Below are 91,113 nucleotides of genomic sequence, written 5' to 3'. Positions count from 1 at the left end.
GGCGGTGGGGGCGGTGGCGGCGGCGGCGGTGGCGGTGGCGGATCGACGGGCGGGTCGTTTCCATTCGGCGATTGCGTAATGCCGGGCGCCGCCAGCACTGCTCCCGGCGCCACGGTGATCGCAGCGCCGGCCAGCAGGCGGATGCTGCCCGTGGCCGACGTGACCCGCGACGAAGGGCCCAGCACCAGCCGGTCCGCCAACGAACCGCTGCTGCCCGCTTCGAGCGTGATGTTGCCGCTCCCCGTGGTGACAGTGCCGTCCACCGTCAGCGGGCTGTGCGCCGTGATGGCGATATCGCCGTTGCCGGTCGAGACCTCGCCGCCTTCCTCGATCGTGGTGGCGCCATGGTTGTGCAGCGTGATCGAGCCGCCGTTGTTCAGGCCCAGCTTCAGGCTGTGCACGGCCAGCGCGTTGGCGAAGCCGGGCGCATTGTTCCGGATATGGATGGATTGCATGCCGCCGGTGGCCGTGCTCTGCGCATCGAGCCGGCCGACGGCCGTGGCCAGCGCGCCGCTGGCGGCCCCAATGCTGCCGCCGGCCGTCACGTCGAGCGAGCCGCCGCGGATCGTGCCGGCGGCCGCGCCGCCGGCCGTGAACAGCGAGCCCGCCACGTCCAGCGCGATCGCCGTGCCGAGGATGCCGTCCAGGTCGACGTCGAAGCCCGCACCGTCGTTGCCGGCGAGGCGCATCACCGCCAGGTCCGCGTCGTTGCGGAACGCCACGCTGCCGCCAGCCAGCACGGCCAGGTTCGCCACGTGGTTGGCGGCACTGGCCAGCTGCACGTCGCCATCGGCCGCGTTCACGCCCAGCGCCGGCACGTCGATCGCCCCGCCCTGCGTCACGTTGCCGCCGCTGTGCAGGGTGATGCGCGTGGTGCGTGCGTTGCGTGCCGTGGCATCGCCGGCAGTGCCGATGCCGGCCACGTGGATCGCGCCGCCCGCACCGTCTGCAATGCCGGCCGGCGTGCCGATGTGGACGGTGGGCGCGGCGATGCTGGCGAGCTGCGTGATCGCCAGGCAGGGCTGCTCCGGGCAGGTGCCGCCCACCACGATGTCCTGGTCGCCGGAGGCCTGCAACCACACGGTGCCGGCCGTGACGGTGTCCGCGATATCGAGTGCGGCGGCGCGCAGCGTGACGGCAGTGGCGTCCAGCGTGCCCGTGCTGGCGATGCCCTCGCGCGCCGTGAGCGACAGCGCTGTCGCCGGCAGCAGGTTGGTGCCGGCCACCGCGATGCCACGGGTGGTTTCGGCCGCCAGCAGGCCGATGTGGGCGCCGGTCAGGTCGAGACCCGCGATCGCGATCGGCCCGCCGTAGCCGCCGAAGGTCGCATCGAAGAACAGGGTGCTGGCGCTGATGCCCAGCAGTTCGGCATTGGTGAGCTGCACGCCGGGCCCGTCGCCGTCGCTGCCGCCGCCCAGCCGGAAGCCCTGGCCGAGCGAGGCAATGCGCACCATGCCGCCCTCCCCGGCGGCGTCGGGCGTGGCCACGATGCTGCCCTCGAGCGCCATCGAAAGCCCGGCCAGGCGCACGGCATTGGCGGTCACCGAAGACCCCGCGCCGGTCGCCAGCGTGCCCGATCCAGCCACCAGGTCCACGGTACCGGCCCGCACGCTGGCATCCGGCTGCAGGGCCACGCTGGCGCCGCCCAGCTGCAGGCGGTTGTTGGCGGCGTCGACCTGGCCGACGCTCAGCGTGCCGTAGCGGGCTTCGACGCGCGCTTCGAGGGGCGGGCTGCCCGCCCGGCCCGCGGGCTGCACCAGCGCATCGAGCGCCAGGTCCTGGTCATAGCTGGTGATGTCGATCGACCGGCCGCCTGCCACGGCAAGGCGGCCGATGCGGTTGCTCCAGTTGGCCATGGCGATGGCGCCATCCGCGGCGACCAGCGTCAGGGAGCCGGCGACGATGCCGCCGGCCGTGTCGTCCTGGTGGAAGCCCCCGGCCACGTCGAGCGTCACATGGCCGCCGGACAGTCCTGCCGCAGCGATGGCCACCGTGCCCGCCGTGCGGTAGGTGAAGTCCCCTGCCCCGGCACTGCCGCCCAGCTGGTCCACCGCATTGCCGAAGTGGCCCAGCGCGACCTGGCTGCCGCTCGCGCTCAGGCTGGCGGCCGTGATCGGCGCGCTTTGCGTTACCGTCCCGTCGCCCCCGTCGAGGATCACCACACCGCCCTGGCTGGCGGTCAGCGGGGCATCGATCGAAACGCCGGCGCCCCGCAGCGTGATCGTTCCGCCGTTGCTGGCGATGGCGCCATCGACATGCACCGCGCCGGTGCCGCTGGCCGCGCCCGTGGCGGCATCGTTGGCCGATAGCGTGATGGCCCCGCCCTCCGTGGCCAGGGCGGCGTCCACGCGGATGTCGTTGCCCGCCTGCGCCGTCAGTTCGGCGGCCGCGTCGATCGTCGCGGTGGCGCCGAAGGTGATGTCGTGCGTGGCCTGCAGCAGCACGCCGGCACCCGCATCGATGCTGGCGTCGCCGGCCAGTGCCACCTCGGTGCCCGTCACCTGCACCGTGCCGCCTGTGCCGGTCGCGTTACGGGCGCTGGTGCGGCTGCCCCCTTCCAGCAGCGCGGTGCCGCTGGCGCGCAGCACGATCCGGCCATCGGCGCCGGCCGTGGCGCTGTCGGCGTTCACCCTGCCGCGCTGGTGCAGCAGCGCGCCGTAGATGCCCACGCGGCCGCCCGCCGCGACGATGGCGCCGAGATTGAACGCGCGATCTTCCGGCGCCGAGACGACGACATGCACGGCCGGATCGCCGGCATCGACCAGCTGCACGCTGCGGCCGGCGGCCAGCAGCACCTCGCCGTTCGGGGCATTGATGATGCCCGTGTTCTCCACGTCGGGCGCCACCAGCAGCACCTGGCCGCCGTCTGGCGTGGTGATGGCACCCTGGTTGACGACGCTGCCGCCGGCGCCGTCGAAGCGCTCGCGGCCGGCCAGGAAATCGGCGTTCGACAGGTTCAGCGAGGAAGCCACCAGGCCGTTGACGTCGATGCGCGCATCCGGGCCGAACAGGATGCCGTTCGGGTTGACCAGGTAGACCTTGCCGTTCGACTGCAGCGCGCCGAGGATGCTGCTGGGGTCCTGGCCCGTGATGCGGTTCAGCACGCGGCTGTCGGCGTTCTGCTGCACGAAGCGCGTGATCTCGTCGCGGCCGATCGAGAAACTGTGCCAGTCGATGATCGTGTTCGGCGCGTTCGTGATCGAGAACACGTTGCCGTTCTGGCTGAAGGCGGCCTGGCCGGCCACGACCTGCGGCAGCGCCGGGTTGGCGCAGGCCGGGGCGGCAAAAGCGGCGGCGATGGCCGCAGCCAGCAGGGAGCGGGGCAGCGGCGCGTGCGGGTGGGGGCGCGGCAAGGAAGTCATCGTCTACCTCAAGTCATCATCTGCTCGATTCGTCATGAGCTCAATAGGAAAGGCCGAGCCGCAGGTGCAGGCGGTTTGCGTTGGCGCGGCCGGTGGCACCCGCGCGGAGCACGTGGCCATAGTCCAGCTGCAGGTTGGCCGCGCGGGCCACCAGCAGCCGCAGGCCCAGGCCCGCGCTGGCGATCGTGGCCGACTGCAGTTCGCCCGGCAGCGCGTGGCGGCGCGACACGCGTGCCGTGTCGTGGAACGCCAGCGCGCGGCACTGCCAGCCGTGCCGGCCGCACAGATCCGGCGTGTACAGCTCCAGGTTGCCGCCGAGGCCCGCGTCGTTCGCGATCTCGCGTTCGTTGAAGCCGCGCACGGACGCCGCGCCACCGGCGCCATACTGCTCGCCCGGCACCAGCGCATCGGCCGTCAGCTGCGCATTGACGATGGCGCGCGCCTGCCAGAGCCCCGGCAGCAGGCGGCTGTAGCTGCCGGACAGGCGCAGCAGCGTGTAGTCGTCCTTCGCATGCATCCTGGCGCGCGTAAAATCCTGCTGCCCACCGCGCGAGCCGCCCGGCAGGTTGCGCACCAGCGTGGCGGCGCCGGCCAGCTCGCTGCCGGCCGGTGTCCAGCCTCCCTGCCAGGCCACGCTGAGCGGGTGCACCGTCACGTCGTTGCCCAGTTCGTTCGCGCCGGCGGCGCCCAGCAGCCGGACGCTGTTCCGGAAGGCCTTGTAGTCGATGCCGCCGACCAGCTTCGCCGCGTAGCGCCCCTGCCTGGCGAAATGGTGCGTGTAGCGCGCGCCGTACACGGCTCCCTTGCCGCTGACGGCCAGGTCGAACACGCCCGCCGTGACGGTGCCGGAATCGATGTTCGAATAGCTGCCGAAGACATCCAGCGCAGCGCCCGCGGCGTACAGGGGAATGTGATAGCCGATGCCGTACACCTTCACGCGGCCCGGATGCTCGGCCGTGGTGGTGTACTGCAGGCTGAGTACATGGTCGCGGTTGAACAGGTTGGCGTGCTGCAGCACGAAGCCGGCATGCGTGCGGCCCGTCTGCGCGGTGCCGGTGTTGTCGAGATTGGCCATGACCTGCCAGGGCGGTTCGTCCGCCACGTCCAGCAGCGCATCGGCTTCACCATCCCGCTCGCCGCCCTGCAATGTGAGTCCAGTTTTCTTTGCCGGGTTTTCATTGGCCAGCGCCAGGCTGGTCGAGATGTTCCCGATATGCGGCGTGACGCGTTCCGCCAGGCCCGGCAGGCTGCGGCGCACGTTGGCCTCGTCGAAATACCGGTTGTTCTTCACGGTGACGCGGCCGATCGTCGTCTGCACCACCTGCAGGTGCACCACGCCGCCATCGAGTTCCTGTTCCGGCAGCGCCACCGTCACGAGGTGGTAGCCGGCCTGCCGGTACAGCGCTTCAAGCGCTTCCAGCGCGCGCTGCACGTCGCCGAAATCGCGTTCCGGGCCCGTGAACGGCGCCAGTGCCGCGTCGATCCTGTCCGCCGCCAGCAGCGTGTTGCCGGTGACGTGGAAGCGCGTGACCGCGAAGCGGATCGGCGCCGCCGCGCCGTTGCCGCTTTCGTTGCCGCTTCCGTTGCCGCTTCCGTTGCCGCTGCCCGCGGCCTGCGGCGCGGCCCAGGCAGGGACACAGGCGGTGACGAAGGACATGGCGATCAGGCGCGCGAGGCGGGTCATGTTGTCGGTGGTCGGGGGCCGGCGAAAGCATCGGGTCTGTCGCAGGATTATCCCGCACTTCCCGGCGGGAATATCACTTCCGGTAGCGAATCGGCGACGAATTGCAGTAAAACGACACGCGCACGATGACGTCGATCCTGCAAGGAAGCTCCGGCTATTTCGTGTCGAAGGCGGTCACGCCATCCCAGTGGTCACCGGGCGGCTGCTGCAGATAGCGTTCGATGCGGGCGGCATACAGGGCATACAGCGTGCGGGTGGGCACGCGCGCCTGCAGGGCCGCGACGAGTGCCTGCGCTTCCTGCCAGCGCTGCGCGCGCACCAGCGCCAGCGCCGCATGCCACTGCGCCAGTTCGGCCCGTTCCGCCTCGCCCAGCTCGGCGGCGGCACCGGCCGGCTCGAAGATGGCCACGGGTGCCTGCTTGCCTTTCACGCGCACCAGGTCCAGCTCGCGCCACGCGAAGCCCGGCGCGGCGGCGCACGTGGCGGCGCCCACGCAGATGCCCACGCCATAGATTTTCGTCAGGCCTTCCAGCCGCGCGCCCAGGTTCACCGCGTCCCCCATCACCGTGTAGGCGCGGCGGATGGCGGAGCCCATGTCGCCGACATGCATGGCACCCGTGTTGATGCCGATGCCGATGGCCAGCGGCGGCCAGCCGCGCGCACGGTACTGCGCATCGAGCCGCGCGGCGGATGACTGCATCAGCAGCGCCGTGGCCACTGCCCGGTACGCGTGGTCGGCGAACGGCACGGGCGCGCCCCAGAACGCCATCACCGCGTCGCCGATGTACTTGTCCAGCGTGCCGCGGTGGCTGTCGCGGATAGCGGCGGACATCGCCGTCAGGTAGCGGTTGATGTACTCGCGCAGCTCGCGGGGCGGCAGGCTTTCCGAGATCGTGGTGAAGCCGCGCACGTCCACGAACAGCACCGTGAGCTCGCGGCTTTCGCCTTCCATGCTGTAGCGGTCCGGGTTCTCGGCCATCTCGGCCACCAGCTCGGGCGCCACGTACTCGCCGAAGCGGGACACCAGCGCGCGGCCGCGGCGCACCTCGAAGAAGTAGCCCCAGGCCAGGTTCACGATGGACAGGGCCAGCACCAGCAGCAGCGCCATCGCCATGTCCAGCACCGTATCGTGCGCGTGATACAGGTAGAAGTTACCAGCCGCGATCGTTGCGGCGCCCGCCAACGCGAGCAGCACCGACCATGCCGGCGCCAGCATGGCCAGTGCGACGGCCAGCAGCAGCCCGGCCAGCAGCACCTGCAGCAGCTCGGCCGCCACGGCGTAGTCCGGCCGGATCTTGAAGCTGCCGTCCAGGATCGACCTGATCACGTTGGCATGCACCTCGACGCCCGGGTAGACGGGCGAGACGGGCGTGGCGCGCAGGTCGTTCAGGCCCGCCGCCGTGGTGCCGACCAGGACGATTGCCCCGCGCAGCACGTCCGGCGGCACGGCTCCCTGCAGCACATCGACCGCGGACACGTAGCGGAACGCGCCGCCCGCCGGGCCGCCGGGACCGCGGAACTGCACGGTGGTGGTCAGCCCCTCGCCGACGGGAATGCGCAGGCGCCCGCCAGGGTGGAACAGCGCGATCGCATCGAGCCCGCCGCTGGCGCGCTGCGCGGCGGACTGCCCGGCCACGGCCCCTTCCCACAGCGGCGCGATGGCACGCGCCTGCAAGGCCACGGCGACGGTGGCCAGCGGCAGCGCGGGATAGTAGCCGTCGCCGATCCTCTGCAGCAGCGGCACGGAGCGCAGCACGCCATCGGCATCCGGCACCACGGAGAAGATGCCGGCACCCTGGGCCGCGGCCTGCAGCCGGGCGATGTTGGCCTCGTAGCCGGGTGCCCGCCAGGCAGCCAGCGCGCGGCCGTTCAGCGAGTCGACGGTGAAGGCGGGCGATGGCAGCACGCCTTTCGACTGCACGCCGGAGGTGGCGTAGCCCAGCACCACCGGCCGGCCCGCCATGGCACGCGCCAGCAGGCCGTCGTAGTCCATCTGCGGCTCCAGCCTGGCCACCTGCTCGGCGAAGCGGGGCACGTCCTTCAGCTGATCCCGCGCCAGGCGCTGCAGCACGCGGTAGCCGGAGCTGTCGTCCGCCTCCGGGAATGCCACGTCGAAGCCGAGCGCCGCCACCTGGTACTCGCGTGTCAGGCGCATGACGAGGCGCGCCATCACGTCGCGGCTCCATGGGAAGCGGCCGACGGCAGCGAGGCTCCGCTCGTCGATATCGACGATCACCACGCGGGGATCGAGCTCGGGACGTTCCAGCCGCATGCGCAGGCCGGCCAGAAAGGTGTCCAGCCGGTCGACCGGATCGAGCGGCAGCCAGCCCGTGACCTGCAGCGCGGCGCCACAGGTCAGCAGCACGCCCAGCAGCCAGCGCGCCCGGTAGCGCTGCCAGGCGCGGCGCGCGGACGAGGGGGGAGCGGGCAGGTCGGCCATGGTGCAGCAAAGTGTAGCGGCCGCCTTTTCTCCTGTACAAGGGAATCCATGCCCTGTGCCGATTTGCCATAGTTGGGCGGCAAAGTTGCAACTTCCCGTGTGGAAAGTGCCAAAAAACCGCTATCATCGCCGGATCGCTGCCGGGTGCCGGATGCAACAGGCCTGGCATGGACCGGATGGCGGCAGGAGGATGGGCAGGGATGAAATTCAAATTCTGGGGCGTGCGCGGGTCGATCCCGTCGCCGGGTCCGCGCACGGTGCGCTATGGCGGGAACACCACCTGCATCGAGGTGCGCAGCGACGACGGCACGCTGATCGTGCTCGATGGCGGCACCGGCGTGTTCTGCCTTGCGCAGGCACTGGTGGCATCCGGCGTGCGGCCCATCGTCGCCCACATCTTCATCACGCACAGCCACTGGGACCATATCCACGGCCTGCCCTTCTTCACGCCGCTGTTCCTGAAGGACAGCCGGGTGCGCCTGCATGGCGTGACGGATCCGGACACCGGCAACGGCATCGAGCACGTGATGAGCGTGCAGCTGCAGAACAGCTATTTCCCCGTCAGCGAAACGCAGCTGGGCGCAACGGTCGAGTACCGCACCCTGCAGGTGGGCGAGGCCTTCCCGGTCGGCGATGCGGTCGTGCGCAACGTGGTGATGGGCCACCCGGTGACGGACCTGGGCTACCGCATCGACTGCCAGGGCAAGTCGCTGTTCTTCACGGGCGACCACGAGCCGCTGTACAACCTGTACCCGGCGGAGCATCCGGAACATGCCGCGTTTGCCGCGCACGTGGCACAGCGCACCACGGCCATCGACGAGCTGGCGCGTGGCGTGGATGCGCTGATAGTCGACTGTTCCTACACGCGCGACGAGTATCCGTCCAAGCGGGGCTGGGGCCACGGCACGTTCGACAGCGCGCTGGCAATGGCCATGCGCACCGGCGCACGGCAGCTGTACTGCACCCACCACGAACCCACGCGCAGCGACGACGAGCTGGAAGCCGTGTTCGCGGAAGCGATGGCGCGCCATGCCGGGCAGTTGCCGGAACACCTGCAGGTGTTCCTCGCGTATGAAGGCATGGAAGTCGAGCTGGGGGAGCATCCATGGAAAAACTGACCGGCACCGTGACGGAACTCCGGCGCGGCAAGACCGTGTCGTACAACCCGAAGACGGGCACCAGCACCGTGCACGCGGCCGTGTTCCGCCTGGATGGCCGGCTGGTGAAGATCGTCTCCACCGACCCGGTGGTGATCGCCGAGGGCCACGAGATGCTGGTGGCCGGCCGGCAGCGCGGCAAGGTGTTCGCGGCGCAGGCGCACCGCAACCTGAGCACGCGCGTGGAAGGCCACGAGGGCTGGGCCACGCGGCTGTGCGTGACGATCGCCGTGCTGACGGTGGCGCTGTGGCTGGCCGCCCAGATCGGCGGTGCCTACCTGCCCGTGTTCGCGCTGGTGTTCCTGGCCGCCGGCGTGGCGATGGCCTGGCGCTCGTTCGAGGTGATGCAGGCCATCGCGGCGCTGCGGCCGGCCCGTAAGACCTCAGGCCGGCGGGCCTGACGATGCTGTCGCATATCTTCATCGGCGTGGGCGATTTCCCGCGCGCGTTCGGCTTCTATGCGGCGCTGATGGACACGCTGGGCCAGCCGCTGCGCTTTCGCGACGACAGCCGCCCGTGACGGCAACAAGCTGTGCGTCTGCTGCCACGCGGCGCCGTGAGCTACAGGCGCCGGCCGAAGCACAAGGCGGCGTCGTTGCCGATATAGCGGCCGTAGTTCGGGATGCTCAGGTAGCCGTGCGTGTCGTAGAAGCGTACGGCGCGCGTGTTGACCTTGCGCGTTTCCAGCCACAGGGCGCGATAGCCCAGCAGCGCGCCATGCGCTTCCAGCTGCGCCAGCAGGACCGCACCGGCACCGCTGCCGGGCCGTGCATACATGCGCTTGACTTCCGCAACGCCCTCTTCCAGCGGCCGCAGCGCGCCGCAGCCCACCGCCCGCCCCGCGCCATCGCGGGCGACGAGGAACACGCCGCCCGACCCACGCAGCGACGCCACGTCGAACGAGGCGGCACCGGAGTCGCCCGTGATGCCGTGCAGGATGGCGGACAGCTCGGCCAACAGCATCTCGGCATCGGGCGAGCCGGGATCTTCGGCGTGCACCTGCAGCGCCGGGCCCAGGATCTTCGCCATCACCGTGGTGGCGCCCAGCGTGCCGTCGTCGAGCCGGGCGAACTGCGGGATGTCGCCGCAGGGGCGGAAACCCTGCTGCGCATACAGGTGCTGCGCGCCGCTGCCGGTCCACGTGTCGAGCACCAGCAGCGTGCGGCCCAGTGCGCGGGCGCGGGCTTCGGCCGCATCGAGCAGCAGTCGCCCGATGCCGCGCCGGCGCGCGGCGGAATGCACCAGCATCTTGTTCACTTCCGCGCGGTGGACGCCGTTGGCCGGCGTGGCCAGGGCCAGCTGCACGGTGCCACAGACGATGCCGTCGGTATCGCGGGCCACGAACAAGGTGCGCGCGCCGCTGTCGACCTGGCGCGCCACATCGATCCAGAAACGGTGCGCCTCGGCGTGGCCGAACGGCGGCAGGAAGCCGACGCTGGCACCGTGGGCGACGCAGTCGTGCAGCACGCGGGCCAGGTCGTCCGCGACGGCGCGCACGCCGTCGCCATCCAGTTCGTCGATGGTAATCATGGTTCGCAGATGGCGATCAGGTAGTGGGCCCCGGCCGGACCCGGGCAGGCGAAGCGCGTGGCGCCGTACAGCCGGAAGCGCAGGCAGTCGCCGGCCTGCAGGCGGTAGACGGTGCCGTCCAGCGTGTAGTCGAGCAGGCCGTCCAGCATCCACAGGTGCTGCTCCAGGCCGGGCAGCGACGGCTGTTCGTAGTCGATCGCGGCGCCGGCCGGCAGGCGCCCCTCGATCAGTTCCGCACGCAGGCCCTTGGCCGGCGGCGACACCATGCGCCGCGTGAAACCGCTGTGCGGATCGGTCCACACGGGCTGCTCGGCCGCCCTGACCAGCTGGGCGCCGCCCTCCTCCACTGCGGCGATCAGGCGCGACATCGGCAGGCCGTACGCCGCGCACAGCTTGCCGAGCAAGGACGCCGTGGGACTGGTTTCGCCGCGCTCCAGGCGCGACAGCGTGGCGCGGCTGATGCTGCTGCGCGTGGCCAACTCGTCGAGCGACCAGCCGTGCTGCTCGCGCAGCGCGGCCAGGCGGGCGATCAGCCGGGCTTCGAAGTTGTCGTTGTCATTTCCCATATGTGGGAATTTATCTCAATATTGAGAATAAACGCAAGTGGCTGGCGCGCTACAATGGCGCGATGGAGACGATGACACGCGACGAACTGGCCAAGCTGGCCGCACAATCGGAGGCCGTGACGGCCAGCTGCGACTGCGTGGCGACGCCGGCCGAGGGCTGGATCAGCTACCCGGCCACGCTCGATCCGCAGCAGCTGGCGGCCATCGGCACGCTCGTCGTAGATGCCTACGCGGACACCACGTTCGCCGAATACCATCCGGCCGGCACGCGCTACGACAGCGCCGACGCGCCAGTGGCGCTGGGCTGGTATCCGTACAACCGCGCGGAGGTGGCGCGCTGCCGCAAATGCGGGCGCGTGTATCTGCAATATGTGGAAGCGGGCGGCTATTTCGTCGACCGCCGCATCCGCGCCCTGCGCGCCGCCACGCTGGTCGACGCGCCCGCGCCGGACTGACGGTCAGCCTTCGCGCCGGGCGAACTTCTGCGCCAGCACGGCGCACACCATCAGCTGGATCTGGTGGAACAGCATCACGGGCAGGATGATCATGCCCAGCGACGACGAGGCAAACAGCACCTTCGCCATCGGCACGCCGGAGGCCAGGCTTTTCTTCGAGCCGCAGAACACGATCGTCACCTCGTCCTCGCGCGAGAAACCCAGCTTGCGGCTGGTGTACAGCGACAGCGCCAGCACGATCGCCAGCAGCACGGCGCACACCACCACCAGCGTCACCAGCAAGGTGGCGGACAGCTTGTGCCACAGCCCTTCCGTCACCGCCTCCGAGAACGCCGTGTACACCACCAGCAGGATCGAACCCTGGTCGACATATTTCAGCATCGGCTTGTGGCGGTCCACCCAGTTGCCGATCCAGCGGCGCAGCAGCTGGCCGGCAATGAACGGCACCAGCAGCTGCAGCACGATCGACAGCACCGCCGCCATCGGATCGCGCGCGGCATGGCCCTGGATCACGAAGGCGCTGACCAGCAGCGGCGTGATGAAGATGCCGAGGAAGTTCGAGGCCGAGGCGCTGCACACGGCGGCCGGCACATTGCCGCGGCCCATCGCCGTCAGCGCGATCGACGACTGCACGGTGGACGGCAGCATGCACAGGAACAGCAGGCCGATGTACAGCTCGGGCGTGAGCACCGTCAGCGCGATCGGCTTGAACAGCAGCCCGAGGATGGGAAACAGCACGAAGGTACAGCACAGTACCAGCAGGTGCAGGCGCCAGTGCGTCATGCCCGCCACGATCGCCTCGCGCGACAGCTTGGCGCCGTGCAGGAAGAACAGCAGGCCGATGGCCACCGTGGTGACGTTGCCGAACGCCACCGCCACTCCGCCGCTGCACGGCAGCACGGAAGCGATCGCGACGGTGGTGAGCAGGGCCAGCGTGAAACTGTCGGGTTTGAAGCGGGAAAGTGAACTCAGGGCAGCAGACATCGTCACATTGTAGCGCAGCTGAAATTTTCCTTCCGGCGCCGCTGCTGCGCACGGCCGAGCTCGTGTCAGGGTGCCAGGCACCAGGACGCGAGCTGAACAGCTCTGGAAGCTGCTGAGCTCGTGTCACGGTGCCTGACCCCGTGTGACACGAGCTGGACAATAAAAAAGGGCGCCAAGGCGCCCTTTGCTGGCAAGGCGCAAGCCTTACATGATGTGCGTGCCGATCCACCAGCCGATGGCGGCGACGAACGCGGAGGCGGGGATCGTGAAGATCCAGGCCCACACGATGTTGCCGGCCACGCCCCAGCGCACGGCCGACAGGCGGTGCGACGAGCCCACGCCGACGATGGCGCCGGTGATGGTGTGCGTGGTGGAGACGGGCACGCCCCAGAACGATGCCATCAGCAAGGTGATCGCGCCGCCCGTCTCGGCGCAGAAGCCGCCGACGGGTTTGAGCTTGGTGATCTTCTGCCCCATCGTCTTGACGATGCGCCAGCCGCCGAACAGCGTGCCGAAGGAGATCGCCGCGTAGCACGAGACGATCACCCAGGTCGGCGGCGCCGCATCGGTCGGTGCCACGTGGTTCGAGGCGATCAGCAGCATCCAGATGATGCCCATGGTCTTCTGCGCGTCGTTGCCGCCGTGGCCCAGGCTGTAGCTGGCGGCCGATACGAGCTGCAGGCGGCGGAACCAGCCGTCGATCTTGCGGGGCGTGGACTTCACGAACACCCACGAGACGATCAGCATGATGACGGAACCGAGCACGAAGCCCAGCAGCGGTGCGATGACGATGAACACGACGGTCTTGATCAGGCCACCGGCGATCAGCGCGCCGGTGCCCGCCTTGGCCACCGCGGCGCCCACCAGGCCGCCGATCAGCGCGTGCGACGAGGACGAGGGAATGCCGTAGTACCAGGTGATCAGGTTCCAGACGATGGCGCCGACCAGCGCCCCGAAGATCACGTAATGGTCGACCACCGACGGATCGATGGTGCCCTTGCCGATGGTGGTGGCCACCTTCAGGCCGACCACGAAGACCGCGATGAAGTTGAAGAACGCTGCCATCGCCACGGCCGTCTGCGGCTTCAGCACGCCGGTCGACACGACGGTCGCGATGGCGTTCGCGGCATCGTGGAAGCCGTTCATGAAGTCGAAAATCAGGGCCAGGAAGATCAGTGCCGCCAGCGCGTAGATGCTGATTTGGAGGGTTTGCATGGATGAATGTCTGCTGTGCCTGGCTTACGCGTTCTCGACGATGATGCCTTCGATGATATTGGCCACGTCCTCGCAACGGTCGGTCACGGTCTCCAGGATCTCGTAGATCGCCTTCATCTTGATCAGGTTGCGCACGTCCGGCTCGTCGCGGAACAGCTTCGACATGGCGGCGCGCATCACGTGGTCCGCATCCGATTCCAGGCGGTCGATCTCTTCGCAGATGCCGACGATTTCGCGGGCATTGTCCATGTTGGCCAGCAGGGCCACGGCATCGCGCACCTTCTCGCAGCAGGCCAGCACCAGCTCGGCCAGGCGCTTCGCTTCCGGCGTGACGGCGTGCAGGTCGTACAGCGACACGGTCTGGCCGGCGTCTTCCATCATGTCCAGGATGTCGTCCATCTTGGTGATCAGCTTGTGGATGTCGTCGCGGTCGATCGGCGTGATGAAAGTCTTGTGCAGCAGGTCCACCGTGGTGTAGGTGATCTTGTCGGCCTGCTTCTCGATGCTTTCAATCGCGTGGACGCGGTTTTCCAGGTCGTCGAAATTGGTCATCAGGGCGAGCATTTCCTTCGCGCCCTTGACGCACAGCTCCGCGTGCTGATTGAACAGGTCAAAGAACTTGCCCTCGGTGGGCATCAGGCGTCCAAACATTTTATTCTCCGTTGATTGATTCGTTGTGCTGCCGGGCCATGGGATGGCCCGCTGTTAATGCGGTCCCGGCCGGTCTTAGTCGCCCTGGTAGACGGACAGGTTGCCGGTGTAGTTGCCGAACTTGGTGTACATGCCGATCCACGTGAGACGGATGGCACCGATCGGGCCGTTACGCTGCTTGCCGATGATGATCTCGGCGGTGCCCTTGTCCGGCGAATCGGGGTTGTACACCTCGTCGCGGTACAGGAAGATGATCACGTCCGCATCCTGCTCGATAGCGCCGGATTCGCGCAGGTCGGACATCACGGGACGCTTGTTGGGCCGCTGTTCCAGCGAGCGGTTCAGCTGCGACAGCGCGATGACCGGGCAATGCAGTTCCTTTGCCAGGCCCTTCAGCGAACGCGAGATCTCGGAAATCTCGGCGGCGCGGTTGTCGCCCGGCTGGGAACCCTGCATCAGCTGCAGGTAGTCGACGATGATCAGGCCCAGCTTGCCACACTGGCGCGCCAAGCGGCGCGCGCGCGCCCGCATCTCGATGGGGTTGAGGGCCGGCGTCTCGTCGATGTACAGCTGCGCCTCGTTCATTTTCTGGATCGCGTGCGTGAGCCGCGGCCAGTCTTCGTCGTTCAGCTTGCCGGTGCGCAGGCGGTGCTGGTCCAGCTGGCCGACGGAGCCGAGCATACGCATGGCCAGCTGGGCGCCGCCCATCTCCATCGAGAACACGGCGACGGGCAGGCCCGCCTCGATGGCGACGTTTTCGCCGATGTTGACGGAAAACGCCGTCTTGCCCATCGACGGACGGCCGGCCACGATCACCAGGTCGCCCGGCTGCAGGCCGGACGTCATCTTGTCCAAGTCGGCGAAGCCGGTCGGCACGCCGGTGATCTCGCTGCCGCTGTCGCGGCTGTACAGCTCGTCGATGCGTTCGACCACCTGGGTCAGCAGCGGCTGCACGGCCAGCCAGCCGGCCGCGCCACGCGAGCCCTGCTCGGCGATGGCGAAGATCTTCGACTCGGCCTCGTCCAGCATCTGCTTGACTTCCTTGCCCTGCGGGCTGAAGGCATTGCCGGAGATCTCGTCGGCGACCGTGATCAGCTTGCGCAGCACGCCGCGATCGCGCACGATCTCGGCATAGCGGCGGATGTTCGCGGCCGATGGCGTGTTTTGCGCCATGGCGTTCAGGTACTGCAGCCCCCCCACCTCGTCCGCCTTGCCCAGCATCGACAGGGCCTCGAAGACGGTGATCACGTCCGCCGGCTTGCCGCCGTTGATCAGCCGGATCATCTGTTCGAAGATGATGCGGTGATCGTAGCGGTAGAAGTCTTCGGCGTGCATGAAGTCGGCAATCCGGTCCCACGCGGCGTTATCGCGCAGCAGGCCGCCGATCACCGATTGCTCGGCTTCGATCGAGTGCGGCGGGATGCGGAGGGAATCGACTTGCGGGTCGGATGGGGCATTCATGGCGCGCATTATACCTGCATAAGGAGGTCAAAGTTTATAAACAACAGCAACTTACAAGTCGCTCGGGGAACACGGCGCCACCGCGCTCTGGCGGTCCGGGGCGGCCGCCAGCGACCTGACTTCCCATGAAAAAAGCCGGGACGAACCCGGCTTTTTACTTTGACAGGGCGGCCGGGAAAAAAATCCCGGCGCCGTCGGTGCTGAGGATGCGGCTTACGCTGCTTCGCCCTGCACGGCCACCGTCACATCAACAACCACGTCGGTGTGCAGGGAAACCGACACCGGGTGCTCGCCGGTGGTCTTCAGCGGACCGTTCGGCAGGCGCACGGCGGCTTTCTCGACCGGGAAACCGGCCTTGGTCAGCGCTTCGGCGATGTCGAAGTTGGTCACGGAACCGAACAGACGGCCGTCGACGCCGGCCTTCTGGGCCACGGTCACGGTCATGCCGTTCAGCTTCTCGCCCTGGCCCTGTGCAGCGGCCAGCTTTTCGGCGGCAGCTTTTTCCAGTTCGGCGCGCTTCGTTTCGAACTCGGCCACGGCGGCCGTCGTGGCACGGCGTGCCAGCTTTTGCGGGATCAGGAAGTTACGTGCGTAGCCGTCCTTGACCTTCACCACGTCGCCCAGGTTGCCGACGTTGATAACTTTTTCCAACAGAATGATTTGCATAGTGTTCTCCAGGTTCTATCTGTACTGCCGGCGATCAGGCGTGGTGCAGATCGGTGTAAGGCAGCAGGGCCAGGTAGCGGGCGCGCTTGATCGCGGTGTCCACTTGACGCTGGTAGTGCGCCTTGGTGCCGGTCAGACGGGCTGGCATGATCTTGCCGTTTTCCTGGACGAAATCCTTCAGGGTGTCGACGTCCTTGTAGTCGACCTGCTCAACGCCAGCGGCGGTGAAGCGGCAGAATTTCTTACGCTTGAACAGCGGGTTCTGCTGTTTGCGCTTTTCTTTCAGCTTTGCTTTGTTTTTGTCGAACTTTTTACCGAATGCCATTTTAGGCTCCTGTATCTAAATGTTGCCCCACGTTGGCGGGACGAAAATCAATGATGTGAAATACCAGGCGACTGCTGTTGCGGCTTTTCTTTGCCAGGAATCCCGTGAACTCGTAGATGCCCCCCAGTGGCACCTGGCTGAAGCGGCCCGAAATCTCGCCCGCGGCAAGCGCGGCAATTTCGAACTCGGTCAACCGGGCAATGCCTGCCTCCATCTGCTGCGAACTGTGCTGCAAGAGTGCATTCACAATCGGCATGCCGGCCGGGGTGTAGCGGATCGCTTCCCGTTCGGTGATGAGGCCGACAAACTGGAGCTGGTTCAGCGAAACTCCCTGACGAAATTAGGCGGCAGCAGCGGCGGCAGGCGCAGCGGCAGGAGCCGAAGCTTCCGCGCGGTGGCTCTTGGCAGCGTCTTCGCGCTGGACCGACTTCATCATCGGCGAAGGAGCGGTTTCCGCTTTCTTCATCTTGACGGTCAGGTGACGCAGCACGGCATCATTGAATTTGAACGCGGTTTCCAGTTCGACCAGAGTGTCGTTGTCGCACTCGATGTTCATGCAGATGTAGTGTGCCTTGGCCAGTTTCTGGATGGAGTACGCCATCTGACGGCGGCCCCAGTCTTCCACGCGGTGCACGTTACCGCCGCGCGAGGTCACGCTGGCTTTGTAACGTTCGATCATCGCGGGCACTTGCTCGCTCTGGTCCGGATGGACGATAAATACGATTTCGTAGTGACGCATGCAAACTCCCTTAAGGACTGTGTTGATAGCCCACCCTGGCGTCAAGACAGGTGTGGGAAGAGGTAAGCCCGCAAGCATAGCAGGTTTTGGTTGACATTACCAGCTACCCGACTGCGCGCCAGCGCGGCAGAAACGCCACTTGCCGCGGCGACGCACACCGCACTTCAGCGCCCCTACGTGATGCGCCGTTGACGCCACTGCCGGACGGCCACCTCAACCACGCTCGGGTACCTCGACGCGAAGCACGAATCCTTATCCACAGAAATGTTTCCAAAAATCGGGGACTGTCCCCTTTTTCAGGAAATATTTCTAAAATTCGGGGACAGTCCCCATTTTTAGGAAATATTTCCTGAAAAGTGGGCTGGCCGCCGGTTTTTGCGCCTGTGTACCCTTGCTTTCTCGTTGATACTGTACAAAAATACAGACTGTTCATATCCACAGCCTTCTCCACAGGCGATACCGAGAATTCAAGCATCATGATCAAGCTCACCGCAAGGCAGGAACAGATTCTCAATTTGATCCGGGATGCCATCGACAATACCGGCTTCCCTCCCACCCGCGCCGAGATCGCCGCGGAACTGGGCTTCAAATCGGCCAATGCCGCCGAGGAGCACCTGAAGGCGTTGGCACGCAAGGGTGCCATCGAAATCACGGCGGGCACGTCGCGCGGCATCCGGCTGCTGGGCGAACGCCCGGTCACCTCCACTTCCCGCGTGGCCGACCTGGGACCGATGCCGCAGGTGCCGGCCGCAATGCTGATGAGCCTGCCGCTGATCGGCCGCGTGGCTGCCGGTTCGCCGATCCTGGCCCAGGAAAACCTGGAAACGAGCTACAACGTGGATCCCGCGCTGTTCTCGGCCAGGCCGGACTTCCTGCTGAAGGTGCGCGGCGAATCGATGCGCGATATCGGCATCATGGATGGCGACCTGCTGGCCGTGAAAAAGGTCGACACGGCCAAGAACGGCCAGGTGGTCGTGGCCCGCATCGGCAACGAGGTGACGGTGAAGCGCTACCGCCAGACCGGCTCGCTGATCGAGCTGCTGCCGGAAAATCCGGACTTCAAGGTGATCACCGTGAACCCCGAGGAAGACGAGTTCGCGCTGGAAGGCCTGGCCGTCGGTTTGTTGCGAAGCTGGCATTGAGCGCCGGATCGCGCATAATGCGATCCTTCTCACTGTAAGCGTACCGATCCGATGACCCAATTTGTTCTCTACGGCAGCTGCGAATCCGGCCACAGCTACAAGGTGCAGCTGCTGATGACCCTGGCTGGCGTGCCGCACGACTACCATGAAGTGGACCTGCGCATCGCCCGCGGCGACCGTCCCGAACCGTTCCGCAGCCTGGCGCGCTATGGCGAGGTGCCGCTGCTGGTGCAGGACGGGCAGCCCTACGTGCAATCCAATGCGATCCTGCTGCACCTGGCCGAATACCTGAAGGCCTACGGCGGCGAGACCCCGGAGCGGCTGGAACGCGTGCGCGAGTGGCTGTTCTGGGAAGCGAACCGCGTGGGCCTGTCGATGGCGCACCTGCGCTACGGCCAGGAGTTCGATGACGAAGGCGCCTACGGCCCGGAAGTGCTGCGCTGGTTCCGCCGCCGCTTCGGCGCGGACATGGTGCGCCTGGAAGAAGAGCTGGCCGACGGCCGCGCCTTCCTGCTGGACGACACCGTGTCGGTGGCCGATATCTCCCTGTGCTCCTACATGTACTGGCCCGAGCAGGCGGGCGTCAGCTATCCGCCGCTGGTACAGGCCTGGCTGGACCGTATCGCCGCCCTGCCCGGCTGGAAGCACCCGTACGACATGCCGGGCGCCGCGCCCTGGTGATTTCCCGGTAATGCCCGGCCGGCCAGGTCCTCTGGCTGGCCGTCCTGCCACAGAGTGCCCAGCCCAGGTGCCAGCGGCGCAGTGCCATTCCGCGGAAGGGCAGAGCCGCGGACCCACCTACCACGAGCTGGACAGTAAAAAAAAGCGGCTATCGGGCAGCCGGCCGCAGCGCCACCTTGCCATTCGCCTGGTCGACATACACCGCGTAGTGCTGGAAGAAATCGGCGCCGGCCAGGCCGTCCGGCTCGAAGCGCTCCGGCATCGGCAGCAGCAGCGGCGTCAGCACGGGGCCGCCGGCCAGCGACATGGCCACATACTTGCATGGCTTGCCGGGTCCGAGGAAGTCGCAGCGGTGCGTCCGGTCGCGCCGGGACTGCACGCTGGCCGGCTTGACCACGGAGACATTGGCGGCGGTGTCGAACACCATCCGGTAGCTCGCCCGCTCGTTGCCGAGTCGGACGACGATCCCTTCATGCACCTTCTCGTACGGCAGTTCGCGCCAGCCGGTGCCCAGCGCGAGCGGTGCGCCGAAGCGCAACTTCGCGCCGGCAAAGTCATACACGAACGGCTGTTGCGCGAACAGGCCCAGGCCGATGACGGAGTGCCGCGGCTGGGCGGCGCCGGGGCCCGTGTGCAGGCCCCACGGCTCGAATGCCACGCCCGTCACGGCACCGAACGAGATGCCGTTGATGACCAGGTCCGGAATCGTGAACTCGTCCTGCTCGGCGATGCGGCCCGTCAGGTCCAGGCTCTTGAGCTTGCGGCCGGTGAGCTGCAGGCCAGGGATCGTGTCCATCACGTCGCGCGTCAGGTGCACCGTGCGGCTCGAGCCGATATCGAGCGTGAACGGATGCGTGCCGCCCGCGATCGACAGCTGCGCCACCGGGATGCCGTTCTCCAGCGCCAGCGGTATGACGACTTCGGCCCGGGCGACCGATGCCGCCAGCATCATGACCAGAAGCGAGGCAAGCAACTGCCGCATCAGCCGTCCAGCGCGTTCCTGAAGTCGTCCACCAGGTCGGCCGTGTCCTCGATGCCGGCGGAGACGCGGATCAGCGACTCGGCGATGCCCATCGACGCGCGCCGCTCGGCCCCCATCTCGAAGAAGATCGTGTGCGCCACGGGGATGACCAGCGTGCGCGTGTCGCCCAGGTTCGACGCCGGCACGGCCACCTTCAGGCGGTTCAGGTAGTCGAAGGGGTCGATGCCGTCCTGCAGCTCGAAGCTGAACAGGGAACCGTAGGACCTGAACAGCTCGGTGGCAATGCCGTGCTGCGGGTGTGACGTCAGGCCCGGATAGTGGACCGCGGCCACGCGCGGATCGGCCGCGAGCATCTCCGCCACCGCCTTGGCATTGGCGCAGGTGCGCTCCATGCGCAGGGCCAGCGTTTCCGCGCCCACGGCGATGTGGTGCGCCGCCTCCGGTCCCAGCGAGGCGCCGAAGTCGCGCAGGCCCTTCGCACGGATCTGCGTGATGCCCCACATGGCCGGCGCGGCCTTCCTGTAGTTCTCGAAAATGTTGGGGAAGCGCGTCCAGTCATAGGCGCCCGTGTCGGTCAGGGCGCCGCCCAGCGCATTGCCGTGGCCGGCGATCGACTTGGTCAGCGAGTTGATGACGAGGCCCGCGCCCACCGTCTTCGGCAGGAACAGGTAGGGCGTCGTCATCGTGTTGTCGACGATGTACAGGATGCCCTTTGCCGCGCACAGCTCGCCGATGCGCTTGAGGTCGGCGATCTGCGTGCGCGGGTTGGCGATCGTTTCGACGAACACGATGCGCGTGTTTTCTTTCAGCGCGGCGGCCACGTTGGCCACCTCCGTCGCATCGACAAAATCGACGCCGACGCCCTGCCCCGCGACCGTCTGCCACAGCGAGTTGGTATTCCCGAACAGGAAGGAAGACGACACCACATGGTCGCCCGCGCGCAACAGGCCCTGGAACACGGCGCCGATGGCGGCCATGCCGGTGGCGAAGCACAGCGTGGCCACTCCGCCTTCCATCTTGTTGACCTTCTCTTCGAGCGCCGAGACGGTCGGATTGCCCTGGCGGCCGTAGCGGAAGCCCGGCTCGCGGCCCTGGAACACAGCCGCCAGCTGGCGCGCATCCGTGTAGCCGAACGCGACGGACGTGTGCACGGGCTTGTGCAGCGAGCCCTGCTCGATCGTTTTCTGCCGGTCGCCGTGCAGGATGGTCGTGGTGAACCCGTAGTTTTTCTTATCCATGTAAAACTAATTGCCTTAAATCGGGGACTGTCCCCATTTTCAGGAAATATTTCCAAAAAACGGGGACTGTCCCCCGTGGTACGGAAACAACACGGGCTCCGTGAGGAGCCCGTGCTATTACGCTTCGGTGGTGGCGTAGTTCAGGTTGAGCTGGGTGCGGCCGGCATCCTCGCCGGTGCTGCCCTTGTCCTTGGGGTTGTGGCGCGCGTTCTCGATGCGGTCCAGGTAGTCCGCCGACACGTTGCCGGTGATGTACTTGCCGTCGAAGCAGGACGCCTCGAAGCTCGTCAGCGCCGGATTCACGTCCGAGATCGAGCGCTTCAGGTCGTCCAGGTCCTGGTACACCAGCGCATCGGCCGTGATCTCCTTGCACACTTCCTCGACGGTGCGGCCGTGGGCGATCAGCTCGTCGCGCGTGGGCATGTCGATGCCGTACACGTTCGGGTACAGCACCGGCGGCGCGGCGGACGCGAAGATCACCTTCTTCGCGCCGGAATCGCGCGCCATCTGCACGATCTCGCGGCTGGTGGTGCCGCGCACGATCGAGTCGTCGACCAGCAGCACGTTCTTGCCCTTGAACTCGTCGCCGATCGCGTTCAGCTTCTGGCGCACGGATTTCTTGCGCAGCGCCTGGCCCGGCATGATGAAGGTGCGGCCGATGTAGCGGTTCTTGATGAAGCCTTCGCGGTATTCCTTGCCGAGGCGCAGGGCCAGCTGGATCGCGGCCGGGCGCGACGAATCGGGGATCGGCATCACCACATCGATATCGTCGGCCAGGCCTTCGCGCTTGATCTTCTCGGCCAGGTACTCGCCCATCTTCAGGCGCGTGTTGTACACCGACGCGCCGTCGATCACGGAGTCCGGACGGGCCAGGTACACGTATTCGAACACGCACGGGTTCAGCGACGGATTGTCGGCGCAGATGCGGCTGTGCAGCTTGTTCTCCGCATCGATGAACACGGCTTCTCCCGGCAGCACGTCGCGCACGAAGCGGAAGCCGGCGCCTTCCAGCGCCACCGATTCGGACGCCAGCATGTACTCGGTGCCCTGCTCGCCCTCCAGGATGCCGTAGCACAGCGGCCGGATGCCGTGCGGATCGCGGAAGCCCAGCAGGCCCACGTCGGCGATCTGCGCCACGGCCGCGTAGCCGCCTTCGACGCGGCGGTTCAGCACCGTCACGGCTTCGAACAGCGTGGAGGGTTCCAGCGAATAGCCGGTGGTGGCCTTCTGGATCTCATGGGCCAGCACGTTCAGCAGCACTTCCGAATCGGAGTCCGTGTTGATGTGGCGGCGGTCGTTCTTGAACATGTCCTGCTTGAGCTGTTCCCAGTTCGTCAGGTTGCCGTTGTGCGCCAGCGTGATGCCGAACGGCGCGTTGACGTAGAACGGCTGCGCTTCCTCTTCCGACGACGAACCGGCCGTCGGGTAGCGGCAGTGGCCGATGCCCGAATTGCCCATCAGCGAACGCATGTTCCGGGTGCGGAACACGTCGCGCACCAGGCCGTTCGCCTTGTGCATCGAGAACATGCTGCTGTGATTCGTTGCGATGCCGGCCGCATCCTGGCCGCGGTGCTGCAACAGCAGCAGCGCGTCATACAGCAGCTGGTTGACAGGTTGATGGGAAACGACGCCGACGATGCCACACATATGATGCTCCTACGGATTTAAGGAATGCGAGAATTGCACTAGAACTGCACGTGCTGCGCGAGGGCAGCGGGGAGAAACGGTTGCACGGTCAGGGCGAGCGTCTCGGCAAGCGGGGAGAGCAGCGCATCGCGCCAGAAAGCTTCCTTGGGAAGCGACGTCATCCCGCACAATATGACGCCGGCCAGCACGATTACAAGGCCGCGCCCCAGACCGAACAGGCCGCCCAGGCCGCGGTCGGCCAGCGACAGGCCGCCCGCATCGATCAGCGCCGACAGTGCCATCGCCAGCAGGCCCGTCAGGATGCGCACGCCGATGAACAGCACCACGAAGCTCACCATCAGCCGCGTCACCTCGCCCGGAATCACGGGCGGCAGCATCGTCGCCAGCGCGGCACTCCAGGCGTTGGCGACCACGAAGGCCACCACCCAGCCCAGCATCGACAGGACCTCCCGCACCAGCCCGCGCACCATGCTGATGATGACGGAAGCGCCCAGCACGAACAGCACCACGTAGTCGAAGATCGTCACGGCCAGCCGCTTCGTCTCAATGCCACACCTGTCAATGCCGCGCCACCGTCATGCCGGGCTGAGGCTGCCGGACAGCCCCAGCTTCTGCAGCTTGGCACGGGCCTTCTCGGCTTCTTCGCGGCTGCCGAACGGGCCCACCTTCACGCGCGTCAGGTCACCGGAGGGCGATTTCTGCGTGAACGAGCGGATGCCCGCGTCGCGCAGCCGGCCCTGCAGTTCCTCGACCTTGTCCCGGGCCGCCAGCGCCGCCACCTGGATCACGAAGCGGCCGCTGTCGGCATCCGGCTTGGCGGCGGCCGGCTTGCCTTCCAGGATGGCGATGGCGCGTGCGGCATCGGCCGGCTTTTCCAGCTTCGGTTCGTGTTTCGGCTCCGGCTTCGGTTCGGCTTTCTTCGGCTCCGGCTTCGTCTCGGCGACCTTCTTCGGCTCGGGCTTCGGCTCGGCCTTCTTCGGTTCCGGCTTCGGCTCGACCTTCTTCGGTTCGGGCTTGTGCTCCGCCACGCGTTCCGGCTTCGGTGCGGCCTGCGGCGCTTCCGTCTTCACGGGAGCAACATGGACGGGAGCGACCGGCACCGCATCGGCCTTGGCCACCTTCGTGGCCGGGCGGGCCGGTTCCGGTGCCTCGTCGGCCGGCTCGACGATTTCCTCGCTCTGGTCGAGCGCATCGGCCTGGGCCGCCTTGCGCGGTGGCTTGCCTGCGTCGTCGGTTGCAGCGCCGCCCTTTTCGGCGGCCGCCGGCTTGTCCTTGTCGGGGATATTGATGGCGATGTCGTTGGCCAGCGGCTTGGGTTCCGAGTCGAGCACCATCGGCAGGCCGATCGCCACGGCCAGCGCCAGTGCGATCGCACCGACCAGGCGGCGCCGTGCGCGCTTCTTCTCCGGCAGCACCGGATCGGCGCCCTCCTTGCGCGCGCGGCCACGGCTGGCACCGCCGCCGGCCTCGTTGGCCGACGCCCGCTTCGAGCGCGCTCTTTCCGTCAGCGCGCGGTCGTCCGCGGCGCGGTAATAGCCGCTGTCTTCGGTGGACTGCTGCTCCTTTTTGCCGAATTTAGAGAACAAGCCCATGCATGAATTTCTCGGTGATTGTTGGTGAGGCTGCTGCCGCGGGTCAGTGCAGCGTGGACTTCCTTGCGGCCATCACGCCAGCCACGGTCAGGAACGATCCAAAGACCACAATTCTATCATTCTCACCGGCCCGGCTCATTGCATTTGCAAAAGCTTGTGCAGGCGTATCGAAGATGTTGACGGTCTTCTCATGCGGGTCCGGCACGGTCGCCTGCACCTTCGCGGCCAGCTCGGAACCGCTGGCGGCGCGGGGGGATGGCAGCGTGGCCAGGCACCAGTGGTCGATCGAACCGCCGATGGCCTTGATGACGCCGTCGATGTCCTTGTCGTGCATCGAACCGAACACGGCGAACGTGTACGGGTGGTAGCCCATATTGCCCAGGTTCTGGTTCAGCGCCGCGGCGGCATGCGGGTTGTGGGCCACGTCGAGGATGACGGTCGGGCGGCCCGGCAGCACCTGGAAGCGGCCCGGCAGCTCGACGGTGACGAGGCCGGTGCGCACGTCCTGCGCGCCCACCGGCAGCTCGATGCGCAGCACTTCCAGCGCGGCCAGCGCGGCCGAGGCGTTGAGCAGCTGGTTGGCGCCGCGCAGGCTCGGATAGGCCAGCGCGTTGCGGCGCATGCTGCGGCCGCCATAGTTCCACTGCTGCTTGTCGCCCGAATAATTGAAGTCGCGGCCCATCAGCCACAGGTCGGCACCGATGGCATTGGCATGGTCGACCAGCGACTGCGGCGGTACCGGATCGCTGCAGATGGCGGCCTTGCCGGGCCGGAAGATGCCGGCCTTTTCGAAGCCGATCTGCTCGCGCGTGCCGCCCAGGTAGTCGACGTGGTCGATGTCCACGCTGGTGACGATCGACACGTCCGCATCGACGACGTTCACGGCATCGAGCCGGCCGCCCAGGCCCACTTCGAGGATCGCCACGTCCAGGTTCGCCTTGCTCAGCAGGTGCAGGATGGCCAGCGTGGTGAACTCGAAGTAGGTCAGCGACGTGTCGCCGCGCACCGCTTCCACCGCATCGAAGGCGTCGACCAGCATGGCGTCGCTGGCCAGTTCGCCATTGACGCGGGCGCGCTCGTTGAAGTCCAGGAAGTGCGGCTTGATGTACAGGCCGGCGCGGTAGCCGGCGCGCAGCAGCACCGATTCCAGCATCGCGCAGGTGGAGCCCTTGCCGTTGGTGCCGGCCACCATGATGACGGGACACGTGAACGCCAGTTGCAGGCGTTCCTTGACGGCGCGCACGCGGTCCAGGCCCATGTTGATGACGGTTTCGGCGTGGCGCGCTTCGAGCAGCGCGAGCCATTCTGGCAGGGTGGCGGGAGTGGTCATCTTGGTCTGGCGGCGATGGTGTGAGCGGAAAGACAGCGATTTTAGCGCGCGCGCGGCATCGGCGTCAGGTGCGGATGAAAAACGGGGCCGGTCCTGGCGGACGCGGCCCCGTTCAGGCGACATGCGGGTGCTTACGCGATGACTTCGGCAGCCTGGTTCTGCAACAGTGCCAGCAGGCGGGCGATCTCTTCGCGCATCTTGCGGCGGTCGACGATCATGTCGATGGCGCCTTTGGTGAGCAGGAACTCGGAACGCTGGAAGCCTTCCGGCAGCTTCTCGCGCACCGTGTTCTCGATGACGCGCGGGCCGGCAAAGCCGATCAGCGCCTTCGGTTCGGCCATCACCACGTCGCCCATGAACGCGAACGAAGCGGACACGCCGCCCATCGTCGGATCGGTCAGCACGCTGATGAACGGCAGCTTCTTCTCGGCCAGCTTGGTCAGCATCGACGTGGTTTTCGCCATCTGCAGCAGCGACAGCAGGCCTTCCTGCATGCGCGCGCCACCGGTGGCGGTGATGCAGATGAACGGCACCTTCTGCTCCAGCGCCACCTGCGCGGCGCGGGCAAAGCGCTCGCCCACGACGGAGCCCATCGAGCCGCCCATGAACTCGAACTCGAAGCACGCCACCACGACCGGCAGGCTCATGATCGAGCCGCCCAGGCAGACCATCGCATCGGTCTCGCCGGTGGCATCCATCGCCTGCTTCAGGCGGTCCGGGTACTTCTTGCTGTCCTTGAATTTCAGCGTGTCGACGGGCAGCGTGTCCTGGCCGATTTCGTAGCGGCCGCCGGCGTCGAGCAGCGCATCGAGGCGCTCGCGCGCACGGATGCGCATGTGGTGATCGCACTTCGGGCACACATGCAGGTTCGATTCGAGATCGGTGCGGTACAGGACGGCTTCGCACGAGGGGCACTTCACCCACAGGCCTTCCGGCATCGTCTTGCGGGCGGCGGCATCCGAGCGCTGGATCCGCGGCGGCAGCAGTTTTTCCAACCAGCTCATGTTTTCTCCTGAGGCTGTAACTTAGGCGCGCAGTGTAGCCGTTTCCGCCAGCCGTGTCGAACATTCAACTTTGACAATTTTACGCACGGGCGTGTGATTCCATGCGGCTTCCACCGCAACAGCCGAGTCCGTGTCCACTTCGGGGTCAGACCCCGACATAGACACAAGCCCGACCATAGTGCGTCCGTATATTGCATGAAGCAACCCGATCGAAACACGGAATCGTTTCGCTTGACGCTCCGTCATGCCGCTCACTGCTGAGTTCGTGTCCTTGTCGGGGTCTGACCCCATGGTGGACACGGGCTGGACCGTGGCTCAGGCGTCGAGGGCGGCGCGGATGCCGGACACGAAGGCCTGCACCGCCGCGGGGGCGGCATCCGGTTCGGACGCTTCGATCTCCTGGATGATGCGGCTGCCGATGACGACGGCGTCCGCCACGCCGGCCAGCGCCTTGGCCGTGGCGGCGTCGCGGATGCCGAAGCCCACGCCGATGGGCAGGCTGACATGCTGGCGGATCGCGGCGATGCGCTCGGCCACCTGCGCCGTGTCGATATTGCCGGCGCCCGTCACGCCCTTCAGCGACACGTAGTACGAGAAGCCGCTGCCGACCTTGGCCACCTGGGCGATGCGTTCTTCCGTCGAGGTGGGTGCCAGCAGGAAGATCAGGTCCAGGCCCGCCTCGCGCATCTGCGCGGCGAACTCCTCGCACTCTTCCGGCGGATAGTCGACGACGATGGCGCCATCGGCCCCCACCTCACGCGACTGGGCGATGAACGCTTCGATGCCGATGCGCTCGATCGGGTTGGCATAGCCCATCAGCACGACGGGCGTGTGCTGGTTCGTCTTGCGGAACTCGCGCACATACTCGAACACGTGGCGGATGCCGATGCCATGCACCAGCGCGCGCTCGCAGGCCCGCTGGATGACGGGGCCCTCGGCCATCGGGTCGGAAAACGGCACGCCGAGTTCCAACACATCGGCGCCGCCGGCCACCAGGGCATGCAGCAGCGGCACGGTGAGCGCGGGCGACGGGTCGCCGGCGGTGATGAAGGTCACGAGACCGGTTTTTTGTTGCGCCTTCAGCGCGGTGAAAGTCTGGGCGATACGGGACATTGTTTTGCTCGGCAAATGTTTCTCGAAAAATGGGGACAGACCCCATTTTTCAGGAAATTTCTTTGAAAATGGGGTCTGTCCCCATTTTTCGGGCAAGTCAGCCGAACTGCAGTCCCATCCGCTCGGCGACGGTGTGCATGTCCTTGTCGCCGCGGCCGGACAGGTTCGCGAGGATCACCTTGTCCTTCGGCAGCGTGGCGGCCAGCTTGGCGGCGTAGGCCAGCGCGTGCGACGACTCCAGCGCCGGGATGATGCCCTCGATATGGCAGCAGTCGTGGAAGGCCTGCAGCGCTTCCTCGTCCGTGATCGACACGTACTGCGCGCGCCCGGAATCCTTCAGCCATGCGTGCTCCGGGCCCACGCCCGGGTAATCCAGGCCGGCCGACACGGAGTGCGTCTCGATGATCTGCCCGTCCTCGCTCTGCAGCAGGTAGGTGCGGTTGCCGTGCAGGACGCCCGGATAGCCTTTCGTCAGCGATGCCGCGTGCTTGCTCGTATCGAGGCCCTCGCCGGCCGCCTCCACGCCAATCAGCTGCGTGTCCTTCTGGTCGATGTACGGATAGAAGATGCCCATCGCGTTCGAGCCGCCGCCGATGCAGGCCAGCACATAGTCGGGCTGGCGGCCCGTCATTTCCGGCATCTGCACCAGGCACTCCTCGCCGATCACGGACTGGAAGTCGCGCACCAGCATCGGGTACGGGTGCGGGCCGGCCACGGTGCCGATGATGTAGAAGGTGTTTTCGATGTTGGTGACCCAGTCGCGCATCGCCTCGTTCAGCGCGTCCTTCAGCGTCTTCGAGCCGGACGTGACGGGCACCACGGTGGCGCCCAGCAGCTTCATGCGGTAGACGTTCTGCGCCTGGCGCTTGACGTCCTCGGCGCCCATGTACACGACGCATTCGAGGCCGAAGCGCGCGCAGATGGTGGCCGTGGCAACGCCGTGCTGGCCGGCGCCCGTCTCGGCGATGATGCGCGGCTTGCCCATCCGCTTGGCCAGCAGGGCCTGGCCGATGACGTTGTTTATCTTGTGGGCGCCCGTGTGGTTCAGGTCCTCGCGCTTGAAGTAGATCTGCGCGCCGCCGGCCAGTTCCGACCAGCGTTTGGCGTGATAGATCGGCGAGGGGCGGCCCACGAAGTGCTTCAGCTCGTAGCGGAACTCCTCGAGGAATTCGGGGTCCTGGCTGTAGCGGGCATAGGCGTCGTTCAGTTCGGCCAGCGCGTAGGTCAGCGTCTCGGCGACGAAGGAACCACCGTAGGGGCCGAAGTGGCCGGTGCTGTCGGGCAGCTGGTAGTCGGTGGCGTGGAACAGCGGTGTGGCGGTCTTGGCAATAGGAGCGTTCATGGCGTTCTCGAAATCGGGGAACGCGCGACGCGCTTACGTCTCGGCGTTCCCGGGGGTGGCATCGCCGGCCCTTACCGCGGCAATGAATTGCGCGATCAGGCCGGCATCCTTGATGCCCTTCGCGGCCTCGACGCCACTGCTGACGTCAACCGCCCAAGGGCGTACCTGCGCCACCGCGCCAGTCGCATTTTGCACGCTCAAGCCACCACTTAAAACGGCCCGAGGCGCGAGATCTCTTGGGATGAGGGACCAATCGAATACCTTTCCTGCGCCGCCGTAGGCATCGACATGGGTGTCGAGCAGAACTCCCGCACAGAGCGGCGAGGAGGCGCGGCATAACGCTTCGTATTCTAGCAGCTCGCTTCCGGTGCTGTCCCCTTTTACGCGGAACACCCGCAGGTACGGGCGGTGTGCCGCGGCCGCGGCCTCGGCGCACTGCCCGGCCGTCTCGTCGCCATGGAACTGCAGCAGGGCGACCGGTGCCACGTCCACGATTGCCCGCACCTCGTCGGGCGACGCGTTGACGAACAGCCCGACGGCCGTGACGAACGGCGGCAGCGTGGCGATCAGCTCGGCCGCGCGCTGTGGCGTCACGTAGCGGGGGCTCTTCGGATAGAACACGAAGCCGACCGCATCGGCGCCCAGCGCCACGGCGGCGGCCACGTCCTCTTCGCGGGTCAGGCCGCAGATCTTGATGCGGGTGCGGTGCATGGCGGCTCCAGTGTAAAACGCGGTAACAAGGTGGTCAGAAGGCGGCAAGAAGGCGGCAAGAAGGCAGTGGCAAGGCGGCCAGAACGCGGTCAGAACGCGGGCAGCAGGTTGGCCAGGTTGCCGGCGGTTTCCTGCGGCAGGCCCCACTTCGCATCGTATTCGATATCGGCCAGGTACAGGCCGTCGGGCATGAAGGTGGGCGCGGCGCGCCTGCGGTCGCGGCTGGCCAGCAGCTCGCCCAGCCAGGCCGCGTCCTCGCGGCCCTGGCCGATGTACACCAGCGAGCCGACCAGATTGCGCACCATGTGGTGCAGGAAGGCGCTGGCGCGCAGCGTGAACAGGATCATGTCGCCGTGCCGCTCGATGTCGATCGCATGCATCGTCTTGACGGGCGTTCTGGCCTGGCAGCCGGCGGCGCGGAACGCGGAGAAATCGTGCTCGCCCAGCAGCGGACGCACCGCGTCCTGCATGCGCGCCACGTCCAGCGGACGATGATAGAACCCGGCGCGGCCGGCCAGCAGTGGCGCCCGCACGTGGTTGTTGTACAGCAGGTAGTGGTAGGTGCGCGAGCGGGCCGCGAAGCGGGCGTGGAAGTCGTCTTCCTGGCGGAATTCGGCTTCGCCGAAGGCCACCACCTCGTGCAGCGGCTTGACCCAGCGTACGCCGATCGAGTCGGGCAGGAAGGCATTGATGCCGCGTACCCAGGCATGGGTTTCGCGGTGCACGTCCGTATCGAAGTGCACCACCTGCCCCAGCGCGTGGACGCCGGCATCCGTGCGGCCGGCACAGGTGGTGCCGATGCGCACGCGGGCGAACTGCTCGATGGCCCGTTCCAGCTGGTCCTGCACGGTCTGCCCATGGGGCTGGACCTGGTAACCCTGCCAGTCGGTGCCGTTGTACTGGAGGCCCAATGCGATGCGTTTCAATGCCGGTCCGTGAAGGGAAAAAGAGCCGGGATTATACGCCCCGGCCCATATCGAACGCTACGGCGCCCGGTCAGCCCAGCGATGCCAGCATCTGGTTGGCGCGGCTGACCTGGTCGTCGCTGCCGCCGCGCAGCACCTCGTCGAGCAGTTCGCGCGCGCCTTCCTTGTCGCCGATCTCCTGGTAGGCCACGGCCAGGTCCAGCTTCGTGTCCATCTCCATCTGCAGCGGCGTGAGCTGCTCCGGCGCGGCGGCCGGTGCCGGCACGGCAGGCTCGTCCACCAGTGGCGGCGTGGCGGCCGGCGGCTGGTCGGCCAGCTCGTCCAGCTCCAGGTCGATGCCGGACAGGTCGAATTCCGGCGGCGGCGCGCTGGCGGCCGGCGCGCTGGTCCCCGCCCCATTGGCGGACGCAGTGCCGGCCGGGGAGTCCGGCAGCTCGGGCAATGCATCCAGCGCGAAGTCGTCCTCCAGCGACGGTGCCGCGGCGGGCGGCAGCGGGGCCGCCACGTCGAAGTCCATCAGGTCCAGTTCGGCCAGCGGATCGGCGGCCGGGGCCGGGGCGGTCGCAGGCTGGTCGTCGCCCGGCAGGTCCAGGTCGAAGTCCATCGCCAGGTCGGCAGGCGCCGGGGCGGCCGTGACTTCCTCGGGGCGCGCCGCGTCGCCCGGCAGGTCGAAGGCCAGGTCGAGGTCGTCGGCGGACTTGTCCGCGAATGGATCCGCCGCGGGGGCTGGCGATGCTGGCGGCACCGTTGCTGGCGTGGCCGCATCGAGGCCGCCCAGGTCGAAGTCGAGGAAGTGCTCGGCGTCGCCGGCATCGGCCACACTGGGTGCAGGTGCCGGTGCAGGTGCGGATGCGGGCGCCACCGGCGCCGGCACGGCCGTGTCGTCGCCGAAATCGAAGTCCATCAGGTTGTCGGCCGGTGCCGAAGCCGTGTCGGATGCTGCGGACGCGGCCGGCAGCGCCGTCGCATCGCCGAAGTCGAAGTCCAGGTCGCCCGCTGCGGTGCGCTCTTCCGGCCGGGCGACCGCGCCCTCGTCGCCGGCGGGCGGCACGGGCTCCTGGCCCAGATCGAGGTCGAGCCCGTCGCGCGCTTCCGCTTCGCGGGCCCGGGAAGCATCGTCCAGCGCGGACGCGAAATCGCTGGCGGCGAAGGTGGCCGCGGCGGCCGCGGTGCCGGCAACCGCGGCGGACCCGAAGGCCGTGCTGCTTGCCGGTGCGTCGCCGTACAGCGGGTTGGCCGGATCGATGCCGCGGCCCAGCGTGGCGGCCTGCGCCCACTCGTCGCCGGCGCCGCCCGTGTAGCCGCGCAGCTCGGTGGCCTGCGCCTCGAACGCCTGCAGGTCCTTGCGGTTGGCGTAGATCTCCAGCAGCTTCAGGCGCACCGCATGCCGTTCCGGATGGGTGCGCAGCGCTTCCTTCAGGATCTCTTCGGCCTGCGCATCGCGGCCATAGGCAATGTAGACATCGGCCTCGGCGACCGGATCGACTTCATTGGTATCGAGCTGGCTGGCCGACGGGGCGAAGTTCGAATTGAACACGCTGTTGCTGGTGTCGACGCTCTGGCCGCCCGGCTCGGCGATCAGCACCTGGCCCGGCTCGCCCGGCTGCGGCACCACGACGGACGTCGGCGCCACGACGAAGGCTTCGCGGGCCTTGCGGCGGCGCGCCACCAGCAGGCCCACGCCGGCCAGCACGGCGGCCAGGCCGATGGCGATGGCCTGGATATTGTCCATCACCGTGTCCATGATGCCCGGTTCCAGCTGGGCCGGCACGGGGGCGGGCTTGGCGGCTGGCTTGGCGGCGGGCGTTGCTGCCGGTTTCGCTTCCGTGGCAGGAGCCGCCGGTGCGACCGGCTGCGGCGCGGCGGGGACTGCCGCACCATGCACGTCCATCTCCGGCGTGGCGCGGTTCTGCGCGTCGGCACCGGACTTGTTCTTCACGGCCACCAGGTTTTCCAGGTCGCTGACGTTCTTTTCCAGTTCCTTCACGCGCGCGGCGGCATCGGCCACCTGCTGGTCCTTGGCGATCTTGTCCTCGGCCGCGCCGGTGCTGCCCGCCTTGCCCGCGGCCTCGCCCGCTTTCGACAGCTTCAGCTGGTCCTGGGCGGCATTCACGGCGTTCGGACGTTCCTCGACCTTCGCCGCGATCTGGCCGGCGGCGCTCTGCTGGGGCCCGGCGGCCTTGGCCGGCGTGGACGCGGCGACCTGCCCGGCCAGGCGGTTGCGGTAGGCATTGAAGTCGGCGGCATGCGCGACCACGACACCGCGCGCTTCGCCACGGCCGGTGCCGCGGATCGTGCCCTCGTCGGGAATCGTCAGGATCGTGCCGGACTTCAGGCGGTTCATGTTCTTGCCGGCGAACGCTTCCGGGTTGGCCCGGTACAGCGCCACCAGCATCATGTCCAGCGACACTTCGGCCGGCTTGTTCTCGGCAGCGATGCGCGACAGCGTGTCGCCGCGGCGCACGGTCACTTCCGTTTCGCGTGCCTCGCTGGCGGCCTGGCGCGGCGCGGCACGCTCCGGCGCGGCGGGTGCCGGGCGCGGCTGGCTTTGCTGCGGGCTTTGCGGCGCCGGTGCCGATGTTGCAGGCTGCGGTGCCGGTGCGCCGGCCTGCGCAGTCGCACGGTTCACCTCGACCGGCGCGGCCACCTGCGGCGACTGGGCATTGCGCAGGTCCGCGGGATCGAGCAGGAAGGTGTACTCGCGCACTAGGCGGCCGCTGGCCCAGGTGAGCTCGAGCAGCATGTCGACGAACGGCTCGTTGATCGGCTGGGCCGACGTGATGCGGATGAAGCGGCGTTCGCCACGCTGGTCGATATCGAAGCGCAGGTTCAGCAGCGCCGGGTTGAAGTCGATGCTGGCGGCACTGAAGGCGGCGGCCGGGGCCAGCTTCGCCGTCAGGTCGCGCGCCTCGTCCGGCGTGACGGCCGTCAGTTCGATCTCCGCGCGCAGCGGCTGGCCCAGGGCGGACAGCACCGTCAGCTTGCCCAGCCCGGCCCCATGCGCCGCCGGCAGGACCGCCGCGCCGATGATGGCACTGGCCAGTGTGGACAAAGCGAGCGACGCAACCCGGGAGCGTTTTTGTACAGGCATATTCTGTAGTAATAAGTTGGCAATGACAGGAAACCACCCTTCCTGGACGTCCCAACATAACATCATGCCCCGGAGCATGCAAGCTCTTGCCTGTGGGAAGGCCGCGGCATCGGTCGAGCCCGTGTCACGGGGGGGCAGGCACCGTGACACGAACTCGTCAGGTATCGGTGACAGGGAATGGGCAGACGAAGTCATGGCTCAGCTCCTGTCATGGTGCCTGGCACCAGGCCATGCGGAGTCATGGCTCAGCCTGTGTCACGGTGCCTGGCACCGGGACACAAGCTGAGCCATGAAAAAGGCCGGCGCTCCGTGGAGGCCGGCCTGGTGCGTCGATGCGCGGGCGCTTACTTGTCCAGCACGATGCGCAGCATGCGGCGCAGCGGTTCCGCGGCGCCCCACAGCAGCTGGTCGCCGACGGTGAACGCGGAGATGTACTCCGGGCCCATCGACAGCTTGCGCACGCGGCCCACCGGGATCGTCAGGCTGCCCGTGACGGCGGCCGGCGTCAGGTCGCGCACCGACGCTTCGCGCGTGTTCGGCACGAACTTCACCCACTGGTTGTCGTTAGCGATGATGTCGTTGATCTCGTCCAGCGGCACATCCTGTTTCAGTTTGATTGTGAGAGCCTGCGAGTGGCAGCGCATCGCGCCGATGCGCACGCACAGGCCGTCGACGGGGATCGCCGCGGAGCCGAAGCCTTCGCCGCGGCCGAGGATCTTGTTGGTCTCGGCGCCGCCCTTCCACTCTTCCTTCGACTGGCCGTTGCCCAGGTCCTTGTCGATCCACGGGATCAGGTTGCCGGCCAGCGGCACGCCGAACTGCTTCGTTTCGTCCGCCGACAGGCCGTGCTGCGTGGCCAGCACCTGGCGGTCGATCTCGAGGATCGCGGAGGCCGGGTTGTCCAGCAGCGCTTTCACGGACTGGTTGATGGTGCCGAACTGCGTGAGCAGCTCGCGCATGTGCTGCGCGCCGCCGCCGGAAGCCGCCTGGTACGTCATCGACGTGGTCCACTCCACCAGGTCCTGCTTGAACAGGCCGCCCAGGCCCATCAGCATGCACGACACGGTGCAGTTCCCGCCGATGAAGTTCTTCACGCCCTTGGTGAGCGCATCCTTGATGACGTTCAGGTTGATCGGGTCCAGCACGATCACCGAGTCCTGCTCCATGCGCAGCGTGGACGCCGCGTCGATCCAGTAGCCGTTCCAGCCGGCCGCGCGCAGCTTCGGGAACACTTCGCCCGTGTAGTCGCCGCCCTGGCACGAGATGATGATCTCGCAGCGTTTCAGTTCGTCGATATTGGTGGCGTCCTTCAGCGTCGTTTCGTTCTTCGCATACTGTGGTGCCGCGCCGCCCGTGTTGGAGGTGGTGAAGAATACCGGCTCGATGAAGTTGAAATCGCCCTCTTCCTGCATGCGCTGCATCAGGACCGAACCCACCATGCCGCGCCAGCCTACCAGACCTACTAATTTCATTTGAATCCCCTTCGATGTTTTGGTTGTCCACGTTGAACGCGCGCCCGGCGGGTTCGGTGGACAACGATATTTTTTACTTCGCCAGCGCGGCCACGACCGCATCGCCCATCTGCTCGGTGCCCACTTTGGTGGTGCCGGCTTCGTGGATGTCCGGCGTGCGCAGGCCCTGTGCCAGCACGGCCTTGACGGCGTTCTCGATGCGCTCGGCCTGTTCGTCGCGGCCCAGCGAGAAGCGCAGCAGCATGGCGGCCGACAGGATGGTGGCCAGCGGATTGGCCACGCCCTTGCCGGCGATGTCCGGCGCCGAGCCGTGCGACGGTTCGTACAGGCCCTTGTTGTTGGCGTCCAGCGAAGCCGATGGCAGCATGCCGATCGAGCCGGTCAGCATCGCGGCCGCATCGGACAGGATGTCGCCGAACATATTGCCGGTGACGATCACGTCGAACTTCTTCGGCGCGCGCACCAGCTGCATGGCGGCGTTGTCGACATACATGTGGTCGAGCGCCACGTCCGGGTATTCCTTGTGGACGTCGGTGACGATGTCCTTCCAGAACTGGAACGTCTCCAGCACGTTGGCCTTGTCAACGCTGGTCAGGCGCTTGTCGCGCTTCTGCGCGGCCTGGAACGCCACGTGGGCGATGCGGCGGATTTCGCCTTCCGCATAGCGCATCGTGTCGAAGCCTTCGCGCTGGCCCTTGAACGGACCATCGGGACATTCGCGCACGCCGCGCGGCTGGCCGAAATAAATGTCGCCGGTCAGTTCGCGGATGATGAGGATGTCCAGGCCCGACACCACTTCGGGTTTCAGCGTGGACGCGCCGGCCAGTTCCGGATACAGGATCGCCGGACGCAGGTTGGCGAACAGGCCCAGGTTCTTGCGCAGGCCGAGGATGGCCTGTTCGGGCCGCAGCGGGCGGTCCAGCGTGTCGTACTTCCAGTCGCCGACGGCGCCGAACAGCACGGCGTCGGCCGCTTGCGCCAGTGCCAGCGTGGCCTCCGGCAGCGGATGGCCGGCCGCTTCGTAGCCGGCGCCACCGACCGGGGCCGTCTCCAGTTCGAACTGTTCGTCGAGGGCGTTCAGCACCTTGACGGCCTGGGCGACGATCTCGGGACCGATGCCGTCGCCGGGCAGGATTGCGATTTTCATTGTTTTCGTCTCAGATGATTCGGGTGACTAGATGCTGTTGGCCAGCCACGGCTGGCTGGCCAGATGGCGTTCCTCGAAGGCGCGGATGCTGTCGGCATGGCGCAAGGTCAGGCCGATGTCGTCGAGGCCGTTCATCAGGCAGTATTTGCGGAACGGGTCGATCTGGAAGGGGTAGGCGATCTTGCCATCCTGCGAGCGGATGAGCTGCTGTTCAAGGTCCACCACCAGGCGGTAGCCGGGGAAGGCCTTGACTTCGTCGAACAGATGGTCGATCTGCGCTTCGGTGAGAACGACCGGCAGCAGGCCGTTCTTGTAGCTGTTGTTGAAGAAGATGTCGGCAAAGCTGGGCGCGAGGATGGCGCGGAAGCCGTACTGGTCCAGGGCCCAGGGCGCGTGCTCGCGCGAGGAGCCGCAGCCGAAGTTCTTGCGGGTCAGGAGGATCGAGGCGCCCTGGTAGCGCGGCTGGTTCAGCACGAAGTCCGGATTGAGGGGACGGCGCTCGTTGTCCATGCCGGGTTCGCCGTGGTCCAGGTAGCGCCATTCGTCGAACAGGTTGGGGCCGAAGCCGGTGCGGCGGATCGATTTCAGGAACTGCTTCGGAATGATCGCGTCGGTATCGACGTTCGAGCGGTCGAGCGGGGCCACCAGGCCCTCGTAGATCGTAAATTTGTCCATGCTGCTCTCTCTGTGGAGCACGGCGCAGCGGCCGTGCCGCAAAATTATTTTCTGCCGGCGCCTTCGACGACCTGGCCGACCTTCTGCACATCCTTGCCGAAACCGGCAACGGTGTTGCAGCCCGTGAGGACGAGGGTGGCGAGGACGATGGCGGCGGCGAGGGCGCGGGTTTTCATGATGTCGGATGTCGGTGAATGATACTGCCCGGGCGCCACGCCAGGTCGGCATGGCGCGCCGGATAAGATGGCCCGCGGGCCGCGACGTTCAGCGGATCGCGCGAACGTCGACGAAATGGCCGGCGATGCCGGCGGCAGCGGCCATGGCCGGCGAGACCAGGTGGGTCCGGCCGCCCTGGCCCTGGCGGCCTTCGAAATTGCGGTTCGAGGTCGAGGCGCAGCGCTCGCCCGGATCGAGGCGGTCGGCATTCATCGCCAGGCACATCGAGCAGCCCGGTTCGCGCCACTCGAAGCCGGCGGCGCGGAAGATCGTGTCCAGGCCTTCGCGCTCGGCCTGCTCCTTCACCAGGCCGGAGCCGGGCACCACCATCGCCAGCTTCACGTTGGAAGCGCGCTGCTTGCCGCGCACCACGGCGGCCGCGGCGCGCAGGTCCTCGATGCGCGAGTTGGTGCAGGAACCGATGAACACCTTGTCGATGCGGATGTCCTCGATCGCCGTGTTCGGCGTGAGGCCCATGTACACCAGCGCCTTTTCCATGGCTTCGCGCTTGACGGCATCCTTTTCCAGGTCCGGGTCCGGCACGCGCGCATCGACCGACACGACCATCTCGGGCGAGGTGCCCCAGGTGACCTGCGGCTTGATCTGCGCGGCGTCGAGCGTGACGACGAGGTCGAACTTCGCGCCCGGCTCGGTATGCAGCGTGCGCCAGTACTCGACGGCGCGGTCCCAGTGCGGGCCCACCGGCGAGAAGGGACGGCCTTTGACGTAGTCGATCGTGGTCTGGTCGACGCCCACCATGCCGGCGCGCGCGCCCGCCTCGATCGCCATGTTACAGACCGTCATGCGGCCTTCCATCGACAGCGAACGGATCGTCGAGCCGGAGAATTCGATCGCGTAGCCCGTGCCGCCGGCCGTGCCGATGACGCCGATCACGGCCAGCACGATGTCCTTGGCGGTCACGCCGGCCGGCAGCGCGCCGTCGACCTGCACCAGCATCGATTTCGATTTCTTGGCCAGCAGCGTCTGCGTGGCCAGCACGTGTTCCACTTCGGAGGTGCCGATACCATGGGCCAGGCAGCCGAAGGCGCCGTGCGTGGACGTGTGCGAGTCGCCGCAGACGACCGTCATGCCGGGCAAGGTGGCGCCCTGCTCCGGGCCGATCACGTGCACGATGCCCTGGCGCTTGTCGTTCATGTTGAAGTACGTGACGCCGTACTCCCTGGTGTTCTTGTCGAGCGTTTCGACCTGCAGGCGCGAAACGGGATCCTCGATGCCGTGCGAGCGGTCGGTGGTGGGGACATTGTGGTCGGCCACGGCCAGGTTGGCGGACAGCCGCCAAGGCTGGCGGTGGGCGGCGCGCAGGCCGTCGAAGGCTTGCGGGCTGGTGACTTCATGCACGAGGTGGCGATCGATGTACAGGATGGCGGTGCCGTCTTCCTCCGTGCGAACCACATGGGATTCCCAGAGTTTGTCGTAAAGCGTCTTCATGATTGCTGCTTGCTGCCTGTGTGATAAAAGTTCCAATTGATTATGCCACAGTTTGTGCGCTGCAAAACAAGCCGACTTTCCGCCTCGTGGGCCACGGTCCCTTGCATCGGTGCTGCGCGCCTTGGGGCGCCGGTGTTGCATTAATGTTACAGATTCCGTTGCCAAAAATCGGGGACAGTCCCCGTTTTTTGGCAACAAAAAAACAAAAAGCCTGCGATTTGCGTCGCAGGCTTTTTGGTGACTAGCTTGGCAAACTGCTTATGCTGCCATGCGCACGCTGCTCCTGCAACCATCCATCAGGAAAGATAGGCCCACGACTAGGACGAGCTCGCCTTCGGCGGAGCGCGCCGTGCCCGTGACGCCATCCACTGCAATGGCGGTCAGCGGCTTGATGACGAGGTCGGCGGTGCCGTCGACGGCGCCCACGGCCAGGATATATGGCTGCGGTGCGTTGATGACGATGCCCACCCGTTCGGTCGACAGTTCGTAGCCCAGCGCATTGGCCAGCGAACGCACCGGCAGCGGCCGGCCCTGGTCCTTCAGCACCGGCGAACCGCCCACTTCCATGAACGTTTCCGGCAGCTCGACGACGCGCTCGACGACGGCCATCGGCAGCGCCAACAGCGCGTCCGAGGTCGACACCAGCATCGTCGGCACGATCGACAGCTCGATCGGCAGGCGGATGGCGAACTTGGTGCCCTTGCCCAGCGCGGACTCGATGTGGATCGCGCCGCGGTTCTTCTCGACGGCGGTCTTCACCACGTCCATGCCCACGCCGCGGCCGGACACCGACGACGCCACTTCCTTCGTCGAGAAGCCCGGCAGGAACACCAGCTGGTAGGACTCGTCGTCGGACATGTTCGCCGTCGGCGAGATCAGGCCCTTTTCGCCGGCCTTGCGGCGCAGCGCGACAGGGTCCATGCCCTTGCCGTCGTCCTGCAGCACGATCATCACGCTGTTGGCTTCCTGCCACGCTTTCAGCAGGATGGTCGATTTCGCACCCTTGCCGGCGGCCACGCGGGCTTCCGGACCTTCCACGCCATGGTCCAGCGCATTCCGCAGCATGTGCACCAGCGGGTCGTACAGCGAATCGACGACGACGCGGTCCACTTCCGTTTCCGCACCCTCGATGATCAGTTCGACTTCCTTGCCCAGGTCCTTGGCCAGCTCGCGCACCAGGCGCGGGAACTTCTGGAACAGGCGGCCGACCGGCTGCATGCGGGTGGCCAGCGTGGCGCGCTGCAGTTCGGTGGAGTAGCGCGAGGCGCGTTCCAGCGTTTCCGTCAGCGCCGACATCAGCGTGGCGGCCTGGCCTTCGAACTTGAACTGCTGCAGGCGTTCCAGCAGCACGGCGGCCTGGTTGGCGGCCTGCACGGATTCGCCGGCCACTTCCAGCAGCGCGTCGAGCTTGACGGCGTCGATGCGGATGCTTTCTTCCTTGGCCGGCGCGGCGTGCGCGGGCTTCTCGTCGCGGCGTTCCACGCCATCCCATTTCTTGCCGGAGGCGGCGTCCGCAGCCGGCGCGGCAGCCGCGGCTGCCGGTGCTGCCGTGGCCACGGGCGTGGCAACTGCGGCGGCGGGGGCGCTCACTGCCGGGGCCGAGCGAGTGTAGGTTCCCGGCGGTACCACCGCTTCGTACATCGATTCCCAGTCCAGGCCGTCGGCGGACGCGGTGTGCACGGCAGCAGGCGCGGCAGCAGCGACCGGTGCCGGCGCGGCCACGGGTGCCGGGGCAGGCTTGGCGGCCGGCTTCGACGAGGTTTCCTTGCCCTCGATGGCTTCGTTCAGGATCGCTTCCAGGTCGGCCGGCATCGGGCCCATGCTGTCCGGCGAGGCGCCGTTGTTCAGTTCAGCCAGCTGGTCGGCCACGAAGCCGGACGCCTGCAGCGCCGCCTCGATCGACAGCGGCGTGACGGGTGCTGCGCCGGTGCGCAGCGCGTCGAACAGGTTTTCCGTCAGGTGGCAGGCCGACACCAGGGCGCCCAGGTTCATGAAGCCCGCGCCACCCTTGATGGTGTGGAACGAGCGGAACACGGCGTTCAGCGTTTCCTTGTTGTCCGGGTCCCGTTCGAGGCGCAGCAGGTGCTCCTCGACATTGACCGCCAGGTCCATCGCCTCGACGACGAACTCCTTGAGCATATCGTCCATCAGAACCCCAGGTCGGCAAGCAGATCGTCCACATTGTCCTGGTTCAGCGCCACCGACGGGGCCGACGGGCCGCTCATCAGCTGCACTTCCAGGGCCTCTTTCTGCGCGATCTTCTCGCGCTTGTCGGCCGGTGCGTTATCCTTCAGCAGCTGGGCCAGCTCGGCCTCCACCGTCTTCGTGATGATCACCACTTTCTTGATCAGCTGGCCGGTGATGTCCTGGAAGTCCTGCGCCATCATGATTTCCAGCAGGCGCGCCTTTTCGGCTTCAGTGGCTTCCGACACGGCCTGCGCGAACGAGCGCGAGTCGCCGGCCAGCTTCTTGAATTCGTCGATGCTGAGCTTGCCGTCGAACAGCGCGGCCCAGCGGTCTTCCATTTCCTTCGACTTCTTCGACAGCACGTCCTGGGCCGGCATGCCGTCGTCCAGCGTGTTCAGCACCTTGTTGGCGGCCTGCTCGGTCAGCGTGGCCACGTATTCCAGGCGGTCCTGCGCGTCGTTGATCTGCGACGACGCCTCGGTCAGCGCCTTGTCGTAGCCCAGTTCGCGCAGCGAGTCGTGCAGCAGGCGGACGATGCCGCCCAGGCGTTCGAACATGGTGCCATCCTGCGGGGCCTCTTCGCCGTCCGCGGCCGGGGCAGTTGCGGCAGGGGCCGGCGCCGGGGCAGCGGCTACGGCCGGTGCCGGCGCGCTGGCCGGGGTGCTCTTGGACGAGATCTCGTCGAACAGGCTTTCCAGGTCGTCTTCGGCCGCCCCTGCCGGCGCGGGTGCGGGCGCAGGAGCGGGTGCGGGAGCGCTGGCGCGCTGCGCGGACACTTCCTCGAATAATGCGTCGAAATCATCAGCGGCGTCGGTCATTTCCCTGCTTCTCCATAATCAAAAATTGCTTCCGTCACACTGCCTGAAGTTCTGTCATGATGACGCTCGGCAATATTAACGCACTTTCGCGAGTGTAGCAGGGGGTCGCCTGCTTGTTCAATCGCGGCCTCTTCAAACGGGTGGCAGGGCAGGAAAACCCTCCCTTTGTGTTGTATTTGGGCGGCAAGTGTTTGTCTTAAACAAACATGTTTTCGAAGACAAGCTTGCGCCATACGGTGCTCTTTCTTGAGAAAGATCAATTCTTTACATCCAGACAAGGACTCGATTCGCGGCTACAATGCGAAATCCGCACCTACTGTTTTTCGCTGACAATTCGCTACGGTTCGTTACAGGGTGGCCGGCATGTATCGGAAGATTCTGATTACCACGGATGGTTCCACCGTGTCGCGCATGACGGCGTGCGCCGGCGTCGCGTTTGCCCAGCAGCTGGGCGCCGAGGTGCTGGCCCTGTTCGTCGCGCCGGAATACCAGTATCCCATTTATGTCGAAATCATTCCGCCCAGTTATCCGGGCGAAGAAGAATATCGGGCTGCAATGCGCCGCGCCGGCAGCGACCATGTCCAGTCGATCGTCGATTCATGTGCCAGAAAAGGGCTGCGCTGCGAAACGATGACGGCCTTTTCGGAAACGGCGGCATTGAAGATCGTGGAAATCGCCGGCCAAAAGGGCTGCGACCTGATATTCATGGGTTCACATGGCCGCAGCGGCTGGGGCCAGTTATTGCTGGGCAGCGTGACGAACAAGGTGCTGTCGCATTCGCCGATTCCCGTGCTGGTGCACCGCCTGCTGAAGGAACCCTTGCCGGATGAATAATGCAGAACAGCAGGCCGCCGGGCCGGCGCCGCGCGCCGCTGTCACGTTGGCGCGCGCGGTGGCAATTTCCGGCCCGCGCATAACCGAAACCACTTCATGATCAGAATTGTCATTGCGGACGACCACACCATCATGCGCGAAGGGCTCAAGCGCATTCTCGATGGCGCACCCGATATCGATATCGTCGGCGAAGCGGTGGATGGCTTCGAGGTATTGCGACACGTGCGCCAGGGCGGTTTCGACCTGCTGCTGCTCGACCTGTCGATGCCGGGGCGCAGCGGCGTGGACCTGATCCGCCAGATCCGTGGCGAGGCGCCGAAGCTGAACGTGCTGATCCTCACGATGCACGAAGAGGAACAGTATGCGGTGCGCGCCATCCGCGCCGGCGCGCAGGGCTATCTCACCAAGGAAAGCGCCGGCACGCAGCTGGTGGGCGCGATCCGCAAGGTCGCTTCCGGTCGCCCCTACATCAGCACCGAGGTCGCCGAGCAGCTGGCACTGAATATCATGATGCCCAACGAAAGCCTGCTCCACAAGCAGCTGTCGGACCGCGAATTCGAGGTTTTCTCGCTACTGGTTTCCGGCAAGTCGATTACCGAAATCGCCAATGGCCTGCACCTTTCCGTAAAAACCGTCAGCACGCATAAAACCCGCATCATGCAGAAAATGGGAATGACATCGTTGTCGGAAATGGTGCAATACGCCGTTGCCCACAAGTTACTCTCGCCTTTCAAAAGCTGATTAACTTCGGCGCCTGTTTCTTTTATCCTCCTTAATGCGTTCGGTGGGTAGGAAAAGTCCTACAGATTGTCGCTAGCTCCTACGCGTACATTCAGCCATTGCCGATACCCATCCCCCTGCCTCGTTGGCATACTGAAACCATTCCGCCACTTCCTGCCCGATCCCCAAGGAAAGCTGCACCGGATCCGGCAAAGATCAAGATCGACAGACTCGGGTCGATTTAAAAATCGGAAGTTAACCGGGGCACGGAAGCGGGCTCCAGGCCGGGCGGTTGAAAAGCTGGCACCCACACGGCTCGCAACAAAACCGGCATTCGAGTAATCGTCGCAACGGGAAATGAAACCCGATTCATCCGGGTTCAAAAAAGCACCAGAGACATTCGGGCTCGAAACAACTGTCCTGCAATTCGAAGTTTCCAGTTCCAACCGTTTCAGCTTTGCAGATTCTGTCTCGTATTAAAAGCTGCTCGCTACCGTTGCTGCCCTTGCCGGAAACACCGGTCGGTATCCAGCTTCAGAACACCGCCGTCCACCGACGTTCCGAACGATGACCTGAAACCAGGAGATAAGCATGCTCCCAACGCAAATGTCCGAAGCGCGGGCCGCCGCACCCGCCGCCCAATCGCCTGCCATGGAGGCCGGGCGCCAGCGCCAGGGGCGCCTGTGGTCGAACCTGAAGGAAGTGTGCGACCTGCTGCACATTCCGGCCGCCTGCTCCGTGAATGCCGAAGAACTGCTGTTCCAGCACGTGCAGTTCAAGACCGGCCAGCGCATCCACACGATCGGCCAGCCGTTCGATACGCTGTACATCGTCAATTCCGGCTTCCTGAAAACCGTGCTGATCGATGAATTCGGCAACGAACAGGTGCTCAGCTTCCCGATGAAGGGCGACATGCTGGGCGTGGACGGCATCCACAGCCGCCACTACGCCTCCGAAGCCGTCGCGCTGTCCGACTGCGACCTGATCCTGCTGCCGTTCAAGAAGCTGACGGCGCTGGGCCGCGTGCACCTGGAACTGGAAAACATGATGTACGGCGTGATGAGCCGCGAGCTGGTGCGCGAGCAGGCCATGATCGGCATGCTGGGCGCGCTCAGTGCCGAGGCCCGCGTGGCCCGCTTCCTTGTCTCGCTGGCGGACCGCTTCGCGCAGATGGGCTATTCGAGCAAGCTGTTCAACCTGCGCATGACGCGCCATGAAATCGGCAGCTACCTGGGCCTCACGCTGGAAACGGTGAGCCGCACGCTGTCCGCCTTCAACGAGATCGGCCTGATCACCGTCGACCAGCGCACCATCGGCATCAAGGATGCGGAAGCCCTGAAAACATTGCGCCGCCTGCCGCCCTCCCGCTCGCGCAGCAAGTCGCCAGCGAACCGCAAGGCCGCCGCCGATGCCGCCGCGGCTGCCGCCACCGCCACACCAACGCCGCCCATCCAGCTGGTGGCCGCCGTCTGACATCACCGTTCCGAACCCAGCTTGGGCCCGCTTCGGCGGGCCTTTTTTTATCTTCGACTGCCGGATTCGTGTCCCGGGGCCAGGCACCGTGACACTGCAGTGCCGGACGCCGTGAGATCCGTCGAGCTCGTGTCCTGGTGCCAGGCACCGGGGCAGGCAACGAGACAACGACATCTGCCGAGCTCGTGTCCTGGTGCCTGGCACCAGGACACGAGCCGCGACGTGCCGTGCCACGCCCGGCAGCAAGAAATCGCTTGCATTTCCGGCAGCCCTGCCGAATAATGCAAATGCGAATCATTCTTATTTGAGGACATCATGCAGACCCCAGCCAACCAGTCCGTCCAGCAAGCACAGGGATCCCGGCAATCGCAGCCTGCCGCCGTCCGCCGCCTCACCACCGCCGGCCTGATGCAGGACCAGCGCGAAGTGGAGATCGAACACGCCGGCCGCATCTATCGCCTGCGCATCACCCAGCTGAACAAGCTGATCCTCACCGCCTGAACGGCTTGCCCGAGACTGCGTTGCCAGGGATTGCGCACGGCGCAGCATCCGCAACGTCTCACCACCCTCCCCAGCCAGCCGTCGCCAGCTGATCATGTCCAGGAGTATCCGATGGCTGTCGACCCTAACGATCCAATCTACCTCGCCCCTACTGCGGGCACCCAGCACCCGGAGCTGATGCTGTCCGCCGTGCTGCACCTGATGTCGCACTACACGGCCGATGGCAAGGGCTGCGTGAAGCTGGCCTCCGTCATCGAACGGCACCTGAAGGCGCTGGCGGCGCTGCCCGGCTTGTCGCCGGTGCTGTCGGCCACCTGCCAGCAGTTGTCCGAGCAATGGGCGGGCGTGGTGGAGCGCACGATGCCGCGGCCGCAGAAGAAGGACGACGGCTTCCTGGCGCGCCTGATGCACCGCAGCCGTCCCACCGCGCAGGTGGTGTGAACATGTGCGATAAGCATCCGTTCATCGCGCCGCAGGAGGCGCAGACATCGCGGCGGCGCCGCATCTGGGAACTGGCGCATACCTGCCACTGCCCGCTGGTGGGCGTCTCGCTGCCGCTGGCCACGCTGCGCAAGCTGGTGGGCAAGGTCACCGGCGGCACCATCCTGGCCGACGATTACGAGATCCATGTGGGCGCCGTGAGTGAATGCGGCACGCGCAACCGCCTCTCGGAGGCCCTGCAGAAGGAATTGGAACGCCGTTATGCGGCCGTGGTCCAGCGCTTCCGCGCGGCGCGCACCACCGAGGGCGTGGCCGAACTGTGGCAGGCCGCAGTGGCGGGCGGCGACGTGGCCGGCGCCTTCTGGGCCGGCCTCACCCACCCGCGCTGCGCCCAGGAGCTGGAAGAAAAAATGTGCCGCGACCTGCACATGATCCAGCACCAGGCCGGCGCCTGCGCACGGGCCGACATCCACCGCTTCAACGCCGTGGTGGAAGAGAATGGCCAATTGACCCGCGAGCTGTCGCGCGTGCAGAAGCGCAACGCGGCCATGCAGCTGGAGCACACGGCCGAGCAGGACCGGCATGCCGCCGCGCTGATGCAGCTGCGCGCCCAGCTGGTGGGACGGGACAGCGTCATCGATTCGCTGCGCCAGGAGCTGGAAGGACTGCGTGCCTCGATTCCCGGCCTGCCGGCGCGCGAACGGCTGGCGCAACGGCTCGAACAGATGGAAGAGCGCGAACAGATGCTGCGCGACCAGGTGATCGACCTGCGCCGCGCGTTGACACAAAGCGTGGCGCAAAGCATGGCGCAAAACGCCGCACTGGCCGATGCCGCGGCCGCCCATGAAGACAGCACGCCGGCCGCCCCGGCCCCCATCGAACATGTGATGCGCATGCCGGTGAGCCTGACCGAGCGCAGCATCCTGTGCGTGGGCGGGCGCAACGGCAACGTGGCCAGCTACCGCGCCGTGATCGAGCGGGCCGGCGGCCAGTTCGCGCATCACGACGGCGGCCTGGAAGACAATGCCGGCCGCCTGGAAGCAAGCCTCGCCGCCGCGGACATGGTGATCTGCCAGACCGGCTGCATCAGCCACAGTGCGTACTGGCGCGTGAAGGACTTCTGCAAGCGCACCGGCAAGCGCTGCGTGTTCATCGAGAATCCCAGTGTCTCCAGCCTGCAGCGCGGCCTCGAGGAACTGGCGCCCGATGCACTGACCTGACGAAGGCCGCCCCCCTTACCTCCCGGTTCCGCCCTCGTGGAACCTTTCTCCAGCCCCGTTCCCCCGGGGCTTTTTTTTTGCGCGGCTCCACGGCCGGTGAAAATGCAGGCCCAGCAACCATTGCCATGACGGTGGGTGCCACAGGCCGAGGTGACAACGCGCCGTTCGTTGGTGTCGTGGCCCTGGCCCTGTCACGGTACTGCCCCCCGGACAGAGCACGCCCCGGCAGGGCCCGCGGCCGTCAGTACACGTCGCGGCGATAGCGGCCAGCGCTGGCCAGCGCGTCGACGGCGGCATCGCCCAGGAGGTCCCGCAGCGTGCGGTCGACGCCGCCGGCCATGCCTTCCAGGCTGCCGCACACATAGACGGCGGCACCGTCATTGATCCAGGCCCGCAATTCGTCGCCGGCCTGCCGCAGCACATCCTGCACGTATAGACGCTCGGGCTGGTCGCGCGAGAACGCCAGGTCCACGCGCGCCAGCAGGCCTTCCTGCTGCCAAGCTGCCAGCTCCTCGCCGTAATGGAAATCGTGTGCCCGGTTGCGCTCGCCGAACAGCAGCCAGTTGCGGCCCTGCCCCGCTGCCACGCGGGCGCGGAGGTGGCCGCGCAGGCCGGCAATGCCGCTGCCGTTGCCGATCAAGATCAGCGGCTGCGTGGCATTGTCTTCCAGGCGGAAGCGGCGGTGCTGTCGCAGCCGCAGCGGCACGAGTCCCCCGACTCCGGCCTGCTCGCACAGCCAGCCCGATGCCACGCCCGTGCTGCCGTCGGCATGCCGCAGCAGCCGCACCAGCAGGTGCAGGCGGCCATCGGCAGGGATTGACGCAATCGAATACTCGCGTGGCCGGTCCGGCTCGGCGGCCGGCGCCACCTGCACCAGGTCGCCGGACTGCCATGCCGGCAACCGGCCAGGAGGCTGCAGTGATTCTCGTCCCTGCGGCTCGCCCGTCGCCGATCGACGCAACTTCGCAGATTGCGATACCGAACCGACAGAAGCCGCTTCGGTGAATGCCGCTTCGCGCGGCGCGGGGCCGACCGGTACCTCCTCGTCTGCCAGCCCGTCCGGCTCCAGTTCAAGATGATAGACCGGTGCCCCGGCACTGCCCGGATTGAGCAGCCGCCGCGCGGCCAGCCGCCACGGGGTGAAAGCGGGAGCTTCCCAGTCCGGCGCATCGCTGGTGCCGGCCATGTGGCTCAGGTGCTGGCGCCAGGGCGCGATATCGGCCGTGGCGCCGCGGTCGACGTCCACGCGGGGGAACAGCGGCTGCGCGCCCTGCGCCGCCAGCCACGCATCGAGGGCGCGGCCGAAGCCGCAGAAGTGGGCATAGCTGCTGTCGCCCAGCGCCAGCACGGCGTAGTGCAGCCGCGGCAGCGGCAGGTCGCGCGTCATCAGCTTGCCGGCAAAGCTGGCGCCGCCATCGGGCGCATCGCCCTCGCCATAGGTGCTGGCGATGAACAGCGCGCGCTCGGCGCCCTGCAGGGCCGCCGCATCCAAGTCGGACAGTTCGCACAGGCGCACGGCGATGCCGGCCAGCCGCAAGGTGGCGGCGGTCTGCTGCGCCAGCTCCTCGCCGATGCCGGTCTGGCTGGCGTAGGCCACGATCCAGCCGCCCGCCGCCACCGCGCCGGCATTGGCGCGCCGGTGCCGCCAGTGCCGCCACGGGATCAGGCAGATGGCACCGTAGGCAACGCAGCAGGCGCCTGCCAGCGCCAGCCGGCCCAGCTCATTGGTAACGATCATGAGTGAGGTTCGTTCAGGATGTTCATGCCGCGTCGAGCATCGCCCGCATCGGCGCACTCAGATGTTCACGCAGCCCGCCAGTCGTGCGTTCGACGAAGCGGGCCGCCATGCCGCGCCGCTCGGCCAGCGCCAGGCCCGCCTCGGGGCCCAGCACCGTCAGCGCGGTGGACCACGCATCGCAGGCCATGCAGCTCTCCGCGACGACGGTGACGGAGGCCAGCCCATTGGCGATCGGCTGGCCGGAACGGGGATCGATCGTGTGCGGATAGCGGCGCGCGCCATCCTCGAAATAACGGCGGTAGTCGCCGGACGTGGCGACGGCCAGCCCATGCAGCGCCAGCACGATGCCGCCGTCATCCCCTGCCTCGCCGGGCTGCTCCAGCGCCACCCACCATGGCTGGTGATCCGGCTTGATACCGGCACCGCGCAATTCACCCCCCACTTCCACGACATAGTGCTGCAGCCCCTGCCCTTCCAGCCAGCGCGCCAGGCAATCGACGCCGTACCCTTTGGCGACGGCGGACAGGTCCAGCTGCACGCCGCCCGGCTGCAGGGCGCTGCGGCTGGCCTGGTCGAGTTTGACGCGCGCGACCGGCAGCGCCGCGTGCGCCTGTTCCGGCGAAGGCGGCACGAACCCCGGCGCGTCGTGGCGATTGACGGGGCCGAAGCCCCACAGGTTGACGAGCGCGCCGGCACAGGGATCGCAGGCGCCTGCACTATCGCGGCACACCTCCAGCGCGTAGGCCAGCACGGCGTAGAAGGCCGGCGGCAATGCCTGCCAGGTGCCGGCCGGCGCGCGGTTGAAGCGGCCCAGGTCCGAACCGGCTTCCCAGTGGCTCATCTGCGCCACCACGTCATCGAGCTGTGCCTGCAAGCCCGGCTGCAGGTCGGGGCCCGCCGCCGCCTGGGCGACGCGCACCGACCAGCTCGTGCCCATGCTGGCGCCGCCGTAGTCGCGCACGACCGCCCCGGCGGGCGGCGCTGCAGGCGAGATCCGGTGCGGCAGCAGGACCCGGCGCATTACTCGGGCAGCACTTCCACCGTGGCCGCGTAGGTCACGCGGCGCGCCGGCTGCTGGGGCGGCTGGCCGGCCGGACGTGCCTGCCCCTGCCCGCCCTGTGCACCCGGACCGCCAGGACCCGCGCCCTCGCCCCGCGCCTGCACCGGCCAGGCCGCGGAGACGAGATACATGCCGGCGGCCGGGATCGTGAACGTGATCTCGCCCTTGGCATCCGTGCTCTGGCGCGTCTCGTTCAGCGTGCCGCGGTAGCGCACGCCGCCCGGGATCAGGCTGAACGGCAGGTTGGCGGCCGGCTGGCCGTCGAGCAGGAAGCGCCAGGTGGCTTTCTCGCCCGCGCGCAGCTCGTTGGGGTGCGTGACGGGCACCAGTTCCAGGCCGGTGCCGGTCGGCTTCAGCACGGCGGTATCCGGTTCGTTGGCAGTGACGAACGTCTCCAGGCGCGAGGTGGTGCGCGTCACGCGCAGTTCCTCGGCATTGGCCGGCACTTCCTTCCTGAACGTTTCCTCGGTGCCGCGGAAGCGCTTCGTCTCGCCGCCGGCCTTGTAGCTGGCCATCACGTTCTGGTTCACCAGCGCGATGCGGTAGGTGCCGGACCTGGCCATCTTCACGTCGAAGGTGTTGCGCAGCTTGCCGTTCGAGACGTTTTCCGGCGTGACGCTGGCGCCGTCCGGCCCCGTGATGGTCAGGCCATCCAGGCGCAGCGGCACGTGGTCGATGTCGAACAGGCCTTCGGAGACGGCGGCGTCCACGGTGACCCAGGCTTCCTTCGCCTCCACGACGGTGGACGACGGCAGGATCCACGGCTTGTGCGCCTGCGCGCCAAAGGCGGCGCCGGCCAGAGCCAGGGCCACCAGAGCTTTGGGGAGTGTCATCGGCAGTGTCATCATTTTCATCCTCACGATTTGACCGTCACGACGACATTGCCCAGTTCTTCCTTGCCCTTGGCGGAGAACTCCTGCGTGCCTTTCACGGGCCAGGTGACGGGCACCTTGACCAGTTCGCGGCCGCCGGCCTCGCGGGCCACTTCCACCACCACCGTGTACTGGCCGGCCGGCAGCTTGTTCAGCGCATCCTTCGCCACCGGGAACGTCAGCGTGTGGTCGCCCGGTGCGCGGGTCGCGCCGCTGACGCCATCGAGCGGCATCGCCACGTCGCGCCCGCTCTTGCGCCACCACTGGCGCATGTCCTTCAGCCACTTGGTGCCGGCATTGTCGCGCTTCTTCATGTCGTACAGCACGGCCAGGTTGGTGACGACCTTCTGGTCGCCGTTTTCCAGCCAGGCGGCGATGTAGGGCTTGTGGTACTCGGCCACGTTGAGCTGCGGGATCTCGAGTTTCAGGGCCAGGTCGGCCGCCATCGCCTGCGCGCCGGCCAGCGGAAGGGCCAGCGCGATGGAGTAGCGTAATTTCATGGATATGCCTTTTTAGTGGATGAACAGCAGTGCAATGACAAACGGAATCAGCATGCCCAGGCCGACCATCGGCCAGGTGAACGGCCGGTTGGCCGCATGGAATTTCAGGATCAGCAGGCCGGTGATGCAGAACACCAGGCACAGCACGGCAAAGAGGTCGATGAACCAGTTCCACGCGGTGCCCGTGTTGCGGCCCTTGTGCACGTCGTTCAGCCAGGAGATCCAGCCCCGATCGGTATTCTCGAATTCGGCCGCGCCGTCGTCCAGGCCGATGCGTACCCAGGCATCGCCGCCCGCTTTCGGCAGCGGCAGGTAGACCTCGTCGGCCGCCCATTCCGCCTCGCGCCCGCCGGCCTTCAGCGACCAGGTGTCCAGCAGCCAGCGCTCGCCGGCGGCCGGCAGCGGTGCCTTGTCGCCATCGTGTTCTTCCGCAAACGCCTTCAGCTGTGCCACCAGCGCCGCCGGCGCCACCGCCTGCTGGCGCACGATGGTGGGCTTCGCCTCGATCTGCGACGCGTGGTTCAGCGTGATGCCGGTGACGCTGAACAGGAACATGCTCAGCAGGCAGAACGCCGAGCTGATCCAGTGCCACTGGTGCAGCTGCTTCAGCCAGACGGCCCGCCCGGCGCCCCGTACCGCGGCCTCTTTGTCCTTGTCGCTCAAGATCGTCTTCTTATTCTTAACAGATCCTTAAATGATAATGATTATCATTACCTAAGTCAACGTGCCATCCCTCTGCTGTTACAAACGAAACCATCGGGAGGCATCCATCCTGGCAATGTTGTATTTATGACGCGTACGCTGGCGTACAGAGTGTCTCCCGAGGCTGTCCTACACTGTGACCCTGTTCAGGACAATATCGAGAGGAACACCATGGCACTGTTTACCCGGGAAGAATTGGCCGATCTGCGCGACAAGATCAAGGATGTGAAGTTCGGCATGTTCACCGTTCGCGAGGCCACCGGCCAGCTGACCAGCCGTCCGATGACAAGCCAGCAGCTCGACGACGAAGGCAATCTGTGGTTCTTCGTTTCCGACCAGGAAGCGTTCACGCACGAACTGGCGCGCGAGCCGTCCGTCAATGTCAGCTATGCCGATGTCGACGACCACCTGTACGTGTCGGTGGCGGGCCGCGCCGCCCTGCTGCGCGACCGCGCCAAGGCCGAAGAACTGTGGAAGCCGGCCGTGAAGACCTGGTTCCCGCAGGGCCTGGACGATCCGCACCTGGCGCTGCTGAAGGTGTCGATCGACGGCGCCGAATACTGGGACACCGGCAACAGCAAGATGGTCTCGCTGTTCGCGATGGCCAAGGCGGCCATCACCGGCAAGCGCCCGGAACACGTGGGCGAGCACAAGACGCTGGGACACTAATCGCTGAGGCACTGATATTTGCCCGTGTCCTGGTGCCAGGCACCGTGACACGTGTCCTGGTGCCTGGCACCGTGACACGGGCTCGGCTGTAGTGGAATGCAAAAAACCCCGGCGCGCCGGGGTTTTGCGTCAGACGCCGGAACTCGCTTCCGGTCCGGGAGCGCCGCCCCCGGTGCCGGGCGGGTCGCCACCCTGGCGGGAGGCGTCGCCGCCGCTCTGGCGTGAACCAGGATCGGCGCTCTGGCGGCTGCCGGGAATCGGCTTGTCCATGCGGCGCACTTCGGTCTCCGGCAGATCGACATTGCCGATGCCGGGATGCTCGGTGTCCACCAGGACGAAGGTGTCATCGCGGTTGGTGTTCTTGCGGGAGTTGTCAGGTGGAGTCATGGGTATCTCCTGTGCCTGGACCTGCGGGATCAGCCCTGACGGTTGTCCGTGCGGCTGTCGGACGGGCTGGCCTGGTTGTCCTGGCTGCCTTCCTGGCTGGCGGCGCGCGCGGCGCTCTGGCGGTTGCCGTTCTTGTGGCTCATGGCCCCGGCACGGCGTGCCTCTTCCGACGTGAACTCGTGCGCGGTGCCCTTGGCATGCGCGGCGCGGCCACCTTCGGATGCGATCTCGCGCTGGCGCTGCGGATCCATCGATGCAAAGCCACGGTTGCGCGTGGAACTCTGCTTGTTGCCTTGCGTCTCGCCTTGTCGACTACCTTTGCTGCTACCCTGATTGTTACCCTGATTTGAAGCCATGGTGATATCTCCGGAAATGAAGCAATGGGGGATCTGGTCGTGGGTGTGGGGTGAGGAAGGGAACCCGCGCCCGATCGGTACCGACCAGCGACGATCATTTTTTATAACGATCGGGCAACAGGAGCCCCCATGGTAGTGGAAGCACTGAACAGCAAATATAGGACGTCTACATGTGCGAGTGTAGGATAAAGCCTACTCAGCAGAAGGTTTCGATAAGTTTGTAACCCATAGATACCAAACACCGCTACAGCGCGAAAATCGTGTCTTCCACCGCCAGGTAAAAGCGTTCGCCGGCAGCGGGTTCCACGACATGCCCGCCCGTGAACGAACCGAACGAGGGCAGGATGGCGCGCCCCGGCCCCACCACGAAACATGGCAGCCGCAGCGATTCGCGCCGGCCGGCGATCCGGCAGACCGGGTGTACGTGTCCCGCCAGTGCATACCCCGCGTCGGCCTCCAGCGGCAGGTCGGGATGGTGGCAGAAGGCAAACGGCCCGAAGGTCCACGGCTCGTCCACCATGTCGATGCGCAGCAGCCGCGAGGGGTCGCCGGCGTGCCGGTCGTGGTTGCCCCGCACCAGCGTCAGCACCAGGTCGGGATGGCGTGCGCGCCAGGCCAGCATCGTTTGCACCGTCGCGCTGGCGTGGGCGGCACGGGCATGCAGGAAGTCGCCCAGGAACAGGATGTGGCCGATATCGTGCGCGGCCAGCAGCGCATCGAGGCCCAGCAGGTTTTCGGTCGTCGTCCCGCGCGGCACCGGCACGCCCAGCGCGCGGAACGAGGCTGCCTTGCCGAAGTGGATGTCGGCGATCACCAGCATGCGCGCCCGTGGCCAGTACAGCGCCTTCTGCGGCAGCAGCAGCACCTGCTCGCCGGCCAGCTCGATCTGCAGGCTCATGGTCCGGCGGCCTTCTCCAGTTCGCGCAGCACCCGCGCCACGCGGTCCGACAGTTTTTCGGTGCTGAGCTTTTCGCGGAAGCGTTCCACCATCAGCGCGAAACCGAGCGGCGTGGCGCGCCTGATCTCGTGATAGCTCACCGCGCGTGCCTGCAGCTCCTCCAGCGTGGCGCGCAGGCGCTTCAGTTCCAGTTCCTGCTCCAGCACCTCGCGCTGCGCCTGCGTGAGCAGCAGGTTGCCGGCATCGTGCTTGCGGAACACCTCGAAGAACAGCGAGGACGAGGCCTGCAGCTGGCGGTTGCTCTTCGGCTGGCCCGGATAGCCCTGGAAGATCAGGCCGGCGATGCGGGCGATCTCGCGGAAGCGCCGCTGCGACAGCTCCGTCGCGTTCAGGCTGGCCAGCACGTCTTCCAGCAGGTGGTCGGTGCTGAACAGGTCCACGTCGACGCCCGCGGCGGCCGCGAACACGTCCGGCCATGCCACCTGTTCCGGCGCCAGCAGTTCGAAACCGTAGTCGTTGACGGCGATGGAAAACGTGGCCGGCTGCAGGCGGCCGATGCGCCAGGCGAACAGCGAGGCCAGGCCGATGTGCACGGAGCGCCCCGCGAACGGATACACGAACAGGTGGTGGCCTTCGCGGCTGTGCAGGCTTTCGATGACCGTGCGCTGCGGCGTGGGCAGTGCCGACCAGCGCTCCTGGATCTCGAGCAGCGGCCGGATCGCCGCCATTTCCGGTCCGCGGTAGATGCCCTCGGTGGCCAGCCGCATCTGCTCCAGCGCCGCATGGGCCAGTTCCGAGGACAGCGGCATCTTGCCGCCCTGCCAGCGGGGCACGGCACCCTTGGCGCCGGTGGCGCGCTTCACGTACGCCGTCATCTCGTGGATGCGGATGAATTCCAGGATGCGCCCGCCGAACAGGAAGTGGTCGCCCTTGCCCAGCCGCGCGATGAAGCCCTCTTCCACCGTGCCGATCCGCCCGCCGCTCTGGTACTTCACCTGGATCATCGCTTCCGAGACGATGGTGCCGATACCCATCCGGTGGCGCCGGCCGATCGCCGCATCGGGCACGCGGTACACGCCCTCCTCGTCCGGCAGCACGCGCCGGTATTCCGGATACACGGTCAGGCTCTGGCCGCCGCGCGCCACGAAGTCCAGCGCCCACTGCCATTCTTCCGGCGTGAGGTCGCGGTACGACCAGGCGCGCCGCACTTCCTCGTACAGGTCATTTGCTTGAAATCCTCCTCCGAGGGCAACCGTGACCAGGTGCTGCACCAGCACGTCCAGCGGCTTGTCCGGCGTGCTGCGCGATTCGATGTCGCGGTCCTTCACGGCCTGGATCGCGGCGGCAGCCTCCAGCAGTTCCAGGCTTTGCGTGGGCACCAGCGTGACGCGCGAAGCGCGGCCTGGCGCGTGGCCGGAGCGGCCGGCCCGCTGCAGCAGCCGGGCGATGCCCTTGGCGCTGCCGATCTGCAGCACGCGCTCGACGGGCAGGAAATCCACGCCCAGGTCCAGGCTCGACGTGCACACCACGGCCTTCAGCTCGCCCTTCTTCAGGCCCAGCTCGACCCAGTCGCGCACCTCGCGGTCCAGCGAGCCGTGATGCAGCGCGATGATGCCGGCCCAGTCGGGACGGGCGTCCAGCATGTTCTGGTACCACAGCTCCGCCTGCGAGCGGGTGTTGCAGAACACCAGCGTGGTGGCATGCTTCTCGATCTCCCCGATCACGGGCTGCAGCATGTGGATGCCCAGGTGGCCGGCCCAGGGAAAGCGCGACGGATGCTCGGGAATCAGCGTGTCCACGACGAGGTCCTTGCGCAAGCTGCCCTCGACGACGGTGCCTGTCACACCAGGGCCCAGCAGCACTTCCTGCGCGCGCTGCAGGTTGCCGAGCGTGGCCGATAGCCCCCACACGACGAGGTTCGGATTCCACTGCCGCAGCCGCGCCAGCGCCAGCTGCGCCTGCACGCCCCGCTTGTTCCCCATCAGCTCGTGCCATTCGTCGACAATCACCATGTCCAGCAGGTCGAACTGCTCCTGCGCGTCCGCCTTCGACAGCATCAGCGACAGGCTTTCCGGCGTCGTCACCAGCGCATCCGGCAGCTTCTTCGCCTGCCGCGCGCGCGACGCGGACGAGGTGTCGCCGGTGCGCGCATCGATCGTCCAGCCGGGCAGCACGTCGGCCGCCGACTCCTGCAGCGCGCGCAGCGTGTCGGCCGCCAGCGCGCGCATCGGCGTGAGCCAGAGCACGCGCAGTCCGGCTTTCCGGCGCGGCGGCGCGGCCAGGGCGCGCTGCAATGCCGCGAACCAAACGGCCAGCGTCTTGCCGGAACCGGTGGTGGCGTGCAGCATGCCGGACTCCCCCTTCAGCGCGGCGCGCCAGACGTCGCGCTGGAACGGGAAGATCTGCCAGCCACGCGCCGCGAACCAGTCATCGACGGACTGCGCGACCAGCCGCTTCGGCGGCAACGGCGCGGCCGCCTCGGCAGGTGGCGGGAGCGGCGTGGCCGGCCGCGCGGTCGATTGCGCGATGGTGCGTGCCCGCGGCCGGTTCATGCCAGCGAGGCCTGCTGCAGCAAGCCTTTCAGCATGTCCAGCGTGTCGGCTTCCTCGACGCTCTTGTCCTCGCGGCGGCGCAGGATGCGGGGGAAGCGCACGGCGATGCCGGACTTGTGGCGCGGCGACGCGGCGATGCCTTCGAAGCCGATCTCGAACACCATCGTGGGCTTCACGCTGCGCACCGGGCCGAAGCGCTCGATGGTGGTCTTGCGCACGGCATTGTCCACCTGGTTGATCTCGGCATCCGTCAGGCCGGAATACGCTTTGGCAAACGGCACCAGCACGCGGCTGCCGTTGCCCTCGCTGTCCACGATATCGTCCCACACCGCGAAGGTGTAGTCGGTGTACAGCGAGGCACGCCGGCCATGGCCCGCCTGCGCGTAGATCAGCACCGCGTCCACGGCATACGGATCGATCTTCCACTTCCACCACGTGCCCACGTCCTTGGTGCGGCCCACGCCGTACTGCGCGCTCTTCGCCTTCAGCATCATGCCTTCCACGCCCCGCCCGCGCGACTCTTCGCGCACCTTGGCGAGTGCTTCCCAGTCCGGCGCCTCCACCAGCGGCGAGATGCGCAGCTGCGGCGAATCCACTTCCTTCACCAGCTGTTCCAGCAGCGTGCGCCGCTCGCACTGGGGCAGCTTGCGCAGGTCCACGCCATCGCGTTCCAGCAGGTCGTAGGCCACCAGCACGGCCGGGTACTCGCCGAGGAACTTGGGCGACAGCGACTTGCGGCCGATGCGCTTCTGCAGGTCGGCAAAGGGTGCCGGTGACGAGGTGGGCGAAATCCCGTCGCGCCACACCAGGATCTCGCCATCGACCACCGTGCCGTCGGGCAGCCGGATGGCGGCCAGCTCGGGGAAGCGTTCGGTGATCAGGTCCTCGCCGCGCGACCAAACCCAGCTGCCGCCACGCGCGACGATCTGGGCGCGCATGCCGTCGTACTTCCATTCCACCTGCCAGTCGCCGATGTCGCCCAGCGTGGCCGGTCCGGCCTGCAGCTGGTGGGCCAGGAAGAACGGATACGGCTGGCCGCCGCGCTGCGCATGTTCGTCGTCGGAGGCTTCCGCGATCAGCTGCAGGAAGCCTTTCGCGGTGGGCCGCACGCTGCCGTCGGTCCAGCCCATCAGGCGCTGCGCGATCAGCTTCGAATCGATGGCGGCGATGCCGGACAGGGCCCGCGTCACCAGCAGCTTCGACACACCGACGCGGAAGCCCCCGCCGATCAGCTTGATCAGCAGGAAGCGCTCGGGCGTTTCCAGCTCGTCCCAGTACGAGAACAGCGCGGCGCGGATGGTCTCGGGCGCCGCGCCCCGGAGTGGCGCGATGCGTTCTTCGATCCAGACGGCCAGGCCGATGTCGCTGCGCGTCTTCGGTTCCGGCAGGATGTGGGCGATGGTCTCGGCCAGGTCGCCGACCGCGTGGTAGCACTCGTCGAACAGCCATTCGTCCAGCATCGCGTATTCGGTGGCGTACTGGCGCAGCAGCTTCGTCGGCACGGCCTGGCGCGGCTTGCCGCCGGCCAGGAAGTACACCGCCCATGCCGCATTCTCCGGCGCGGCATTGCTGAAGTAGGTCTTCAGGGCCTCGAGCTTGCGGTTGGTGGCGGTGGTTTCATCCAGCTCCGCGAACAGGCGCGCGAACTCACGCATCGTCGCCCCCGTCCTTCTGCGCGGCGGCGGTGCCGGCTTCGCGGGCCGCCTCCGCCTTGTCCTTCACGGCCCAGCGTTTCGCGACGGGATCCACGTCCGGCTCGGTGGCGGCCACGCCTTCCGCGGCGGCACCGGCGGCGGCCGCATCCTCCGCTTCATCGTCGCCGTATTCGGTATCGAAGCCCTTCGCGTCGTAGCCGTTCTGGCACAGCCAGCGCACCATGGTGGGAATCGAGCCGTGCGTGACGACGATCTTTTCCGCGCCGGTGGCCTTGATGGCCGACATCAGGCCGGGCCAGTCGGCATGGTCGGACAGCACGAAGCCCCGGTCCACGCCACGGCGGCGCCGCGCCCCGCGCAGCAGCATCCAGCCGCTGGCAAAGGCGTCGGAGAAGTCGCCGAAGCGGCGCGCCCACGGCGAACCGCCGGCTGACGGTGGCGCGATGACGATGGCTTTCTTCAGGTCGGCCTTGTCCACGTCGGACACCATCTGCGTGGGCGGCAGCGCCACGCCGGCCGCGCGGTAGACGCGGTTGAGCGGCTCGACGGAGCCATGGCAGATGATCGGGCCGATGGACGGATCGAGGCCGGACAGGATGCGCTGCGCCTTGCCGAACGCGTAGCACAGCAGCAGGCTGGCGCGCCCTTCCGCCACGTTCTTGCGCCACCAGGCATTGATGTCGTCGAAGGTCTGCTGCTGCGGCTCCCAGCGGTAGATCGGCAGGCCGAAGGTGGATTCGGTGATGAAGGCATGGCATTGCACGGGCTCGAACGGCGCGCAGGTGGCATCGGCTTCCACCTTGTAGTCGCCCGAGGCCACCCACACCTCGCCGCCGCATTCCATGCGCACCTGGGCCGAGCCGAGCACGTGGCCGGCCGGATGCAGCGAGATGCGCACGCCGTTGTGCTCGACCGTCTCGCCATAGGCCATGCCCTGCACGGTGATGTCGCCCAGGCGCGACCTGAGGATGCCGACGCCCGGTTCCGCGGCCAGGTAGTGGCCGTGGCCCACGCGGGCATGGTCGCCATGGCCATGCGTGATCACGGCCCGCTCGACGGGCCGCCACGGATCGATGTAGAACCCTCCCGGCACGCAGTAGAGACCTTCCTTGCGTACCACGACCATGTCGCCGGCCATACTGACTCCTCTCATGCTCCTGCACGTTTGCGTCATTCTAGCCACGCGGCCGCGCGCCCACTGTCCGCCAGCGCACAATGAACGGCCGGCCATGGCGAGGGGCGCCAATGAAAACGGCGCCCTGAGGCGCCGCGATGCGGACAGGCTGCGCGCGTTACACGGGCTGCACGAACTCCGCCATGAACGTCTTGGTAGTGTTCTCCGGGAACTCGATGGTGATCTGGTCGCCGGCCACCGAGAGCACGGTGCCGATATCGAACTTGGGCACCTTCACCTGGCTGCCGATGGAGATCACGGGGCCGAGCGGCACGGACGGCTCCGGGATCGGCTCGAACACGGGTTCCTCGTTCTCGACCGGCTGCACGGCGGGCGGCGACATGCAGTTGTCGCAGCAGCCGCACTGCTTCACATCGGTGGCATCGTCGGCGAAGTAGTCGAGCATCAGCTTCCAGCGGCAGTAGCCGCTCTGCGCGTAGGCCACCATCTGCTCCAGCGCATCGTGGTCGCGCTCCTGCTTCTGTTCGTAGATGGCGGCCAGCTGGTCGAACTGGGCGCCCTTCGAATCGCGGTTGGTCAGCAGCCAGTCCAGCTTGCGGTTCTGGCGCAGCAGCTTGCCATCCTTGAGCAGCTTCAGGCACACCTTCAGCTGGCTGTCCCCCAGGTCCGGCACGGCATCGCGAATCGCCGCGTACTGGCACGGCACCAGCGGCACCGTTGCCTCGTACACGGCGCGCAGGTCGTTCGCCGTGGGATAGTGCTTCACGAGGAAGAACTGCTGCAGGCGCTTGTCATCCTGGAAGTACAGCAGCGTGCATTCGGCCGGCTCGCCATCGCGGCCGGCGCGGCCCGATTCCTGGTAATACGCTTCCAGGTTGGCCGGCACCTGCAGGTGGATCACGAAGCGGGTATCGGGCTTGTCGATGCCCATGCCGAATGCGTTGGTGGCCACCATCACGCGCCGCTGGCCATCCATGAACAGGTCCTGGTTGGCGCGGCGTTCCTTGGCGGGCAGGCGGCCGTGGTACAACGCCACGCTTTCGCCCGCCTCTTCCAGCTTCGCGTGCAGCTCCTCGGCGGCCTTCACGGTCGCAGCGTAGATGATGCCGACGCCGGCCGTTTCGCGCACCAGGCGCAGCGCCTGGCCCACCTTTTCGCCCGGATTGGTCACCTGGATCACCCGGTAATGCAGGTTCTCCCGGTAGATGCCGGTATTGATGACATTCATTTTCGGCGTGCCCAGCTGGTGGCCGATATCCTTCATCACGTCCGGCGTGGCGGTGGCGGTGAGCGCCAGCACGCGCGGCTGGCCCAGCGCGCGCAGCGCGGCGCCCAGCTCCAGGTAGGCGGGACGGAAATCATGGCCCCACTGCGAGATGCAATGGGCTTCGTCGATGACGAACAGCGAGATATTGGTTTCCTGCAGCACGGCCAGGAACTCCGGCGTGGCCAGCCGCTCCGGCGTGCAGAACACGATGCGGCTGTGGCTGGTGCGCACGTCTTCCAGCGCCTCGATCTCCTCGGCGCGGGTCAGGCTGCTGTTCAGCTGGGAGGCGGCAATGCCGATCTCCTCCAGCTTTTCCAGCTGGTCCTTCATGAGGGAGATCAGCGGCGAGACGACCACGGTGGTGCCGGGCAGGATCGAGGCGGGAATCTGGTAGCACAGGGACTTGCCGCTGCCGGTCGGCATGATGGCCAGCGTGTCGTGCCCTTCCAGCACGCTGTCGATCACTTTCTGCTGGCCGGCCCGCAAATGGTCGACGCCGAACACATTGTGCAGCAGGCTGCGGATCAGTTTCGTGCGGCCCGCGCCCGTGCGTTGCGCGCCACGGCGTTCGCCGGCGCTGAGATTTCTGGTGACCATGTAAGTGTGCTCGTCTCTGGGAGTATCGTAGCACTCAAGATAGGCCCCGGCGGTCCTGGCCGCCATAGGACGCAGCCTACTCTGCACGTAGGAGTGTGGCCGAAGTTCCTCAGCAATACCCGGCACCGGTCCTGCGCGCTCGAGAGCCGCTCAGAAGCCGCTCAGCAGCGCGTAGAGCACCATCGCCAGGCCGGCCATCGACACCAGCCACACCAGCGAGCGCACGTACGGCACGCCGAAGGCATACAGCGGCACGTACACGATGCGGGCGATCAGGTACATCCAGCAGCCGTACAGCGTGAGCGTGCCTTCGGCGCCGGCGGCATTGGCGGCCAGCACGGCACCGATGAACAGCGGCAGCGTCTCGAACAGGTTCTTCTTGGCACGCTCCAGCCGGCCCGTGATTCTGCCGACCGGCGGACCGTCGCCATCGCGGGCGCTGGCGTTGTAATCCATCCCCGTCTCGCGCGTGCGGGCCGACGAGTGCAGCAGGATCTGCACGATCGCCAGCACCAGCGTCCAGCCCAGCAGCATCAGTTCGGTGCTCATCATGGTGTTCCTTGTGGTGGTGTCGTGTTGGTGGATCAGCCGCGCGCCCGGTCGAGCGCGGTCTGCAGGTCCATCAGGTCATACGGCTTGCGCAGGCAGGTGGCCTCGAACCCCAGGCTCTCCAGCGCCTCCTTGCCGTAGCCGGTGGAGAAGATGATGCGCAGCGGTTTCGCCGCGTGCACCTGCCGCGCCAGCTCGATGCCGGACATGCCGGGCAGGCTGACATCGGTAAACAGCACGTCGAAGTCCTGCGACTGCAGCAGTTCCCACGCCGCTTCGCCATCGCCCACGCCGGACACGGTGTGGCCCAGCATGCCCACCAGCTCGCACACCATCTGCAGCGAATCCTGGTTGTCCTCCACCACCAGCACGCGCAGCGAGGCGGCATGGTCGATGGCTGCCTGCGGTTCCAGGAAGGTGCGCGGGCCGCCGCGCTGGTGCTCGCGCGCCAGCAGCTGCTGCTCGCGGTTGTTCAGCACGTGGCGCAGCTTGCGCGCCAGGTCCTCGCGGCGGTACGGTTTGCTGAGGAGTTCCAGGCCCGCATCGAGCCGGCCGCCATGCACGATCGCGTCCTGCGGATAGCCGGAGGTGAACAGCACCGCCAGGTCCGGCAGGATCTGCTGGGCGATGCGCGCCAGTTCCGGGCTGCGCAGCGCGCCGGGCATCACCACGTCGGTAAACAGCAGGTCGACGTGCTCGCCCGATTCGACGATGCGCAGCGCGCTCTCGCCATTGTCGGCCGCCAGCACGTGGTAGCCCAGCGCCTGCAGCATGTCCAGCACCACGGTGCGCACGCCGGCATCGTCCTCCACCACCAGGATGGTTTCGCTGCCGCCCGTGATCGGGCCCGCGTCGTTGTCGAAACTGGCCGACGCTTCGGTGCTTTCCGCCAGCATCGTGCGCGGCAGGTAGATGCGGATGCTGGTGCCGCGCCCCATCTCGCTGTGGATCTTGATGTGGCCGCGGCTCTGCTTGACGAAGCCGTAGGCCATCGACAGGCCCAGGCCCGTGCCCTCGCCTTCGCGCTTGGTGGTGAAGAACGGCTCGAAGGCGCGCTGCTGCACCTCGGGCGACATGCCGGAGCCGTTGTCCGTCACGGCCAGCATCACGTACTGGCCGGCCGGCACGTCGACCATGTCGTTGACCTGCACTTCGTCGAGCACGGCGTTGCCCAGTTCGATCGTCAGGCGGCCCGCGCCCTGCATGGCATCGCGCGCGTTGATGCCCAGGTTCAGGATCACGTTCTCCAGCTGGCCCGGATCGACCAGCGTGTTCCACAGGCCGCTGCCACCGACCACGGCCAGCTCCACCGCCTCGCCCAGCGCGCGGCGCAGCAGTTCGTCCATGTTCGCCACCAGGCGGCCCAGGTCCGTCACGGCCGGCTGCAGCGGCTGCCGGCGCGCGAACGCCAGCAGTTGCGAGGACAGCTTGGCGCCCCGCTCGACGGCGGCCACCGCCATGTCGAGCCGGCGCCGCGCCGCCTCGTCCGCGCCCAGGTGCAGCGCCAGCAGGTGCAGGTTGCCCGAGATGATCTGCAGGACGTTGTTGAAGTCGTGCGCCACGCCGCCCGTCAGCTGGCCCACGGCTTCCATCTTCTGCGACTGGCGCAGCGCCTCCTCGGCCTTGTCGCGCTCGGCCACCTCGCGGCTGACGCGCTGCTCCAGCGTGTCGTTCAGGTCGCGCAGCGCCACCTCGATGCGGCGGCGCTCCGTGATGTCCGTCTTCACGGCGATCAGCGCCACCGGCTGGCCGGCCTCGTCGTCCAGCCGGCTCATGCTGCTGGAGATCCAGACCCATTCGCCGTCCGGCCGGTGGTAGCGTTTCTCCAGCGTGAACGGCACGCCGGTGGCCAGCAGCCGCTCCACCAGCAAGCGGTTCTCCGCCTTGTCGTCCGGGTGGATCAGGGCTTCCATGTGCAGGCCGAGCACCTCCCCTTCGGGCCGGCCGAACATCTGGCACAGCGCGCCGTTGACGCGCGTGTAGCGGCCCTGCAGCGACACCTCGGCCAGGCCGACGGAGGCCTGGCCGAAGATCGCCGCCAGCCGGTCCTGGCTGGTGCGCAGCGCCTGTTCGATCTGCTTGCGATGGGTGATGTCGAACGCCACGCCCACGTAGCGCCGCTCGGCCGGCGTGGCGCCCTCGATCGCTTCGCCCTGGCGCGCCAGCCAGCGCCGCTCGCCCGTGTCCGGCCGGCGGATGCGGTATTCGGTGTAGGCCAGCGGGTTCGGGTCGCTGGCCAGCCGCTCGGGGCCGATGCGGGCCCGGTCGCGCGGATCGACCAGCGAGATCAGCAGATCCTCGGTGACGTCGACATCGTGTGCCAGCCCCCACACGCGCCGGTATTCGGCCGTGACCACCAGCTTGCCGGTGCGCGGGAACCATTCGAAGCTGCCGATGCCGCCGGCATGCTGGGCCATGCGCAGCCGCTCTTCGGTAAGGATGTGCGAGGTGACGTCGATGCCCTCGACGAACACGCCGGTGATGGCGCCGTCCGCCGCGCGCAGCGGCTGGTAGACGAAATCGAGGTAGCGCGGTTCCAGCTCGCCGCTCTCCTCGGACAGCAGGTGCACTTTCTGCTGGCGGCCCACATACGGCTCGCCGCTCGCATGCACGCGGTCTAGCAGTTCGATGATGCCCTGTTCGCGCACTTCCGGCAGCGCCTCGACGAGCGGCTTGCCGACGATGTCGCGCCGGCCCACCAGCCGCAGGTACGGCGCATTGGCCAGCTCGAACACGTGGTGCGGGCCGCGCAGCACGGCCATGAAGCTGGGCGCCTGTTCGAACAGTTCGCGCAGCAGGCCGGTTTCCTCGCGCAGCCGGCGGTTCTGCTGGTTCAGTTCGGCGCGGTCGCGCTCCAGCGAGCGTGCCTGCCGGATGCGCCCCGACACATCCACCACCGTACACAGCACGCCGCCCACGGCGCCGTCGGAATCGAAGACGGGGGTGTAGAACAGGTCGAACCACACGTCTTCCGGCGTGCCATTGCGCAGCAGCGTCAATGGCGTGCCGGGGTGCTGGCGCGTCTCGCCGCGAAAGCCCGCTTCCAGGATCGCGCGGTTCCAGTCCCAGATCTCCGGCCAGGTGTGCGGCACGGTGCCGCCCAGCGCCGCGGGATGGCGCGCGCCGGCGATCTCCACGTAGCCCTCGTTGTAGATCATGACGTGCTCGGGGCCCCACATCAGCACCATCGCGATGGGCGAGTTGAGCACGATGTCGACCGTGGTGCGCAGCGCGGGCGTCCAGCCGGCCGGCGCGCCCAGCGGGCTGGCGGACCAGTCGAAGCCGCGCACCAGGTCGCCGACGGCCCCACCGCCACGCGGCAGGTACGTGTCGACCGTCCGGCTGGCGATGGCGCCCGCACTCATGCGGCGTGCCCGGCCATGCCGTGCTGGCTGCTGCCCGGTACTGCGCTGTTGCCCTGCCCTGCGCTGCTGCCGGACAGCGGCCGGCCGTTGCGCGGCAGCGTGACGGTGAACACGGTGGTGCCGAGGGCTTCCTCCGAGGCGACCGTGAGGTCGCCGCCGTGGACGCGCACGAACGTGCTGGCCGTGTACAGCCCCAGGCCGAGGCCCTGGCCCGCCTTGCGCGATTCGCCGCGGTGCTGGAACGGCTCGAACAGGCCGACCAGGCGCGCCGGCGGGATCACGCCGCGGTTGCTGACGGTGAGCTGCAGGCGTTCCGGCGCGCTGCCGTCGATGTGCACCAGCACCGCGTGTTCCGGCTCGCCGTGCTGCAGCGCGTTGCCCACCAGGTTCGAGATCACCTGCGAGAAGATGCCGGCATCGATCAGCGCATGCTGGTCACCCACGCCTTCCACGATCACGCGCGACGGCTTGTCCGGCGTGGCGAATTCGTCGGCCAGCGTGCGGCACAGCTCCGCCACGTCGCGCCGCGCCGTGCGCAGCTGCATCTCGCCGGCGCGGATGCGCGCCAGGTCGAGCAGCTGGTCGACCATCTGCGCCATGCGCTTCGCGCTGCCCTGGATGCGCTGCGCCGTCACGGCCACCTTCGGGTGGTCCGTCATCATCGGCAGCAGCATCGCGCCGTTCATCACCACGGACAGGGGCGTGCGCAGGTCATGGCCCAGCACGGCCATGAACATCTCGTTCATGTGCAGCGCGCGCTGCAGTTCCTCGAGCTGCTGGGACAGCTGCTTCTTCTGCTTGTACAGCTCGACGAACACGCCCACCTTGCTGGTCAGTGCCTGGGCATCGATCGGCTTGAACATGAAGTCCACCGCCCCCGCTTCGTAGCCGCGGAAGCTGTAGTTGGTCTCGCGCGAGGCGGCGGTCAGGAAGATCAGCGGGATGGCACGGGTGCGCTCGCTGCCGCGGATCAGTTCGGCCAGCTCGAAGCCGTCCATGTTCGGCATCTGCACGTCCACCAGGGCCAGCGCCACTTCGTGCACCAGCAGCAGTTCGAGCGCTTCGGCGCCGGACGAGGCCTGCAGCAGCGCGATGCCGGGGCGGGCCAGCAGTGCCTCGATGGCGATGAGGTTCTGCGGCACGTCGTCCACGACGAGGATATTGATCGGAGCTGTCACGGGTCTTTCTTCGGCAAAAGGGGTGCGCCATCGCTCAGTCAGCAGCGACGGCAGCCCCCGGATTCATTGTGCACGCGGCCCGGCGGACAGCCGGACCGGCGATTATTACATGACATCCTACAACGTTTGCCAATTTGACAGCGCATGGTTGGACACCCGTGTGCCCCGCCCGCGGCCGGGCAAGGCGCTGCAAAGAACGGTAAAATCGCCCTTTTCCTTCAGGACCGCACCATGACGTTCAATCTCGCCGACACCGCCTACCGTACCGACAGCCCGGAAGCCAAGGAAACCATGTATGCCGACCTGCGCTCCCAGCTCACGGGCCTGCTGCATGGCGAAACGGACTGGATCGCCAACACCGCCAACTTCAGCTCGCTCGTGTTCAACACGATGCCGCACCTGAACTGGGCCGGCTTCTACTTCCTGCCGACGCCGGACGAGCTGGTGCTGGGCCCGTTCCAGGGCAAGCCGGCCTGCATCCGCATCAAGCGGGGCCGCGGCGTGTGCGGCAGCACGGTGGAAAAGGGCGAATCGATCGTGGTGCCGGACGTGCACGCCTTCCCCGGCCATATCGCCTGCGACGTGAACTCGCGCTCGGAGCTGGTGGTGCCGGTGTTCGTGGCTGGCGCGGTGGCCGGCGTGTTCGACCTGGACAGCCCGCTGCCGAACCGCTTCGACGACGTCGATGCGCGCGGCATCGAGTCGCTGGTGAAGATCCTGGAGGCGACGCGCGGCTGAACGATGCATGGCGGCGCGGCCCGCCGGTCCGCTGATCAGACGATCAGATCATCAAACGATCAGGGCCGCGCTCATCGACTTGGCCTGCTCGGCCGCCGCGTCCAGCAGGCTGGCCACGTGGGGATGCTGTTCCAGGTAGCCGGCCAGCGCCGCCGTGCGGCCCAGCATCAGGTCCTGCTCCTGCGGCAGCGGCGAGGGCACCGGGCACAGGTGGCGCGCCACCAGCAGCGTGTCGCGCAGGCCTTCCGGCGGAATGCCGACGGCGGCGCCGCGCAGCGACACCACGGCCAGCGCCACCGGCTCGGGCACCTGCAGCTTCTTCATGATTTCGCGCGCGATGATCTCCTGCGCCGCGCCCATCCACTCTTCCGGATCGTCCAGCAGGCCGGGAATCGCGTCCGCGCGGCCCAGCAGGTAGAACCCGCCCACTTCATGGACGATGCCGGCAAACAGCGCGGTATCGGGCTCGGTGCGCGTGATGCGCTGGCCGATCACGTAGGCCAGCGCCGCCACATGCGCCGTGTACTTCCACAGCTGCTCGGCCTGCATGCGCAGTTGCGGATCGCGGATGCGCGCGCCGAACTGGCGCACCACCATCGCGGCGGCCAGCGTGTACAAATTGCGGTAACCGAGGCGCATCACCGCGGCGCGCACGCTGGTGGCCAGTGCCGCGCCGTTGGACCGGAAGACGGCCGAATTGGCCAGTGCGACGGCGCGTGCCGCCAGCACCGGTTCGGCCAGCAGCTTGCTGATCACGTCCGCATCGCGGCAGTCGGGATCGGCCAGCGTCAGCTGCAGCGACAGGGCGGCATTGACGCTGGTCGGGAACACCAGCTCGCCACGTTGAGCTTCGGTCACTACCTGCGCGAAGTCTTTCAGTTTTTCCATAGGTGAACTATACCTGCGAAGGGCCCCGCAACAACAGTCCCCCGCAGCAAAAAAACGCCCATCTTTCCTCCCTGGCGCCCGGGGCAAGTGCCCGTGCACCGCGTGCGGGCCTGCCGCCAGGACCCGCGCAACATCTCGCCAATTCGCCGTTTTTTAATCTTGACGATGAAACGCCTTTCAACCTAATATGAATTGAAAGGTTTTTATTTTTGCAAGAAAGCATATTATCAGCGCGGCCTGCACTAAATATGAACCGCGCCCGCACCCGTATAGTGCGATGCACCAAAATGATTATCTCGACGAGCCATTAAGGCGCACCAGGATTCAGTCGAGTTCGCCTGGACACCGCATGAATGCTGGCCTGCAGGTCGATTGCGGATGAGTACGAACGACATTACCACGATTTAGTTGCATCGCACAAATTTAATTGCTGCGGGAGGTGTGGATAATGAACAAGACCGAATCTGCCCTGCTCAGGCTGCGTGATATCCTCGTTTATATGGAGCTGGACGGCCAGCGCGGCGATATTCTCGACCGCTTATCGGCGCTCGCCTGCGAGATACTGGCGGCGGAACGCTGCGTGATAACCCTGTTCCGCGATGCCGCACCGCTGCCGGCGCCCGGCACGCCACAGGCGGCGTTCGGCGAGCTGGCCCGGCGGCAGCGCGGCCGCCCCGCCCCGGCCGATGCGGGCCGCGACGTGATGTTCGCCATCATCGTGCTGCACCGCCAGCCGATCGGCGTGATCCATGTGCACCGCGCCAGCGGGGGCGAGGAGTTCGATGGCGACGATCTGCAGCTGTTCAGCATCGTCACGCCCGTCATCGGCAAATCGCTGCAGGTGCTGCAGCTGCAGGGCCTGCTCAAATCGCGCTTCACGCAGATCGCGCTGTCGCGCTCGGACGACCCCACGATCGGCCAGATCGTGCAGGGCGGCGCGCAGAACCCGAACGGCATCGCGCGCATCCTGGCCAGGGCGTTCTATCGCGAGATGACGAATGCCGGCTTCGACTTCAACCAGATCCTGCATGCCGCCTCCGAGGTGATCTCGGAGCTGACGGCCAGCCTGCGCAAGCACAGCCGGCACGCACCTGCCCCATCTGCTGCATCTGCTGCATCTGCTGCATCTGCCACATCTGCCGCATCTGCTGCATCTGCTGCACCTGCCGCCACCGCCCCGGTGCGGCTGGCCACGGCCGACGACCGCACGGGAGAAACGGCATGAACACGCGCGCACAGCATGGCGCCAGCCGCGCCGGCACGGCGCCGTTCGATGCCGTGCACCACCGCTTCGAACGGCTGGCCCTGACCTATCCGGGCGCCGTGGCCGTGCGCGGGGGCGCCGGCATGCTCACGTATGGCGAACTGGACTGCCAGGCCGATGCGCTGGCGGCCCACCTGCAGCGCCGCGGCCTGCTGCCGGGGCAGTTCTGCGCGCTGCACCTGCCCACCTCGTGCGCCCTGGTGCGGGCGATGCTGGCCGTGCTGAAGGCCGGCGGCGCCTTCGTGCTGCTCGATCCCGCCCTGCCGCCCGCGCGGATCGCGGCGCTCACGCATTTCTTCGACCCGGCCCTGCTGCTCACGCAGGGGCACTGCCCGGCCGGCACCCGGCACGGCACGCTGGTGCTGCAGTGCGCCGGCGACGATGCCGGACTGCCCTGCGCATGGCCCGACGAACACCCGGTGCGCGCCCACGAGATGGCCTGCGCGCTGCCCAGCCGGCAGCCGGAGCTCGGTGTCGGCGTCGCCATGCTGACCCATGCGGACCTGCACGCGCTGTGCGATACCCCCGCCGGCCCGCCCGCCCCGCCCGGGACAGCGGCGCTGGCGGTGCTGTGGGGCCCGCTCACCCACGGCGCCCCCGTCACGCTGGCATCGTAGGCACCCGGCACCACCGTTAGAAGGCACCGTCTTTCCGCTCTCGACACAGGAGGTTGGTCATGCAAGCCAGGCTATCCGACATCCCCGACACCATCGTGCTGTCGCCGCCCCGCACGCTCAGCCCGCAACTGCCGGTCGCCGCCTGCCGGGCCGGCGCCCTGGGCCTGCTGGACCTGGGCATGCTGCCGCTGGCGGCCCGCGGCGCCGCCACGGCGGCGGGCGCCATCGCCAGGCTGGCGCGCGGCGCCGGCCGCGGCAGCCACTGGGGCGTGCGCTGCGACCTGTTCCAGGGCAAGGCAGCGCTGCTGCGCCATGCCAGCGCGGCGCTGGCCCTCGACATCGAACTGCCGGTGCTGCTGCTCGGCGGCGTGCGCCGTACCGACCTGCGCCGCGCCCTGCAGCTGGGCCGCTGCATCGCCCGCGCCGTGCTGCTGGAGGTGCAGGATGTGGAGACCGGCCGGGCCGCGCAGGCCGCCGGCTACGACGGGCTGGTGGTCAACGGCCACGAGGCGGGCGGCCGGGTCGGCCCGTCCGCGGCCTTCGTGCTGGCCCAGGAATGCGATGGCGCGCTGCAGCTGCCCTACTGGCTCCGCGGCGGCATCGGCCTGCACACGGCGCCGGCCGTGATGCTCACGCGCGCTGCCGGCGTGGTGCTGTGCGAGCAGCTGTGGATGGCGCGGGAGGCGCAGGAAGAGCCGGGCGCGCGCGCCTGGCGCAAGCTCGATGGCAGCGAGACCACCCTGGTGGGCGAAGGCGCCGAACTGCACCGCTTCTTCGCCCGCTCCGGCCGCGCCAGGCTGCATGCGCTGGAACGGGCCGTGGCGGCCGGCCAGGACTGGCGCACGCTGCTGCGTGAACACGCCGCCGCGGCAGACGACCCGCTGCTGCCGGCCGGCCAGGACATCGCCTTTGCCGCGCCGCTGGCCGAACGCTTCGGCACCGCCGGGCGCATCATCACGGCGCTGCGCGACAGCATCGCCGGCAGCCTGGAACTGGCGGCCCGGCACACGCCGCTGGCGCCCTACGCCGCGCTGGCCGATGCGCACGGCACCCGCTACCCGATCGTGCAGGGACCGATGACGCGGGTGTCCGACGTGGCCCCGTTCGCGCGTGCCGTGGCGCAGGCTGGCGCCCTGCCGTTCCTGGCACTGGCCGTGCTGTCCGGCCCCGAAGTGCGCAGCATGCTGGCCGCGGCGCGCGACCAGCTGGCCGGCGCGCCCTGGGGCGTGGGCATGCTGGGCTTCCTGCCGCTGGAACTGCGCCAGCAGCAGATGGCGGCGCTGCGCGAGATCGTGCCGCCGTTCGCGATCATCGCCGGCGGGCGGCCCGGCCAGGCCCGCGAGATGGAGGCCCTCGGCATCACCACCTACCTGCACGTGCCCTCGCCCGGCCTGCTGGCCAGCTTCCTCGACGGGGGCGCGCGCCGCTTCGTGTTCGAGGGCAGCGAGTGCGGCGGCCACACCGGCCCGCGCACCAGCTTCATCCTGTGGGAGCAGGCCGTGGCGGCGCTGGCGGCCGCGCCGCTGGACGATCCGGCCGGCGTGCACGTGCTGTTCGCCGGCGGCATCCACGATGCGCTGTCGGCCGCCATGGTGGCCGTGCTGGCGGCGCCGCTGGCGGCGCGCGGCATGAAGGTGGGCGTGCTGATGGGCACCGCCTACCTGTTCACGGACGAAATCGTGCAGAGCGGCGCGATCGTCGAACCGTTCCGCCAGCAGGCCATGGCCTGCACCGAGACGGCGCTGCTGCAGTCCGGCGTGGGCATCTACACGCGCTGCGCGCGCACGCCGTTCTGCGACGAATTCGACCGCCTGCGCCGCGAGCTGGTGCTGGACGACAAATCCGAGGAGGACACGCTGCTGGCGCTGGAGACGCTCAACGTGGGCCGCCTGCGCATCGCCTCGAAAGGCATCGTGCGCAATGGCGACGGCGGCGCGGACGCACCGCGCTACCGCACGCTGGACGACGACGAGCAGCGCCAGGCCGGCCTGTACATGCTGGGCGAGGTGGCGCGCCTGCGCCGCGAGCCGCTGGCCGTGGCGGACCTGCATGCGGCGGTCAGCGCGCGCAGCACCGCCCTGCTGCAGCGGCGGCAGGACAGCGCGCGCGCCGCCGCGGCCGCACGCCGTCCGGCGCAGCAGGAACCGGTGGCGATCGTGGGCATGGCCTGCCACTTCCCCGCCGCCCGCACGCTGCAGGCGTTCTGGCACAACATCGTGCGCGGCATCGACGCGATCCGCGAAGTGACGGACGAGCGCTGGCCGGCCGCCCAGCTGTTCGATCCGCGCCGCGGCATCAAGGACAAGGTGTATTCGAAATGGGGCGGCTTCCTGGACGACGTGCCGTTCGATCCGCAGCGCTACGGCATTCCGCCGGCCAGTCTGGCCCACATCGAACCGGCCCAGCTGCTGACGCTGGAGGTGGCCCGCCAGGCGCTCGAGGATGCCCGCTTCGACCGCCTGCCGTTCCCGCGCGGCCGCACCGCCTGCATCGTGGCGGTGGGCGGCATCAGCGACCTGAGCACGATCTACAACTTCCGCACGCTGCTGCCGCTGTACCTGGCGCGGGTGGCCGAGTTGTCCGAGGAACAGCGCCAGCGCATCGCCGACACGCTGCTGCACGAGGAACTGCCGCCGTGGACCGAGGACACCTTCCCCGGCATCCTGGGCAATGTCGTGTCGGGCCGCATCGCCAACCGGCTGGACCTGGGCGGCAGCAACTTCACCGTCGATGCGGCCTGCGCCTCCTCGCTGGCCGCGCTCGATGCCGGCGTGCGCCAGCTGCGCGACGGCAGCGCCGACGTGGCGCTGGTCGGCGGCGTCGACTGCGTCAACGGTCCGCTCGGCTTCATGTCGTTCGCGCAGACCCACGCGCTGTCGCCGCGCGGCCGTTCGCGGCCGTTCGATGCGGGGGCGGACGGCATCGCCATCAGCGAAGGCGTGGGCGTGGCCGTGCTGAAGCGGCTGGCCGATGCGGAACGGGATGGCGACCGCATCTACGCGCTGGTGCGGGGCAGCGGCAGCGCCAGCGATGGCCGGCACCGCAGCCTGACGGCGCCCCACCCGCCCGGGCAGGTGGCCGCCCTGCAGCGCGCCTATGACGATGCCGGCGTGGCACCGGGCGCCGTGCAGCTGATCGAGGCGCACGGCACCGGCACGGCGCTGGGCGACCGCAGCGAGGCCGAGGCGCTGCGGCAGGTCCTGGGCAGCGCGGAGCGGCCGCGCTGCGCCGTCGGCTCGGTGAAGTCGATGATCGGCCACACCAAGGTGGCGGCCGGCATGGCGGGCCTGATCAAGGGCGCGCTGGCGCTGCACCAGCGCGTGCTGCCGCCCACCATCGGCGTCGAGCGGCCCATCGACGCGCTGGGCGGCGTGGACAGCCCCCTGTACGTGAACAGCGAATGCCGGCCCTGGCTGGCCGAACCGGGGGCGGCACGCTATTGCGGGGTCAGCGCGTTCGGCTTCGGCGGCACCAATTTCCATGCCGTGCTGTCCGAATATGCGGGCGGCTACCGGCCCGGCGACCGCCTCGACCTGCACCCGCGCGCCGTGGAGGTGTTCGCGCTGGCCGGCGCCGACCGCGCCGAACTGGTGGCGACGCTGGAACGGCTGCGCGGGGCGCTCGGCGACCAGGTTGCGGAAGCGTCCGCGGCGCCGTCGCTGGCGCAGCTGGCGTACTCGCTGTACCGCGAACAGCACGTGCTGCGCCGGGCCAATGGCGGCCAGCCGTGCCGCCTGGCGTTCTGCGCGGCCAGCGCCGCCGAACTGGCCAGCCACTGCGAGCGCGCGCTGGCGCTGCTGGGGGCGCCGGCCGGCGCCACGGTGCCGCCGGGGCTGCACTTCCGCGAGAGCGCCGCGCACCTGGGCGGCGTGTGCTTCCTGTTCCCCGGCCAGGGCGCGCAGAAGATCAACATGCTGCGCGACCTGGTGACCGGCATGCCGGACCTGCACCACCACTTCCAGCATGCGGGCACGAACGGCGCCGATGGCGCGCCGCAGCCGCCGGTGGCCGAGCTGGTCTATCCGCGCCCCGTGTTCACCGAGGCCGAGCGGGTGCTGCAGCAGGAGGCGCTGAACGCCACAGCCGTAGCGCAGCCGGCGCTGGGCATGGTCGAGATGGCGGCCTGCGAGCTGCTGGCCCGCTTCGGCCTGCAGCCGGACTTCGTGGCCGGCCACAGCTATGGCGAGTACGCGGCGCTGTGCGCTGCCGGCGTGATCACGCCGGACAGCCTGAAGACGCTGTCGCTGGCCCGCGGCGCGCTGTCCGAACTGGCGCCGCCGGGTGCCATGGCCGCCGTGGATGCCGATGCGGCGCGCACCGCGGCATTGCTGGCGCAGCACGGCATCGAGGCGAGCGTGGCGAACCTGAACGCGCCGGACCAGACCATCATCGCCGGCAGTCCCGAGGCGATCCGCCAGGCCCTCGGCGCGCTGCCGGCGGCGGGCGTGCGCGTCAAGCAGCTGGCCGTGGCCAGCGCCTTCCACTGCCGCCAGATGGAAGCGGTCGGCGAAGAGCTGCTGCAGCACCTGGAAAAGACCCCGTTCGCGCCCTCCCGCATCCCCGTCTACAGCAACCTGACGGCCAGCCCCTATCCGGACGATCCGGCCGCCATCCGCGCCCTGCTGGCGCGCCACATCGCCGAGCCGGTACGGTTCGCCGAGTCGATCGCCGCGCTGCATGCGCGGGGTGCGCGCATCTTCATCGAGTGCGGCCCCGGCATGGCGCTGTCCGGGCTGGTGGCGCGCAACCTGGCCGGCCAGCCGCACCTGGCGCTGGCCATCGATGCGCCGGGCCGCAACGGCTGGCAGCAGCTGGGGCAGCTGCTGTGCCAGGCGCTGGCCGCCGGCCTGCCGCTGCACCTGGAGGCCTGGTTCGCCGGCCGCGGACTGCAGCAGCACGACCTGGCCGAAGCGCTGCAGGCGGCCGAAGCGGCGGCCGCGCGCGGCCCGCTGACATGGCGCGTCAATGGTGGCCGCGCGGCGCCGTGGTCGGCACCCCGCACCAGCATGGCGGCGAAGCCCCATGTGCCGCAGCCCGCCCTGCCGGCGGCGGCACCGGCCATGGCACCACCGGCCGCGCTGCGGGCCGTGGCGCTCCCCCCGGTCGCGGCGCGGCCGCCCTCGATTCCCCGCAGTCCCACCAGGAGATCCACGATGAACGAAGCAGAGCTGATGCCGGAGGGCCGCCCGCCGGCCCTTGCCGGCGTGACGGACGGTGCCTATGCACAGATCCAGCACGGGCTGGTGCGCTTGCTCGACCTGCAGTGCGAGCAGCAGCGCAGCCTGCGCCATTTTCTTGAATTCCAGGCGCAGCTGGCCGGCCTGCAGCTGCGGGGCGGCGCGGCCGATCCGGTCGACTTCATGCCGGCGTCGCAGGCGGCATTTCCAGTGCCGTTGATGCCCGCAGCGCCGGCGCCCCGCACCGCTGCCGCCATGGCGGTGCCCGATGCCGGTGTCGCGCTGGCCGACGATCCGGCACCGGCCGGACCGGCAGTGACGGCACCGGTGCTGCCGGCCCTGTTCACGCAGGGCGCGGCGCTGCACGCCGACACCCCGGTGCCGGCACCCGCTGCGATGCTCCCCGAACCCGCGCCGGCCGGGCCGATCGCGCTGCACCCGGCAGACGCGGCGCCAGTCGCGCCGGCCAGCGCGCCGCCCACGCCCGCGCAGTTCCGCGACGCGCTCCTGAACGCCGTGTCGGAGCGCACCGGCTATCCGGTCGACATGCTGAACCCCGACGCCCACCTGGAAGCGGAGCTGGGCATCGACTCGATCAAGCGCATCGAGATCTTCAGCGGCCTGGCGGACCGCTACGGCCTGGTGGGCGATGGCGACGAGGAAAGCGTCATCGAAACGCTGTCCGGCTTCCGCACGCTGAACGAGATCGTCGGCTGGTATGCCGGGATGAGCGCCACCGCCGGGGCAGCGCCCGAAGCCGTGGCGACGGGAGGGCCCCTGCCAAAAAAAGCGCCGGCTCCGCTTCCCCGCTCCAGTGAGGAAGCGGAGTCCGACGACCCCGTGCTGTGCTACGTGGTGGGCACCAGTGCCGCCGCCCTGCCCCGTCTCCCGACCGAGGCGCCTGTCATGCCGGGCACGCACGCGCTGCTGGCCGGCGCCGACGGTGCGCTGGCCGCGGCGCTGGCCGACGCGCTGGCAGCCAATGGCTACACGGTCTCCCGGCTGATTCCGGGCGACGCCACGCTGCTGCTGGCAGATGGCCGCTGGCAGGCCGACCTGTCCGGCGAAGACACGCTGGCGCCGCTGGCCGGGCTGCTGGCCACCGCCGGCCGCCGTCCCACCCTGCTGGTCAACCTGATGAGCTGTACCGACACCGGCGCCGCGGGCGAGATGGCCGAAGCCGCCCACCACGGCGACGCGCGCGCCCTGTTCCTGCTGCTCAAGCTGCTCGCGCCCACGCTGAAGGACGGCGGCTGGCTCGTCAACCTCACGTGCTTCGATGGCCGCTTCGGCCTGGGCGGCGCCGCGCTGCCGCCGGCGGCCAGCGCCGGCACGCTGGGCGTGGCGAAATCGGTGCGGCGCGAGTGGCCGGCGCTGCGCGTGAAATGCATCGACGCGGCGCCCGGCACCGACCCGGCCTGGCTGGCGGCGCAGGTGACGGCCGAACTGCGCAGCGGCACGCCCGACGTGGAAGTGGGATATGGACCGGCGGGCCGCTGCCGCATCGACCTGGCGGCCCGCCCGCCCGGCGGCGACCTGTCCGTGCTGGCGCTCGATCCGGGCGCCGTGCTGCTCGTCACGGGCGGCGCGGACGGCATCACGGCCGACATCACGCGCCTGCTGGCGCAGCAGTACCGGCCCCACCTCGTGCTGGTGGGACGCAGTGCGCTGCCCGGCGACGAGGCGGCCGACACCCGTGCCGCCACCGACCCGGCGGCCCTGAAGCGGCTGCTGATCGGCCGCATGCGTGCCGACCGCGCCACGCCGGCCCAGGTGGACGCAGCGCTGCAGCGCCTGCTGAAGGACCGCCGCATGCGCGCCAACCTGGCCGCCATGCGCGCCGCCGGCTGCACGGTCGAATACCACGCCCTGGACGTGCGCGACGATGCGGCGTTCGGCGCGCTGGTCGACGACGTGTATGCCCGCCTGGGCCGCATCGATGGCGTGCTGCACGGCGCCGGCATCATCAGCGACCGGCTGCTGGGCGCGAAATCGCTCGATGCCTTCGATGCCGTGTTCGATACCAAGGTGCGCCCCGCCCTGCTGCTGGCGCGCCGGCTGGACCTGGCGCGGCTGCGCTTCCTGGTGTTCTTCTCGTCGGTGGCGGGGCGCTTCGGCAATATCGGCCAGGCCGACTACAGCGCCGCTAACGAGGTGCTGAACAAGCTGGCCGGCCAGCTGTGCCACGCCTGGCCGGCGCTGCACGCGCTGGCCATCAACTGGGGGCCATGGGACGGCGGCATGGTCACCGACGACCTGCGGCGCCTCTATGCCGCCCACGCGATCCGGCCGATCGCCGTCGACACGGGCCTGCGCCGCTTCGTGGAGGAACTGGGGCGCGGCGCCCAGGGCCAGCCCGAAGTGGTGATCTCGGCCAGCCTCGGCCAGCTTGCCGCGCTGCAGTGGGGCCGCTGAGCCCGCGCCCGCATTCCTTCATCGCATCCACCGGGAGAACCGCATGAACCATCCATCCGCCGCGCCGCTGCTGGTCGACTTCCAGCCGGCGCAAGTGAGCAAGCCCGTTTCGCAGAAGCTCGCGCTGCAGATCTCCGCCTTCGGACTGGCGCGCGGCTACTGCAAGCAGCACGGCATCACGGGGGCCGACGGCATGCTGCGCGTGCTGCAGGACATGCGCGGCAAGTTCGACAAGTACGGCGTGTCGGCGCAGCTGATCAAGCGCCGCCAGCTGGTGTATTTCCCGCGCCTGCGCGACATGCGCATTGCCGGCGGCGAACTGGTGCTGGCCAGTCCGGAGCACCCGCACCTGCAGCTGTTCCCCGATCCGGACGACACGCGCGGGGCCGACCTGAAGCAGCGCCACGCAAGCTACGGCAAGGTGGTGGCCGGCTGCCTGGGCCAGATGTACGGGGACACGCGCACGGCGCCGGACGACCTGATCCACGTCACCTGTTCCGGCTACCTGGCGCCCAGCCCCGTGGAACGGATGGTCGCGCAGCGCGAGTGGTTCGACACGACCGTCACGCACAGCTACCACATGGGCTGCTACGGCGCGTTTCCGGCGATCCGCATGGCGCATGGTTTCCTGGCCTCGTCGCGTGCCGGCGCGGCGCGGCCCAAGGCGCGCGTGGACATCGTGCACACCGAGCTGCTGTCCGGCCACCACAATATCCAGGATAGCGGCATCGAGAACATCATCACGATGACGCTGTTCGCGGACGGCTTCGTCAAGTATTCGCTGTGCACCGAGGAGCACGCCCGCGAACATGGGCTGCGCGGGCTGCGCGTGCTCACCTACGAGGAGCACCTGCTGCCCGATTCGGCGGACGACATGACGTGGGTGCCGGCGGCGCACCAGTTCCAGATGACGCTGTCCATCATGGTGCCGGTGGTGATCAAGCGCCATGTGCTGGCTTTCGTCACGCGCCTGCTGCGGGGCATCCGCATCGACTTCGGGCGGGAGCGCGCGCGGCTGATGTTCGCCATCCACCCGGGCGGCCCGAAGATCGTCGAGCACGTGCAGGAGGAACTGGGACTGGCGCCGGACCAGGTGGCGATCAGCAAGGAGGTGTTCCGCGAGAACGGCAACATGTCGTCGGCGACGGTGCCGCACATCCTGAAGGGCATCCTCGAGGAGAAGGCCGTCAAGCCCGGCACGCCGGTCGTCTGCCTGGGCTTCGGCCCCGGCCTGACGGTGACCGGGCTGGTGGTGGAGAAGACGTGATGGACACCGCCTCCACCATGCCGGCACGATCTGCCGCCCCCCTGGTCGCGCGCCTGCAGGAGATGCGCGACCTGCGCACGCAGGACGCAGCCCCCGCCACGCCGCCCTCGCCGCCTTCCGCCCCTCTTCTGCCGGCGGCTGCCGGACTGCCATTCCTGGGCACCGTGACGGGCTACCAGCCCGGCGTGCAGGTGGCCGTCGAACGGCCCCTGCTGCCGGCCCGGGACCGCTACCTGTCGGACCATGACTTCGTGCAGGCGCCCGGCATGCGCAACCCGAACTGCTACCCCGTGGTGCCGATGACGATGAGCCTGGAAATGATGGCCGAAGTGGCGGCCTGCCTGGTGCCCGGCCTCGGCGTGACGGGCATCGAGGACGTCAACGCGGTGCGCTGGATCGTCGCCGGCGACGGCGGCGCGGCGGTGCTGCGCGTCGAGGCCGTGATCGACCTGTCCAGCAGCACCCCGGACCGCTACCGCATCGACGCACGCATCTGCGCCGATGGCGACCGCCAGCCGTCGATCAGTGCCCGCCTGCTGTTCGGCAGGCGCTATCCCGTGGCACCGCCGCCCCTGCCGCCGGCCGAACCGCCAGCAGGGGCGGCCGCGCCCGTGCTGTTCGACACGGCGAGCGCCTATGCGCAGCGCCTGATGTTCCACGGCCCGTCGTTCCAGGCCATGCACGGCATTGCCCGGCTGGGCGCGGAGGACGTGCGGGGCGAACTGGTGGTGCGCGCACCGAGCACGCTGTTCGCCGGCACCGAGGCGCCGCAACTGCTGCTCGATCCGGCGCTGCTGGACGGCCTGGGCCAGCTGGTGGCGCTGTGGTCGTTCCACCACCACCGGCAGGCCGCCTTCCCCGTCGGCCTGGGCCGGCTCACGCTGTGCGGCCCCACGCCACCCGCCGGCAGCGTGGTGCCGGCCCGCGCGGTGATCCGCGGGCGGCAGCTGAAGATGCTGGTGGCCGACCTGGAGGTGGGCGACGGACGCGGCGGCACGTGGCTGCGCATCGACGGCTGGCGCGCCTGGCAGTTCGCCTGGGATGCGCGCCTGCTGGCCTTCCAGCGCGATCCGGTGCGCCAGTTGCTGAGCGATGCGCAGGACCTGCCGGTGCCGGCTGCAGCGTCCTCCCCGTCGGCCGCCGTGCAATGCCGGCGCATCGGCGCGGCGCGGGTCGCCCGGTTCGATGCGGCGCTGCTGGCGCGGCACTACCTGCAGCCGGCCGAGCTGGCGCGCTTCCAGGCCCTGCCGGCCGCGCCGCGCCGCACCGCCTGGCTGCTGGGGCGCGTGGCCGCCAAGGATGCGGCACGCGCCTGGCACCTGGCGCAGGGAGGCATGGCGCTGCATCCGGGCGACTTCGCCATCGACAACGATGCACATGGCCAGCCGCATGTGACGCATTGGCCGGACAGCCCGGCACCGCACCTCAGCATCGCGCACTGCGGCGAAGAGGCCGTGGCGCTGGCCGGGGCCACACCGGTGGGCATCGATCTCGAGACGGTGGCCGTGCGGGACGAAGCGTGCGAGCAGGCCGTCACCACGGCCGCCGAGCGCGAACTGCTGGGTGTGCGCGACGGGGCCGTGCGGGCCGCCTGGCTCACACGCCTGTGGTGCGCCAAGGAAGCAATGGGCAAGCGCATGGGCAGCGGCGTGGTGCCGGGACCGCGCCATTTCGAGGCCCAGGCCCTGTGTGCCGATGGCAGCCTGCGCATGTGGCATGCCGCCAGCGGCACGGGCAGCATCGTCACCACGCTGCGCAGCGGCGAATACATGCTTGCCTTCGACCTGGGGCCGCGCGGCGCTGCCGCGGTGAGGGAGACGAAATTCGGGGAGACGAAATACGGGGAGACGAAATTCAGGGAGACGAAACTCGGGGAGACGAAAACCAAGGAGCCGCCATGCAAGGAATCGCCATGAACCCCGCCGCACCCCATGCCCTGCCGCCGGCGGCTGCCGTGGTCGAGCTGCGGCGCGTCAGCAAGCATTACCAGCTGGGCGACAGCCGCATCGACGCGCTGCGCCAGGTCAGCCTGGCGATCCGGCCGGGCGAATTCGTGGCCGTCTGGGGCCCGTCCGGCTCGGGCAAGTCCACGCTGTGCAACCTGGTCGGGCTGCTCGACGCGCCGTCGTCCGGCCAGGTGCTGTTCGATGGCACGGACGTGGCCACCCTGTCCGACAACCAGCGCAGCATCGCGCGCAACCGCAGCATCGGCTTCGTGTTCCAGAACTTCAACCTGGTGCCCGTGCTGTCCGCGCTGGAGAACGTGATGCTGCCGCTGCAGATCGGCAGGGCCGGCACGCGGCAGGCGCGCGCGGCCGCGCTGCGGCGCCTCGACGAAGTGGGCCTGTCCACCCATTTGGCTCACCGGCCGGCGCGCCTGTCCGGCGGCCAGCAGCAGCGCGTGGCGATCGCGCGCGCCCTGATCGGCGCACCGGCGCTGGTGGTGGCGGACGAGCCCACCGCCAACCTGGACAGCAGCAATGCGCTGCGCGTGATCGCGCTGATGCGCCGCATCGGCCATGCCGAGGGCACCGCCTTCGTCTTCTCCACCCATGACGAACGGCTGCTGGACCGCGTCGACCGGCGCCTGCGCATGCACGATGGCGTGCTGGTCGAGGAAGGCGCCGCGGCCGTGCCGCCCGTACCCGCGGTGTCGGCGCCCGCCACGCAGGTGACATCATGATGACGTGGCTGAACCTGGCCGTGCGCAACCTGTTCCGCAACGGCCGCCGCTCCGGCTTCACGGTGCTGGCGATCGGGCTGGGCTTCCTGGCCGTGAACGTGCTGGGCGGCTTCACGAACTACATGTTCACCAGCCTGCAGCACGGCTACATCTATGGCGAGGCGAACGGCCACCTGACGGTGTTCCGCCGCGGCTTCCTCGACCGGGGCAAGCTCGATCCCACCCGCTTCCTGCTGGACGCGGCGGCGGTGCAGGGCATCCGCACGGTGCTGCGGCAGCACCCGGAAGTGCTGCTGGCCACGCCCCAGCTGCAGATCTCGGGCCTCCTCAGCAACGGCCAGGTGTCGACGATCTTCCTGGCCAGCGGCCGCGTGCCGTCCGACGTGGCCGCCATCGCGGCACTGGGCAGCGCCGGGGCGGACCGGGTGCGGCGCTTCGACGGGGCGCCCCTGTCCGATGCGCGCAGCTTCGGCATCGGCGTCAGCCACGGCCTGGCGCGCCAGCTGGACCTGGCGCTGGGCGCCACGGCGGTGGCGATGGCCCCCACCGTCAGCGGCCAGATCAACGCGCTGGACGCGCAGCTGGTGCAGCTGATCGATGCGCCCGTGGAGGCGCTGGACGACAAGCTGGCCACCGTGCCGCTGGCCTTCGCCCAGGCGCTGTACGACACGGCCAGCGTGGACCGCGTGACGGTGGTGCTGGCCCCCGGCAGCGATCCCGCCACAGTGCGCGCCGCGCTGGCGCGCGAGATGGCGCATGCCGGCCTCGCCGTCGAGGTGCGCACCTGGGAAGAACTATCGCCCTTCTACACGAAGGTGAAGAAGATGTTCGACGTGATCTTCCTGATCAGCTTCCTGATCGTCTTCACCATCGTCGTGATGAGCGTGGTGAACACGTTCACGATGGCCGTGCTGGAGCGCACCCGCGAGATCGGCACCCTGCGCGCCATCGGCATGCGGCGGCGCGGCATCGTGGGCCTGTTCGCGCTGGAGAGCGCCGTGCTGGCCGGCTTCGGCACGCTGCTCGGCGCCGCCCTCACGCTGGGCGTGGTGGAGCTGACGGCCTGGCTGCAGCCCACCTGGATCCCGCCGCAGATGGCGCGCCGGGTGCCCCTGCAGATCCACTTCGTGCCGCTGTACTGGCTGGCCAGCTGCGCGCTGCTGGCGGTGCTGTCGGTCGGTTCGGCCGTGCTGCCGGCACGGCGCGCCGCGCGCATGCCGATCACCGGTGCGATGGGCTTTGCCTGAGGAGACGACGATGGGCAGCTTCCTGCAAGTGGCAGTACTGTCGCTGGCGACCGGCGCGGCATGCGCCGCGACCGATACCCAGGCCGTGCTGAAGGCGGCCGACGAGGCGCGCGGCAATGTGCGCGGGATCGCCTGGCAGGTGGCGATCGAAGCGCTGCAGGACGAACGGGTGCTGGACAGCCTGGTGTACGACATCAAGGCCCGCTCGTTCAACGTGGCGGGCACCAGCCTGGCGCCGCCGAAGTACCGCGGCAACAAGATCCTGATGCTGGGACCGTCGATGTGGTTCTACAAGCAGGGCCTGTCGAAACCCGTGCCGATCTCGCTGCGGCAGAAGCTGATGGGCGACGCCTCGTACGGCGACATCGCCTCCACCAACTACGCCGGCGACTACACGGCCACCGAGCTGCCGGACGACGAGGTGAACGGCGAGCCCTGCCACGTGTTCGACCTGCAGGCGCGCAGCGACAAGGTGACCTACGAAAAGGTGCGCTACTGGGTCTCGAAGGCGCGCGAGGTGGGCGTGCGGGCCGAGTACTTCACGGTGTCGGGCAAGAAGTTCAAGTCGGCCGCCATGGAGTACGGCAACCTGGTCAGCATCGACGGCCGGCCACGGCCTTTCCTGTCCCGCATCACGCTGCGCGGCGAGCTGCTGAACGGCGCGGTTACCCACCTGACGGTGCGCGAACCGCGCGTGGAACCGCTGCCCGATTATGTGTTCGACCTGAACCTGTTCATGCGCTAGGAGAGCAATCGTGCCGCCACCGCGCCCGTTACGTTTGCTGTCCCGGCTGTCTCTGCGGCTTCTGCATCGGCCACTGCTGCATGGTCCACTGCGGCATGGTCCTATGCTGCATGGCCCTCTTCTCCTCGCGCTGCTGCTCGCGAACGGCGCAGCCGCCGCGGCCGACCCGCCGGCCGACCCGCCGGCCGACCCGCCGGCCGCCGCCCCGCCGGCACGTTCGCTGGCACGCGAGCTGGCCGATGGCTTCTACTCGCGCATCAACGTGCTGGGATTCGGCCAGTACCAGGATGTCGAAACTGGCAGCGCGGTCAATCCCGGCAACCTGCTGGGCGTGCCGCGCAGCGAGCTGCAAGTGCTGCTGCGGCCGGACTTCAACCTGAGCTGGCGGCGCCTGGAGCTGGGCCTCAAACCCCGTTACGAGCTGGCGCGGCGCCGCACTTCGGCGCAGCAGTCCGGCGACAGTACCGGCCTGCCACTGCGGCGCACCGACAGCGGCGGCCATTACTACGTCAACGAAGGCTTCGTGCGCTACCGGCTGACCGACACGCTGCTCGTCAACGGCGGGCGCGAGAACCTGCAGTGGGGACCGGCCGCCCTGGCCTCCGTGTCGAACCCGTTCAATGCCAACAACGGCCGCAACAACCCGAACCTGGAAGTGCCGGGCCTCGACTACGTGCGCGCCGTGTACGTGCCGATGGCCGCCCTCACGGTGTCGGCCATCGCCAACGTGGGCGCCGGGCGCCTCGAGCAGGTGGGACCGTATGCGAAGACGTATGCGCTGAAGGCCGACTACACGGGCGACGGCCATTACGCGTCGCTGCTGCTGTCGCACCGCGAGAATGCCGGCAACCGCATCGGCTTCTTCGGCGGGTGGAACGTGTCGGAAGCGCTGCTGCTGCACGTCGAAGGCAGCGCCGACCAGGCGCGCGACCGGCCCGCCGGCACCCCGTCGGACCGCCAGCTGCTGGCCGGCGGCGCCTACACGCTGGAAAACGGCGCCAGCGTGACGGCCGAATTCCTGTTCAACCACGGCGGCTGCGCCCGCGGGCCGATCGCCGACTGCCTGCGCGCGCGCGGCACGCTGGCCGATCCGCGCCATCCGTTCAACCGGCGCCGCTACGCGCTGCTGCAGTACGTGGACACGCGCATCGGCGGCAATGTCAATCTCGTGGCGCGCATGATCCGCAACCTGGACGACGATTCGGCCCAGTACGTGCTGAACGTGGAATACGAACTGGGCGAGCACTGGCAGCTGTACGTCATCCCCACGCTGTACCGGGGGCGCGCCGGCAGCGAGTTCCGCAGCGTGCTGGGCAAATCGCTGTTCATCGGGGCTTCCTACACCTTCTAAGGAGCGATCATGTGCGACTTTCCCCGTTTCGCCGTGCTGACGATCGGCAGCGGCGGCTTCCTCGGTTCCACGGTGCGCGACATCACGCTGGCCAATGCGCTGCACCAGCGCGGCTACGCGGTGTCGGTCTACTGGATGCTGGAGACCAGCGGCGAACTGGTCGACGACGGCATCGGCCAGCGCATGCTGTGCCACGGCTCGCGCTACCACTTCCGGCGCCCTTCGCTGCTGCTGGACCGCGGGCTCGGCCCGCTGCTGTTCCTGGTGCCGAAAGCACGCCGCGTGGCCACCGTGCAGCGCAGCGCCGGCTATGTGCACCGCCTGCTGGAACACCTGATCGGCGCCCAGTTCGGCCCGCGCGGCGAGCCGGACCTGGCGCGCCGGCTGGCCCGCTACCTGAAGCGCGACTGCATCACGCACCTGCTGCTGAGCTTTGCGTCACTGGGCCCGCTGGCGCTGCAGGCGCGCCGCCACGGCGGCCACGCCTTCGACTATCTCGTCACGTTCCAGGGCGACGAACAGTTCGCCCAGTATGCGCGCACGGCCGGCGTGTTCCCGGCCTTCCGCGATGGCGTGAACACGGCGCTGCGCGCTTCGCGCTGGCCGGCGGTCGCCGTCAGCAGCGATTACGTGGACCGCCTGGTGGAAGAACTTTCGCTGCCGCGGGCCGCGATGCAGGTGGTCTACAACGGCGTCGACCTGGCCGCGACGGCGGCGGCGCCGTTCGCCATGCTGCAGCAGGCCTTCCCGGGCCTGCGCGAGGAGGTGCCGATCGTGCTGTACCTGGGCCGCCAGGACGTTGAAAAAGGCATCGACCTGCTGCTGTATGCCGTGCGGCTGCTGGCGGCGCGCCAGGTGCCGCTGCAGCTGGTGGTGTGCGGTTCCACGGCGCTCGGCCAGGGCTACCGCAACGTGCTGGCCGCGATGGGCACGCACCTGGGCCTGCAGTTCCACCACGGCGGCGCCGTCAGCCACGCGCTGCGGCAGGCGCTGTACGCGCACAGCCACTGCGTGGTGTACCCGTCCATCAACCGCGAGCCGTTCGGGCTCGTGGTGGCCGAGGCGATGGGCCAGGGCACGCCGGTGCTGGTGCCCGATTACGGCGGCGTGGGCGAAGTGATCCGCGACCGCAAGAAGGCCGGCGGTCTGACGTTCCGCACCTGGGACAGCGGCGACCTGGCGCGCCAGCTGGAACGGCTGCTGAGCGACCGCGTGCTGCACGCCACGCTGGCACGGGATGCGCGCAGCGTGGCGCAGCGGTTCAGCGTGGACGCGATGACGCAGGGCGTGCTGGCCCACATGCAGCTGGCCGCCCGGCCCCTGGCGCCGGGCCGGGAAGCCCTCCATGTCACCTGAGTCCCGCTGCCGCCACCTGCCAGGCATGCCGGCCATCGCCTGCTTCGCGGGGCTGCTGGCCGCCACCGCCGCCGCGGCCTCGGCCAGCGCCGCCGGGCTAACGCACCTGGCGCATGCGCTGCTGCCCGCGCATGGGACGCTGGCGGGTCCCTTGGCCCCGCTGCTGCCCGCCATTGCCTGCATTGTGCTGTTCTATGCCTACGCCCTGCTGCTGCACCGCCTGCTGCTGCACGCCCTGCCGCTGCGCAGCGGCCCGGTGGAAAGCAGCGTGCGCGCCGCGTTCGGCTACCAGCTCTACCTGCTGTTCTACCTGATGGTGTTCAATGCGCTGATCCGCAGCCGGGTGCTGCCGATCCCGCTGATGCGGCCGGTCTACCTGGCGCTGGGAGCCCGGCTCGGCGCACGCACCCACACGGGCGGCACGATCCTCGATCCGGCGTTCGTCACCATAGGGCACGACACGCTGATCGGCGAGGCGGCGCTGCTGGTGCCGCACGTGCTGGAAGGCGGCACGCCGGCCCATTTCCCCATCGTGATCGGCAATCACGTGACCATCGGCACCCATGCGGTCCTGCTGGCCGGCGTGACGGTGGGCGACCACGCGCTGGTGGCCGCCCATGCGCTGGTGGCGAAGGGCACCGTCATCGGCCCCGGCGAGGTGTGGGGCGGCGTGCCGGCACGGCGGCTGCGCGGCGCGCGGGCCGACCTGCTCCAGCGAGGCCAGACGGCCTGACTGCCGGCGCAGCCGGGTGCCCGATGCAAGCCCGGCTGCGTGTTCCGTTCGGCTCAGGCGATCTTCGTCAGCTTGTCGATGCGGATGTCGACCAGGCCACGCACCGCCGCGCCCAGCGCCTTGAAGTGGTCGGTGGCCTCGTGTTCGGCCAGGGCGGCGGCGCTGTCCCACTCCTCCAGCATGACGAAGCGGCCGGGCTGCTCGTTGTCGACATGCAGCTCGTAGCGGCGGCAGCCCGCTTCGGCGCGGCTGCCCGGCACGACGGTTTCCAGGGCCTGGCGCACGGCGGCTTCCTGGCCTGGCCTGGCGGTGATAGTGGCGACGACGGTCAGCAATTGGGTCACGATGGGTCCTTGCAGATGGCAGTGGAAGAAGCTCGCCAGTCTACCCGGGATCGCACGGCGCTGCTGGCGCGGGGTGCCAGGCAGCAGCACCGCGCGCACCACCCGGAAAGCCGCCGCCCCGCCCAAACGGGGTAAAATGCCAGCCCAACCGCAACGCCATCACAGCCGCACCGACTCCATGAACGTCCCGTCCGAAATCAACGCCGCCGCCGTCAAGAACAGCCCCGCCGAAAAAGTTACGCCCATGATGCAGCAATACCTGCGCATCAAGGCGGAACACCCGACGATGCTGGTGTTCTACCGCATGGGCGATTTCTACGAGCTGTTCTTCGACGATGCGGAGAAGGCCTCGCGCATCCTCGGCATCACGCTGACGGCGCGCGGCAACGCGAACGGCGTACCGATCAAGATGGCGGGCGTGCCGTTCCACTCGCTGGACGGCTACCTGGCCAAGCTGGTGAAACTGGGCGAGTCGTGCGCCATCTGCGAGCAGATCGGCGACCCGGCCCTGTCCAAGGGCCCGGTGGAGCGCAAGGTGATGCGCGTGGTTACCCCCGGCACGCTGACCGATTCGGACCTGCTGCCGGAAAAATCGGAACGCCCCCTGCTGGCCCTGTCGATGCTGGTGCAGCGCAAGCAGGTGACGGCGGGCCTGGCCTGGCTGTCGCTCGCCTCGGGCAACCTGAAGCTGATGGAGTTCTCCGGCGACCAGCGCAGCGTCAACGCGCGGCTGCAGCAGGAACTGGAGCGCATCGTGCCGGCCGAGATCCTGCGTGCCGATGGCGCAAATGACAATCAGCTGTTCGACGAGATCACCATCTGTCACGTCAACCAGGTGCCCGAGTGGCATTTCGACGTGGTGCATGGCCACAAGGCGCTGCTCGACCAGCTGGCCGTCGCCACGCTGACGGGTTTTGGCGCGGACGGCATGGGTCCCGCGTTCGGCGCGGCCGGCGCGCTGCTGCGCTACGCCCAGTCGACCCAGGGCCGCGGGCTGCAGCACGTGCGCAACCTGGCCTGCGAAACGGAGTCGGAGTTCATCGGCCTGGATGCCGCCACGCGCCGCAACCTGGAGCTGACGGAGACCATCCGCGGCCAGGAATCGCCGACCTTGTTCTCGCTGCTGGACGGGTGCCGCACGGCGATGGGCTCGCGCCTGTTGCGCCACTGGCTGCACCACGCGCGGCGCGACCAGTCGGTGGCGCGCGCCCGCCATGACGCCATCGCCGCGCTGATGGAGGACGATGCCACCGGCTCGTTCGGCTTCCACCTGCAGCAGGTGCCGGACATCGAACGCATCACCACCCGCGTGGCCCTGCAGACGGCGCGGCCGCGCGACCTGGCCGCCCTGCGCGACGGCATCGGCCAGCTGCCCAAGCTGCAGAAGACGCTGGAACGCATCCTGCCGGCCGAGCGGCCCGATAGCCTGCTGCATCGCATCCACGAACAGCTGGCCACGCCCGGCCCGTGCGTGGACCTGCTGGTGCGCGCCGTGATGCCGGAGCCGGCCACGATGGTGCGCGATGGCGGCGTGATCGCGCGCGGCTTCGACGCGGAGCTCGATGAACTGCGCGGCCTGTCCGAGAACGCCGGCCAGTTCCTGGTCGACCTGGAGACCCGCGAGCGGGCCCGCACCGGCATTGCCAACCTGCGCGTCGAGTACAACCGCGTGCACGGCTTCTACATCGAGGTGACCAACGGCCAGGCCGACAAGGTGCCGGAAGACTACCGCCGCCGCCAGACGCTGAAGAACTGCGAGCGCTACATCACGCCGGAACTGAAGGCCTACGAGGACAAGGCGCTGTCGGCCCAGGACCGCGCGCTGGCCCGTGAAAAAGTCCTGTACGACCAGCTGCTGGTCGACCTGGCGCCGCACATCGGCTGCCTGCAGACGATCGCCGCGGGCATCGCCCAGCTGGACACGCTCACGGCGCTGACGGAACACGCCATGCGCAACAACTGGTGCGCGCCGCAGCTGGTCGAGGAGGCCTGCATCGACATCCGCGAAGGCCGCCACCCGGTGGTGGAAAACCAGATCGAACGCTTCATCGCCAACGACTGCCGGCTGCTGGCCGAACGCCGCCTGCTGCTGATCACGGGCCCGAACATGGGCGGCAAATCGACGTTCATGCGCCAGATCGCGCTGATCACGCTGCTGGCCTACATCGGCAGCTACGTGCCGGCGGCCAGCGCCACCATCGGCCCGATCGACCGCGTGTTCACGCGCATCGGCGCCACCGACGACCTGGCCGGCGGCCGCTCGACCTTCATGGTGGAGATGACGGAAGCGGCAACGATCCTGAACGGCGCGACGGACCATTCGCTGGTGCTGATGGATGAAATCGGCCGCGGCACCTCGACCTTCGACGGCCTGGCACTGGCGTGGGCCATCGCGCGCCACCTGATCGACACGAGCCGCAGCTTCACCCTGTTCGCCACCCACTACTTCGAGCTGACGCAGCTGCCCGAGAGCCATCCCACGGCGGCCAATGTGCACCTGTCGGCCGTCGAGCACAAGGACAGCATCGTGTTCCTGCATGCGGTGCAGGACGGCCCGGCGTCGCAGAGCTACGGCCTGCAGGTGGCGCAGCTGGCCGGCGTGCCGCAGCCCGTCATCAAGGCCGCGCGCAAGCACCTGGCGAAGCTGGAAGCGCAGGCCCTCACGTCCACGCCGCAGCTCGATCTGTTTGCAGCGCCGTCAGCGGCCGAGCCGGATGACGAAGCGCCGCAGGGGCCATCGGCAGCCCAGCCCGCGGCCGATCCGCGCCTGGCCGAGCTGCTGGCCGCGCTGGACGACGTGGATCCGGATGCCCTGACCCCGCGCGAAGCGCTGGAGCGCCTGTACCAGCTGAAGCGCCTCGCTCCGGCATGAAGCACCGCGCCGGTCGGGCCCTGCTGCTGTGCGCCCTGCTGGGCGCCCTGCCCTGCGCCACGACGGCGCGGGCCGCCCCGGCCCGCGACAAACCGTTCGAGTTCGTCGTGATCGGCCACGCCTTTGCCGGCGGGACCGACGACGCGGACCTGAAGCGCACGCTGGTCCGGGCGGACAGGCTGAAGCCGGCCTTCGTGGTCGCTGCCGGCATCAAGTCGGCCGAGGAACCCTGCAGCGACAAGCTGTACGCGCAGCGCCGTGCCCTGCTCGACCAGGCCGACCAGCCCCTGCTCCTGGTCCTGTCCGGCAGCGACTGGACCGGCTGCCGCAATTCGGCGGGCCGCTCGAATGCCATCGAACGGCTGAACCGCATCCGCGAGATCTATTTCGACGAAGAGGCGCTGGGCGAAACGCGCCTGGAACTGTCGCGCCAGTCGATGATCGCCAAGTTCCGCAGCTATGCGGAGAACGCCCACTGGGAGGTGCGCAACGTGCTGTTCGCCACCATCAACCTGCCGGCGCCGAACAACCACTACCTGCTGGAAGCGGGCCGCAACAGCGAATACGAGGACCGGCTGGTGGCCAACCGGGCCTGGCTGCAGCGGCTGTTCAGCCTGGCCAAGCGGCGCAAGCTCGATGGCCTGGTGCTGTTTTCCGATGGCGATGTGCGCATCCATGCCGAACAGGGATTCTCGCTGCTGTCGGGGTTCTCGACGAAGCAGGACGGCTTTGCCGAAACGCGCCGGCTG

Annotated in this window: 75 protein-coding genes (1 of these 75 cut by a window edge); 26 read left to right on the top strand and 49 right to left on the bottom strand. The window is 68.2% G+C overall.

All coding sequences use genetic code 11. The features are described from left to right. From IP91_RS26285 to IP91_RS21780, 3 genes are all read right to left on the bottom strand, one after another. The coding region (locus tag IP91_RS26285; RefSeq protein ID WP_199754696.1) for a two-partner secretion domain-containing protein at positions 1 to 3,362 on the bottom strand (3,362 nt) is incomplete at its 3' end. A 40-nt stretch (positions 3,363 to 3,402) separates the two neighbouring features. Continuing rightward, positions 3,403 to 5,046, bottom strand: coding sequence for a ShlB/FhaC/HecB family hemolysin secretion/activation protein (locus tag IP91_RS21785; protein WP_145651906.1), 1,644 nt, complete (start codon positions 5,044 to 5,046; stop codon positions 3,403 to 3,405). A 154-nt stretch (positions 5,047 to 5,200) separates the two neighbouring features. Further along, positions 5,201 to 7,486 (bottom strand): CHASE2 domain-containing protein, encoded by a 2,286-nt coding sequence (locus tag IP91_RS21780; RefSeq protein WP_145651904.1) that lies wholly within the window; start codon positions 7,484 to 7,486, stop codon positions 5,201 to 5,203. A gap of 200 nt (positions 7,487 to 7,686) precedes the next feature. Between IP91_RS21780 and IP91_RS21775 the strand changes: the two genes are divergently transcribed. Together IP91_RS21775 and IP91_RS21770 are read left to right on the top strand one after the other, a co-directional pair. Then, positions 7,687 to 8,604: an MBL fold metallo-hydrolase gene (locus tag IP91_RS21775; RefSeq protein ID WP_145651902.1), complete on the top strand. Its 918-nt coding sequence runs from the start codon at positions 7,687 to 7,689 to the stop codon at positions 8,602 to 8,604. After that, positions 8,592 to 9,044 carry a hypothetical protein gene (locus IP91_RS21770; RefSeq protein ID WP_145651900.1) on the top strand — a complete coding sequence of 151 codons (453 nt, stop codon included), beginning with the start codon at positions 8,592 to 8,594 and terminating at the stop codon, positions 9,042 to 9,044. Before IP91_RS21775 ends, IP91_RS21770 begins: the two co-directional genes overlap by 13 nt. 160 nt (positions 9,045 to 9,204) lie before the next feature. Here IP91_RS21770 and IP91_RS26800 read toward each other — a convergent pair whose 3' ends face one another. Continuing rightward, positions 9,205 to 10,173, bottom strand: a complete 969-nt coding sequence (locus IP91_RS26800) for a GNAT family N-acetyltransferase (RefSeq protein ID WP_145651898.1) — start codon at positions 10,171 to 10,173, stop codon at positions 9,205 to 9,207. Further along, entirely contained in the window at positions 10,170 to 10,739 is a 570-nt protein-coding gene (locus tag IP91_RS21760) for a helix-turn-helix domain-containing protein (protein WP_145651897.1), read from the bottom strand. The genes IP91_RS26800 and IP91_RS21760 overlap by 4 nt, the downstream gene beginning before the upstream one ends. Before the next feature lie 71 nt (positions 10,740 to 10,810). Here IP91_RS21760 and IP91_RS21755 point away from each other — a divergent pair, with 71 nt between their 5' ends. After that, complete coding sequence (locus IP91_RS21755) at positions 10,811 to 11,194, top strand: hypothetical protein (protein WP_145651895.1); 384 nt, start codon at positions 10,811 to 10,813, stop codon at positions 11,192 to 11,194. 3 nt (positions 11,195 to 11,197) lie between these two features. On the opposite strand, the gene IP91_RS21750 is transcribed toward IP91_RS21755, so the two are convergent. The 8 genes from IP91_RS21750 to rpsF form a co-directional block, all read right to left on the bottom strand. Continuing rightward, on the bottom strand, positions 11,198 to 12,178 hold the full coding sequence (locus IP91_RS21750; RefSeq protein WP_145651893.1) for a bile acid:sodium symporter family protein: 981 nt from the start codon (positions 12,176 to 12,178) through the stop codon (positions 11,198 to 11,200). 204 nt (positions 12,179 to 12,382) lie between these two features. Further along, on the bottom strand, positions 12,383 to 13,393 hold the full coding sequence (locus IP91_RS21745; protein ID WP_145651891.1) for an inorganic phosphate transporter: 1,011 nt from the start codon (positions 13,391 to 13,393) through the stop codon (positions 12,383 to 12,385). Between the two features lie 24 nt (positions 13,394 to 13,417). Further along, positions 13,418 to 14,044, bottom strand: a complete 627-nt coding sequence (locus IP91_RS21740; RefSeq protein ID WP_145651889.1) for a DUF47 domain-containing protein — start codon at positions 14,042 to 14,044, stop codon at positions 13,418 to 13,420. 75 nt (positions 14,045 to 14,119) lie between these two features. Beyond that, a complete protein-coding gene (locus tag IP91_RS21735; RefSeq protein ID WP_145651887.1) occupies positions 14,120 to 15,505 on the bottom strand; it encodes a replicative DNA helicase in 1,386 nt (461 codons plus the stop codon). Positions 15,506 to 15,718: 213 nt separating this feature from the next. Next, on the bottom strand, positions 15,719 to 16,171 hold the full coding sequence (gene rplI, locus IP91_RS21730; protein ID WP_145651885.1) for a 50S ribosomal protein L9: 453 nt from the start codon (positions 16,169 to 16,171) through the stop codon (positions 15,719 to 15,721). 34 nt (positions 16,172 to 16,205) lie between these two features. Then, entirely contained in the window at positions 16,206 to 16,496 is a 291-nt protein-coding gene (gene rpsR, locus IP91_RS21725) for a 30S ribosomal protein S18 (RefSeq protein ID WP_145651883.1), read from the bottom strand. A 1-nt stretch (position 16,497) separates the two neighbouring features. Next, a complete protein-coding gene (gene priB, locus IP91_RS21720; protein WP_145651881.1) occupies positions 16,498 to 16,818 on the bottom strand; it encodes a primosomal replication protein N in 321 nt (106 codons plus the stop codon). Between the two features lie 18 nt (positions 16,819 to 16,836). Continuing rightward, positions 16,837 to 17,235, bottom strand: coding sequence for a 30S ribosomal protein S6 (rpsF, locus tag IP91_RS21715; protein ID WP_145651879.1), 399 nt, complete (start codon positions 17,233 to 17,235; stop codon positions 16,837 to 16,839). 476 nt (positions 17,236 to 17,711) lie between these two features. Between rpsF and lexA the strand changes: the two genes are divergently transcribed. Together lexA and IP91_RS21705 are read left to right on the top strand one after the other, a co-directional pair. Then, the gene (gene lexA, locus IP91_RS21710; protein WP_145651876.1) at positions 17,712 to 18,377 is read left to right on the top strand and encodes a transcriptional repressor LexA; all 666 of its coding nucleotides are present in this window, start codon (positions 17,712 to 17,714) and stop codon (positions 18,375 to 18,377) included. Positions 18,378 to 18,428: 51 nt separating this feature from the next. Beyond that, on the top strand, positions 18,429 to 19,058 hold the full coding sequence (locus IP91_RS21705) for a glutathione S-transferase family protein (RefSeq protein ID WP_145651874.1): 630 nt from the start codon (positions 18,429 to 18,431) through the stop codon (positions 19,056 to 19,058). 148 nt (positions 19,059 to 19,206) lie between these two features. On the opposite strand, the gene IP91_RS21700 is transcribed toward IP91_RS21705, so the two are convergent. From IP91_RS21700 to IP91_RS21610, 19 genes are all read right to left on the bottom strand, one after another. Next, entirely contained in the window at positions 19,207 to 20,040 is an 834-nt protein-coding gene (locus IP91_RS21700; RefSeq protein ID WP_145651872.1) for a hypothetical protein, read from the bottom strand. Then, complete coding sequence (locus tag IP91_RS21695) at positions 20,040 to 21,278, bottom strand: cystathionine gamma-synthase family protein (RefSeq protein WP_145651870.1); 1,239 nt, start codon at positions 21,276 to 21,278, stop codon at positions 20,040 to 20,042. Before IP91_RS21695 ends, IP91_RS21700 begins: the two co-directional genes overlap by 1 nt. A 117-nt stretch (positions 21,279 to 21,395) precedes the next feature. Beyond that, positions 21,396 to 22,925 carry an amidophosphoribosyltransferase gene (purF, locus tag IP91_RS21690; protein ID WP_145651868.1) on the bottom strand — a complete coding sequence of 510 codons (1,530 nt, stop codon included), beginning with the start codon at positions 22,923 to 22,925 and terminating at the stop codon, positions 21,396 to 21,398. Between the two features lie 38 nt (positions 22,926 to 22,963). After that, positions 22,964 to 23,452 carry a CvpA family protein gene (locus IP91_RS21685; protein WP_145651866.1) on the bottom strand — a complete coding sequence of 163 codons (489 nt, stop codon included), beginning with the start codon at positions 23,450 to 23,452 and terminating at the stop codon, positions 22,964 to 22,966. 48 nt (positions 23,453 to 23,500) lie between these two features. After that, positions 23,501 to 24,517 (bottom strand): SPOR domain-containing protein, encoded by a 1,017-nt coding sequence (locus IP91_RS21680; protein WP_145651864.1) that lies wholly within the window; start codon positions 24,515 to 24,517, stop codon positions 23,501 to 23,503. A 43-nt stretch (positions 24,518 to 24,560) separates the two neighbouring features. Further along, the gene (gene folC, locus IP91_RS21675) at positions 24,561 to 25,847 is read right to left on the bottom strand and encodes a bifunctional tetrahydrofolate synthase/dihydrofolate synthase (RefSeq protein WP_145651862.1); all 1,287 of its coding nucleotides are present in this window, start codon (positions 25,845 to 25,847) and stop codon (positions 24,561 to 24,563) included. Between the two features lie 131 nt (positions 25,848 to 25,978). Beyond that, positions 25,979 to 26,851, bottom strand: coding sequence for an acetyl-CoA carboxylase, carboxyltransferase subunit beta (gene accD, locus IP91_RS21670; protein WP_145651860.1), 873 nt, complete (start codon positions 26,849 to 26,851; stop codon positions 25,979 to 25,981). A gap of 315 nt (positions 26,852 to 27,166) precedes the next feature. Beyond that, positions 27,167 to 27,964, bottom strand: coding sequence for a tryptophan synthase subunit alpha (trpA, locus tag IP91_RS21665; RefSeq protein WP_145651858.1), 798 nt, complete (start codon positions 27,962 to 27,964; stop codon positions 27,167 to 27,169). A 97-nt stretch (positions 27,965 to 28,061) separates the two neighbouring features. Continuing rightward, positions 28,062 to 29,306 carry a tryptophan synthase subunit beta gene (gene trpB / locus IP91_RS21660; protein WP_145651856.1) on the bottom strand — a complete coding sequence of 415 codons (1,245 nt, stop codon included), beginning with the start codon at positions 29,304 to 29,306 and terminating at the stop codon, positions 28,062 to 28,064. A gap of 33 nt (positions 29,307 to 29,339) precedes the next feature. After that, positions 29,340 to 30,017, bottom strand: a complete 678-nt coding sequence (locus tag IP91_RS21655) for a phosphoribosylanthranilate isomerase (protein WP_145651854.1) — start codon at positions 30,015 to 30,017, stop codon at positions 29,340 to 29,342. 89 nt (positions 30,018 to 30,106) lie between these two features. Further along, positions 30,107 to 30,943: a tRNA pseudouridine(38-40) synthase TruA gene (gene truA, locus IP91_RS21650; protein WP_145651851.1), complete on the bottom strand. Its 837-nt coding sequence runs from the start codon at positions 30,941 to 30,943 to the stop codon at positions 30,107 to 30,109. A gap of 70 nt (positions 30,944 to 31,013) precedes the next feature. Continuing rightward, positions 31,014 to 33,995 (bottom strand): motility hub landmark protein FimV, encoded by a 2,982-nt coding sequence (locus IP91_RS26730; protein WP_307724432.1) that lies wholly within the window; start codon positions 33,993 to 33,995, stop codon positions 31,014 to 31,016. Positions 33,996 to 34,378: 383 nt separating this feature from the next. Further along, complete coding sequence (asd, locus tag IP91_RS21640; RefSeq protein WP_145651847.1) at positions 34,379 to 35,506, bottom strand: aspartate-semialdehyde dehydrogenase; 1,128 nt, start codon at positions 35,504 to 35,506, stop codon at positions 34,379 to 34,381. A gap of 73 nt (positions 35,507 to 35,579) precedes the next feature. Continuing rightward, positions 35,580 to 36,653, bottom strand: a complete 1,074-nt coding sequence (gene leuB / locus IP91_RS21635; RefSeq protein ID WP_145651845.1) for a 3-isopropylmalate dehydrogenase — start codon at positions 36,651 to 36,653, stop codon at positions 35,580 to 35,582. 27 nt (positions 36,654 to 36,680) lie between these two features. Continuing rightward, a complete protein-coding gene (gene leuD, locus IP91_RS21630; protein WP_145651842.1) occupies positions 36,681 to 37,328 on the bottom strand; it encodes a 3-isopropylmalate dehydratase small subunit in 648 nt (215 codons plus the stop codon). A 44-nt stretch (positions 37,329 to 37,372) separates the two neighbouring features. After that, positions 37,373 to 37,504, bottom strand: coding sequence for an entericidin A/B family lipoprotein (locus IP91_RS21625; RefSeq protein ID WP_145651840.1), 132 nt, complete (start codon positions 37,502 to 37,504; stop codon positions 37,373 to 37,375). 88 nt (positions 37,505 to 37,592) lie between these two features. After that, the gene (gene leuC, locus IP91_RS21620; RefSeq protein ID WP_145651936.1) at positions 37,593 to 38,996 is read right to left on the bottom strand and encodes a 3-isopropylmalate dehydratase large subunit; all 1,404 of its coding nucleotides are present in this window, start codon (positions 38,994 to 38,996) and stop codon (positions 37,593 to 37,595) included. Positions 38,997 to 39,251: 255 nt separating this feature from the next. After that, the gene (locus tag IP91_RS21615) at positions 39,252 to 41,141 is read right to left on the bottom strand and encodes a chemotaxis protein CheA (protein WP_145651838.1); all 1,890 of its coding nucleotides are present in this window, start codon (positions 41,139 to 41,141) and stop codon (positions 39,252 to 39,254) included. Beyond that, complete coding sequence (locus IP91_RS21610) at positions 41,141 to 41,998, bottom strand: protein phosphatase CheZ (protein ID WP_145651835.1); 858 nt, start codon at positions 41,996 to 41,998, stop codon at positions 41,141 to 41,143. Before IP91_RS21610 ends, IP91_RS21615 begins: the two co-directional genes overlap by 1 nt. A gap of 363 nt (positions 41,999 to 42,361) precedes the next feature. On the opposite strand from IP91_RS21610, the gene IP91_RS21605 reads away from it, so the two are divergent. The 6 genes from IP91_RS21605 to IP91_RS21580 all read left to right on the top strand — a co-directional run bounded on the left by IP91_RS21605 (position 42,362) and on the right by IP91_RS21580 (position 47,187). Beyond that, positions 42,362 to 42,832, top strand: a complete 471-nt coding sequence (locus tag IP91_RS21605; RefSeq protein WP_145651833.1) for a universal stress protein — start codon at positions 42,362 to 42,364, stop codon at positions 42,830 to 42,832. A gap of 96 nt (positions 42,833 to 42,928) precedes the next feature. After that, positions 42,929 to 43,573 (top strand): response regulator, encoded by a 645-nt coding sequence (locus IP91_RS21600; protein ID WP_145651831.1) that lies wholly within the window; start codon positions 42,929 to 42,931, stop codon positions 43,571 to 43,573. Between the two features lie 630 nt (positions 43,574 to 44,203). Then, entirely contained in the window at positions 44,204 to 45,025 is an 822-nt protein-coding gene (locus IP91_RS21595; RefSeq protein WP_229474805.1) for a Crp/Fnr family transcriptional regulator, read from the top strand. 315 nt (positions 45,026 to 45,340) lie between these two features. Then, entirely contained in the window at positions 45,341 to 45,526 is a 186-nt protein-coding gene (gene hemP, locus IP91_RS21590; RefSeq protein ID WP_145651829.1) for a hemin uptake protein HemP, read from the top strand. 111 nt (positions 45,527 to 45,637) lie between these two features. Further along, positions 45,638 to 45,967 (top strand): hypothetical protein, encoded by a 330-nt coding sequence (locus tag IP91_RS21585; RefSeq protein WP_145651827.1) that lies wholly within the window; start codon positions 45,638 to 45,640, stop codon positions 45,965 to 45,967. Positions 45,968 to 45,969: 2 nt separating this feature from the next. Then, positions 45,970 to 47,187, top strand: coding sequence for a DUF2325 domain-containing protein (locus tag IP91_RS21580; protein WP_145651825.1), 1,218 nt, complete (start codon positions 45,970 to 45,972; stop codon positions 47,185 to 47,187). Positions 47,188 to 47,428: 241 nt separating this feature from the next. Here IP91_RS21580 and IP91_RS26120 read toward each other — a convergent pair whose 3' ends face one another. The 5 genes from IP91_RS26120 to IP91_RS21555 are packed head-to-tail and all read right to left on the bottom strand — an operon-like array spanning position 47,429 to position 52,020. Beyond that, positions 47,429 to 48,925 carry a flavodoxin domain-containing protein gene (locus IP91_RS26120; protein ID WP_158643186.1) on the bottom strand — a complete coding sequence of 499 codons (1,497 nt, stop codon included), beginning with the start codon at positions 48,923 to 48,925 and terminating at the stop codon, positions 47,429 to 47,431. Positions 48,926 to 48,947: 22 nt separating this feature from the next. Further along, the gene (locus IP91_RS21570; protein WP_145651823.1) at positions 48,948 to 49,946 is read right to left on the bottom strand and encodes an FAD:protein FMN transferase; all 999 of its coding nucleotides are present in this window, start codon (positions 49,944 to 49,946) and stop codon (positions 48,948 to 48,950) included. Then, complete coding sequence (locus tag IP91_RS21565; RefSeq protein ID WP_145651821.1) at positions 49,946 to 50,818, bottom strand: DUF4198 domain-containing protein; 873 nt, start codon at positions 50,816 to 50,818, stop codon at positions 49,946 to 49,948. Before IP91_RS21565 ends, IP91_RS21570 begins: the two co-directional genes overlap by 1 nt. Positions 50,819 to 50,841: 23 nt before the next feature. After that, complete coding sequence (locus tag IP91_RS21560; protein WP_145651819.1) at positions 50,842 to 51,357, bottom strand: DUF2271 domain-containing protein; 516 nt, start codon at positions 51,355 to 51,357, stop codon at positions 50,842 to 50,844. Between the two features lie 12 nt (positions 51,358 to 51,369). After that, on the bottom strand, positions 51,370 to 52,020 hold the full coding sequence (locus tag IP91_RS21555) for a PepSY-associated TM helix domain-containing protein (RefSeq protein ID WP_145651817.1): 651 nt from the start codon (positions 52,018 to 52,020) through the stop codon (positions 51,370 to 51,372). Positions 52,021 to 52,230: 210 nt separating this feature from the next. Between IP91_RS21555 and IP91_RS21550 the strand changes: the two genes are divergently transcribed. Beyond that, positions 52,231 to 52,728, top strand: coding sequence for a pyridoxamine 5'-phosphate oxidase family protein (locus IP91_RS21550; protein WP_145651815.1), 498 nt, complete (start codon positions 52,231 to 52,233; stop codon positions 52,726 to 52,728). A gap of 129 nt (positions 52,729 to 52,857) precedes the next feature. Here IP91_RS21550 and IP91_RS21545 read toward each other — a convergent pair whose 3' ends face one another. The 10 genes from IP91_RS21545 to IP91_RS21500 form a co-directional block, all read right to left on the bottom strand. After that, positions 52,858 to 53,115, bottom strand: a complete 258-nt coding sequence (locus IP91_RS21545) for a hypothetical protein (protein ID WP_145651813.1) — start codon at positions 53,113 to 53,115, stop codon at positions 52,858 to 52,860. A gap of 29 nt (positions 53,116 to 53,144) precedes the next feature. Then, positions 53,145 to 53,471 carry a KGG domain-containing protein gene (locus IP91_RS21540; protein WP_145651811.1) on the bottom strand — a complete coding sequence of 109 codons (327 nt, stop codon included), beginning with the start codon at positions 53,469 to 53,471 and terminating at the stop codon, positions 53,145 to 53,147. A gap of 244 nt (positions 53,472 to 53,715) precedes the next feature. Continuing rightward, on the bottom strand, positions 53,716 to 54,369 hold the full coding sequence (gene pdeM, locus IP91_RS21535) for a ligase-associated DNA damage response endonuclease PdeM (RefSeq protein ID WP_145651809.1): 654 nt from the start codon (positions 54,367 to 54,369) through the stop codon (positions 53,716 to 53,718). Next, on the bottom strand, positions 54,366 to 56,921 hold the full coding sequence (locus tag IP91_RS21530; protein WP_145651807.1) for a ligase-associated DNA damage response DEXH box helicase: 2,556 nt from the start codon (positions 56,919 to 56,921) through the stop codon (positions 54,366 to 54,368). Before IP91_RS21530 ends, pdeM begins: the two co-directional genes overlap by 4 nt. Continuing rightward, on the bottom strand, positions 56,918 to 58,576 hold the full coding sequence (locus tag IP91_RS21525; protein ID WP_145651805.1) for an ATP-dependent DNA ligase: 1,659 nt from the start codon (positions 58,574 to 58,576) through the stop codon (positions 56,918 to 56,920). Before IP91_RS21525 ends, IP91_RS21530 begins: the two co-directional genes overlap by 4 nt. Beyond that, positions 58,569 to 59,714 carry a ligase-associated DNA damage response exonuclease gene (locus tag IP91_RS21520; protein ID WP_145651803.1) on the bottom strand — a complete coding sequence of 382 codons (1,146 nt, stop codon included), beginning with the start codon at positions 59,712 to 59,714 and terminating at the stop codon, positions 58,569 to 58,571. Before IP91_RS21520 ends, IP91_RS21525 begins: the two co-directional genes overlap by 8 nt. Positions 59,715 to 59,868: 154 nt before the next feature. Then, on the bottom strand, positions 59,869 to 61,575 hold the full coding sequence (locus IP91_RS21515; RefSeq protein ID WP_145651801.1) for a RecQ family ATP-dependent DNA helicase: 1,707 nt from the start codon (positions 61,573 to 61,575) through the stop codon (positions 59,869 to 59,871). A 150-nt stretch (positions 61,576 to 61,725) separates the two neighbouring features. After that, complete coding sequence (locus tag IP91_RS21510; RefSeq protein WP_229474797.1) at positions 61,726 to 62,127, bottom strand: MAPEG family protein; 402 nt, start codon at positions 62,125 to 62,127, stop codon at positions 61,726 to 61,728. Between the two features lie 32 nt (positions 62,128 to 62,159). Further along, positions 62,160 to 65,489, bottom strand: coding sequence for a hybrid sensor histidine kinase/response regulator (locus IP91_RS21505; RefSeq protein WP_145651799.1), 3,330 nt, complete (start codon positions 65,487 to 65,489; stop codon positions 62,160 to 62,162). Further along, positions 65,486 to 66,667 carry a hybrid sensor histidine kinase/response regulator gene (locus IP91_RS21500; protein WP_145651797.1) on the bottom strand — a complete coding sequence of 394 codons (1,182 nt, stop codon included), beginning with the start codon at positions 66,665 to 66,667 and terminating at the stop codon, positions 65,486 to 65,488. The genes IP91_RS21505 and IP91_RS21500 overlap by 4 nt, the downstream gene beginning before the upstream one ends. Positions 66,668 to 66,898: 231 nt before the next feature. On the opposite strand from IP91_RS21500, the gene msrC reads away from it, so the two are divergent. Then, positions 66,899 to 67,405 (top strand): free L-methionine (R)-S-oxide reductase MsrC, encoded by a 507-nt coding sequence (msrC, locus tag IP91_RS21495; RefSeq protein WP_145651795.1) that lies wholly within the window; start codon positions 66,899 to 66,901, stop codon positions 67,403 to 67,405. Between the two features lie 51 nt (positions 67,406 to 67,456). Here the strand turns inward: msrC and IP91_RS21490 are convergent, their stop codons facing one another. Then, on the bottom strand, positions 67,457 to 68,293 hold the full coding sequence (locus tag IP91_RS21490; protein ID WP_145651793.1) for an HDOD domain-containing protein: 837 nt from the start codon (positions 68,291 to 68,293) through the stop codon (positions 67,457 to 67,459). Between the two features lie 448 nt (positions 68,294 to 68,741). Here IP91_RS21490 and IP91_RS21485 point away from each other — a divergent pair, with 448 nt between their 5' ends. The 11 genes from IP91_RS21485 (at position 68,742) to IP91_RS21435 (ending at position 87,148) form a co-directional block, all read left to right on the top strand. Then, entirely contained in the window at positions 68,742 to 69,518 is a 777-nt protein-coding gene (locus IP91_RS21485) for a GAF domain-containing protein (protein ID WP_145651791.1), read from the top strand. Beyond that, positions 69,515 to 70,174, top strand: coding sequence for an AMP-binding protein (locus IP91_RS21480; RefSeq protein WP_145651789.1), 660 nt, complete (start codon positions 69,515 to 69,517; stop codon positions 70,172 to 70,174). Before IP91_RS21485 ends, IP91_RS21480 begins: the two co-directional genes overlap by 4 nt. 59 nt (positions 70,175 to 70,233) lie before the next feature. Beyond that, entirely contained in the window at positions 70,234 to 77,766 is a 7,533-nt protein-coding gene (locus IP91_RS21475; RefSeq protein WP_145651787.1) for a type I polyketide synthase, read from the top strand. 43 nt (positions 77,767 to 77,809) lie between these two features. Beyond that, entirely contained in the window at positions 77,810 to 79,033 is a 1,224-nt protein-coding gene (locus tag IP91_RS21470) for a 3-oxoacyl-[acyl-carrier-protein] synthase III C-terminal domain-containing protein (protein WP_145651785.1), read from the top strand. Beyond that, a complete protein-coding gene (locus tag IP91_RS21465) occupies positions 79,033 to 80,949 on the top strand; it encodes a polyketide synthase dehydratase domain-containing protein (protein WP_145651783.1) in 1,917 nt (638 codons plus the stop codon). Before IP91_RS21470 ends, IP91_RS21465 begins: the two co-directional genes overlap by 1 nt. Then, the gene (locus IP91_RS21460; protein WP_229474795.1) at positions 80,931 to 81,716 is read left to right on the top strand and encodes an ABC transporter ATP-binding protein; all 786 of its coding nucleotides are present in this window, start codon (positions 80,931 to 80,933) and stop codon (positions 81,714 to 81,716) included. Before IP91_RS21465 ends, IP91_RS21460 begins: the two co-directional genes overlap by 19 nt. Then, on the top strand, positions 81,713 to 82,963 hold the full coding sequence (locus IP91_RS21455; protein ID WP_145651781.1) for an ABC transporter permease: 1,251 nt from the start codon (positions 81,713 to 81,715) through the stop codon (positions 82,961 to 82,963). Before IP91_RS21460 ends, IP91_RS21455 begins: the two co-directional genes overlap by 4 nt. A gap of 10 nt (positions 82,964 to 82,973) precedes the next feature. Next, complete coding sequence (locus tag IP91_RS21450) at positions 82,974 to 83,708, top strand: outer membrane lipoprotein-sorting protein (protein WP_145651779.1); 735 nt, start codon at positions 82,974 to 82,976, stop codon at positions 83,706 to 83,708. Positions 83,709 to 83,811: 103 nt separating this feature from the next. Beyond that, positions 83,812 to 85,059, top strand: coding sequence for a hypothetical protein (locus tag IP91_RS21445; protein WP_145651777.1), 1,248 nt, complete (start codon positions 83,812 to 83,814; stop codon positions 85,057 to 85,059). A 9-nt stretch (positions 85,060 to 85,068) separates the two neighbouring features. Further along, a complete protein-coding gene (locus tag IP91_RS21440) occupies positions 85,069 to 86,415 on the top strand; it encodes a glycosyltransferase family 4 protein (RefSeq protein WP_145651775.1) in 1,347 nt (448 codons plus the stop codon). Beyond that, positions 86,405 to 87,148 carry an acyltransferase gene (locus IP91_RS21435; RefSeq protein ID WP_229474793.1) on the top strand — a complete coding sequence of 248 codons (744 nt, stop codon included), beginning with the start codon at positions 86,405 to 86,407 and terminating at the stop codon, positions 87,146 to 87,148. The genes IP91_RS21440 and IP91_RS21435 overlap by 11 nt, the downstream gene beginning before the upstream one ends. Before the next feature lie 53 nt (positions 87,149 to 87,201). On the opposite strand, the gene IP91_RS21430 is transcribed toward IP91_RS21435, so the two are convergent. Then, positions 87,202 to 87,492 carry a putative quinol monooxygenase gene (locus IP91_RS21430; protein WP_145651773.1) on the bottom strand — a complete coding sequence of 97 codons (291 nt, stop codon included), beginning with the start codon at positions 87,490 to 87,492 and terminating at the stop codon, positions 87,202 to 87,204. 136 nt (positions 87,493 to 87,628) lie between these two features. Between IP91_RS21430 and mutS the strand changes: the two genes are divergently transcribed. Continuing rightward, entirely contained in the window at positions 87,629 to 90,364 is a 2,736-nt protein-coding gene (gene mutS / locus IP91_RS21425; protein WP_145651771.1) for a DNA mismatch repair protein MutS, read from the top strand. Continuing rightward, on the top strand, positions 90,361 to 91,113 hold the 5' portion of the coding sequence (locus IP91_RS21420) for a hypothetical protein (RefSeq protein WP_199754694.1). It continues 318 nt past the right edge of the window; the window shows 753 of its 1,071 coding nt (coding positions 1-753); the start codon lies at positions 90,361 to 90,363; its stop codon lies beyond the right edge, outside the window. The genes mutS and IP91_RS21420 overlap by 4 nt, the downstream gene beginning before the upstream one ends.

It is taken from the genome of Pseudoduganella lurida (assembly GCF_007830455.1).
GTDB classification, from domain to species: Bacteria; Pseudomonadota; Gammaproteobacteria; order Burkholderiales; family Burkholderiaceae_D; genus Rugamonas; species Rugamonas lurida.
This window is presented reverse-complemented; position numbering and strand designations above follow the sequence as displayed.

Excerpts from the sequence above, each read along its gene's own strand:
- asd (WP_145651847.1), bottom strand. The coding sequence starts at position 35,506 with ATGAAATTAGTAGGTCTGGTAGGCTGGCGCGGCATGGTGGGTTCGGTC.
- IP91_RS21505 (WP_145651799.1), bottom strand. The coding sequence starts at position 65,489 with ATGAGTGCGGGCGCCATCGCCAGCCGGACGGTCGACACGTACCTGCCG.
- IP91_RS21695 (WP_145651870.1), bottom strand. The coding sequence starts at position 21,278 with ATGGATAAGAAAAACTACGGGTTCACCACGACCATCCTGCACGGCGAC.
- lexA (WP_145651876.1), top strand. The coding sequence starts at position 17,712 with ATGATCAAGCTCACCGCAAGGCAGGAACAGATTCTCAATTTGATCCGG.
- IP91_RS21680 (WP_145651864.1), bottom strand. The coding sequence starts at position 24,517 with ATGGGCTTGTTCTCTAAATTCGGCAAAAAGGAGCAGCAGTCCACCGAA.
- purF (WP_145651868.1), bottom strand. The coding sequence starts at position 22,925 with ATGTGTGGCATCGTCGGCGTCGTTTCCCATCAACCTGTCAACCAGCTG.
- IP91_RS21600 (WP_145651831.1), top strand. The coding sequence starts at position 42,929 with ATGATCAGAATTGTCATTGCGGACGACCACACCATCATGCGCGAAGGG.
- IP91_RS21485 (WP_145651791.1), top strand. The coding sequence starts at position 68,742 with ATGAACAAGACCGAATCTGCCCTGCTCAGGCTGCGTGATATCCTCGTT.
- IP91_RS21440 (WP_145651775.1), top strand. The coding sequence starts at position 85,069 with ATGTGCGACTTTCCCCGTTTCGCCGTGCTGACGATCGGCAGCGGCGGC.
- rplI (WP_145651885.1), bottom strand. The coding sequence starts at position 16,171 with ATGCAAATCATTCTGTTGGAAAAAGTTATCAACGTCGGCAACCTGGGC.
- IP91_RS21570 (WP_145651823.1), bottom strand. The coding sequence starts at position 49,946 with ATGCGCCGGGTCCTGCTGCCGCACCGGATCTCGCCTGCAGCGCCGCCC.
- leuD (WP_145651842.1), bottom strand. The coding sequence starts at position 37,328 with ATGGACAAATTTACGATCTACGAGGGCCTGGTGGCCCCGCTCGACCGC.
- folC (WP_145651862.1), bottom strand. The coding sequence starts at position 25,847 with ATGACCACTCCCGCCACCCTGCCAGAATGGCTCGCGCTGCTCGAAGCG.
- IP91_RS21450 (WP_145651779.1), top strand. The coding sequence starts at position 82,974 with ATGGGCAGCTTCCTGCAAGTGGCAGTACTGTCGCTGGCGACCGGCGCG.
- IP91_RS21740 (WP_145651889.1), bottom strand. The coding sequence starts at position 14,044 with ATGTTTGGACGCCTGATGCCCACCGAGGGCAAGTTCTTTGACCTGTTC.
- IP91_RS21595 (WP_229474805.1), top strand. The coding sequence starts at position 44,204 with ATGGAGGCCGGGCGCCAGCGCCAGGGGCGCCTGTGGTCGAACCTGAAG.
- IP91_RS21445 (WP_145651777.1), top strand. The coding sequence starts at position 83,812 with ATGCTGCATGGCCCTCTTCTCCTCGCGCTGCTGCTCGCGAACGGCGCA.
- IP91_RS21520 (WP_145651803.1), bottom strand. The coding sequence starts at position 59,714 with ATGGCCGGCGACATGGTCGTGGTACGCAAGGAAGGTCTCTACTGCGTG.
- IP91_RS21780 (WP_145651904.1), bottom strand. The coding sequence starts at position 7,486 with ATGGCCGACCTGCCCGCTCCCCCCTCGTCCGCGCGCCGCGCCTGGCAG.
- IP91_RS21525 (WP_145651805.1), bottom strand. The coding sequence starts at position 58,576 with ATGCGTGAGTTCGCGCGCCTGTTCGCGGAGCTGGATGAAACCACCGCC.
- IP91_RS21475 (WP_145651787.1), top strand. The coding sequence starts at position 70,234 with ATGCAAGCCAGGCTATCCGACATCCCCGACACCATCGTGCTGTCGCCG.
- IP91_RS26120 (WP_158643186.1), bottom strand. The coding sequence starts at position 48,925 with ATGATCGTTACCAATGAGCTGGGCCGGCTGGCGCTGGCAGGCGCCTGC.
- IP91_RS21775 (WP_145651902.1), top strand. The coding sequence starts at position 7,687 with ATGAAATTCAAATTCTGGGGCGTGCGCGGGTCGATCCCGTCGCCGGGT.
- trpA (WP_145651858.1), bottom strand. The coding sequence starts at position 27,964 with ATGTCCCGTATCGCCCAGACTTTCACCGCGCTGAAGGCGCAACAAAAA.
- IP91_RS21550 (WP_145651815.1), top strand. The coding sequence starts at position 52,231 with ATGGCACTGTTTACCCGGGAAGAATTGGCCGATCTGCGCGACAAGATC.
- IP91_RS26800 (WP_145651898.1), bottom strand. The coding sequence starts at position 10,173 with ATGATTACCATCGACGAACTGGATGGCGACGGCGTGCGCGCCGTCGCG.
- IP91_RS21770 (WP_145651900.1), top strand. The coding sequence starts at position 8,592 with ATGGAAAAACTGACCGGCACCGTGACGGAACTCCGGCGCGGCAAGACC.
- leuB (WP_145651845.1), bottom strand. The coding sequence starts at position 36,653 with ATGAAAATCGCAATCCTGCCCGGCGACGGCATCGGTCCCGAGATCGTC.
- accD (WP_145651860.1), bottom strand. The coding sequence starts at position 26,851 with ATGAGCTGGTTGGAAAAACTGCTGCCGCCGCGGATCCAGCGCTCGGAT.
- IP91_RS21565 (WP_145651821.1), bottom strand. The coding sequence starts at position 50,818 with ATGACACTCCCCAAAGCTCTGGTGGCCCTGGCTCTGGCCGGCGCCGCC.
- IP91_RS21625 (WP_145651840.1), bottom strand. The coding sequence starts at position 37,504 with ATGAAAACCCGCGCCCTCGCCGCCGCCATCGTCCTCGCCACCCTCGTC.
- IP91_RS21785 (WP_145651906.1), bottom strand. The coding sequence starts at position 5,046 with ATGACCCGCCTCGCGCGCCTGATCGCCATGTCCTTCGTCACCGCCTGT.
- IP91_RS21615 (WP_145651838.1), bottom strand. The coding sequence starts at position 41,141 with ATGGACGATATGCTCAAGGAGTTCGTCGTCGAGGCGATGGACCTGGCG.
- IP91_RS21455 (WP_145651781.1), top strand. The coding sequence starts at position 81,713 with ATGATGACGTGGCTGAACCTGGCCGTGCGCAACCTGTTCCGCAACGGC.
- IP91_RS21480 (WP_145651789.1), top strand. The coding sequence starts at position 69,515 with ATGAACACGCGCGCACAGCATGGCGCCAGCCGCGCCGGCACGGCGCCG.
- IP91_RS21545 (WP_145651813.1), bottom strand. The coding sequence starts at position 53,115 with ATGACTCCACCTGACAACTCCCGCAAGAACACCAACCGCGATGACACC.
- IP91_RS21540 (WP_145651811.1), bottom strand. The coding sequence starts at position 53,471 with ATGGCTTCAAATCAGGGTAACAATCAGGGTAGCAGCAAAGGTAGTCGA.
- IP91_RS21470 (WP_145651785.1), top strand. The coding sequence starts at position 77,810 with ATGAACCATCCATCCGCCGCGCCGCTGCTGGTCGACTTCCAGCCGGCG.
- IP91_RS21605 (WP_145651833.1), top strand. The coding sequence starts at position 42,362 with ATGTATCGGAAGATTCTGATTACCACGGATGGTTCCACCGTGTCGCGC.
- hemP (WP_145651829.1), top strand. The coding sequence starts at position 45,341 with ATGCAGACCCCAGCCAACCAGTCCGTCCAGCAAGCACAGGGATCCCGG.
- trpB (WP_145651856.1), bottom strand. The coding sequence starts at position 29,306 with ATGAACGCTCCTATTGCCAAGACCGCCACACCGCTGTTCCACGCCACC.
- IP91_RS21745 (WP_145651891.1), bottom strand. The coding sequence starts at position 13,393 with ATGCAAACCCTCCAAATCAGCATCTACGCGCTGGCGGCACTGATCTTC.
- pdeM (WP_145651809.1), bottom strand. The coding sequence starts at position 54,369 with ATGAGCCTGCAGATCGAGCTGGCCGGCGAGCAGGTGCTGCTGCTGCCG.
- IP91_RS21560 (WP_145651819.1), bottom strand. The coding sequence starts at position 51,357 with ATGAAATTACGCTACTCCATCGCGCTGGCCCTTCCGCTGGCCGGCGCG.
- rpsR (WP_145651883.1), bottom strand. The coding sequence starts at position 16,496 with ATGGCATTCGGTAAAAAGTTCGACAAAAACAAAGCAAAGCTGAAAGAA.
- IP91_RS21735 (WP_145651887.1), bottom strand. The coding sequence starts at position 15,505 with ATGAATGCCCCATCCGACCCGCAAGTCGATTCCCTCCGCATCCCGCCG.
- IP91_RS21510 (WP_229474797.1), bottom strand. The coding sequence starts at position 62,127 with ATGATGAGCACCGAACTGATGCTGCTGGGCTGGACGCTGGTGCTGGCG.
- msrC (WP_145651795.1), top strand. The coding sequence starts at position 66,899 with ATGACGTTCAATCTCGCCGACACCGCCTACCGTACCGACAGCCCGGAA.
- IP91_RS21515 (WP_145651801.1), bottom strand. The coding sequence starts at position 61,575 with ATGGTCACCAGAAATCTCAGCGCCGGCGAACGCCGTGGCGCGCAACGC.
- IP91_RS21760 (WP_145651897.1), bottom strand. The coding sequence starts at position 10,739 with ATGGGAAATGACAACGACAACTTCGAAGCCCGGCTGATCGCCCGCCTG.
- IP91_RS21580 (WP_145651825.1), top strand. The coding sequence starts at position 45,970 with ATGTGCGATAAGCATCCGTTCATCGCGCCGCAGGAGGCGCAGACATCG.
- IP91_RS21465 (WP_145651783.1), top strand. The coding sequence starts at position 79,033 with ATGGACACCGCCTCCACCATGCCGGCACGATCTGCCGCCCCCCTGGTC.
- IP91_RS21700 (WP_145651872.1), bottom strand. The coding sequence starts at position 20,040 with ATGCGGCAGTTGCTTGCCTCGCTTCTGGTCATGATGCTGGCGGCATCG.
- IP91_RS21490 (WP_145651793.1), bottom strand. The coding sequence starts at position 68,293 with ATGGAAAAACTGAAAGACTTCGCGCAGGTAGTGACCGAAGCTCAACGT.
- IP91_RS21435 (WP_229474793.1), top strand. The coding sequence starts at position 86,405 with ATGTCACCTGAGTCCCGCTGCCGCCACCTGCCAGGCATGCCGGCCATC.
- IP91_RS21750 (WP_145651893.1), bottom strand. The coding sequence starts at position 12,178 with ATGTCTGCTGCCCTGAGTTCACTTTCCCGCTTCAAACCCGACAGTTTC.
- rpsF (WP_145651879.1), bottom strand. The coding sequence starts at position 17,235 with ATGCGTCACTACGAAATCGTATTTATCGTCCATCCGGACCAGAGCGAG.
- IP91_RS21610 (WP_145651835.1), bottom strand. The coding sequence starts at position 41,998 with ATGACCGACGCCGCTGATGATTTCGACGCATTATTCGAGGAAGTGTCC.
- mutS (WP_145651771.1), top strand. The coding sequence starts at position 87,629 with ATGCCAGCCCAACCGCAACGCCATCACAGCCGCACCGACTCCATGAAC.
- IP91_RS21755 (WP_145651895.1), top strand. The coding sequence starts at position 10,811 with ATGACACGCGACGAACTGGCCAAGCTGGCCGCACAATCGGAGGCCGTG.
- IP91_RS21460 (WP_229474795.1), top strand. The coding sequence starts at position 80,931 with ATGCAAGGAATCGCCATGAACCCCGCCGCACCCCATGCCCTGCCGCCG.
- IP91_RS21655 (WP_145651854.1), bottom strand. The coding sequence starts at position 30,017 with ATGCACCGCACCCGCATCAAGATCTGCGGCCTGACCCGCGAAGAGGAC.
- IP91_RS21585 (WP_145651827.1), top strand. The coding sequence starts at position 45,638 with ATGGCTGTCGACCCTAACGATCCAATCTACCTCGCCCCTACTGCGGGC.
- IP91_RS21705 (WP_145651874.1), top strand. The coding sequence starts at position 18,429 with ATGACCCAATTTGTTCTCTACGGCAGCTGCGAATCCGGCCACAGCTAC.
- IP91_RS21530 (WP_145651807.1), bottom strand. The coding sequence starts at position 56,921 with ATGAACCGGCCGCGGGCACGCACCATCGCGCAATCGACCGCGCGGCCG.